Source organism: Pseudomonas sp. NFACC14, from assembly GCF_900106885.1.
GTDB classification, from domain to species: Bacteria; Pseudomonadota; Gammaproteobacteria; order Pseudomonadales; family Pseudomonadaceae; genus Aquipseudomonas; species Aquipseudomonas fluorescens_AA.
Map to the genome: position 1 here is coordinate 538,499 of NZ_FNOA01000001.1, position 115,343 is coordinate 653,841.

Annotated in this window: 100 protein-coding genes, 2 other RNA genes and 1 pseudogene (1 of these 103 cut by a window edge); 40 read left to right on the forward strand and 63 right to left on the reverse strand. The window is 61.0% G+C overall.

The window, feature by feature from the left end; genetic code table 11:
* Positions 1-87: 87 nt before the first annotated feature.
* Positions 88-1,086: a beta-N-acetylhexosaminidase gene (gene nagZ / locus BLU85_RS02605; RefSeq protein ID WP_170847544.1), complete on the reverse strand. Its 999-nt coding sequence runs from the start codon at positions 1,084-1,086 to the stop codon at positions 88-90.
* 183 nt (positions 1,087-1,269) lie between these two features.
* On the reverse strand, positions 1,270-1,977 hold the full coding sequence (locus BLU85_RS02610) for a TetR/AcrR family transcriptional regulator (protein ID WP_092197349.1): 708 nt from the start codon (positions 1,975-1,977) through the stop codon (positions 1,270-1,272).
* A 241-nt stretch (positions 1,978-2,218) separates the two neighbouring features.
* Here BLU85_RS02610 and lexA point away from each other — a divergent pair, with 241 nt between their 5' ends.
* Together lexA and sulA are read left to right on the forward strand one after the other, a co-directional pair.
* Entirely contained in the window at positions 2,219-2,827 is a 609-nt protein-coding gene (gene lexA / locus BLU85_RS02615; RefSeq protein WP_003199651.1) for a transcriptional repressor LexA, read from the forward strand.
* A 10-nt stretch (positions 2,828-2,837) separates the two neighbouring features.
* The gene (sulA, locus tag BLU85_RS02620) at positions 2,838-3,311 is read left to right on the forward strand and encodes an SOS-induced cell division inhibitor SulA (protein WP_060738408.1); all 474 of its coding nucleotides are present in this window, start codon (positions 2,838-2,840) and stop codon (positions 3,309-3,311) included.
* A 71-nt stretch (positions 3,312-3,382) separates the two neighbouring features.
* Here the strand turns inward: sulA and BLU85_RS02625 are convergent, their stop codons facing one another.
* The 7 genes from BLU85_RS02625 to BLU85_RS02655 all read right to left on the reverse strand — a co-directional run bounded on the left by BLU85_RS02625 (position 3,383) and on the right by BLU85_RS02655 (position 11,934).
* A complete protein-coding gene (locus tag BLU85_RS02625; RefSeq protein WP_003183419.1) occupies positions 3,383-3,616 on the reverse strand; it encodes a hypothetical protein in 234 nt (77 codons plus the stop codon).
* 106 nt (positions 3,617-3,722) lie between these two features.
* The gene (locus BLU85_RS02630; protein WP_092197351.1) at positions 3,723-4,247 is read right to left on the reverse strand and encodes a DUF6586 family protein; all 525 of its coding nucleotides are present in this window, start codon (positions 4,245-4,247) and stop codon (positions 3,723-3,725) included.
* 230 nt (positions 4,248-4,477) lie between these two features.
* Positions 4,478-7,090: a type I DNA topoisomerase gene (gene topA, locus BLU85_RS02635; RefSeq protein WP_092197353.1), complete on the reverse strand. Its 2,613-nt coding sequence runs from the start codon at positions 7,088-7,090 to the stop codon at positions 4,478-4,480.
* A 115-nt stretch (positions 7,091-7,205) separates the two neighbouring features.
* Complete coding sequence (locus tag BLU85_RS02640) at positions 7,206-7,442, reverse strand: DUF1653 domain-containing protein (protein WP_025212748.1); 237 nt, start codon at positions 7,440-7,442, stop codon at positions 7,206-7,208.
* Positions 7,443-7,550: 108 nt separating this feature from the next.
* Entirely contained in the window at positions 7,551-8,726 is a 1,176-nt protein-coding gene (fadA, locus tag BLU85_RS02645) for an acetyl-CoA C-acyltransferase FadA (RefSeq protein ID WP_092197355.1), read from the reverse strand.
* Between the two features lie 31 nt (positions 8,727-8,757).
* On the reverse strand, positions 8,758-10,905 hold the full coding sequence (fadB, locus tag BLU85_RS02650) for a fatty acid oxidation complex subunit alpha FadB (protein ID WP_092197357.1): 2,148 nt from the start codon (positions 10,903-10,905) through the stop codon (positions 8,758-8,760).
* A gap of 591 nt (positions 10,906-11,496) precedes the next feature.
* The gene (locus BLU85_RS02655) at positions 11,497-11,934 is read right to left on the reverse strand and encodes a hypothetical protein (RefSeq protein WP_092197359.1); all 438 of its coding nucleotides are present in this window, start codon (positions 11,932-11,934) and stop codon (positions 11,497-11,499) included.
* Positions 11,935-12,035: 101 nt separating this feature from the next.
* Between BLU85_RS02655 and BLU85_RS02660 the strand changes: the two genes are divergently transcribed.
* The gene (locus BLU85_RS02660; RefSeq protein ID WP_060738415.1) at positions 12,036-12,476 is read left to right on the forward strand and encodes a universal stress protein; all 441 of its coding nucleotides are present in this window, start codon (positions 12,036-12,038) and stop codon (positions 12,474-12,476) included.
* A gap of 122 nt (positions 12,477-12,598) precedes the next feature.
* On the opposite strand, the gene BLU85_RS02665 is transcribed toward BLU85_RS02660, so the two are convergent.
* Entirely contained in the window at positions 12,599-14,515 is a 1,917-nt protein-coding gene (locus tag BLU85_RS02665) for an ATP-binding cassette domain-containing protein (RefSeq protein WP_092197785.1), read from the reverse strand.
* A gap of 214 nt (positions 14,516-14,729) precedes the next feature.
* Between BLU85_RS02665 and BLU85_RS02670 the strand changes: the two genes are divergently transcribed.
* A complete protein-coding gene (locus tag BLU85_RS02670) occupies positions 14,730-16,658 on the forward strand; it encodes a transglycosylase SLT domain-containing protein (RefSeq protein ID WP_092197361.1) in 1,929 nt (642 codons plus the stop codon).
* Between the two features lie 155 nt (positions 16,659-16,813).
* On the opposite strand, the gene BLU85_RS02675 is transcribed toward BLU85_RS02670, so the two are convergent.
* On the reverse strand, positions 16,814-18,586 hold the full coding sequence (locus tag BLU85_RS02675; protein WP_092197363.1) for an ABC transporter transmembrane domain-containing protein: 1,773 nt from the start codon (positions 18,584-18,586) through the stop codon (positions 16,814-16,816).
* 258 nt (positions 18,587-18,844) lie between these two features.
* Between BLU85_RS02675 and BLU85_RS02680 the strand changes: the two genes are divergently transcribed.
* On the forward strand, positions 18,845-19,024 hold the full coding sequence (locus BLU85_RS02680; RefSeq protein ID WP_003199629.1) for a PA1571 family protein: 180 nt from the start codon (positions 18,845-18,847) through the stop codon (positions 19,022-19,024).
* A 239-nt stretch (positions 19,025-19,263) separates the two neighbouring features.
* Here BLU85_RS02680 and pdxB read toward each other — a convergent pair whose 3' ends face one another.
* Complete coding sequence (gene pdxB / locus BLU85_RS02685; protein ID WP_092197365.1) at positions 19,264-20,406, reverse strand: 4-phosphoerythronate dehydrogenase PdxB; 1,143 nt, start codon at positions 20,404-20,406, stop codon at positions 19,264-19,266.
* Positions 20,407-20,686: 280 nt separating this feature from the next.
* On the opposite strand from pdxB, the gene BLU85_RS02690 reads away from it, so the two are divergent.
* A complete protein-coding gene (locus tag BLU85_RS02690) occupies positions 20,687-22,090 on the forward strand; it encodes an MATE family efflux transporter (protein ID WP_092197367.1) in 1,404 nt (467 codons plus the stop codon).
* On the opposite strand, the gene tusA is transcribed toward BLU85_RS02690, so the two are convergent.
* Together tusA and rlmM are read right to left on the reverse strand one after the other, a co-directional pair.
* On the reverse strand, positions 22,087-22,338 hold the full coding sequence (tusA, locus tag BLU85_RS02695; RefSeq protein WP_003183455.1) for a sulfurtransferase TusA: 252 nt from the start codon (positions 22,336-22,338) through the stop codon (positions 22,087-22,089). The two genes, BLU85_RS02690 and tusA, sit on opposite strands and share 4 nt — an antisense overlap.
* A 187-nt stretch (positions 22,339-22,525) precedes the next feature.
* A complete protein-coding gene (gene rlmM, locus BLU85_RS02700) occupies positions 22,526-23,599 on the reverse strand; it encodes a 23S rRNA (cytidine(2498)-2'-O)-methyltransferase RlmM (RefSeq protein ID WP_092197369.1) in 1,074 nt (357 codons plus the stop codon).
* A 174-nt stretch (positions 23,600-23,773) separates the two neighbouring features.
* Here rlmM and acnA point away from each other — a divergent pair, with 174 nt between their 5' ends.
* The 3 genes from acnA to BLU85_RS02715 all read left to right on the forward strand — a co-directional run bounded on the left by acnA (position 23,774) and on the right by BLU85_RS02715 (position 29,379).
* Positions 23,774-26,515, forward strand: a complete 2,742-nt coding sequence (acnA, locus tag BLU85_RS02705; RefSeq protein WP_092197371.1) for an aconitate hydratase AcnA — start codon at positions 23,774-23,776, stop codon at positions 26,513-26,515.
* Positions 26,516-26,946: 431 nt separating this feature from the next.
* Positions 26,947-27,735 carry a CPBP family intramembrane glutamic endopeptidase gene (locus BLU85_RS02710; RefSeq protein ID WP_092197373.1) on the forward strand — a complete coding sequence of 263 codons (789 nt, stop codon included), beginning with the start codon at positions 26,947-26,949 and terminating at the stop codon, positions 27,733-27,735.
* A gap of 78 nt (positions 27,736-27,813) precedes the next feature.
* Entirely contained in the window at positions 27,814-29,379 is a 1,566-nt protein-coding gene (locus tag BLU85_RS02715; protein WP_092197375.1) for a methyl-accepting chemotaxis protein, read from the forward strand.
* 153 nt (positions 29,380-29,532) lie between these two features.
* Here BLU85_RS02715 and BLU85_RS02720 read toward each other — a convergent pair whose 3' ends face one another.
* Complete coding sequence (locus tag BLU85_RS02720) at positions 29,533-30,219, reverse strand: alpha/beta family hydrolase (protein ID WP_092197377.1); 687 nt, start codon at positions 30,217-30,219, stop codon at positions 29,533-29,535.
* A 96-nt stretch (positions 30,220-30,315) separates the two neighbouring features.
* Here BLU85_RS02720 and ccoN (BLU85_RS02725) point away from each other — a divergent pair, with 96 nt between their 5' ends.
* The 18 genes from ccoN (BLU85_RS02725) to BLU85_RS02810 all read left to right on the forward strand — a co-directional run bounded on the left by ccoN (BLU85_RS02725) (position 30,316) and on the right by BLU85_RS02810 (position 46,804).
* Complete coding sequence (gene ccoN / locus BLU85_RS02725; RefSeq protein WP_092197379.1) at positions 30,316-31,740, forward strand: cytochrome-c oxidase, cbb3-type subunit I; 1,425 nt, start codon at positions 30,316-30,318, stop codon at positions 31,738-31,740.
* A 10-nt stretch (positions 31,741-31,750) separates the two neighbouring features.
* The gene (ccoO, locus tag BLU85_RS02730; protein ID WP_053120686.1) at positions 31,751-32,359 is read left to right on the forward strand and encodes a cytochrome-c oxidase, cbb3-type subunit II; all 609 of its coding nucleotides are present in this window, start codon (positions 31,751-31,753) and stop codon (positions 32,357-32,359) included.
* A gap of 5 nt (positions 32,360-32,364) precedes the next feature.
* Entirely contained in the window at positions 32,365-32,565 is a 201-nt protein-coding gene (locus BLU85_RS02735; protein ID WP_060743060.1) for a cbb3-type cytochrome oxidase subunit 3, read from the forward strand.
* Complete coding sequence (ccoP, locus tag BLU85_RS02740) at positions 32,562-33,515, forward strand: cytochrome-c oxidase, cbb3-type subunit III (protein ID WP_092197381.1); 954 nt, start codon at positions 32,562-32,564, stop codon at positions 33,513-33,515. The genes BLU85_RS02735 and ccoP (BLU85_RS02740) overlap by 4 nt, the downstream gene beginning before the upstream one ends.
* A 481-nt stretch (positions 33,516-33,996) precedes the next feature.
* Complete coding sequence (gene ccoN / locus BLU85_RS02745; RefSeq protein ID WP_092197383.1) at positions 33,997-35,439, forward strand: cytochrome-c oxidase, cbb3-type subunit I; 1,443 nt, start codon at positions 33,997-33,999, stop codon at positions 35,437-35,439.
* A complete protein-coding gene (gene ccoO / locus BLU85_RS02750) occupies positions 35,439-36,047 on the forward strand; it encodes a cytochrome-c oxidase, cbb3-type subunit II (protein ID WP_092197385.1) in 609 nt (202 codons plus the stop codon). Before ccoN (BLU85_RS02745) ends, ccoO (BLU85_RS02750) begins: the two co-directional genes overlap by 1 nt.
* 5 nt (positions 36,048-36,052) lie before the next feature.
* A complete protein-coding gene (locus tag BLU85_RS02755; RefSeq protein WP_003183474.1) occupies positions 36,053-36,238 on the forward strand; it encodes a CcoQ/FixQ family Cbb3-type cytochrome c oxidase assembly chaperone in 186 nt (61 codons plus the stop codon).
* Positions 36,235-37,218, forward strand: coding sequence for a cytochrome-c oxidase, cbb3-type subunit III (gene ccoP / locus BLU85_RS02760; protein WP_092197387.1), 984 nt, complete (start codon positions 36,235-36,237; stop codon positions 37,216-37,218). The genes BLU85_RS02755 and ccoP (BLU85_RS02760) overlap by 4 nt, the downstream gene beginning before the upstream one ends.
* Before the next feature lie 149 nt (positions 37,219-37,367).
* Complete coding sequence (locus BLU85_RS02765; RefSeq protein ID WP_092197389.1) at positions 37,368-37,622, forward strand: type II toxin-antitoxin system Phd/YefM family antitoxin; 255 nt, start codon at positions 37,368-37,370, stop codon at positions 37,620-37,622.
* Complete coding sequence (locus BLU85_RS02770; protein WP_092197391.1) at positions 37,622-38,044, forward strand: type II toxin-antitoxin system VapC family toxin; 423 nt, start codon at positions 37,622-37,624, stop codon at positions 38,042-38,044. Before BLU85_RS02765 ends, BLU85_RS02770 begins: the two co-directional genes overlap by 1 nt.
* A 205-nt stretch (positions 38,045-38,249) precedes the next feature.
* A complete protein-coding gene (ccoG, locus tag BLU85_RS02775; protein ID WP_092197393.1) occupies positions 38,250-39,665 on the forward strand; it encodes a cytochrome c oxidase accessory protein CcoG in 1,416 nt (471 codons plus the stop codon).
* An 11-nt stretch (positions 39,666-39,676) separates the two neighbouring features.
* Complete coding sequence (locus BLU85_RS02780; protein WP_092197787.1) at positions 39,677-40,216, forward strand: FixH family protein; 540 nt, start codon at positions 39,677-39,679, stop codon at positions 40,214-40,216.
* 161 nt (positions 40,217-40,377) lie between these two features.
* On the forward strand, positions 40,378-42,828 hold the full coding sequence (locus tag BLU85_RS02785; RefSeq protein WP_092197395.1) for a heavy metal translocating P-type ATPase: 2,451 nt from the start codon (positions 40,378-40,380) through the stop codon (positions 42,826-42,828).
* A gap of 24 nt (positions 42,829-42,852) precedes the next feature.
* Entirely contained in the window at positions 42,853-43,071 is a 219-nt protein-coding gene (ccoS, locus tag BLU85_RS02790; protein ID WP_060738434.1) for a cbb3-type cytochrome oxidase assembly protein CcoS, read from the forward strand.
* Positions 43,064-43,747, forward strand: coding sequence for a sulfite exporter TauE/SafE family protein (locus tag BLU85_RS02795; protein ID WP_060738435.1), 684 nt, complete (start codon positions 43,064-43,066; stop codon positions 43,745-43,747). Before ccoS ends, BLU85_RS02795 begins: the two co-directional genes overlap by 8 nt.
* Before the next feature lie 220 nt (positions 43,748-43,967).
* Positions 43,968-45,350 carry an oxygen-independent coproporphyrinogen III oxidase gene (gene hemN, locus BLU85_RS02800; RefSeq protein ID WP_092197397.1) on the forward strand — a complete coding sequence of 461 codons (1,383 nt, stop codon included), beginning with the start codon at positions 43,968-43,970 and terminating at the stop codon, positions 45,348-45,350.
* Between the two features lie 94 nt (positions 45,351-45,444).
* Positions 45,445-46,179, forward strand: coding sequence for a fumarate/nitrate reduction transcriptional regulator Fnr (fnr, locus tag BLU85_RS02805; protein ID WP_092197399.1), 735 nt, complete (start codon positions 45,445-45,447; stop codon positions 46,177-46,179).
* Positions 46,180-46,255: 76 nt separating this feature from the next.
* Positions 46,256-46,804, forward strand: coding sequence for an adenine phosphoribosyltransferase (locus BLU85_RS02810; RefSeq protein WP_092197401.1), 549 nt, complete (start codon positions 46,256-46,258; stop codon positions 46,802-46,804).
* Between the two features lie 126 nt (positions 46,805-46,930).
* Here BLU85_RS02810 and recR read toward each other — a convergent pair whose 3' ends face one another.
* The 4 genes from recR to dnaX form a co-directional block, all read right to left on the reverse strand.
* Positions 46,931-47,533 (reverse strand): recombination mediator RecR, encoded by a 603-nt coding sequence (gene recR, locus BLU85_RS02815; protein WP_060743061.1) that lies wholly within the window; start codon positions 47,531-47,533, stop codon positions 46,931-46,933.
* Positions 47,534-47,599: 66 nt separating this feature from the next.
* Complete coding sequence (locus BLU85_RS02820) at positions 47,600-48,634, reverse strand: NADP-dependent oxidoreductase (protein ID WP_092197403.1); 1,035 nt, start codon at positions 48,632-48,634, stop codon at positions 47,600-47,602.
* A gap of 288 nt (positions 48,635-48,922) precedes the next feature.
* Positions 48,923-49,261 (reverse strand): YbaB/EbfC family nucleoid-associated protein, encoded by a 339-nt coding sequence (locus BLU85_RS02825; RefSeq protein WP_003183512.1) that lies wholly within the window; start codon positions 49,259-49,261, stop codon positions 48,923-48,925.
* A 64-nt stretch (positions 49,262-49,325) separates the two neighbouring features.
* Positions 49,326-51,383, reverse strand: a complete 2,058-nt coding sequence (gene dnaX, locus BLU85_RS02830; RefSeq protein WP_092197405.1) for a DNA polymerase III subunit gamma/tau — start codon at positions 51,381-51,383, stop codon at positions 49,326-49,328.
* A gap of 142 nt (positions 51,384-51,525) precedes the next feature.
* Between dnaX and BLU85_RS02835 the strand changes: the two genes are divergently transcribed.
* Positions 51,526-52,296 (forward strand): substrate-binding periplasmic protein, encoded by a 771-nt coding sequence (locus BLU85_RS02835; RefSeq protein ID WP_092197407.1) that lies wholly within the window; start codon positions 51,526-51,528, stop codon positions 52,294-52,296.
* Here the strand turns inward: BLU85_RS02835 and BLU85_RS02840 are convergent.
* Positions 52,242-53,990, reverse strand: a complete 1,749-nt coding sequence (locus BLU85_RS02840; protein WP_092197409.1) for a putative bifunctional diguanylate cyclase/phosphodiesterase — start codon at positions 53,988-53,990, stop codon at positions 52,242-52,244. The genes BLU85_RS02835 and BLU85_RS02840 overlap by 55 nt on opposite strands.
* A 338-nt stretch (positions 53,991-54,328) precedes the next feature.
* Between BLU85_RS02840 and BLU85_RS02845 the strand changes: the two genes are divergently transcribed.
* Positions 54,329-54,643, forward strand: coding sequence for a helix-turn-helix domain-containing protein (locus BLU85_RS02845; protein ID WP_092197411.1), 315 nt, complete (start codon positions 54,329-54,331; stop codon positions 54,641-54,643).
* A 109-nt stretch (positions 54,644-54,752) separates the two neighbouring features.
* On the opposite strand, the gene BLU85_RS02850 is transcribed toward BLU85_RS02845, so the two are convergent.
* From BLU85_RS02850 to BLU85_RS02860, 3 genes are all read right to left on the reverse strand, one after another.
* Entirely contained in the window at positions 54,753-55,403 is a 651-nt protein-coding gene (locus BLU85_RS02850) for a Pr6Pr family membrane protein (protein WP_092197413.1), read from the reverse strand.
* A gap of 315 nt (positions 55,404-55,718) precedes the next feature.
* An RNA gene (gene ffs, locus BLU85_RS02855) (signal recognition particle sRNA small type) lies at positions 55,719-55,815 on the reverse strand.
* Between the two features lie 269 nt (positions 55,816-56,084).
* Complete coding sequence (locus tag BLU85_RS02860) at positions 56,085-56,732, reverse strand: abortive infection family protein (protein ID WP_256573222.1); 648 nt, start codon at positions 56,730-56,732, stop codon at positions 56,085-56,087.
* 316 nt (positions 56,733-57,048) lie between these two features.
* Here BLU85_RS02860 and BLU85_RS02865 point away from each other — a divergent pair, with 316 nt between their 5' ends.
* Positions 57,049-57,633, forward strand: a complete 585-nt coding sequence (locus BLU85_RS02865) for a recombinase family protein (protein WP_092197789.1) — start codon at positions 57,049-57,051, stop codon at positions 57,631-57,633.
* Between the two features lie 52 nt (positions 57,634-57,685).
* On the opposite strand, the gene BLU85_RS02870 is transcribed toward BLU85_RS02865, so the two are convergent.
* Genes BLU85_RS02870 through BLU85_RS02880 form a run of 3 tightly spaced genes read right to left on the reverse strand, consistent with a single transcriptional unit; the run spans position 57,686 to position 63,738 of the window.
* A complete protein-coding gene (locus BLU85_RS02870) occupies positions 57,686-60,877 on the reverse strand; it encodes a type I restriction endonuclease subunit R (protein WP_092197415.1) in 3,192 nt (1,063 codons plus the stop codon).
* A 15-nt stretch (positions 60,878-60,892) separates the two neighbouring features.
* Positions 60,893-62,164, reverse strand: a complete 1,272-nt coding sequence (locus BLU85_RS02875; RefSeq protein WP_092197417.1) for a restriction endonuclease subunit S — start codon at positions 62,162-62,164, stop codon at positions 60,893-60,895.
* Complete coding sequence (locus BLU85_RS02880) at positions 62,161-63,738, reverse strand: type I restriction-modification system subunit M (protein ID WP_092197791.1); 1,578 nt, start codon at positions 63,736-63,738, stop codon at positions 62,161-62,163. The genes BLU85_RS02875 and BLU85_RS02880 overlap by 4 nt, the downstream gene beginning before the upstream one ends.
* Before the next feature lie 1,047 nt (positions 63,739-64,785).
* Here BLU85_RS02880 and BLU85_RS02885 point away from each other — a divergent pair.
* The gene (locus BLU85_RS02885) at positions 64,786-65,415 is read left to right on the forward strand and encodes a BRO-N domain-containing protein (protein ID WP_092197419.1); all 630 of its coding nucleotides are present in this window, start codon (positions 64,786-64,788) and stop codon (positions 65,413-65,415) included.
* 397 nt (positions 65,416-65,812) lie between these two features.
* Here BLU85_RS02885 and BLU85_RS02895 read toward each other — a convergent pair whose 3' ends face one another.
* Positions 65,813-66,214, reverse strand: a complete 402-nt coding sequence (locus BLU85_RS02895) for a MarR family winged helix-turn-helix transcriptional regulator (protein ID WP_092197423.1) — start codon at positions 66,212-66,214, stop codon at positions 65,813-65,815.
* A 384-nt stretch (positions 66,215-66,598) separates the two neighbouring features.
* Between BLU85_RS02895 and BLU85_RS02900 the strand changes: the two genes are divergently transcribed.
* Positions 66,599-66,799, forward strand: coding sequence for a hypothetical protein (locus BLU85_RS02900; protein ID WP_092197425.1), 201 nt, complete (start codon positions 66,599-66,601; stop codon positions 66,797-66,799).
* A 70-nt stretch (positions 66,800-66,869) separates the two neighbouring features.
* Entirely contained in the window at positions 66,870-67,394 is a 525-nt protein-coding gene (locus tag BLU85_RS02905) for a KilA-N domain-containing protein (RefSeq protein ID WP_092197426.1), read from the forward strand.
* A 25-nt stretch (positions 67,395-67,419) separates the two neighbouring features.
* Here the strand turns inward: BLU85_RS02905 and BLU85_RS02910 are convergent, their stop codons facing one another.
* From BLU85_RS02910 to BLU85_RS02940, 8 genes and pseudogenes are all read right to left on the reverse strand, one after another.
* Positions 67,420-68,535 (reverse strand): tyrosine-type recombinase/integrase, encoded by a 1,116-nt coding sequence (locus BLU85_RS02910; protein ID WP_256572821.1) that lies wholly within the window; start codon positions 68,533-68,535, stop codon positions 67,420-67,422.
* Between the two features lie 207 nt (positions 68,536-68,742).
* Positions 68,743-68,874, reverse strand: a pseudogene (locus tag BLU85_RS31620) (DUF6538 domain-containing protein); the annotation flags it as partial.
* Between the two features lie 79 nt (positions 68,875-68,953).
* An RNA gene (gene ffs, locus BLU85_RS02915) (signal recognition particle sRNA small type) lies at positions 68,954-69,050 on the reverse strand.
* A gap of 248 nt (positions 69,051-69,298) precedes the next feature.
* Complete coding sequence (locus BLU85_RS02920; protein ID WP_092197430.1) at positions 69,299-70,459, reverse strand: zinc-binding metallopeptidase family protein; 1,161 nt, start codon at positions 70,457-70,459, stop codon at positions 69,299-69,301.
* A 125-nt stretch (positions 70,460-70,584) separates the two neighbouring features.
* Complete coding sequence (gene ligA, locus BLU85_RS02925) at positions 70,585-72,948, reverse strand: NAD-dependent DNA ligase LigA (protein WP_092197432.1); 2,364 nt, start codon at positions 72,946-72,948, stop codon at positions 70,585-70,587.
* Positions 72,949-73,134: 186 nt separating this feature from the next.
* A complete protein-coding gene (zipA, locus tag BLU85_RS02930) occupies positions 73,135-73,980 on the reverse strand; it encodes a cell division protein ZipA (RefSeq protein ID WP_092197434.1) in 846 nt (281 codons plus the stop codon).
* A gap of 258 nt (positions 73,981-74,238) precedes the next feature.
* Positions 74,239-77,727 (reverse strand): chromosome segregation protein SMC, encoded by a 3,489-nt coding sequence (smc, locus tag BLU85_RS02935; protein WP_092197436.1) that lies wholly within the window; start codon positions 77,725-77,727, stop codon positions 74,239-74,241.
* 1 nt (position 77,728) lies between these two features.
* Positions 77,729-78,388, reverse strand: a complete 660-nt coding sequence (locus tag BLU85_RS02940; protein WP_092197438.1) for a GntR family transcriptional regulator — start codon at positions 78,386-78,388, stop codon at positions 77,729-77,731.
* A 370-nt stretch (positions 78,389-78,758) separates the two neighbouring features.
* Between BLU85_RS02940 and xdhA the strand changes: the two genes are divergently transcribed.
* The 4 genes from xdhA (at position 78,759) to guaD (ending at position 84,896) form a co-directional block, all read left to right on the forward strand.
* The gene (xdhA, locus tag BLU85_RS02945; RefSeq protein ID WP_092197440.1) at positions 78,759-80,213 is read left to right on the forward strand and encodes a xanthine dehydrogenase small subunit; all 1,455 of its coding nucleotides are present in this window, start codon (positions 78,759-78,761) and stop codon (positions 80,211-80,213) included.
* A complete protein-coding gene (gene xdhB / locus BLU85_RS02950; protein WP_092197442.1) occupies positions 80,206-82,605 on the forward strand; it encodes a xanthine dehydrogenase molybdopterin binding subunit in 2,400 nt (799 codons plus the stop codon). The genes xdhA and xdhB overlap by 8 nt, the downstream gene beginning before the upstream one ends.
* Positions 82,606-82,729: 124 nt before the next feature.
* Positions 82,730-83,572: a xanthine dehydrogenase accessory protein XdhC gene (gene xdhC / locus BLU85_RS02955; RefSeq protein ID WP_092197444.1), complete on the forward strand. Its 843-nt coding sequence runs from the start codon at positions 82,730-82,732 to the stop codon at positions 83,570-83,572.
* 19 nt (positions 83,573-83,591) lie between these two features.
* On the forward strand, positions 83,592-84,896 hold the full coding sequence (guaD, locus tag BLU85_RS02960) for a guanine deaminase (RefSeq protein WP_092197446.1): 1,305 nt from the start codon (positions 83,592-83,594) through the stop codon (positions 84,894-84,896).
* Positions 84,897-85,017: 121 nt separating this feature from the next.
* Here the strand turns inward: guaD and BLU85_RS02965 are convergent, their stop codons facing one another.
* On the reverse strand, positions 85,018-85,782 hold the full coding sequence (locus BLU85_RS02965) for a GntR family transcriptional regulator (RefSeq protein ID WP_003183531.1): 765 nt from the start codon (positions 85,780-85,782) through the stop codon (positions 85,018-85,020).
* Between the two features lie 355 nt (positions 85,783-86,137).
* On the opposite strand from BLU85_RS02965, the gene BLU85_RS02970 reads away from it, so the two are divergent.
* Positions 86,138-87,328, forward strand: coding sequence for a benzoate/H(+) symporter BenE family transporter (locus BLU85_RS02970; protein ID WP_092197448.1), 1,191 nt, complete (start codon positions 86,138-86,140; stop codon positions 87,326-87,328).
* 169 nt (positions 87,329-87,497) lie between these two features.
* Here BLU85_RS02970 and BLU85_RS02975 read toward each other — a convergent pair whose 3' ends face one another.
* Positions 87,498-87,842: a YggL family protein gene (locus tag BLU85_RS02975; protein WP_092197450.1), complete on the reverse strand. Its 345-nt coding sequence runs from the start codon at positions 87,840-87,842 to the stop codon at positions 87,498-87,500.
* Between the two features lie 231 nt (positions 87,843-88,073).
* Here BLU85_RS02975 and dacB point away from each other — a divergent pair, with 231 nt between their 5' ends.
* Positions 88,074-89,540 (forward strand): D-alanyl-D-alanine carboxypeptidase/D-alanyl-D-alanine endopeptidase, encoded by a 1,467-nt coding sequence (gene dacB, locus BLU85_RS02980; protein ID WP_092197452.1) that lies wholly within the window; start codon positions 88,074-88,076, stop codon positions 89,538-89,540.
* 164 nt (positions 89,541-89,704) lie between these two features.
* Here the strand turns inward: dacB and BLU85_RS02985 are convergent, their stop codons facing one another.
* Together BLU85_RS02985 and rlmKL are read right to left on the reverse strand one after the other, a co-directional pair.
* Positions 89,705-92,089, reverse strand: coding sequence for a sensor domain-containing diguanylate cyclase (locus tag BLU85_RS02985; RefSeq protein WP_092197454.1), 2,385 nt, complete (start codon positions 92,087-92,089; stop codon positions 89,705-89,707).
* Between the two features lie 143 nt (positions 92,090-92,232).
* Positions 92,233-94,503, reverse strand: a complete 2,271-nt coding sequence (rlmKL, locus tag BLU85_RS02990; RefSeq protein WP_092197456.1) for a bifunctional 23S rRNA (guanine(2069)-N(7))-methyltransferase RlmK/23S rRNA (guanine(2445)-N(2))-methyltransferase RlmL — start codon at positions 94,501-94,503, stop codon at positions 92,233-92,235.
* A 531-nt stretch (positions 94,504-95,034) separates the two neighbouring features.
* Here rlmKL and rmf point away from each other — a divergent pair.
* Positions 95,035-95,250 (forward strand): ribosome modulation factor, encoded by a 216-nt coding sequence (rmf, locus tag BLU85_RS02995; protein ID WP_003223300.1) that lies wholly within the window; start codon positions 95,035-95,037, stop codon positions 95,248-95,250.
* Between the two features lie 348 nt (positions 95,251-95,598).
* On the opposite strand, the gene BLU85_RS03000 is transcribed toward rmf, so the two are convergent.
* From BLU85_RS03000 to sctN, 24 genes are all read right to left on the reverse strand, one after another.
* Positions 95,599-96,618 carry a quinone-dependent dihydroorotate dehydrogenase gene (locus tag BLU85_RS03000; protein WP_092197458.1) on the reverse strand — a complete coding sequence of 340 codons (1,020 nt, stop codon included), beginning with the start codon at positions 96,616-96,618 and terminating at the stop codon, positions 95,599-95,601.
* Between the two features lie 96 nt (positions 96,619-96,714).
* Entirely contained in the window at positions 96,715-98,085 is a 1,371-nt protein-coding gene (locus BLU85_RS03005; protein WP_092197460.1) for a hypothetical protein, read from the reverse strand.
* A 51-nt stretch (positions 98,086-98,136) separates the two neighbouring features.
* On the reverse strand, positions 98,137-98,574 hold the full coding sequence (locus BLU85_RS03010; RefSeq protein ID WP_092197462.1) for a hypothetical protein: 438 nt from the start codon (positions 98,572-98,574) through the stop codon (positions 98,137-98,139).
* Positions 98,564-99,265, reverse strand: coding sequence for an oxygen-regulated invasion protein OrgB (locus BLU85_RS03015; protein ID WP_092197464.1), 702 nt, complete (start codon positions 99,263-99,265; stop codon positions 98,564-98,566). Before BLU85_RS03015 ends, BLU85_RS03010 begins: the two co-directional genes overlap by 11 nt.
* On the reverse strand, positions 99,237-99,803 hold the full coding sequence (locus BLU85_RS03020) for a secretion system protein (RefSeq protein ID WP_092197466.1): 567 nt from the start codon (positions 99,801-99,803) through the stop codon (positions 99,237-99,239). Before BLU85_RS03020 ends, BLU85_RS03015 begins: the two co-directional genes overlap by 29 nt.
* Positions 99,790-100,512, reverse strand: coding sequence for an EscJ/YscJ/HrcJ family type III secretion inner membrane ring protein (locus BLU85_RS03025; protein WP_092197468.1), 723 nt, complete (start codon positions 100,510-100,512; stop codon positions 99,790-99,792). Before BLU85_RS03025 ends, BLU85_RS03020 begins: the two co-directional genes overlap by 14 nt.
* Positions 100,509-100,814, reverse strand: coding sequence for a type III secretion system inner rod subunit SctI (gene sctI / locus BLU85_RS03030; protein ID WP_092197470.1), 306 nt, complete (start codon positions 100,812-100,814; stop codon positions 100,509-100,511). The genes BLU85_RS03025 and sctI overlap by 4 nt, the downstream gene beginning before the upstream one ends.
* 60 nt (positions 100,815-100,874) lie before the next feature.
* Positions 100,875-101,135, reverse strand: coding sequence for a type III secretion system needle filament subunit SctF (gene sctF / locus BLU85_RS03035; protein ID WP_092197472.1), 261 nt, complete (start codon positions 101,133-101,135; stop codon positions 100,875-100,877).
* Positions 101,136-101,142: 7 nt separating this feature from the next.
* Positions 101,143-102,318, reverse strand: a complete 1,176-nt coding sequence (locus BLU85_RS03040; RefSeq protein ID WP_092197474.1) for a PrgH/EprH family type III secretion apparatus protein — start codon at positions 102,316-102,318, stop codon at positions 101,143-101,145.
* A gap of 249 nt (positions 102,319-102,567) precedes the next feature.
* Positions 102,568-103,062 (reverse strand): transglycosylase SLT domain-containing protein, encoded by a 495-nt coding sequence (locus BLU85_RS03045; protein ID WP_092197476.1) that lies wholly within the window; start codon positions 103,060-103,062, stop codon positions 102,568-102,570.
* Positions 103,059-104,240, reverse strand: coding sequence for a winged helix-turn-helix domain-containing protein (locus BLU85_RS03050; protein ID WP_256572822.1), 1,182 nt, complete (start codon positions 104,238-104,240; stop codon positions 103,059-103,061). The genes BLU85_RS03045 and BLU85_RS03050 overlap by 4 nt, the downstream gene beginning before the upstream one ends.
* Before the next feature lie 339 nt (positions 104,241-104,579).
* Positions 104,580-104,837, reverse strand: a complete 258-nt coding sequence (locus BLU85_RS03055; RefSeq protein WP_092197480.1) for an acyl carrier protein — start codon at positions 104,835-104,837, stop codon at positions 104,580-104,582.
* Between the two features lie 79 nt (positions 104,838-104,916).
* Positions 104,917-106,020, reverse strand: a complete 1,104-nt coding sequence (locus tag BLU85_RS03060) for an IpaD/SipD/SspD family type III secretion system needle tip protein (RefSeq protein ID WP_092197482.1) — start codon at positions 106,018-106,020, stop codon at positions 104,917-104,919.
* A 14-nt stretch (positions 106,021-106,034) separates the two neighbouring features.
* Entirely contained in the window at positions 106,035-107,012 is a 978-nt protein-coding gene (locus BLU85_RS03065) for a cell invasion protein (protein ID WP_371914221.1), read from the reverse strand.
* Between the two features lie 148 nt (positions 107,013-107,160).
* The gene (sctE, locus tag BLU85_RS03070) at positions 107,161-108,930 is read right to left on the reverse strand and encodes a type III secretion system translocon subunit SseC family protein (RefSeq protein WP_092197486.1); all 1,770 of its coding nucleotides are present in this window, start codon (positions 108,928-108,930) and stop codon (positions 107,161-107,163) included.
* A gap of 2 nt (positions 108,931-108,932) precedes the next feature.
* Entirely contained in the window at positions 108,933-109,415 is a 483-nt protein-coding gene (sicA, locus tag BLU85_RS03075; protein WP_092197488.1) for a type III secretion system translocator chaperone SicA, read from the reverse strand.
* Positions 109,416-109,689: 274 nt separating this feature from the next.
* On the reverse strand, positions 109,690-110,724 hold the full coding sequence (locus tag BLU85_RS03080; protein WP_092197490.1) for an EscU/YscU/HrcU family type III secretion system export apparatus switch protein: 1,035 nt from the start codon (positions 110,722-110,724) through the stop codon (positions 109,690-109,692).
* Entirely contained in the window at positions 110,699-111,502 is an 804-nt protein-coding gene (gene sctT, locus BLU85_RS03085) for a type III secretion system export apparatus subunit SctT (RefSeq protein WP_092197492.1), read from the reverse strand. The genes BLU85_RS03080 and sctT overlap by 26 nt, the downstream gene beginning before the upstream one ends.
* A gap of 3 nt (positions 111,503-111,505) precedes the next feature.
* Positions 111,506-111,760 carry an EscS/YscS/HrcS family type III secretion system export apparatus protein gene (locus BLU85_RS03090; RefSeq protein WP_092197494.1) on the reverse strand — a complete coding sequence of 85 codons (255 nt, stop codon included), beginning with the start codon at positions 111,758-111,760 and terminating at the stop codon, positions 111,506-111,508.
* Between the two features lie 8 nt (positions 111,761-111,768).
* Positions 111,769-112,428: an EscR/YscR/HrcR family type III secretion system export apparatus protein gene (locus BLU85_RS03095; protein ID WP_092197496.1), complete on the reverse strand. Its 660-nt coding sequence runs from the start codon at positions 112,426-112,428 to the stop codon at positions 111,769-111,771.
* A complete protein-coding gene (locus BLU85_RS03100; RefSeq protein ID WP_092197498.1) occupies positions 112,421-113,344 on the reverse strand; it encodes a FliM/FliN family flagellar motor switch protein in 924 nt (307 codons plus the stop codon). The genes BLU85_RS03095 and BLU85_RS03100 overlap by 8 nt, the downstream gene beginning before the upstream one ends.
* Positions 113,341-114,210, reverse strand: a complete 870-nt coding sequence (locus tag BLU85_RS03105; RefSeq protein WP_092197500.1) for a SpaN/EivJ family type III secretion system needle length determinant — start codon at positions 114,208-114,210, stop codon at positions 113,341-113,343. The genes BLU85_RS03100 and BLU85_RS03105 overlap by 4 nt, the downstream gene beginning before the upstream one ends.
* Entirely contained in the window at positions 114,207-114,662 is a 456-nt protein-coding gene (locus BLU85_RS03110; protein WP_092197502.1) for a type III secretion protein, read from the reverse strand. The genes BLU85_RS03105 and BLU85_RS03110 overlap by 4 nt, the downstream gene beginning before the upstream one ends.
* Positions 114,646-115,343: the 3' portion of a type III secretion system ATPase SctN gene (gene sctN, locus BLU85_RS03115; RefSeq protein ID WP_092197504.1), read on the reverse strand. It continues 589 nt past the right edge of the window; 698 of the gene's 1,287 nt are visible here — the last part of the coding sequence; the start codon falls outside the window, past its right edge — the gene reads right to left on this strand; it ends in the stop codon at positions 114,646-114,648. Before sctN ends, BLU85_RS03110 begins: the two co-directional genes overlap by 17 nt.

The following is a 115,343-nucleotide window of genomic DNA, read 5'->3' on the forward strand; positions in this document are numbered from 1 at the left end:
TTCCAATGTGGGAGCGAGCTTGCTCGCGATAGCGGTGGTTCAGCGGGCGTAGATGTTGACTGTACTGCCTTCCTACATTGCTCAGCGCTAATCAATCAGCTGGGCAGCCCTCAGCGCGCCGAGCGCCACCAACCAGCGAGGGTCCTGGCGGTAGTCCGTGGAAGCACAGGCCTGGCCGCGCATACGGGCGATCCGCGCCGAAGGCTTGACCTTCAGGCGCTGGGCGGCGCCCAAGGCCAACTCCGCGGCGGCGCGATCATTACACACTAGCCCCATGTCGCAACCCGCCGCCAACGCCGCCTCGATACGACTGGCGGCATCACCGACCACATGCGCACCGGCCATCGACAGGTCATCACTGAAGATCACGCCCTCGAATTGCAACTCGCCGCGCAGGATGTCCTGCAACCAGCGACGGGAAAACCCGGCTGGATTGGCGTCAACCTGCGGATAGATGACATGGGCCGGCATCACGGCGGCCAGTTGCTTGCTCAGCCTGGCAAACGGTACCAGGTCGTTGGCCCGAATCTGTTCGAGGCTGCGTTCATCGGTCGGAATCGCCACATGGGAATCGGCCTCGGCCCAGCCATGCCCCGGGAAGTGCTTGCCGGTGGCTGCCATGCCGGCGGCATTCATGCCACGGATGAAGGCACCGGCCAGCAACGCCGCGCGCTCGGGGTCGCCTTCGAAGGAACGACTGCCGACGACAGCGCTGCGCTGATAGTCGAGATCCAGCACCGGAGCGAAACTCAAGTCGAGACCGACCGCCAGCACTTCGGTGGCCATGATCCAGCCGCACTGCTCGGCCAGGTATTCGGCGTTCGGGTTGTCGGCTATCGCCCGCATCGCCGGCAACCGCACAAAACCCTGGCGCAGCCGCTGAACGCGGCCACCTTCCTGGTCCACCGCCAGTAAAAGGTCGGGACGGATGGCGCGGATCGACGCGCTCAGTTCACGCACTTGCCGCGGATGCTCGATATTGCGGGCAAAAATGATCAAGCCGCCTACCTCTGGCTGGCGCAACAGGTGGCGATCTTCAGCCGTCAGCCAGGTACCAGCGACGTCCACCATCAACGAGCCTTGCAGGCCAGCAGTCATAGCATTTCCTTAATAACGATGAACCCGAGCGACGACACAGGCATGAGCAAACTGCCAGGCCCAGGGCCCGGCAGATCGCGGTCATGCACTAAAGAATGGAACGGGTTCGAAACGAGAGTCGGCATGGGCGGCTAGCTTAGCGGATGTGGGCAGCCGCGCCCACCCGTGTACTCAAGCCTTGGCCAGCGCCGGCGTCGATTTGCTGCGTGGACGCAGTTGCGCGGCCGCCATGGCCTCATCGGTGACGCCACTCTCGGCACGCATGCCGGCGGCGAGGAACGGCACCATCAGGCGCATCACCTGCTCGATCGAGGTGTTCACGCCAAAATCGGTTTCAGCGATGGCCCGCAGCGCCTTGATCCCGGACATGCTGAACGCGGCGGCGCCGAGCATGAAGTGCACCCGCCAGAACAACTCGATGGGCGGAATGCGCGGTGCGGCTTCGTTGACCAACAGCATGTAGCGACGAAACACCTTGCCGTACATGTCTTCCAGATAACGCCGCAGGTGGCCCTGGCTCTGGCTGAAGGCCAGGCCCAGCAGGCGCATGAAAATGGACAGGTCGTTGCCGCTGCGCGGTTGCACGACAAGGGCTTGCTCGACCAGGATTTCCAGCAGCTCTTCCAGGGTAGGCTTGATGTCAGGCTTGGCCTGGCGCCGCTCCAGTTCACGATCGAGGCTGAGGCAGAAAGGCCCGAGGAAGCGCGAGAAGACCGCTTGGATCAAGGCCTTTTTCGAGCCGAAGTGATAGTTCACCGCCGCCAGGTTGACCCCGGCCTTGCTGGTGATCAGACGCAATGAGGTTTCGGCGAAACCTTTTTCCGCGAACAACTGCTCGGCAGCATCGAGAATGCGTTCAACGGTTTCCGACTGGGCCATGGTTACTCCGCCTGACAAACACTTGTTTGAAACATACGTTTCAGCCTAGGGGTTGTCAAGCCTGCCGGGGCGTTTTGCGAACGCCCGGTCACGTATTTAACCACACCTTTTCACAGGCGGTAGCCCCGCCCCATCCAACAACCTGACCGACCGTCCAGCGGCCGGTGGAAAAAGGAGGATTGCCAAGCGGCGTTCACTGTATATAATCCCAGTCACTGTATAAAAAGACAGAGCGATCAATATGCTAAAGCTGACGCCACGCCAAGCAGAGATTCTGGCCTTCATCAAACGCTGCCTCGAAGACAACGGCTACCCGCCGACCCGTGCGGAAATCGCCCAGGAACTGGGTTTCAAGTCGCCCAACGCCGCTGAAGAACACCTCAAGGCGCTGGCGCGCAAGGGCGCAATCGAAATGACCCCGGGCGCATCCCGTGGCATTCGTATCCCCGGCTTCGAAGCCAAGGCCGACGAAACCACCCTGCCGATCATCGGCCGGGTCGCGGCGGGTGCACCGATCCTTGCCCAGCAGCACGTCGAGGAGTCCTGCAACATCAACCCTTCGTTCTTTCATCCCCGGGCCGACTACCTGCTCCGTGTACACGGTATGAGCATGAAGGACATCGGCATCTTCGACGGTGACCTCCTGGCCGTCCACACCACCCGCGAAGCCCGCAATGGCCAGATCGTGGTGGCGCGAATCGGCGACGAGGTGACCGTCAAGCGCTTCAAGCGCGATGGCAGCAAGGTCTGGCTCATTGCCGAGAACCCGGAGTTCGCCCCCATCGAAGTGAACCTGAAAGATCAGGACCTGGTCATCGAAGGCTTGAGTGTCGGCGTCATTCGCCGCTAAAGGAGGCTTTATGCAGTTCCCTCACACACCACAACACACACAACTTCCGCTGTTCGAGGCATTCATGGCCCAACCGCTGGTTCCAGTCCTGAAAGAGGTCATCGAATCGCCCTGGGGCGTCGAACCCGAGGCCTTCAGCGAACTGTCGTTACGTGGTGCGGCCGGAAACTGCCTGAACCTGCTGGCGCCCATCTTGCGAGAACTCAGCCAGGACCAGGATGCTCGCTGGTTGACGCTGATCGCTCCACCGGCCAGCGTTACCCAAGCCTGGCTGCGGGACGCCGGCCTGAACCGTGAGCGCATCCTGTTGCTGCAACCACGTGGCACCCAAAGCGCCCAACAGTTGACTTGCGAGGCCTTGCGCCTGGGCCGTAGTCACACCGTAGTCAGCTGGCTCAACCCATTGACCACGGCCGCACGGCAACAGTTGATCAGCGCCGCCCGCACCGGGGACGCACAAAGCTTGAATATTCGATTGGGCTAAGACAAACGCGGGGCTTCTCCAAAGTAGAGAAGCCGACCAGCCACACTATTCAAAAAAGCCGACAGACGGGATCAGTGAAGAACCCGCGGCCCCTCTTCCTTGTTGAATTCGCCTTCAACCAGGCGACCTGCCATCTGGACGCCCACGCTCAGCATCGCCTTGGCGACTTCGACGTGTTGGCCCTGGAGGAATACCTTGGCATCTTCGGAGAAGTTCAAGGTAACCAGAGAACCCTCGTCCTCGGCCCTGCGCAGCTCGATGCGGCCATCAGGAAGTTCGACAATTTCTAGAAAGGACGTAGGCATAAAAGTCTGTTCTCCACCAAAGGCGAGGATTATATAGTCATCGGCCAGGCTCCGCTCGGGATCTTGACCAAGCGTTATCAACGAACGTAACGGGCCAAGGGGAAACTCAGCACTCGTTCAACCCTTCACGAAAGCGTATCGCCAGGCCCTTGAGGTTCTGGCGCCAGCTCTCCAGTTCCTCCCGGCTCAGCTCCTGCTCCGGGTCTTGCTCATCCAGATTGACCGCCACGATCAACGGTTGGGTCACGTCCCCCTTGGGCTTGCGCGGGGCCCGGGGCGGCTCGAACAGCGCCGCATGGGCCGCCAATAGCTTCGCAAGCCAGGTTTCCGGGTTATGCGCCAGTTCGACCATTTCGGCCAACTCCGGAATCGCGATGGTTTCCAGCACTTCGCGGGTCAACAGCAGCTCGGCTCGCGGGGCATTCGCTTGTGGCAGGCGATAGAAACCAGCGATTTCATGGCACAACCCCAACAACGCACCGTACAGATGAAACAGCGCGGACTCACGTCCTGCCTGGAGCAGCGCCGGGGAATTCATCGTACGCCCGTCCTCGGCCCTGGTGAGTGCTTCGAGCGACAGGCCGGCGAAATAGATTTTCTGATTGGTGCGGGTATAGAGTTCGTGGGCCATGGCGGCATCTCCCCAACGAAATGAAAGCTTCACGCAAGTGCGACAGTGTCGTGGATCAACCGAGGCCACTGCAAGCCAAAAACAAAAAGGCCGCATGAAAACCTATGGGTTGTCATGCGGCCTTTTTGTCAGGTCCATGCGGATTTAGCGATTGTAGAGGGCGGCTGCGCCACCAGCGGGAGCAAGCTCCCTCGCCACAAGAGCCTCACCCCCGCACTCCAGACAACCAATCAGCGCTTGTCTTCAACGGTCCATTTACCGCCATCGTAGTACGCCTTCCAGCCGGTCGGCTTGCCGTCGACTTCGGTCTGCACGTACTGCTCCTTGGTCTTGCGGCTGTAGCGAATGACCGCAGGGCGCCCGTCCGGATCCTTCTGCGGTGCCTCACAGAGGAAATGGTACTTCGGATCGATCTCATCCTTGTGCGGGAGGATTTCCATCACCAACGGTGCACGGGTCTCGCGGTTTTTCGGGAACTGGCTGGCTGCCAGGAACAGGCCGGAAGCGCCGTCACGCAAGATATAGGTGTCGTTGACCTTCTCGCACTTGAGCTCCGGCATTTTCACCGGGTCCATCTTCGGCGGCGCCGCGTCACCGCTCTTGAGCAGTTTGCGCGTGTTTTTGCAGGTCGGGTTGGTGCAGCCGAAGAACTTGCCGAAACGGCCGGTCTTGAGCTGCATCTCGCTGCCACACTTGTCGCACTCCAGGCTCGGGCCTTCGTAACCCTTGATGCGATAAGTGCCCTCCTCAATCTCGTAGCCGGCACAGTCCGGATTGTTACCGCAGATGTGCAGCTTGCGCTTCTCATCCAGCAGGTAGGCATCCATCGCCGTGCTGCAGATCGGGCAGCGATGCTTGCCACGCAGCACCAGGGATTCCGATTCGCCCTCGTCGTCCGCGGCGATTTCGTCGCCCGGCACCAGGTTGACCGTCGCCTTGCAGCGTTCCTTGGGCGGCAGGCTGTAACCCGAGCAGCCGAGGAAGACACCGGTCGAGGCGGTACGGATTTGCATCGGACGTCCGCAGGTCAGGCACGGGATGTCGGTCATGACCGGCTGGTTGGCCCGCATGCCGTTGTCCGGGCTCTCCGCCACTTCAAGTTTTTTCTTGAAGTCGCCGTAGAACTCGTCGAGTACGTTTTTCCAGTCCCGCTCGCCCTGGGCCACATCGTCGAGGTTCTCTTCCATGCCGGCGGTGAAGCCGTAGTCCATCAGGTTCGAGAAGCTCTCGGACAAACGCTCGGTGACGATGTCACCCATCTTTTCCGAATAGAAACGACGGTTGTGCAGCGCCACATAACCGCGGTCCTGGATGGTGGAAATGATGGCGGCGTAGGTCGAAGGACGACCGATGCCGCGCTTTTCCATTTCCTTGACCAGGCTGGCTTCGGAGTAACGGGCCGGCGGCTTGGTGAAGTGCTGGGTCGGATCGAGCTTGATCAGCTTCATCTCGTCGCCCTGGGCCATGTCCGGCAGGACGTCGTCATCCCCAGGCTTGGTGATTTGCGGCATGACGCGGGTGTAGCCGTCGAACTTCAGGATGCGGCCCTTGGCACGCAACTCGAAGTCACCGGCACCGACGCTGACGGTGGTCGACAGGTATTGCGCCGGCAGCATCTGGCAAGCCAGGAACTGGCGCCAGATCAGCTCGTAGAGACGCTCGGCATCGCGCTCCATGCCCGACAGCTTGCTTGGCTCGGTGTTGGCATCGGACGGACGAATCGCTTCGTGAGCCTCCTGCGCGCCTTCCTTGCTGCTGTAGACGTTCGGCGTGTCCGGCAGGTACTTCTTGCCGAACTCGCTTTCTATATAAGTACGCGCCATCGCCACGGCATCGGCCGACAGGTTGGTCGAGTCGGTACGCATATAGGTGATGTAGCCGGCTTCGTACAGACGCTGGGCCATCATCATGGTTTTCTTCACGCCAAAGCCCAGGCGGTTGCTCGCGGCCTGTTGCAGCGTGGAGGTGATGAACGGCGCCGACGGCTTGCTGCTGGTCGGCTTGTCTTCGCGCTTGACGATGCTGTAGCTGGAAGCCTTGAGCTTCTCCAGCGCCGCCATGGCCTGGGCTTCGTTGAGTGGCTTGAAGGCCTCGCCCTTCTCGCGAGCCACGTCGAAGCGCACGGTCGCGCCCTTGGCGGTGCCGAGGTCGGCGTGGACTTCCCAGTACTCTTCAGGGATGAACGCGCGGATCTCGCGCTCGCGCTCCACCACCAGCTTCACGGCGACCGACTGCACTCGCCCGGCCGACAGGCCGCGGGCGATCTTGGCCCACAGCAGCGGCGAGACCATGTAGCCCACCACGCGGTCGAGGAAGCGACGCGCCTGCTGGGCGTTGACCCGATCGATATCCAGCTCGCCCGGTTGGGAGAAGGCTTCCTGGATGGCCTTCTTGGTAATTTCGTTGAACACCACGCGCTTGTAGCGGCTGTCATCCCCACCGATGGCTTCGCGCAGGTGCCAGGCAATGGCTTCCCCTTCGCGGTCCAAGTCCGTCGCGAGATAGATGGTGTCGGCATCCTTGGCGAGCCGGCGCAGCTCTTCGATGACCTTTTCCTTGCCAGGGAGGATCTCGTATTTGGCTTTCCAGCCGTGTTCCGGATCGACCCCCATGCGCGAAACCAGCTGCTTGCGCGCCTTGTCCTTGGGCGACAGCGCCGGCGCTTCACCGGCGGCAGCCTTGCCGCGCTTGGCGGCTGGCTCCTTGCTGGCGCTAGCCGAACCGCTGGTGGGCAGGTCTCGGATATGGCCGATACTCGACTTCACCACGTATTGGTTGCCCAGATACTTGTTGATGGTCTTGGCCTTAGCCGGGGATTCCACAATGACCAGCGATTTGCCCATGGATCAGAAAATTCCTGAATTCTAAAAAGTGAAAGGCGGTTGGCGCCTGACGCGGCACCGCTATATATAGTGGCTGCAAGGTGAGGTCAAGCGCAGGGTTGCCCGCATACCGGCCTCAAGGCTTGGAAAAAATGCTCTCCTCGGCCTGCACCAAAGCAAAGCGTGGCACCTGTTCGCCGTCAACCTCGACGGACTCCTGGAACATGCTCAAGGGACGTACCCAAAAGCCGTAATCGCCATACAGGGCTTGATAGAACACCACTTCTTCTTCGGTCTCGGAATGCCGCGCGATGCTGAATACGCGGTACTGCGGACCTTTGTAATGCTGGTAGAGCCCAGGTTGTATCGGCATGTCTTGGCCCTCACTCAAATCTTTTCAAAATAAAAACAAAATTTTTCTACTAAACCCGGAAAAAACAAAAACCGGGGCACTTGGCCCCGGCTTCCATCGACGCAACGCTTAGACGCGTTCGAAGACAGTGGCGATGCCCTGGCCGAGGCCAATGCACATGGTGGACACACCGAAGGTGCCGCCATTCTGCTTCATGACGTTGAGCAGCGTGCCGGAGATACGCGCACCGGAGCAACCGAACGGGTGACCCAGGGCGATCGCGCCGCCGTGCAGGTTAACCTTCTCGTTCATCTTGTCGAGCACTTTCAAATCTTTCAGCACGGGCAGGGCCTGTGCGGCGAAAGCTTCGTTGAGCTCGAAGAAGTCGATATCGGCAATACCCAGGCCTGCGCGCTTCAAGGCTTTCTGCGTGGCCGGCACTGGACCATAGCCCATGATCGCCGGGTCCACACCCGCCACTGCCATCGAACGAATCACCGCCATCGGCTGGATCCCCAGGTCCTGGGCACGCTGGGCCGACATCACGATCATGCACGAGGCACCGTCGGTGATCTGCGATGAAGTACCGGCTGTCACGGTGCCGCCCTTCGGATTGAAGGCCGGCTTGAGGGTCGCCAGGCTTTCCAGGGTAGTTTCCGGACGAATGGTTTCGTCGTAGTCGAACAGCTTCAGGAAGCCGTTCTCGTCGTAGCCCTGCATCGGGATGATCTCATCCTTGAACTTGCCTTCCACGGTCGCCTTGTGGGCGAGCTGGTGGGAGCGCACGCCGAAGGCGTCCTGCTGTTCGCGGGTGATGCCGTGCATTTTGCCCAGCATTTCCGCAGTCAGGCCCATCATGCCCGAGGCTTTTGCCGCGTACAGCGACATGTGCGGGTTCGGATCGACACCGTGCATCATGCTCACGTGGCCCATGTGCTCGACACCACCGACGACGAACACATCGCCGTTGCCGGTCATGATCGCCTGGGCGGCGGTGTGCAGTGCGCTCATGGACGAACCGCACAGGCGGCTGACAGTCTGGCCCGCCGCGGTGTGAGGAATCTGGGTCATCAGCGAGGCCATGCGGGCGATGTTCCAGCCCTGCTCCAGGGTCTGGTTCACACAGCCCCAGATCACGTCTTCGACTTCGTTGGGGTCGACCTTGACGTTGCGCTCCAGCAGCTTGCTGATCAGGTGCGCCGACATGTCTTCGGCGCGGGTGTTGCGGTGCATGCCGCCCTTGGAGCGGCCCATCGGCGTACGACCGAAGTCGACAATCACGACGTCTCTAGGATTCAAGCTCATAAAATGTTCTCTCGCTCTAGTCGTTGGGCGCTTAACCGAAGAAACGCTGGCCGTTCTTGGCCATCTCACGCAGCTTCGCGGTCGGGTGGTACAGCGCGCCCAGATCAGCGTACTGGTCAGCCAGGGCAACGAACTCGGCCACACCGATCGAATCGATGTAACGCAGCGCACCGCCACGGAATGGAGGGAAACCGATACCGTAGACCAGGCCCATGTCGGCTTCGGCGGCGGTTTCGACAATGCCGTCTTCCAGGCAGCGCACGGTTTCGAGGCACAGCGGGATCATCATCCAGTTGATGATGTCCTCGTCGGTGACTTCGCGCTGCTCGTAGACGATCGGCTTGAGCACTTCCAGCACCGACGAGTCGGCGACTTTCTTCTGCTTGCCGCGCTTGTCGGTCTCGTAGGCGTAGAAGCCCTTGCCGTTCTTCTGGCCCAGGCGCTTGGCTTCGTAGAGCACGTCGACGGCCGAACGACGGTCATCCTTCATGCGGTCCGGGAAGCCTTCAGCCATGACGTCGCGACCGTGGTGGCCGGTGTCGATGCCGACCACGTCCATCAGGTACGCCGGCCCCATCGGCCAGCCGAATTTTTCCATGATCTTGTCGATGCGCACGAAGTCCACACCGGCGCTGACCAGCTTGGCGAAGCCGCCGAAGTACGGAAACAGCACGCGGTTGACCAAAAAGCCCGGGCAGTCGTTGACGACGATCGGGTTCTTGCCCATTTTCTTGGCGTAGGCCACGGTGGTGGCTACGGCCAGTTCGCTGGACTTCTCGCCACGGATCACTTCCACCAGCGGCATCATGTGCACCGGGTTGAAGAAGTGCATGCCGACGAAGTTTTCCGGACGCTTGAGGGCCTTGGCCAGCAGCGAAATGGAGATGGTCGAGGTGTTCGAGGCGAGGATGGTGTCCTCTTTGACTTTGTCTTCGACTTCAGCCAGTACCGCCTGCTTGACCTTCGGGTTCTCGACAACCGCTTCGACCACCAGGTCGACATGGCCGAAATCGCCATAGGACAGGGTCGGACGAATGCCGTTGAGCACTTCGGCCATCTTCGCGGCGGTCATCCGGCCCTTGTCGACGCGGCCGACCAGCAGCTTGGCGGCTTCGGCCAGGCCCTGCTCGATCCCGTGTTCGTTGATGTCCTTCATCAGGATCGGCGTGCCTTTGGACGCCGACTGATAGGCGATGCCGCCGCCCATGATACCGGCGCCGAGCACGGCGGCCTGCTTCACGTCACGGGCGATTTCGTCGTAGGCCTTGGCCTTTTTCTTCAGTTCCTGGTCATTGAGGAACAGACCGATCAGGCTTTGTGCGGCCGAGGTCTTGGCCAGCTTGACGAAGCCGGCGGCCTCGACTTCCAGGGCTTTGTCGCGACCGAAATTCGCGGCTTTCTGGATGGTCTTGATCGCTTCGACCGGCGCCGGGTAATTCGGGCCTGCCTGACCGGCCACGAAACCCTTGGCGGTTTCGAAGGCCATCATTTGTTCGATGGCGTTGAGCTTGAGCTTCTCCAGCTTAGGCTGGCGCTTGGCTTTGTAGTCGAACTCGCCGCTGATGGCACGCTTGATGGTTTCAAGGGCCGCTTCCTGGAGCTTGCCAGGTTCGACCACGGCATCCACGGCACCGACTTTCAGCGCGTCCTCGGCACGGTTTTCCTTGCCGGCGGCAATCCATTCGATAGCGTTGTCGGCGCCGATCAGGCGCGGCAGGCGCACGGTGCCGCCAAAGCCCGGGTAGATGCCCAGCTTGACTTCCGGCAGGCCGATCTTGGCCGTGGTGGCCATGACGCGGTAATCCGCCGCCAGGCACATTTCCAGGCCGCCACCCAAGGCGATACCGTTGATGGCCGCGACGGTCGGTACGTTGAGGTCTTCGAAATCGCTGAAAATACGGTTGGCTTCGAGGTTGCCAGCGATCAGTTCGGCATCGGGCAGCTTGAAGTTGTCGACGAATTCGGTGATGTCGGCACCAACGATGAACACGTCCTTGCCGCTGCTGACGATCACACCCTTGATCGAAGCATCTGCCTTGATAGTGTCTACGGCCTGACGCAATTCATTCAGGGTTAGACGGTTGAACTTGTTGACGGACTCACCCTTGAGGTCGAATTTCAGTTCGACGATGCCACTTTCAAGAGCCTTAACCGTGATGGCTTTACCTTCGTAAATCATCAACTGATCTCCACGATATGGAAGCTGAACAGTACACGTTGGACGCTGACCGCTGGTTCGACACTGACGTTACCGTCGATGCTACGCCAATCCGCCAGGCACACCCGTCAACGCGATAGTCGGGGTCTGTAGGAGCCGTCTGAAAATACAAACGCTCAATTCATACGCCCGTTTGATTTGGGTACGTCACCTTCACGGAATTTCCGACAATTGTCAATCGCCCTAAACATAGGCGTGAACGCGACTTTACGGTCATTTCCGTACCCTACGGATCCACAACACGGCGCCGCATGAGCAGCCATTCATAGAATCAATAATTAGAAAAATCGCCCTAATTCCAGACAAATCGGATCCAGCCGACTACGCTGTCGGGATGCGATTGAATGCTGCGGAAATGAAGGGCGCTGCGAACGCACGCCCTGACACGAGATGGATTACCGGCCTGCCTGGCCAACCCGCCCGATGAAACTGTCGGGCTTTTTTATGTCCGTAGGAGCTGCCGAAGGCTGCGATCTTTTGATCTTTCACTCAAGATTCAATTGAGCCTGGAAAGATCGCAGCCTCGCTGCGCTCGACAGCTCCTACGGCGGATCAGGCCAACGCCTTTAGGACTTCGGCAATATCCTGCAAAACAGTGGCTTCGCCTTTCTCGCCCCAATACAAGGCGATCATTTGCCGGTCGGCTTCAATTTTGTAGACGTTGGCCGGCAATTTTTCGAAATGATTGAGCAGGGACTCATCCAGGCAGACTTCCCGCCACTGATTGGCCCAGACGCCCGGCGCAGTTTGCCAGTAGCTCCAGCAGGCCGGCTGGCTGCCGCGGCGAGGCCGATAGTACTGGGCACAGGGGTTTGGCGGCTGTTGGCCGAGCCAGTGCGGCCACTCCTGTGGCGCCAGTTGCATGGCCAGGCCCAGGCGTCGCGCTTCCATGCGCAGGGCCATGCGACCGTTCTGTAAACGGGACGGACGCAACCATGCCAGCGGACTTAACACCACCAACAGGATTGACAGCACTATCCAGACCGTCATATTCGTACTCCCCGATTCTGATGAGCCCATTGACCCAGGTCGCGTCAATGCGCTTGAAACCAGCCATACTTACCGTATCGCAATTCTCTGGAGTGCCTTCCATGTACTACAACCACGTTCTGGTCGCCGTTGACCTCACTGAAGAATGCGATCCGGTCGTCAAGCGCGCCCTCGCCCTCTGCGAAGGCCGAGACACCCAGCTGTCACTGGTGCATATCGTCGAACCGATGGCCATGGCCTTCGGCGGCGACGTGCCGATGGACCTTTCCCAGTTGCAGCAGCAGCAATTCGACCAGGCCAAGGAACGCCTTGACCGACTGATCGTGAAATACCCGGCCCTGAAGAAGGAATTCAGTCACCTGACCTACGGCCAGCCGCGCCAGGAGATCCATCACCTGGCCAAGGAACAGGGTTGCGACCTGATTGTCGTCGGCAGCCATGGTCGTCACGGCTTGGCGCTGCTGCTGGGCTCGACCGCCAACGATGTGCTACATGGCGCGCCTTGCGATGTGCTGGCGGTGCATCTGGTCAAGCGCACATAAACCTAAACCTGTGGGAGCGAGCTTGCTCGCGATAGCGGTGTGACAGTCAGCATCAATGCTGCCGATCTACCGCTATCGCGAGCAAGCTCGCTCCCACAGGGTGGGATTTCCATCTCAATGGCTCAAGCGTCCAGCTCGGCCCAGCGCTCGACCAATGCATCCAGCTCGGCCTGCAGTTGCTCCAGGTGCGCAATCACCTTGGCGGTTTCGGCAGCAGGACGCTGGTAGAACCCGGCCTCGGCCATTTCAGCTTCTACCGCTGCGATCTGCTGCTCCTTCGCGTCGATATCACCCGGCAAGGCTTCCAGCTCGCGCTGCAGCTTGTAGCTGAGCTTTTTCTTCGCTGGGGCCGGGGCTGCCGCGGCAACCGGCGCAGGCTCGGCCTTGACCACGGCCGAGTTCAGGTCGGCCTTGCCGGACTTGCTCTCGGTGACCCCCAGCAGACGCGGCGAGCCGCCCTGGCGCAGCCAGTCCTGATAGCCACCGACGTATTCGCGAACCAGGCCTTCGCCTTCGAACACCAGGGTACTGGTGACCACGTTATCGAGGAATGCCCGGTCGTGACTGACCATCAGAACGGTGCCGTTGAAGGTCAGCAACACCTCTTCCAGCAATTCCAGGGTTTCCACGTCCAGGTCGTTGGTGGGCTCGTCGAGCACCAGCAGGTTCGCCGGCTTGCTGAACAACTTGGCCAGCAACAGACGGGCACGCTCACCACCCGACAACGCCTTGACCGGCGTACGGGCACGCTGGGGGCTGAACAGGAAATCGCCGAGGTAGCTCAGCACATGGCGGCTCTGGCCATCGATGTCGATGAAATCGCGGCCTTCGGCCACGTTGTCGATCACGGTCTTTTCCAGGTCCAGTTGATGACGTAACTGGTCGAAGTAGGCGACGTCGATCTTCGTGCCCTCTTCCACCTTGCCGCTGGTGGGCACCAGGCCGCCGAGCATCAGCTTGAGCAGGGTGGTCTTGCCAGTGCCGTTGGCGCCCAGCAGGCCGATTCGATCGCCACGCTGCAGCACCATGGAAAAGTCCTTGATCAGGAACGGACCGCCAGGGTGCGCGAAACTCACGTTCTCAAGAACCATCACCTGCTTGCCGGACTTGTCAGCGGTGTCCAACTGAATGTTGGCCTTGCCGGTGCGCTCGCGACGCTCGCTGCGCTCCACGCGCAACGCCTTGAGTGCGCGCACACGGCCTTCGTTGCGGGTGCGACGCGCCTTGATGCCCTGGCGAATCCAGACTTCTTCCTGGGCCAGCTTCTTATCGAACAGCGCGTTAGCGGTTTCTTCCGCTGCCAGCGCCGCTTCCTTGTGCACCAGGAAGCTGGCGTAGTCGCCGTTCCAGTCGATCAGGCCGCCACGGTCCAATTCAAGGATGCGCGTCGCCAGGTTCTGCAGGAAGGAACGGTCGTGGGTGATGAACAGCACCGCCCCCTGGAAGTCTTTCAGGGCTTCTTCAAGCCAGGCGATGGCGCCGATGTCCAAGTGGTTGGTCGGTTCGTCGAGCAGCAGCAGGTCCGGCTCGGAGACCAGGGCCTGGGCCAGCAGGACGCGGCGACGCCAACCGCCGGACAACTCGGCGAGGGTCTTGTCGGCCGGCAATTGCAGGCGGCTCAGGGTGCTGTCGACCAATTGCTGCAACCGCCAGCCATCACGGGCTTCGAGGTCGTGCTGCACGTGCATCAACTTGTCCAGGTCGGCATCGGTGACGATGTTCTGGCTCAGGTGGTGATACTCGGCCAGCAGCGCGCCGACACCGTCCAGGCCTTCGGCGACCACATCGAATACGGTCCGCTCGTCGGCCACCGGCAGTTCCTGGGGCAATTCTCCGATTTTCAGGCCTGGCGCACGCCAGACCGAGCCGTCGTCGGGCTTTTGATCGCCCTTGACCAGCTTCATCATGCTGGACTTGCCAGTGCCGTTTCGGCCGATGATGCACACCCGCTCACCACGGGCGATCTGCCAGGACACCTTGTCCAACAACGGCATAGCGCCGAACGCAAGGGACACATCGCTGAATTTGAGCAGGGTCATGAGCTTCTCCAAAAACCGGGCGCGCATTCTACCTGAGATGAGGCCTCAAGGGTCCGCCAATTTCGCCACTGAAGCACTCTGCATGACAAATGTTGCGAACTTGCACCGACGGCCCCGCAAAGCTTTCGCCGGCTGCTGGCAAAAGGCTAAGCTACAGACAGTTACCCCTGGGTTAACCCTTGGGCTTGTCATGTTTTTTCTGCCCGGACGTCTCATGCGCAGTCGCCTTTTCAGTGTTTTATCGTGTCTTTTTGTATGTGCCACTGCCGTTCAATCCGCTCAGGCGGTGGATATCTCCACTCAGCGCCAATACTACGACGAAGCCAAGCGTGCCTTGGCCAAGGGTGATTCCGGCCCTTACTTTCGCTACAGCCAGGCCCTGCGCGATTACCCGCTGGAGCCGTACCTGGCCTACGACGAATTGACCGCTCGCCTCAAGAGCGCCAGCAACGCCGAAATCGAGAAATTCCTCGCCGAGCACGGTGACCTGCCCCAGGCCAACTGGATGAAGCTGCGCTGGCTGCGTTGGCTGACCGAGCGCGGCGACTGGGAGACCTTCGTCAAGTATTACGACCCCAAGCTCAATTTCACCGAGCTGGATTGCCTCAACGCTCAATACCAACTCAACCATGGCCTGAAGGCCGAGGGCTATGCCAACACCGAAAAGCTGTGGCTCACCGGCAAGTCCCAGCCCCAGGCGTGCGATGCGTTGTTCGGCCTGTGGGCCTCCCAGGGCCAGTTGACCGAGCAGAAGCGCTGGGAGCGCGCCAAGCTGGCCGCCCAGGCGCGCAACTACCCGTTGGCCAACAGCCTGGTCAGCGGCCTGACCACCCTCGCTCCCCGTGGCAGCTTGCTGGTGGACGTGGCGCAAAAGCCAGAGTTGCTCAACCAGCCCTCGCGCTTCGTTCCAGCCGATGAGCCGATGTCCGATATCGTCAGCCTCGGCTTGCGTCGCCTGGCCCGCCAGGACCCGGAAAAAGCCATGGCGCTGCTGGATGGCTACGCCAGCACCATGCATTTTTCCCGGGATGAAAAAGTCGCGATCGCCCGAGAGATCGGCCTGACCCTGGCCAAGCGCTTCGACAGCCGCGCCCTGGACGTGATGACGAAATACGACCCGGAGTTGCGCGACGACACGGTTTCGGAATGGCGCTTGCGCCTGCTGTTGCGCCTCGCTCGCTGGGACGATGCCTATCAGTTGACCCGCCGTCTGCCCGAGTCGCTGGCCAGCACCAACCGCTGGCGGTACTGGCAAGCCCGCACGCTGGAACTGGCGCAGCCGCAGAACCCGGAAGCCCTGACGCTCTACAAGCACCTGGCCCGTGAGCGGGACTTCTATGGCTTCCTGGCCGCCGACCGATCCCAGTCGCCCTATTCGCTCGTCAACAAGCCACTGGTGATGAGCCAGGCGCTGATCAACAAGGTGCGCAATACGCCTGGCGTGCGCCGGGCGCTGGAATTTCATGCCCGTGGGGACATTGTCGACGGACGCCGCGAGTGGTATCACGTCAGCCGTCATTTCAACCGGGACGAAATGGTCGCCCAGGCGAAACTGGCTTACGACCTGAAATGGTATTTCCCGGCCATCCGCACCATCAGCCAGGCCAAGTACTGGGACGACCTGGACATCCGTTTCCCGATGGCCCACCGCGAGACCCTGGTGCGCGAAGCCAAGATCCGCGGCTTGCATCCAAGTTGGGCGTTCGCCATTACCCGCCAGGAAAGTGCGTTCATGGATGATGCCCGCTCCAGCGTCGGCGCCGCCGGCCTGATGCAACTGATGCCTGGCACCGCCAAGGAAACCGCGCGCAAGTTCAGCATTCCCCTGGCCTCGCCACAGCAAGTGCTGAACCCGGACAAGAACATCCAGTTAGGCGCGGCCTACCTGAGCCAGGTCCATAGCCAGTTCAACGGCAACCGCGTCCTGGCCTCGGCGGCCTACAACGCCGGCCCCGGTCGCGTGCGCCAGTGGCTGCGTGGGGCCGATCACTTGAGCTTCGACGTCTGGGTCGAGAGCATCCCGTTCGACGAAACCCGCCAATACGTGCAGAACGTGTTGTCTTATTCGGTGATCTACGGGCAGAAGCTCAACTCGCCGCAACCGCTGGTGGACTGGCATGAGCGGTATTTCGATGATCAGTGATTAACACTCCCACAAAGCCCTCTTCTTGTGGGAGCGAGCTTGCTCGCGATGGCGCCGGCACCTGCAACATGAATGCAAGCTGACTCGCCGCTATCGCGAGCAAGCTCGCTCCCACAGGGCCTGCATCAAACACTACATCCCCTGTGGACGCGATATCAGTCGGTTGCCGCCTCCGCCCCCACATTGAACTGCAACGCCGCCAATCGCGCATACAGCGCATTGCTGGCGACAAGCTCCTGGTGCGTGCCCACGGCAACCACCTTGCCCTGGTCCATCACCGCGATCCGATCGGCGTTTTTCACGGTGGCCAGGCGATGGGCGATCACCAACGTCGTGCGGTTTTTCATCAGGCTGGGCAAGGCTTGCTGGATCAAGTGTTCGCTTTGCGCATCGAGGGCGCTGGTGGCTTCGTCCAGCAGCAGGATCGGGGCATCCACGAGCAACGCTCGGGCGATGGCCAGGCGTTGGCGCTGGCCGCCGGATAACCCGAGGCCGCCATCGCCCAGGTGAGTCTGGTAGCCGTCGGGCATTTTTTCGATGAAGTCGTGGGCGTGGGCGATCTGCGCGGCCTCGCGCACCTGCTCCGACGTCGCCTCCGGGTTGCCATAGCGGATATTCTCTTCAACTGTGCCGAAAAACAGCGCCGGGCTTTGTGAAACCAGGGCGAAATGCCGGCGCAGGTCCAGCGGATCGAGTTGAGTCAACGGCACATCGTCGATCAGGATCTGCCCTTGCACGGGATCATAGAAACGCAGCAGCAAATCGTAGACCGTCGACTTGCCCGCGCCGGAAGGCCCGACCAGGGCCAGGGTCTCACCGGCCTTGATACTCAGGTCGAGGCCGTCGACCGCATAACTGTCCGGCCGGGATGGATAGGAAAAACGCACGCCTTCGAGACGCAAATCGCCGCGAACTCGCGCCGGCAAGGTCACGAGGCCCGAAGCCGGCGGCTGGATGATGTTTTCCGAACGCAGCAGCTCGGCAATGCGCTCTGCCGCACCGGCCGCCCGCTGCAGCTCGCCAATCACTTCGCTCAGGGTCCCGAAGGCACTGCCGACGATCAGGCTGTAGAACACGAACGCCGCCAGCTCGCCACCGGAAATCCGCCCGGCGATCACATCCATGCCACCGACCCAGAGCATCACCCCCACCGCCCCCAGCACCAGCACGATCACCAGGGTGATCAACCAGGCCCGCTGGACAATGCGCTTGCGAGCGGTGTCGAAGGCCTGCTCCACCGTCACGGAAAAACGTTGTTCGTCCTGGACCTGATGGTTGTAGGCCTGCACGGTCTTGATCTGGCCGAGGGTTTCGGAGACATAGCTGCCGACGTCGGCAACGCGGTCCTGGCTCTGGCGCGACAAGCTGCGCACTCGACGCCCGAAGAGCAGGATCGGCACCAAGACCAGCGGCAGGGCAATCACCACGATACTGGTCAGCTTGGGATTGGTGATGAACAGCAGCACGATACCGCCCACCACCATCAAGACATTGCGCAAAAACAACGACAGCGACGAACCGATCACCGATTGCAGCAAGGTCGTATCAGTGGTCAACCGTGACTGGATTTCCGAACTGCGGTTGTTTTCGTAGAAACCCGGGTGCAAGTACACCAGATGGTTGAACACCTGCCGCCGGATATCCGCCACCACCCGCTCACCGATCCAGGACACCAGGTAAAAACGCGAAAACGTACCGATCGCCAACCCCACCACCAACACCATGAACAAGCCGATGGATTGGTTGAGCAGGTGCGGCGAGCGGGTCATGAAGCCCTGGTCCACCAGCAAGCGGATGCCTTGGCCCATGGACAAGGTGATGCCGGCGGTGACAATCAAAGCCAGCAAAGCGCCGACGACCTGTTTGCGATAAGGGGCGATGAAGCCGCTGGCCAGGCGTATGGCACGGCGATGTCGGGAAGAAAGCATCAAAGGCGTCCGATAATGCAGCGGGAAAAAGGCCAGCTCGCGACGCCGAAACGTAGCGGAACCAAGTTGAATCGCAATGAGTCAGGTTAAATATGACCACTACGGCTAGCGGCTAGATGTTATCGGTCTAAAGTCTGGGTGGAAACGCAACTGTGTTTCTGATTGAGTGGAGGCGTCGCCATGAACCTACACGGAGTGTCATGGCTCGGTCACCTGGCGACATTAATATAGGCACACAACCTGATGAGGAGACAGGCCATGTCCTTGCAACACAGCAGCGACGACAAGATTCAAGTAATCCGCACGCAACCGGACCAGTCTCTGGGCTGCTCGTTCATCGATGCCCAAGGGCGCGAAGTACCGATCACCGAAGACATGATCCAGAAAGCCTGCAGCGAGCTGGAAAAACGACTGGTCAAGCCTGCCGAACAAAAGTGATACAGCCCGTCTTCAATTGGACCCGACCTTGATGTCGGGTTTTTTATGCCTGCCAGACGCAAACCTGTGGCGAGGGAGCTTGCTCCCGCTGGGTTGCGCTGTAGGAGCTGTCGAGCGAAGCGAGGCTGCGATCTTTCCCCTGACACTTGAGTCTCAAGCGAAAGATCAAAAGATCGCAGGCTTCGCCAGCTCCTACAGAAGCCGAGCGGGAGCAAGCTCCCTCGCCACAACAGCCGTGGCTAAACCAGCGCGGCACCCAGCGCCGTCACGATCTGTTGCAAAGCCGTCGGCGACCCTTCGATGCGAACCTTCAAGCTGTCGATCTCCCGGCGTGGCGGATAATGCTTGCGCAAGGCATCGAACGCGCGGCGTTGCTCATCGACGGTGCCCACCAGGCTGCGGCGAAAATCCGCGTCGTCGCGACGGGGGTCGTACACACTCCGGCACAGCGCCGCCAAGGCCCAGGCCGGGTCGGTTTCGGCATCCAGGGTGATGCCACCCAGCCAGGGCCGGGGCAACAGGTCGCTGAGGCTGACTTCAACCGGTCGTTCCAGGAACGCGCACAAGGCCTGGTAGATCTGGGCCGTGCCACGCTGGCGACCATCGAGGCTGTAACCGGCAATGTGCGGGGTGGCGATCACGCACAAATCGGCCAGGTCCACATCCACGGTGGGCTCCTGCTCCCAGACATCCAGCACCGCTTGCAGGTCTTCGCGCTCCAGCAACACCTCGCGCAGCGCGGCGTTATCGATCACCGGCCCTCGAGCCGCATTGATCAGCCAGGTCCCGGGCTTGAGTTGGTTCAGACGCGCCTCGTCGAACAGGTGCCAGGTCGGTTGCTCGCCGTCGCGGGTCAACGGGGTGTGCAGGCTGATCACATCGCACTGCTCGATGATCTGCTCCAGGCTCACATAGTCGCCGCCCTCGGCGGCCTGACGCGGTGGATCGCAGACTTTCACGCCCCAGCCCAGCCCCTTGAGCACCTCAATCAACCGCCCGCCCACCTGGCCCGCGCCGACCACGCCGAAGGTCCGCTGTTCCAGCGGCGTACCTTCGATTTCTGCCAGAGTCATCAAGCTGCCCAGCACGTAGTCCACCACGCCACGGGCATTGCAGCCGGGTGCGCTGGCCCAGCGGATCCCCGCCTCGGCAAGATAATCCAGGTCCAGGTGGTCGGTGCCGATGGTGCAAGTGCCGACGAAGCGTACCTTGCTGCCTTCCAGCAGGGCCCGATTGACCTGGCTGACCGAACGCACCAGCAATACATCGGCGTGCTCGACCATCGTCCGGTCGATCCCCCGGCCCGGTACCCGGCGGATTTCGCCGAATCCTTGGAAAAACGCATCGAGCAGGGGGATGTTTTCGTCGGCGACGATCAGCATGGCAGAGCTCCTTTGGCGGGATGGGCAGTGTAGGCGTTCCAGCAGGCCGACGCATTACCAGGAGCGAATGATGTTGTGGCGAGAGGATTTATCCCCGCTCGACTGCAAAGCAGTCGCAATGCGAGGGGTGCTACGCACCCAACGGGGATAAATCCCCTCGCCACAAAAACTCACGCGCTAAGTGCACGCTTACAAATCCACAACACAGGTTTTTTCCTGACCACCGCGTCAAAGCGTAGAATTCGCCGCCTCGCGCTTAACCCTTTCGGACGCTTGCCCTGTGAATCCTGTCATCGACACCCCCGCTCCCCTCTCCCGCCCGGCCCGGGTACGCCTGGAATTCAAGACGTTGCTGGCCCTTGCGCTGCCGATCATGGTGGCGCAACTGGCGACCACCGCCATGGGCTTCGTCGATGCGGTGATGGCCGGTCGGGTCGGTCCACGAGACCTGGCGGCCGTGGCCCTGGGCAACTCGATCTGGGTGCCGGTGTTCCTGTTGATGACTGGCACCCTGCTGGCGACCACCCCGAAAGTGGCCCAGCGCTTCGGTGCCGGCACGTTCGACGAGATCGGGCCGCTGGTACGCCAGGCGCTGTGGCTGGCCCTGGTGGTAGGGTTGATCGCCACGCTGGCGCTGTTCAGCGCCGAGCCGATCCTGCACATCATGAAAGTCGATCCCGAATTGATCGGCCCGTGCATGGAGTACCTGCGGGGCATCGGCACGGGCCTGCCGGCCGTGGCGCTGTATCACGTACTGCGCTGCTTCAGCGACGGCCTGGGACGCACGCGACCGGCGATGGTGCTGGGGCTGTGCGGGCTGGCGCTGAACATTCCGCTCAATTACATCTTCATCTATGGGCACCTGGGCGTGCCCGCCATGGGCGGCGTCGGTTGCGGCTGGGCCACGGCCATCGTGATGTGGGTCATGGCCCTGGGCATGGCCGGTTGGGCACGGTGGGCACCGGCCTATCAGTCGAGCCGGTTGTTCAGCCGTTTCGACTGGCCGCAATGGGCGGTCATCAAGCGCCTGCTGGGCATCGGCTTGCCGATTGGCATCGCGGTGTTCGCCGAGTCGAGTATTTTCGCGGTGATCGCCCTGCTGATCGGCAGCCTCGGCGCCACCGTGGTGGCTGGGCACCAGATCGCACTGAACTTCAGCTCCCTGGTGTTCATGATCCCCTACTCCCTGGGCATGGCCGTCACCGTGCGGGTCGGCCAGGCCCTGGGGCGGCGGCAGCCTCGCGAAGCGCGCTTCGCCGCCGGGGTGGGCATGGGCACGGCCCTGGCCTACGCTTGCCTGTCGGCGAGCCTGATGTTCGCCCTGCGCGGGCCTATCGCGGCGATCTATACCGCCGATCCGGTGGTGATCGAGGTGGCGTCGATGCTGATCGTCTACGCGGCGCTGTTTCAGTTTTCCGATGCGATCCAGGTCACGGCGGCAGGCGCATTGCGCGGCTATCAGGACACCCGGGTGACGATGATCCTGACCCTGTTCGCCTATTGGGGCATCGGCCTACCGGTGGGTTACGCCCTGGGCCTGACCGACTGGCTCGGCGCGGCCAGCGGCCCGAGCGGATTGTGGCAAGGACTGATCGTGGGCTTGAGCTGCGCGGCACTGATGCTGTCGATCCGTCTGGCACGTAGCGCGCGCAAGCAGATTCGCCTCAGCCACTCGACGGGTTAAGCGAGTTTCTTGCGGATCCAGTAGAGGTAGGTACCGGCCTCTTCCTGCTGGGCCACCAGTTCGTGGTCCAGGAACACGCAGAACTTGGGGATGTCGCGGCGGGTCGAGGGGTCGGTGGCGATGACTTTCAGCAGGCCACCGGGGGCCAGGTCGCGAATGTGCTGGTGCAGCATCATCACCGGTTCCGGGCAATTGAGGCCGGTGGCATCCAGCGTGCCATCGACCGGCGTGTCGTTCATTTCACTCATGTTCTACTCCTGAAACTGGCCGGCATTGTCGCGCAATGTCAGCGCTCGGTCACCCCTGGCTTCACACTGCTCCCTGTGGCAGCGAGCTTGCTCGCGATAGCGGTGGGTCAGCTTGCATCCATGTTGAATGTAGCGACGTCATCGCGAGCAAGCTCGCTCCCACAGGGAACTCCATCAATTCCGAGGGCTAGCGGGACTTCGGCTTTTTCGTGTCCAACCGCCGCAGATGACACGTCACTTCCTCACGGTCGTGGTACAGCTGCTTGCAACCGATCTCGACCTTGATGCCCCGGGCCTTGAAACCTTCGGCGATGCGTTCGAGCAGGCGCTTCACCTCGGCATAACGCTGTTTCATCGGCAGCTTGAGGTTGACCACGGCCTCGCGGCAATGGCCCTCGCCAATCCACTCCTCCAGCATCGCCGCGTTGCGCGCGGGCTTTTCGACGATGTCGCAGACCATCCAGTCCACCGGCTGCTTGGGCTTGAACGTGAAACCGTCCGCCATCAGGTGCTGCACCAGGCCGGTGTCCATCAGGCTTTCGGCCATCGGGCCGTTGTCGATGGCCGTCACCAGCATCCCACGGTTGACCAGTTGCCAGGTCCAGCCGCCTGGCGCGGCACCGAGGTCCACGCCGGTCATGTCACTGTGCAGGCGCTCGTCCCATTGGTCCCGAGGGATGAAATGGTGCCAGGCCTCTTCGAGCTTGAGTGTGGAGCGACTCGGCGCTTCCCGGGGGAACTTCAGGCGCGGGATGCCCATGGGCCACATCGCCGAATTATCCGCGTCCGCCAGGCCCAGGAACACTTCGCGACCACTCTTGAACGTCAGCAGCAGGCGCGGCTTGTGCGGGTCGTCCACCAGCTTGCCGGCCCCGCTCAGCGCTTTGCGCAACGGGCCTTCGAATTTCTTGCAGAAGTTCGACAGCTCCTTGCCATCATTAGTGTCGACCACCTCCAGCCACAGGCTGCCGCAGGTCGGGAACGCCGACATGTGGGCCAGGATCACGCTGATACGGTCGGTTTCCGGCAATTCAATGAACGTGCCCCGTGCCCACTGGCGCGGAAAAATCAGCTCGGCAAAACGCTGCCCGCGCATCAGCCGCTCGGCACCGTCCTCTTCGGTACAGACAAATTCGGCACAGGCACTGGCCGGTTTGGCCTTGGCGTAGCCGGCCACGTTGAGCCGGGCCGCGTGTTCGGCGATCTCGGAACAGACCTCGCCTTCGAAGCCTGGCCGGCAGTGCATAAAAAGCGTGTTCATTGAAACTCCGTAGCAAAGCCTGTCACGAAAACCGCCGCATGATAGCGGAGTTCGGAACCGCGAACCTTGCTATAGAGTCCAGTTATTAGTCATACGCTCAAAACAGGGCTAGGTTAAAGGCTCTGTCCGTCCCCCCTCCGTCCGTAGCCGTGCGGACTCAAAGGAGTGATTTCAATGCCGTCCCTCGATAGCCTGAAAACCCTTAAAACACTGCAAGTCGACGCCAGGACCTACCACTACTTCAGCCTGCCGGATGCCGCCCGAAGCCTGGGTGACCTGGACAAGCTGCCCATGTCCTTGAAGGTGCTGCTGGAAAACCTGTTGCGCTGGGAAGATGAAAAAACCGTCACCGGCGCCGACCTCAAGGCCCTGGCCGGGTGGCTCAAGGAGCGCCGCTCCGACCGCGAGATTCAATACCGCCCGGCACGGGTGCTGATGCAGGATTTCACCGGCGTCCCCGCCGTGGTCGATCTGGCCGCCATGCGCGCCGCCGTGGAAAAGGCCGGCGGCGATCCCCAGCGGATCAACCCGTTGTCACCGGTGGACCTGGTGATCGACCACTCGGTGATGGTGGACAAGTTCGCCAGCAGCCAGGCGTTCGAGCAGAACGTCGACATCGAAATGCAGCGCAACGGCGAACGCTACGCCTTCCTGCGCTGGGGCCAGAGCGCCTTCGACAACTTCAGCGTGGTGCCACCGGGCACCGGCATCTGCCACCAGGTCAATCTGGAATACCTGGGCCGCACCGTGTGGACCAAAGAAGAAGACGGCCGCACCTACGCCTTCCCCGATACCCTGGTGGGCACCGACTCCCACACCACCATGATCAACGGCCTCGGCGTACTGGGCTGGGGCGTCGGCGGGATCGAGGCGGAAGCGGCCATGCTCGGCCAACCGGTGTCGATGCTGATTCCCGAGGTCATCGGTTTCAAACTCATCGGCAAGCTGCGCGAAGGCATCACCGCCACCGACCTGGTGCTGACCGTCACGCAGATGCTGCGCAAGAAAGGCGTGGTGGGCAAATTCGTCGAGTTCTATGGCGACGGCCTGGCCGACCTGCCCCTGGCCGACCGCGCCACCATCGCCAACATGGCCCCGGAATACGGCGCCACCTGCGGTTTCTTCCCGGTGGACGAGGTGACCCTGGACTACTTGCGCCTGTCCGGGCGTCCGGCCGAAACCGTGAAACTGGTGGAGGCCTATTGCAAGGCCCAGGGCCTGTGGCGCCTGCCCGGCCAGGAGCCAGTGTTCACCGACACCCTGGAGCTGGACATGGGCAGCGTCGAGGCCAGTCTCGCCGGGCCCAAGCGCCCTCAGGACCGGGTTTCGCTGCCGAATGTCGGCCAGGCTTTCAGCGACTTCCTGGGGTTGCAGGTCAAACCCACCAGCAAAGAAGAAGGCCGCCTGGAAAGTGAAGGCGGCGGTGGCGTCGCGGTGGGCAATGCCGACCAGGTGGGCGAAGCCGAGTACGAATTCGAAGGCCATACCCATCGCCTGAAAAACGGCGCGGTGGTGATCGCCGCCATCACCTCGTGCACCAACACCTCCAACCCCAGCGTCATGATGGCCGCCGGGCTGCTGGCGAAAAAAGCCGTGGAAAAAGGTCTGGTCCGCAAGCCTTGGGTCAAGAGTTCCCTGGCCCCGGGGTCCAAGGTGGTCACCGACTACTACAAGGCCGCCGGCCTGACCGAGTACCTGGATAAACTCGGCTTCGACTTGGTGGGCTATGGTTGCACGACCTGTATCGGCAACTCCGGGCCGTTGCCCGAACCCATCGAAAAAGCCATCCAGAAAGCCGACCTGACCGTGGCCTCGGTGTTGTCGGGCAACCGCAACTTCGAAGGCCGGGTGCATCCACTGGTGAAAACCAACTGGCTGGCCTCGCCGCCGCTGGTGGTCGCCTATGCCCTGGCCGGCACGGTGCGCATCGACATCAGCAGCGAGCCGCTGGGCAACGACCGGGACGGCAAGCCGGTGTACCTGCGGGACATCTGGCCCAGCAGCCAGGAAGTGGCCGCCGCCGTGGCCCAGGTCAACACCAGCATGTTCCACAAGGAATACGCCGCCGTGTTTGCCGGTGACGAGCAATGGCAGGCCATCGAAGTGCCGCAAGCGGCGACTTACGTCTGGCAGGATGACTCGACCTACATCCAGCACCCACCGTTCTTCGACGACATCGGCGGGCCGCCGCCGGCCGTCAGGAACGTCGAGGGCGCCCGGGTCCTGGCCCTGCTGGGAGACTCGGTGACCACCGACCACATATCCCCGGCCGGCAACATCAAGGCCGACAGCCCGGCCGGTCGCTACCTGCGCGAACAGGGCGTGGAGCCACGGGATTTCAACTCCTACGGCTCCCGACGCGGCAACCATCAAGTCATGATGCGCGGCACCTTCGCCAATATCCGCATCCGCAACGAAATGCTCGACGGCGAAGAAGGCGGCAACACGATCTACATCCCCAGTGGCGAACGAATGCCGATCTACGACGCCGCCATGCTCTACCAGGCTACGGGCACGCCCCTGGTGGTGATCGCCGGCCAGGAATATGGCACTGGCTCGAGCCGGGACTGGGCGGCCAAGGGCACCAACCTGCTGGGGGTCAAGGCAGTGATCGCCGAAAGCTTCGAGCGCATCCATCGCTCCAACCTGGTGGGGATGGGCGTGCTGCCGTTGCAGTTCAAGCTCGACCAGAACCGCAAGAGCCTGAACCTCACGGGCAAGGAAACCCTGGACATCCTGGGGCTCAATGACGTCGAACTGACGCCGCGCATGAACCTGCCCCTGGTCATCACCCGGGAGGATGGCAGCCAAGAGCGAATCGAAGTGTTGTGTCGGATCGATACCTTGAATGAAGTGGAGTATTTCAAGGCGGGCGGGATCCTGCACTATGTGTTGCGGCAATTGATTGCAAGTTAAGCACGCCCCCTGTGGGAGCCGAGCTTGCTCGCGATAGCGGTGGGTCAGCCTGCATCTGGGCTGAATGTTCCGCCGTCATCGCGAGCAAGCTCGCTCCTACAGTAGATTCTGTCTGTTCACAGACGCAGCGTTCGACTCCGATCCCCTGTGGGAGCGAGCTTGCTCGCGATAGCGATGGATCAGCCAGCATCAGTGTTGGCTGATCTGCCCCTATCGCGAGCAAGCTCGCTCCCACGGTCACTTAACAGGCGCTGTTTTTGTATGAGCCCGCCTATAATCCCTCCGGCACTCACGCAACCGCGTCAGCCAACTGCTTGTCCCTCCTGCGCATGAATCTGAATGGACGCAAATGTGCTCTTTACGCGACATAGCGGCGTCGTAGACGCGGCGGCTATGTTCGCCCAAAGCTTCACTGCCTAAAAGGATGTTATATGCCCGCTCTGCCCTGGCCTTACCTGGCCCTTCTTTCCATCGGCTATGGCCTGGCCCTGGCTTACGGCCAACTGGCCTGGACGGCCGGTATTTCCGTCGCGCTGCTGCTATTTGCCGGTTACGCGGTGCGCCAGCGGGAAATGCCATTGGGCCGGTTTCTCGGGCACGTCCTGTTCCTGGTGATGGCCTTGGCCCTGGCGATGCACTGGATGCCAGGTTTCTTCAACGGCCGGGCCATCCCGGCGCAGCGCCTCACCGATGATGCGGCACGCTTCGCCATGTACCTGAACCAGGACAAGCCATTGATCGGCTTCTGGCTGTTGCTGGCCTGCCCCTGGATCGTCGGTCGGCGCTCATTGCGCCTGTCGGTCCAGGCCACGGCGCTGGGCCTGGCGCTGAGCGCGGTGCTGGCCCTCGGCGGGGCCATGCTGCTGGGCATGATCCACTGGGCGCCGAAATGGCCGGACCATGCCTGGATGTGGGTACTTAATAATCTTTTATTGGTCACGCTGGTGGAGGAAGCGCTGTTTCGTGGCTACATTCAGGGTGGCTTGAGCCGACGCTTCAAACACCTGCGCCAGGGCGACAACCTGGCGTTGCTCCTGGCTTCGCTGCTGTTCGGCCTTGTGCATGCGGGCGCGGGTTGGCAATGGGTGCTGCTGTCCGGCCTGGCGGGGGTTGGCTACGGTCTCGCTTATCGATTTGGCGGCCTGGGCGCGGCGATTGCCACGCATTTCCTGCTCAACCTGCTTCATTTCGCCCTCTTTACCTACCCGATGCTGGCGTGATAGCGACAGGCAAAAATAACTTCAACTAAAACCTGACGGCGCCGACAACCTTTCAAAGCCTTGCGGATCTACACCACCATGCGTAACAACCAACCCGTCACACAACGCGAAAGGACCTTCCCGGCCCAGCAACGATTGATTTCTACCACCGACGCCAAGGGCGTGATCACCTATTGCAACGACGCGTTCGTTGAAATCAGTGGGTTTTCAAAGGAAGAACTGATTCGTTCGCCGCACAATCTCGTGCGCCATCCCGATGTGCCATCCGCCGTGTTCGCGCACATGTGGGGCACGCTGAAACAAGGCTTGCCATGGATGGGCATCGTCAAGAATCGCTGCAAGAGCGGTGACCATTACTGGGTCAACGCCTATGTCACGCCCGTGTTCGAGGGCAGCCAGGTGGTCGGCTACGAGTCGGTGCGGGTCAAACCCTCCGCCGAGCAGATCGCCCGCGCCGAAGCCCTGTATCAGCGCATCAACCAGGGCAAGTCCGCGATTCCGGCCAGCGACAAATGGTTGCCGATGCTGCAGGACTGGCTGCCGTTTATCCTGGTCAGCCAACTCAGTTTCGTCGTCGGCGCCTTCCTGAATTCCCACTGGGGCTTTGCCCTGGCCGCCCTGCTGTCGGTGCCCTTGGGGCTGATGGGCCTGCAATGGCAACAACGCGGGATCAAGCGCCTGCTGCGCCTGGCCGAGCAAACCACCTCCGACCCGCTGATCGCACGGATGTACACCGACAGCCGCGGCGTACAGGCTCGCCTGGAAATGTCGATCCTCAGCCAGCAAGCGCGCCTGAAAACCTGCCTGACGCGCCTGCAGGACACCGCCGAGCACCTTAACGACCAGGCCCGCCAGTCCAACACGTTGGCCCATGACAGCTCCAGCGGCCTTGAGCGCCAGCGGGTGGAAACCGAACAGGTCGCCACGGCCGTCAACCAGATGGCGGCAACGACCCAGGAAGTCGCCAGTCACGTGCAGCGCACCGCCGATGCCACCCAGGAAGCCAATCGCCTGACCAGCCGCGGCCGCGACATCGCCGGGGAAACCCGCGAAGCCATCGAGCGGCTGTCGGTGGTGGTCGGCGAGACCGGCAACACCGTGACTCAGCTGGCCAAGGACAGCGACGAGATCGGTGGCGTGGTCGACGTGATCAAAGGCATCGCCGACCAGACCAACCTGCTGGCCCTCAACGCCGCCATTGAAGCGGCCCGTGCCGGTGAGATGGGGCGCGGCTTTGCCGTGGTGGCCGACGAAGTACGCCAACTGGCGCAACGCACCAGCGAATCCACCGGGCAGATCCATGCCCTGATCGCCAAGCTCCAGCAAACCGCCAACAATGCCGTGCAAACCATGGAGGCCGGCCACCGCCAGGCCGAAGAAGGCGTGGCGCGGGTGATGGAAGCGGACCAGGCATTGGTGGGCATCAGCGAAGCGGTGGCCAACATCACCGACATGACCACCCAGATCGCCGCCGCCACCGAGGAGCAAAGCTCGGTGGCCGAGGAGATCAGCCGCAACATCAGCAACATCTCGGAACTGGCCGACCAGACCTCCGGCCAGGCCCACAGCTCGGCGCTGCTGAGCGAAGAGCTGACCCGCACGGCGAATTCGCAGTATTCGTTGGTGGAGCGATTTAACCGCTGACTTCCATTGGCAAACTGAAAACCCGGACAGCGAACGCTTCCGGGTTTTTTATTGCCTGAGCAGACGCCATCGCGAGCAAGCTCGCTCCCACAGTGGATTTGTGGCGTTCACAACCCCTTGCTCGCGATGAGGCCCTGACAATCAAAAAAGCGCTCATTGAAGAAACGCAGCCACCTTGCCCGCCGCCGCCTCCAGATGCTGCTCATGACTGAACCCCGACGCCTTCAGCGGCTTGAGGTCATGATCCCCCGCCACCAACCACGACACCTCAATGCTCGGTGACAAGGTATAGCCCCGCACCGCCTCCCGATTGCCTAACGCATCGCGCTCGCCCTGGACGATCAAGGTCCGGGTCTTCAATGTCGCCAAGTGCTCGACCCGCGGCTTCTCCGGCTTGCCTGCTGCGTAGAACGGATACCCCAGGCACACCAGCGCATCCGCGCCCAGTTCATCAGCCAGCAGACTCGCCATCCGCCCACCCATGGATTTACCGCCGATAGCCAGCCGCCCAGCGACATAAGGCCGCACCGTGGCGTACACCTCACGCCAGCATTCCAGCAACCTGGGAGCTGGATTGGGTGGGCGTTTGCCACCGTCCAGGCGCCGTTGCGCCATGTAGGGAAACTCGAAGCGCAACACGTTGACGCCGTGCGCGGCAAGGCGTTCGGCCATTTCCTCCATGAAGCCGCTGTCCATCGGCGCACCCGCACCATGGGCCAGGATCAGGGTGGGCGAGACGACGCCCACGTCCGTTTGCGCGACCGTCCATAGCCAACCGTGTTCGGCCACGCACCGCGCCCATTGATCCCCGTCAATACTGGCCTTGTGCTGTTTGTCCATGCTTGCCTCGCTTTTAGTCTGCCTATAACTCCAGGCGAAGAACGCCGCACTGCCTTGCGCAGGCGCTCACTTCGGCTGAACCGTGGATGGGGAACCATGAACACTTCTATCAGTACCGCCTACAACTACAAGGTGGTCCGCCAATTCGCCATTATGACGGTGGTGTGGGGCATCGTCGGCATGGGGCTCGGGGTTTTTCTCGCCGCCCAATTGGTCTGGCCTCAGCTCAATTTCGACTTGCCCTGGACCAGCTTCGGCCGCCTGCGCCCGCTGCACACCAACGCAGTCATCTTCGCTTTTGGGGGCTGCGCCCTGTTCGCCAGCTCGTTTTATTCGGTGCAACGCACCTGCCAGACCCAGCTGTTCGCGCCAAAAATCGCCGCGTTCTGCTTCTGGGGCTGGCAACTGGTGATTCTTTTGGCGGCCATCAGCCTGCCACTGGGCTACACCAGTTCCAAGGAATACGCCGAACTGGAATGGCCGATCGATATTCTGATCACCATCGTCTGGGTGGCCTACGCCATCGTGTTCTTCGGCACCGTGGCCAAGCGCAACACCAAGCACATCTACGTCGGTAACTGGTTCTTCGGCGCGTTCATCCTCACCGTGGCGATCCTGCACATCGTCAACAACCTGGAACTGCCGGTGAGCTTCACCAAATCCTACTCGGTGTACGCCGGGGCCACGGATGCGATGGTGCAATGGTGGTACGGCCACAACGCCGTGGGCTTTTTCCTCACCGCAGGCTTCCTGGGGATGATGTACTACTTCGTGCCCAAGCAGGCCGAGCGCCCGGTGTACTCCTATCGCTTGTCCATCGTGCACTTCTGGGCGTTGATCACCCTGTACATCTGGGCCGGTCCGCACCACCTGCACTACACCGCGCTGCCGGACTGGGCACAGTCCCTGGGCATGGTGATGTCGCTGATCCTGCTGGCACCCAGCTGGGGCGGCATGATCAACGGCATGATGACCCTCTCGGGTGCCTGGCATAAGTTGCGCAGCGACCCGATCCTGCGCTTCTTGGTGGTATCGCTGGCGTTCTATGGCATGTCGACCTTCGAAGGTCCGATGATGGCGATCAAGACCGTCAACGCCCTCTCCCACTACACCGACTGGACCATCGGCCACGTGCATGCCGGTGCGCTCGGCTGGGTGGCGATGATTTCCATCGGTGCGTTGTACCACATGATCCCGAAAGTCTTCGGCCGGCCACAGATGCACAGCATCGGCCTGATCAACGCGCACTTCTGGCTCGCGACCATCGGCACGGTGCTGTACATCGCCTCGATGTGGGTCAACGGCATCGCCCAGGGCCTGATGTGGCGCGCGGTGAACGAAGACGGCACCCTCACCTACTCCTTCGTCGAAACCCTGGTGGCCAGCCACCCAGGCTTCGTCGTGCGGCTGGCGGGCGGGTCGATCTTCCTTCTCGGCATGCTGCTGATGGCCTACAACACCTGGCGCACCGTGCGGGCCTACCAGCCTGCCGAAGCCGCCGCTGCCGCGCAGATGGCCTGAGGAGTCCACCATGAAACACGAAACAATCGAAAAAAACGTCGGCCTGCTGATGCTGCTGATGGTCCTGGCCGTGAGCATTGGTGGCCTGACCCAGATCGTGCCGCTGTTCTTCCAGGACGTGACCAACAAGCCGGTGGACGGCATGAAGCCCTACACCGCCCTGCAACTGGAAGGCCGCGACATCTACATCCGTGAAGGCTGCGTCGGCTGCCACTCGCAGATGATCCGTCCGTTCCGCGCAGAGACCGAGCGCTACGGCCACTACTCCGTCGCCGGCGAAAGCGTCTGGGACCACCCATTCCTGTGGGGCTCCAAGCGTACCGGGCCGGACCTGGCACGGGTCGGCGCGCGCTACTCCGATGACTGGCACCGCGCCCACTTGTACAACCCCCGCAACGTCGTGCCCGAGTCGAAAATGCCGGCCTACCCATGGCTGGTAGCCCAGGCGGTGGACAGCAGCCACACCGAAGGCAAGCTGCGCGCCATGCGCACCCTCGGCGTGCCGTACACCGACGACGACATCGCCGGCAGCGTGGCCTCGCTCAAGGGCAAGACCGAAATGGACGCGCTGGTGGCCTACCTGCAAGTGCTCGGCACTGCCATCAAGAGCAAGAGGTGAGCCTGATGTTCTTTGAAATGAGCACTGGAATGATCCGTGGCCTGGGCACCGTCGTGGTGTTCATCGCCTTCATCGGCCTGACCCTGTGGGTATTCAGCAGCAAGCGCGGCCCGGAATTCGCCCAGGCGCGCCTGCTGCCGTTCGCCGACGAACCGCCCGCCGACATCACCCCCCAAGACCCTGCGACAAGGAGTACCCGGCCATGACCACCTTCTGGAGTACGTGGATCTGCGTACTGACCATCGGCAGCCTGATCGGCCTGACCTGGCTGCTGATCGGCACCCGCAAGGGCGAGACCAAGGGCAGCGTCGACCAGACCATGGGCCACAGTTTCGACGGCATCGAGGAGTACGACAACCCGCTGCCGCAGTGGTGGTTCCTGTTGTTCGCCGGCACCCTGGTGTTTTCCGTCGGTTACCTGGTCCTGTATCCGGGCCTGGGCAACTGGAAAGGCATCCTGCCCGGCTACGAGAACGGCTGGACCGGCGCCCATGAATGGGAAAAGGAAATGGCCAAGGCCGACGCCAGGTTCGGGCCGATCTTCGCCAAGTTCGCCGCCATGCCCGTGGAAGAAGTCGCCAAGGACCCGCAGGCACTGAAAATGGGCGGTCGCCTGTTCGCCTCCAACTGCTCGGTCTGCCACGGCTCGGACGCCAAGGGTGCCTTCGGCTTCCCGAACCTGACTGACAGCAACTGGCGCTGGGGTGGCGCCGCCGACACCATCAAGGCGACCATCATGGGCGGCCGCATGGCGGCGATGCCGGCCTGGGGCGAAGTGCTGGGGGACGCCGGGGTCAAGAACGTGGCCGCATACGTACGCCACGACCTGGCCGGCCTGCCTTTGCCGGCAGACAGCGGCGCCGATCTGCAAGCCGGCCAGCAAGCCTTCAACACCACCTGCGTCGCCTGCCACGGCGCCAACGGCCAAGGGACCGAAGCCATGGGCGCGCCGAACCTGACGCAACCGGCCGGTTTCATCTACGGCACCAGCCTGGCCCAGTTGCAGCAGACCATTCGCCATGGTCGCCAGGGCCACATGCCGGCGCAGAATGAGTTGCTGGGTAATGACAAGGTGCAACTGCTCGCGGCTTACGTCTACAGCCTGTCCCAAGATGCCCGCGCCGAGCGCCTGCAAGCGGAACACAAAAGCGACTAAATCCTGACCACACGAACAGCCGCATTCGTCTGGATGCGGCTGTTTCGTGCCCCTGCGCGACGCATTGTCGCACCCTCCCATCGTCTTCCTTTCGGTTCCCCGGAATCGGGTCTAAGCTTGCCTCTGCGTGCGCTGGCGGCTGCCGGTTTCAGGTCGACCCGACCCGATGCGTTCGACAATCGTTCGACAAAAAGGCCGCAAAGGCAGGTGAATACCGGCTGTTGCGACAGTTGCCTGGCATCACCCGAACGCCGTGTTCGAACACACCCCGTTACAACCGACCTGACCCCCTCGCCTCTTTCCTTCGTTGCGACATTTTGCCGAGGGCCAATTTTGTCCCTACTCAGCATATGGAAAGGCCGCAGAATCAGCTTTGGAAAGCATTGACCCAGGTCATGGCGCGTTGCAATGACCCCCCGCTTTCTCCATACTTGCGACCGATTTTTATCCTAATAAAACACCCAAACCGTGGAACCTTAGAATGAGCACAGCAATCAGTCCGACTGCTTATAACTATAAGGTAGTCCGCCAGTTCGCCATCATGACGGTGGTCTGGGGGATCCTTGGCATGGGGCTCGGTGTCTTCATCGCCTCGCAACTGGTCTGGCCGGAGTTGAACTTCGATCTGCCATGGACGACATTTGGACGCCTGCGCCCGCTGCACACCAACCTGGTGATCTTCGCCTTCGGTGGTTGTGCGTTGTTTGCCACTTCTTACTACGTCGTGCAGCGAACCTGCCAAACGCGACTGATCTCCGACAGCCTCGCCGCCTTCACCTTCTGGGGCTGGCAAGCGGTCATCGTCGGTGCGATCGTGACCTTGCCGATGGGTTTCACCACCACCAAGGAATACGCGGAGCTGGAATGGCCCCTGGCTATCCTGCTGGCCATCGTCTGGGTAACCTACGGTTTGGTGTTCTTTGGCACCATCGTCAAGCGCAAGACCAAGCACATCTACGTCGGTAACTGGTTCTACGGTGCCTTCATCGTCGTGACCGCCATGCTGCACATCGTCAACCACGCCTCCCTGCCGGTCAGCTTCTTCAAGTCGTACTCGGCCTATTCGGGCGCGACCGACGCGATGATCCAGTGGTGGTACGGCCACAACGCCGTGGGTTTCTTCCTGACCACCGGCTTTCTGGGGATGATGTACTACTTCGTGCCGAAACAGGCCGAGCGTCCGATCTATTCCTATCGCCTGTCCATCGTCCACTTCTGGGCGCTGATCACCCTGTACATCTGGGCCGGTCCGCACCACCTGCACTACACCGCGCTGCCGGACTGGGCACAGTCCCTGGGCATGGCGATGTCGATCATCCTGCTGGCGCCAAGCTGGGGCGGCATGATCAACGGCATGATGACCCTCTCGGGTGCCTGGCATAAGCTGCGCACCGACCCGATCCTGCGCTTTCTGGTGGTGTCGCTGGCGTTCTACGGCATGTCGACCTTCGAAGGCCCGATGATGGCCATCAAGACCGTCAACTCCCTGAGCCACTACACCGACTGGACCATCGGCCACGTACACGCCGGTGCGCTCGGCTGGGTGGCGATGATTTCCATCGGCGCCATCTACCACATGATCCCGAAACTGTTCGGTCGTGCGCAGATGCACAGCACCGGCCTGATCAACGCGCACTTCTGGCTCGCGACCATCGGCACCGTGCTCTACATCGCCTCGATGTGGGTCAACGGCATTACGCAAGGCCTGATGTGGCGTGCGATCAACGACGACGGCACCCTGACCTACTCGTTCGTCGAAGCGCTGCAAGCCAGCCACCCGGGCTATATCGTCCGGGCCCTGGGTGGTGCGTTCTTCGCCAGCGGCATGCTGCTCATGGCCTACAACGTGTACCGCACCGTTCGTGCCTCTGACCCGGCTGAAGCTGAAGCCGCCGCCAAGATCGCCGTAGTTGGAGCTCACTGATGAAGCACGAAGCAGTAGAGAAGAATATCGGCCTGCTGGCCTTCTTCATGGTCATCGCCGTGAGCATCGGCGGCCTGACCCAGATCGTTCCGCTGTTCTTCCAGGACGTGACCAACAAGCCGGTCGAAGGCATGAAGCCGCGTACCGCCCTTGAACTGGAAGGCCGCGACATCTACATCGCCAACGGCTGTGTGGGCTGCCACTCGCAGATGATCCGTCCGTTCCGTGCCGAGACCGAACGCTACGGCCACTACTCGGTCGCCGGTGAAAGCGTCTGGGACCACCCGTTCCTGTGGGGCTCCAAGCGCACCGGTCCGGACCTGGCCCGCGTTGGCGGCCGCTACTCCGACGACTGGCACCGTGCGCACTTGTACAACCCGCGCAACGTTGTGCCTGAGTCGAAGATGCCGGCCTACCCGTTCCTCGTAGAAAACAAGCTCGACGGCAAAGACACCGCCAAGAAAATGGAAGTCCTGCGGGCCTTGGGCGTGCCTTACACCGACGAAGACATCGCCGGTGCCAGGGATGCCGTCAAGGGCAAGACTGAAATGGACGCGCTGGTGGCCTATCTGCAAGGCCTGGGCACCATCATCAAAAGCAAACGGTGATCTGGATGGATATCGGGATGATTCGTGGCCTGGGCACCGTCGTCGTGATGGTGGCCTTTATCGGCCTGGCCTTGTGGGTGTTCAGCCCCAAGCGCAAGTCGGAGTTTGACGACGCGACCTTGCTGCCGTTCGCGGATGATCCCGAGGCCATCAAGCACGTCGAGCAAGCTTCTAGGAGTAACAAAGAATGACTACGTTCTGGAGTCTGTACGTCACAGTCCTCAGTCTGGGTACGATCTTCGCCCTGACCTGGCTGCTGCTGTCGACCCGCAAGGGCCAGCGCAGCGAAGCCACCGAAGAGACGGTTGGCCACTCCTTCGACGGGATCGAGGAGTACGACAACCCGCTGCCGAAATGGTGGTTCATGTTGTTCGTGGGCACCATCGTGTTCGCCCTCGGTTACCTGGCGCTCTACCCTGGCCTGGGCAACTGGAAAGGCCTGCTGCCAGGCTATAACTACCTGGACAACGAAAAGCAGACCGCCTTCGCCAACGGCCAGACCGGCTGGACAGGCGTTCACGAGTGGGAAAAGGAAATGGCTCGCTCGGACGCCAAGTTCGGTCCGATCTTCGCCAAGTTCGCCTCCATGCCGATCGAAGAAGTCGCCAAGGACCCGCAAGCCCTGAAGATGGGTGGCCGCCTGTTCGCCTCCAACTGCTCGGTCTGCCACGGTTCCGATGCCAAGGGTGCCTATGGCTTCCCTAACCTGACCGACGCCGACTGGCGCTGGGGCGGTGAGCCGGAAACCATCAAGACCACCATCATGGGCGGCCGTCACGCCGTGATGCCGGGCTGGGCTGCCGTGGTGGGCGAACAGGGCGTGGCCGACGTGGCTTCCTACCTGGTGACCAGCCTGCACGGTCGCAAGCTGCCGGAAGGCGCCAAGGCCGACCCGGCCAACGGCCAGAAACTGTTCGCGGCCAATTGCGTGGCCTGCCACGGTCCTGCCGGCAAGGGCACGCCCGCCATGGGCGCACCTGACCTGACGCATCCTGGGGCGTTCATCTACGGTTCGAGCTTCGCCCAACTGCAGCAGACCATCCGCTACGGTCGCCAGGGCCAGATGCCTGCCCAGGCCGACCTGCAAGGCAACGACAAGGTCCACCTGCTGGCCGCCTATGTCTACAGCCTGTCTCACGGCGAAAAGGCACCTGCGGCTGACGCCCAGTAAAGCCAACGCCTGATGCACCCAAGGCCCCGTCAACCAACGTTGACGGGGCCTTTTCGTTTGCCGGTGCCACAGGACGAAATTGTTTTATCTTGCCCGCAACCAGCAGTGGTAGTAACGTGCCTACATTCAGTTCTATCGAGGACGCCGCCATGTCCATCACCACTATTTCCAGCCGCGAATTCAACCACGACACAAGTGGTGCCAAAAAAGCCAGCCGCCAGGGGCCGGTCATCATTACCGACCGTGGCAAGCCGGCCCATGTGCTGCTAAGCATTGAGGAGTACCAGAAACTGACCGGCATCGGCACCAGCATTGTCGAGTTGCTGGTCATGCCCGACACGCCGGATATCGCTTTCGATACCGAACGTGCCGTCATCTCTCCTCGACCGGTGGACCTGTCCTGATGTACCTGCTCGACACTAACGTCATCTCGGAACTGCGCAAGCCTCAAGCCGATAAGAACGTACAGGCCTGGGCGCGTGGCGTGCCCGCCCCCAGCCTTTACCTCTCGGCGATTACCGTATTGGAATTGGAAACCGGCGTGTTGCGCTTCGAACGCAAGGACCCGGTGCAAGGCGGCCGCCTGCGCGCATGGCTGGACAACCATGTCATGCCCGCATTCGCTGGAAGAATCCTGGCGGTCGACCGCGCCGTCGCGCTGCGCTGCGCTCGCCTGCACGTTCCGGATCGCAGCAATGAATGCGATGCACTGATTGCCGCCACTGCGTTGGTCCACGGACTGACCATAGTCACCCGCAACGTGAATGATTTCCAGAGCAGCGGCGTGGCGGTGCTCAACCCCTGGTCATCCAGCCCACCCGCTTGAGACGGCAGCTCCTACAATAGTCAATTGATCTGGGTCATGACTTGTTACATCCGCTACACCATTCTGTGCAGACGCCCAACGCGACCAAAGGTCGCACCCTTGAGCCAGAGCGACAGGCGTATCATTGCGCCACTGCAACACCCTTTCTGACCGAGGTCGGCACGCACTGGCCCCGGCACTTTTCCACTGCCGTGGGATGCAATTGATGAGCAACCAGATTCCGGTACATGACGTTACCCCGCCTGCCAAGGACGCGAACAAAAGCGTCGACCTGTATGCCTCTCGGGAAAAAATCTACACCCGCGCCTTCACTGGCCTGTTCCGTAACCTGCGGATGCTTGGCGGAGCGTTCCTGTTCCTGCTGTATTTCGGTACGGTCTGGTCGAACTGGGGCGGCCATCAGGCCGTCTGGTGGAACCTGCCGGAACGCAAGTTCTTCATTTTCGGTGCGACGTTCTGGCCCCAGGATTTCATCCTGCTGTCGGGGATGCTGATCATTGCGGCATTTGGCCTGTTCTTCATCACGGTCTATGCCGGACGGGTGTGGTGCGGCTACACCTGCCCACAAAGCGTGTGGACCTGGATCTTCATGTGGTGCGAAAAAGTCACCGAAGGCGACCGCAACCAGCGCATCAAGCTCGACAAGGCCCCCATGGGCGCCAACAAATTCCTGCGCAAGTTCGCCAAGCACAGCCTGTGGTTGCTGATCGGCTTCGTCACCGGCATGACCTTCGTCGGTTACTTCACGCCGATCCGTGAACTGGTGTTCGAGTTCTTTACCGGCCAGGCCGATGGCTGGTCGTATTTCTGGGTCGGTTTCTTCACCCTGGCCACCTACGGCAATGCCGGCTGGCTGCGTGAGCAGGTGTGCATCTACATGTGCCCCTACGCGCGCTTCCAAAGCGTGATGTTCGACAAGGACACCTTGATCGTGTCCTACGACCCGCGTCGTGGCGAAAGCCGTGGCCCGCGCAAGAAAGGTGTGGACTACAAGGCCCTGGGACTGGGGGACTGCATCGATTGCACCATGTGCGTCCAGGTCTGCCCGACCGGCATCGACATTCGCGACGGCCTGCAGATCGAATGCATCGGCTGCGCAGCCTGCATCGACGCCTGCGACAGCATCATGGACAAAATGGACTACCCGCGCGGCCTGATCAGCTACACCACCGAACACAACCTCTCGGGGCAGAAAACCCATAAACTGCGCCCGCGCCTGATCGGCTATGCCCTGGTGCTGCTGGCCATGATCAGCTTGTTGGTGACGGCGTTCTTCATGCGCTCGCTGGTGGGTTTCGATGTCAGCAAAGACCGCGTGCTGTATCGCGAAAACGCCGAGGGCCGGATCGAGAACGTCTACAGCCTGAAGATCATGAACAAGGACCAGCGCGACCATACGTACGTCCTGGACGCCGCCGGCCTGCCCGACCTCAAGCTGCAAGGCCGTCGGGAAATCAAGGTCGCGGCCGGCGAGATCTACAGCCAGCCGTTCGAACTGTCCAGCGCACCGGAGCAACTGCCATCGAGCACCAACGAGGTGACGTTCATCCTCAAGGACGCCGATGACGAAAGCGTACATGTCGAAGCCAAGAGCCGGTTCATCGGCCCACAAACTCGTTGAGAGAAATGAACATGCCTGCAGCAACCGCCACCAGCCCTTGGTACAAGCACCTCTGGCCGTGGATCATCATCGCGATCCTGAGCTGTTCGGTAACCCTGAGCCTGACAATGGTGACCATTGCGGTGAAAAACCCGGACAACCTGGTCAACGACAACTATTACGAAGCCGGCAAGGGCATCAACCGCTCGCTGGAGCGCGAACTGCTGGCCCAGACCCTGCAACTGCATGCCAACGTGCAACTGGATGAAGTGACCGGCGAAGTGAACCTGCGCCTGAACGGCAACAGCCGCCCCCAGACCCTGGAACTGAGCCTGATCTCGCCGACCCAGCCGGAGAAGGACCGCAAGATCGTCCTGACCCGCAACGACAGCGAACCGGGGCGTTATATCGGCCAGTTGACGGACAAGGTCGAAGGCCGGCGCTTTGTCGAATTGCTGGGGGTGGAGAACGATAAGACCTGGCGCCTGTTCGAAGAAGAACAGATCAACCACGACCAGGCCATCCTGCTCGGTGATGAACCGCTGCAAGGCGCTGAAGACCTGAAAAAATAAGCTGCTCACAGCCCTGTAGGAGCTGCCGAAGGCTGCGATCTTTTGATTTTTGATCTTTCGCTTGAGACTCAAGTGCCAAGGGAAAGATCGCAGCCTTCGGCAGCTCCTACAGTCCGTGTACCTCTTGCAAGCCCATCATGCCAGGCCTTCATGCGACAACCATGACCACTCCCCAGCCCTGCTACCACTGCGCCCTGCCCGTCCCTCCCGGCAGTCGCTTCACCGCCGTTGTCCTCGGTGAAACCCGCGAGCTGTGCTGCCCGGGCTGCCAGGCGGTGGCCGAGGCCATTGTCGCCGGTGGCCTGGAAAGCTATTACCTGCATCGCAGTGAAGCGTCGGCCAATCCCGAGACCCTGCCCGTCCAGTTGATCGATGAACTGGCGCTGTACGATCGCCCTGACGTGCAACAGTCGTTCGTGCGCCATGAGGGCGAATTGGCCGAAACCACCCTGTTGATGGAAGGCATCAGTTGCGCCGCCTGCGGCTGGTTGATCGAAAAACAGCTGCGCAGCCTGCCGGCCGTGGCCGAAGCGCGGTTGAACCTGTCCAATCACCGCCTGCATGTGCGCTGGGCCGACGCCCAGTTGCCGCTGAGCACGCTGCTCGCCGAGTTGCGCCAGATCGGCTACGTCGCCCACCCGTACCAGGCCGACCAGGCGTGCGAGCAACTCGCCGCACAAAACCGCCTGGCCCTGCGCCAGCTGGGCGTGGCTGGCCTGTTGTGGTTCCAGGCGATGATGGCGACGATGGCCACCTGGCCGGAATTCAACATCGACCTGAGCCCCGAGATGCACACCATCCTGCGCTGGGTCGCCTTGTTTCTCACCACGCCCATCGTGTTCTACAGCTGCGCGCCATTCTTCAAAGGCGCCATGCGCGACCTGCGCACCCGCCACCTGACCATGGACGTTTCGGTGTCCCTGGCCATTGGCAGCGCCTACATCGCCGGGATCTGGACGTCGATCACTGGCGTTGGCGAGTTGTACTTCGATGCCGTGGGCATGTTCGCCCTTTTCCTGCTGGCCGGCCGCTACCTGGAGCGCCGGGCCCGGGAGCGCACGGCCGCCGCCACCGCCCAACTGGTCAATCTGTTACCGGCCTCGTGCCTGCGCCTGGCGGATGATGGCCAGAGCGAACGCATCCTGCTCAGCGAATTGCGCACCGGTGACCGGGTGCTGGTGCATCCCGGGGCGGTCCTGCCGGCTGACGGCAGAATCCTCGAGGGGCAGTCCAGCATCGACGAATCCCTGCTGACCGGTGAATACCTGCCCCAACCTCGGCAGGCGGGCGATGCGGTCACCGCAGGCACGCTGAACGTCGAAGGCGCCTTGACCGTCGAGGTGCTGGCCCTCGGGCAAGACACCCGGTTGTCGGCCATCGTTCGCCTGCTGGAGCGGGCCCAGGCCGAGAAGCCGCGATTGGCGGAGATCGCCGATCGCGCGGCCCAGTGGTTCCTGCTGTTCTCCCTGGTCGCGGCGGCGGCCATCGGCCTGTTGTGGTGGCAACTGGATGCGTCGCGGGCCTTCTGGATCGTCCTGGCGATGCTGGTCGCCACTTGCCCCTGCGCATTGTCCCTCGCCACGCCGACCGCCCTCACCGCAGCCACCGGCACCTTGCACAAACTTGGCCTGCTGCTGACGCGCGGCCATGTACTGGAGGGCCTGAACCAGATCGACACGGTCATTTTCGACAAGACCGGCACCCTCACCGAAGGCCGCCTGGCGTTGCGCGCCATTCGACCACTGGCGGCCCTCGACAGCGATCACTGCCTGGGCTTGGCCGCGGCCCTGGAAAACCGCTCGGAACACCCCATCGCCCGTGCTTTTGGCCGCGCACCAATGGCCGCCGAGCAGGTACAAAGCACCCCGGGACTGGGACTGGAAGGCCTCGTGGCCGAACAACGCTTGCGCATCGGCCAGCCCGGTTTTGTCTGCGAACTGAGTGGCGCGGCCCTACCGCAGATGCCGGACGAAGCCGGGCAATGGCTGTTGCTAGGCGATGAGCTCGGGCCGCTGGCCTGGTTCGTCCTCGATGACCGCTTGCGCGCCGACGCCCCGGCCCTGCTGGCAGCCTGCAAGGCGCGGGGCTGGCGTACGCTGCTGCTGTCGGGCGACAGTTCGCCGATGGTTGCCAGCGTCGCCGCCGAACTGGGCATCGACGAGGCCCGGGGCGGCCTGCGCCCGGACGACAAACTGGCGGTGTTGCAGCAATTGCACCAACAGGGCCGCAAGGTGCTGATGCTCGGCGATGGCGTGAACGACGTGCCCGTGCTGGCGGCGGCGGACATCAGTGTCGCCATGGGCTCGGCCACCGACCTGGCCAAGACCAGCGCCGACGCCGTGCTGCTGTCCAACCGCCTCGACGCCCTGATCCACGCCTTCGACCTGGCCCGGCGCACTCGCCGGGTGATCGTCGAGAACCTGGTGTGGGCAGGGCTGTACAATGGCCTCATGTTGCCGTTCGCCGCCCTCGGCTGGATTACACCGGTGTGGGCCGCGGTCGGCATGTCCATCAGTTCGTTGACCGTGGTGTTGAATGCCCTGAGGCTGACGCGTCAGCCCAAGGCGCAGGTTTTCACCGCCACGCCCGATACCCGCCCGCTGCCGGCCTGAGCCGCGCGGGCATGGAGTTCCGACATGCCAGCTCTTTACGTGATGATCCCGGCCGCGCTGCTGATCGTGGCCATCGCCGTGTACATTTTCTTCTGGGCCGTGGACAGCGGACAGTACGACGACCTCGACGGTCCGGCCCATAGCATCCTGTTCGACGATCAGGACCCGAACCACAAGGCGGCGGTGGACGAAGCCAGTGGCGAAGTCCGCAAGGCGGACGACAAGGCCCCACCCCATGCTTGACCTGGCGCCACTGCTGGTTTCGGCCGTTATCCTTGGCCTGCTGGGCGGCGGTCATTGCCTGGGCATGTGCGGCGGCCTGATGGGCGCCCTGACCCTGGCGATTCCCAAGGACCAGCGCAGCCGCCGCTTTCGGTTGCTGCTGGCGTACAACCTGGGGCGAATCCTGAGCTATGCCACCGCCGGGCTGCTGATCGGCCTGGCCGGTTGGGCCGTGTCCAACAGTCCAGCAGCGATGATCATGCGGGTGCTGGCCGGCTTGCTGTTGATTGCCATGGGCCTGTACCTGGCGGGTTGGTGGAGCGGCCTGACCCGCATCGAAAGCGTGGGGCGTGGCTTGTGGCGGCACATCCAACCCGTCGCCAACCGCTTGCTGCCGGTGTCGAGCCTGCCCCGGGCCTTGCTGCTCGGTGCCCTGTGGGGCTGGCTGCCGTGCGGGCTGGTCTACAGCACCCTGCTATGGTCCGCCAGCCAGGGCAATGCCCTGGACAGCGCCCTGCTGATGCTTGCCTTCGGCTTGGGCACCTGGCCGGTGCTGCTCGCCACTGGCCTGGCCGCCGAGCGCATCACCGCCCTGCTGCGCAAACGCAGCGTGCGCATGGCCGGCGGGCTGTTGGTGATTGTTTTCGGGATTTGGACACTGCCGGGGCCGCATCAGCATTGGCTCATGGGCCACTGAATGTGGGAGCCGAGCTTGCTCGCGATGGCGGTGTGTCAGCTGACATCCGCACTGGCTGTGCCGCCGTCATCGCGAGCAAGCTCGGCTCCCACAGGTCATGTATCGTCTTCAAAAGCCTTGCACACCCTTCTGCGCAGCGAGCCTGTTGACGCAAATCAAGACCACCCCGCGCCTACCCCCCTAGACTCGCCCCATGCCAGCCTACCCGGGGAACACCCGCATGCTCGACGCCATCCGTTGGGACTCAGACCTGATCCGCCACTACGACCTGGCGGGACCACGCTACACCTCGTACCCGACTGCGGCGCAGTTCGGCGGCCAGGTGGGCACCTTCGACCTGCTCCATGCCCTGCGTGACAGCCGCAAGGCGCGGCGGCCACTGTCGGTGTATGTGCACGTGCCGTTCTGCGCGAACATCTGCTACTACTGCGCCTGCAACAAGGTCATCACCAAGGACCGTGGCCGCGCCCACGCCTATCTGCAACGCCTGGAACAGGAAATCCAGCTGATCGGCTGCCACCTGGACTCTGCCCAGCCCGTGGAACAGTTGCACTTTGGCGGCGGCACCCCGACATTCCTCAGCCACGACGAACTGCGCCAACTGATGGCCACGCTGCGCAAGCACCTCAACCTGCTGGACGACGACTCCGGCGACTACGGCATCGAGATCGATCCCCGGGAGGCCGACTGGTCGACCATGGGGCTATTACGTGAACTGGGGTTCAATCGGGTCAGCATCGGCCTGCAAGACCTTGACCCGGCGGTGCAGCGTGCCGTCAATCGCCCGCAAAGCCTGGAAGAAACCCGCGCGGTGGTCGAGGCGGCCCGAACCTTGCAATTCCGTTCGATCAACATTGACCTGATCTACGGACTGCCCAAGCAGACTCCAGACAACTTCGCCCGCACCGTCGAGGAGGTCATCCGCCTGCAACCGGACCGGCTCTCGGTGTTCAATTACGCCCACTTGCCGGAACGCTTCATGCCCCAGCGGCGCATCAACAGCCAGGACTTGCCGAACCCGGAGCAGAAACTGGCGATGCTGCAGGGCACCATCGAACAACTGACCGCCGCCGGCTACCGCTACGTCGGCATGGACCACTTCGCCCTGCCCGACGACGAGTTGGCCATCGCCCAGGAAGAGGCCACGTTGCAGCGCAACTTCCAAGGCTACACCACCCATGGCCATTGCGACCTGATCGGCCTTGGCGTATCGGCCATCAGCCAGATCGGCGACCTGTACTGCCAGAACAGCAGCGACCTGAATCATTACCAGAACACCCTCGCCGACGGGCAACTGGCGACCAGTCGCGGCTGGCTATGCAACGCCGACGACCGACTGCGGCGTGCGGTGATCCAGCAATTGATTTGTCATTTCAACCTGGTCTTCGCCGAGATCGAGCAAACCTTCAACATCGATTTTGGCGGATATTTTGCGCCGCTATGGCCGCAGTTGCAGGCCATGGCCAAGGACGGTCTGATCGAACTCGACAACACGCACATCAAAGTCCTGCCCGCCGGGCGCCTGCTGGTGCGATCCGTGTGCATGGTCTTCGATGCCTATCTGGAGCAGCACAACCGGCAGCGCTTCTCTCGGGTTATCTGAGCGCGACAATTTGACGACGAAACCGCACTGGCCGGAGTGCCTACGCTGGGGTACCCTTACGGCCTATGTGTGTTTTCCCACAAGGATTGAAGAAATGTCCGAGCCAGTCAAACTGCGCGCCCACAACCAGGCCCACTGCAAGGATTGCAGCCTGGCTCCCCTGTGCCTGCCACTTTCATTGAATCTGGAGGACATGGAGGCGCTGGACGAAATCGTTAAACGGGGCCGTCCGTTGAAAAAAGGTGAATTCCTGTTCCGCCAGGGTGACACCTTCGATTCCGTCTACGCGGTGCGCTCGGGCGCCTTGAAAACCTTTAACCTGAGCGATGGCGGTGAAGAGCAGCTCACCGGTTTCCACCTGCCCAGCGAACTGGTGGGCCTGTCCGGCATGGACACCGAGAGCCATCCCGTCTCGGCCCAGGCGCTGGAAACCACCTCGGTGTGCGAAATCCCCTTCGACCGCCTGGACGAGCTGGCCATACAGTTGCCGCAACTGCGTCGCCAGTTGATGCGGGTCATGAGCCGGGAAATCCGTGACGATCAGCAGATGATGCTGCTGCTCTCGAAAAAAACCGCCGACGAGCGCATCGCCACGTTCCTGGTCAACCTCTCGGCACGCTTCCGCGCCCGCGGGTTCTCGGCCAACCAGTTCCGCCTGAGCATGTCGCGCAACGAAATCGGCAATTACCTGGGCCTGGCGGTGGAAACCGTGTCCCGGGTGTTCACCCGTTTCCAGCAGAACGAATTGATTGCCGCCGAAGGCAAGGAAATTCACATCCTCGACCCGATCCAGCTCTGCGCCCTGGCCGGCGGCTCGATCGAGGGCTGATGGACGAGTGCGGCTGAGGGATTTGCCCCGCCGCGCTATACTGCCGCGTTTGCAGCCCTGCCAGGACACCTCCACGATGGTCTTTGACTCCTTCGACATCAAATCCCTGATCCGCCCCGTGACCGATTTCCCCAAGCCCGGCGTGATCTTTCGCGACATTACCCCGCTGTTCCAATCCCCGACCGCCCTGCGCCTGGTCATGGACAGTTTCGCCCACCGCTATGTCGAGGCCGAGTTCACGCACATTGGCGCGATGGATGCGCGCGGTTTCCTGATCGGTTCGATCCTGGCCTATCAGTTGAACAAACCGCTGGTCTTGTTCCGCAAGCAAGGCAAGCTGCCGGCCGACGTACTGGCCGAGGGATACCAGACCGAATACGGCGAAGCCTTCCTTGAAGTGCATGCCGACAGCCTGTGCGAGGGGGATTCGGTGGTGATGTTCGATGACCTGATCGCCACCGGTGGCACGCTGATCGCCGCCGCCAACCTGATCCGCCGCATGGGCGCCAAGGTCCACGAGGCCGCAGCGATCATTGACTTGCCGGAACTGCTCGGCTCCCAGCGCCTGGAAGACATGGGGATCCCGACGTTCTGCCTGACGCAGTTCTCCCTCAGCGAAAAATAAAGGGCAGGCAACCATCGAACCTGTGGAAGCGAGCTTGCTCGCGATGGCGGTTTATCAGTCGCATGGATGTTGACTGATCCACCGCTATCGCGAGCAAGCTCGCTCCCACAGGGTATGGGGTAGCGGTTATAACGCGATCGGCTTACGCCCCGCAAACGAATGCGCCAGCGTCCCGCCATCCACCAATTCAAGCTCCCCTCCCAGTGGCACGCCGTGGGCGATGCGGGAGGCGACCAGGCCCTTGTTGTTCAGCAGCTGGGCGATGTAATGGGCAGTGGCTTCGCCTTCGACCGTCGGGTTGGTGGCGAGGATGACTTCCGTGAACGTGCCCGCTTCTTCGATCCGCGCGATCAACTGTGGAATGCCGATGGCTTCAGGCCCCAAGCCGTCGAGCGGGGACAAATGGCCCTTGAGCACGAAATAACGGCCACGAAAACCGGTCTGCTCCACCGCATACACATCCATCGGCCCCTCTACTACGCAGAGCAAGGTGTCGTCCCGACGCGGGTCGGCACATTGCGGGCAGAGGTCATCCTCGGTGAGGGTGCGGCATAAACGGCAATGCCCTACGCCTTCCATGGCCTGGCTCAGGGCCTGGGCCAGGCGTGAACCGCCGCTGCGATCACGCTCGAGCAATTGCAACGCCATGCGCTGGGCAGTTTTCTGACCCACACCCGGCAACGTTCGCAGGGCATCGATCAGTTGGCGAATCAAAGGGCTGAAGCTCATGGAGGAAATGTCCGACATAACAACGAGACGCGGTTTATACCCGCGCCTCCGGTTAGCGTCAAATACTCAATCCTGCGCGACCCGCACCACCAACTTGCCGAAGTTGCGCCCTTCCAACAGGCCGATAAACGCCTGTGGCGCATTTTCCAGGCCATCGACCACGTCCTCACGGAACTTGACCTTGCCATCGCGCACCCAAGGGGCCATGGCACTGATGAACTCCGGCTGGCGGTCACCATAGTCGTCAAACACGATAAACCCCTGGATCCGCACGCGCTTGGTCAGCAAGGTGCGCTGCAGCTGCGGCAGGCGATCCGGGCCGCTCGGTGCTTGATGATCGTTGTAGGAGGCGATCAGGCCACAGAGCGGGATCCTCGCCTTGGCGTTGAGCAACGGCACGACGGCATCGAAGACCTTGCCGCCGACGTTTTCGTAATAGATATCGATACCCTTGTCACAGGCCCGCGCCAGTTCCTCGGCAAAATTCGCGCTCTTGTGATCGACACAGGCATCGAAGCCCAGCTCATCGACCACGTACTTGCATTTCTCGCTGCCGCCAGCGACCCCGACGACACGCAGGCCCTTGATCTTCGCCACCTGGCCGACCACCGAGCCCACGGCACCCGAGGCGGCCGCGACCACCAGGGTTTCCCCGGCCTTGGGCTGGCCAATGTCCACCAGCCCCATGTAAGCGGTCATGCCCGGCATGCCCAGCACCCCCAAGGCCATCGACGGGCTGGGCAGCCCGGAGGGGATGGGCATCACGTTGCGCCCATCGCTGATGCTGTGGCTCTGCCACCCCGTGGCGCCCACCACCAGATCACCCTCCTGGAATTTCGGGTGCATCGAACGCTCCACGCGGCTGACAGCGCCGCCGGTCATCACCTCGTCGATTTCCACCGGCGCGGCGTAGGAAGGTGCATCGCTCATGCGCCCCCGCATGTAGGGGTCCAGGGACAGAAACAGCGTCTTGAGCAGGATCTGCCCTTGTGCCAGGTCCGGCAGGGTCACCTGCTCCAGGCGGAAATTCTCCGGGGTCGGGGCGCCATGAGGGCGAGAGGCCAGGACGATGCGCTGGCTGGTGGTCGATGCTTGTGACATGGAAGCGTCTCCTTGATCGTTGAGTGGCACGTATAGGGAGCAGACCATGGCCATGGGGGTGGCGTTCGATGTTTGTTCGGTTGGACCGCAGGGGTCGCATCGCGAGCAAGCTCGCTCCCACATAGGACCTGCGACGAACCTCACAATTGACGAACACTTCAATCCAGTGTGGGAGCGAGCTTGCTCGCGATAGCGGCCGAACATCCAACGCCGTATCTGGGCCGGAAATAAAAATGCCAGGCGCGATGCCTGGCATTGTGTGTAGCCCATCCCGACCGGGATGGCGAATCAGAACGGCAGTTTCATGCCCGGTGGCAGTTGCATGCCAGCGGTCATGCCGGACATCTTGTCCTGGCTGTTGGCTTCGATCTTGCGCACCGCGTCATTGACGGCGGCGGCAAAGAGGGCTTCGAGCATTTCCTTGTCGTCTTCGCTCAGGCCTTCGACCACGCTTGGGTCGATGCTGACACGCTTGATGTCGTGACGACCGGTCATGACCACGGTCACCATGTCGCCACCGGATTTGCCGGTGACTTCGGCGTTGGCCAGTTCTTCCTGCATCTTGGCCATTTTTTCCTGCATCTGCTGCGCCTGCTTCATCAGGCCGGCCATGCCACCTTTCATCATGGGAATCACCTCGAAAGTACTTGGATAAACAACACGCCCGGCCCGTTCGGCCCGGCGCCTTCAGTTATGAGCCCTGGGTGACCGGGGCCTCGACAGGTTCGATAGTATCGTGACGGACCACGGCGCCGAACTGTTGCATCATCTGCTGGATGAATGGATCACCGTGGATCGACTCCTCGGCTTCGCGCTGACGGTCGGCACGGCGGCGGGACGCGGCCTGGGCCGGGGTCTCCTGCTCGGGCTTGATCAGCTCGATGGTCAGCGTCAGGGTGCGCTCGTGGTACTGGTTCAGTGCATCGTTGAGGCGACGTTGCTGGGTCGCGTTGAACAGTGCGCTGTGTGCCGGGTCCAGGTGCAGCAGCCAGTGGTCGCCTTCCACGGCCATCAGCGTGCAGTTGGCCGCGATGCTGCCGGTCATGCCGCTGATCGGCAGTTTAGGGAACAGTTCCAGCCATTGCAGGGCCAGCCCGGTGGCCGGCATCGCCGCCGGTTCCGGCTCGGGCTCCGGGGCCGGCTCAGCGGCGTGCTCGCTGGCCAGGTCGTCCAGATAGCTGTACGCCGAATCCATGTCCGGCTCGATGTAATCCTCATCCAGCGGCGGCTCGTCGTCCGGGTCGATGCCCGGCGTGGCGATATCGACGTCGGCCACCGTCGGCTCGGGCACGGGCGCGGCGACCCATTCCGGCGCATCGGGCACCACGCTGTCGGGCGTCGGCAGGGGCATCGGCGGCAACTCGGGCTGCTCGGCGACGGTTTCCAAGACGGGCTCGACGACCGGCTGCTGGACCACTTGCGGCTCGACCGGATCGTTCCAAGGCAGGTCGACGACTTCTTCGGCGACGGGCTCGGGCAGCGCCTCGACGACCGGCTCGGGCGTCGCGACAACAGGCGCCGGCACCGGCTGGGCTACAGGTGCCACCGCTGCCGGAGCCACTGCCGGCGCAACGACGGGCGCGGCAGCCACTGGCTTGGCGGAATCAGCTGTGGCCTGGCTGATCCCCACTGGCTTTAGCGTTTGCCTCGGGGCGTCCGCCGTGTCGGCTGGCCGGAACGCCAGCATTCGCAGCAGGACCATTTCGAAGCCGCCTCGCGGATCCGGCGCCAGGGGCAGGTCACGACGGCCGATCAGGCCCATCTGGTAATAGAACTGCACGTCTTCGGCCGGCAGTGCCTGGGCCAGGGCCAGTACGCGATCACGGTCGCCATGGCCGTTGTCGACGCCTTCGGGCAGGGCCTGGGCAATGGCTACACGGTGCAGCACGTTGAGGATTTCCGAAAGTACGCCATTCCAGTCCGGGCCCTGCTCGGCCAGGTGACGCACCGCCTCGAGCAGCGCCTTGGCATCGCCTTCGATCAGCGCATGCAGGACGTCATAGACCTGGCCGTGATCGAGGGTGCCGAGCATGGCTCGGACATCGGCGGCCATGACCTTGCCTTCACCGAAAGCGATGGCCTGGTCGGTCAGGCTCATGGCATCGCGCATCGAACCATCGGCGGCGCGACCCAGCAGCCACAACGCATCGTCTTCGAATGGCACGTTCTCGACGCTCAATACGTGGGTCAGGTGCTCGACCACCCGTTCCGGCGTCATGTTTTTCAGGGAGAACTGCAAGCACCGCGACAGAATCGTTGCAGGAAGTTTCTGCGGGTCGGTGGTCGCCAGGATGAACTTGACGTAGGGCGGCGGTTCTTCGAGGGTCTTGAGCAGCGCATTGAAGGAATGGCTGGAGAGCATGTGCACTTCGTCGATCAGGTAGACCTTGAAGCGCCCACGGCTCGGGGCGTACTGCACGTTATCGAGCAGTTCACGGGTGTCTTCGACCTTGGTGCGGCTGGCGGCGTCGATCTCGATCAGGTCGACGAAGCGGCCCTCGTCGATTTCCCGGCAGACCGAACACTCGCCACAAGGTGTCGAAGTGATACCGGTTTCACAGTTCAGGCACTTGGCAATGATCCGCGCGATGGTGGTCTTGCCCACGCCCCGGGTACCGGTGAACAGGTAGGCGTGGTGCAGCCGCTGGCTGTCCAAGGCATTGATCAGAGCCTTGAGCACATGGGTCTGGCCGACCATTTCGCGGAACGAGCGCGGACGCCATTTACGTGCAAGAACCTGATAACTCATCGAAAACCGTCGCAACGAAGGAACATAAGCGGCTAATGCTAGCGGAGCAGGGGCGAAATTGCATCCGGTGCGCTCGTCTAATGTGACTAAGCTAGGCCAGGGGCTCGTTGTCGACACGGTTTTTACACAGTCAGGAGAGTTTATGCGCTCAGCCATGGGGGCTTTGCTGTTGTTGAGTACCGGTTGTCTTGCCGAGGAAGGCCCCCTGCGTTTCGCCATTACCGACGGCTGGTCGATGCCCATGGTGCAGATCGAACGAGGCCGCCCGACCCAGGGCATCATTCCCGACATCATGACCAGCCTGGCGACCCAGATAGGAAAGCCGGCGCAATTCCACGTCCTCTCCCGCGCCCGGCTCGACGGTGCCATGCTACACGGCGAGATCGACATGCGTTGCTATGTCAGCCCTGGCTGGGTGAAGGACAATAGCGATTACCTGTGGAGCATCCCGTTGTTTTTCCATCGTGACCTGCTCGTCGCCACGGCAAGCGCATCAGCGACGGTAACGCCAACAACGCTGTCGCCCCAACCCATCGGCACAGTGCTCGGCTATAGCTACCCGACCTTGCAACCCTTGTTCGACGCCGGTCAACTGCGTCGCGACGATGCCCGCAGCCAGGAACAAGTGCTGGCGAAACTGCTGGCCGGGCGTTATCGCTACGGGATCAGCAACCAATGGGCGCTGGACTGGTTCAATCAACGTCATATCGCTGATCGCCAACTCCATGAGGTGGCTGTCCTGCAGGAACAACTGTTGAGCTGTTACGTGCGCGACGATCCGAACATTCCCGCACAACGCATTCTGAGGACATTGCTGAACATGAAGATGTCCGGAGAAATCGACGCGATCATCCAACTCTACACCGGCCGCAGTGAAGCATCGCGGGCCGAAAGCGAGGCGCCCTCGCCCTGATCGCCTGGCCGCTGTCGCCATTGCGACGGCGGGACGAACCCCTGCACCCAGCCAGGTATCTGTTCGGGCGGCATGGGCCGGGCGATGAAATAACCTTGTGCCACCTCGCAGCCCAGGCTCAGCAGCAGTTGGCCATGCTCCAGGCTGTCCAGCCCTTCGGCGACCACCTCGCGGCCAAACGCCCGAGCCAGGCCGATCACCGCTTCGGTCAGCGCCAGGTCGTCGCGGTCATCGAGAATGTCGCGCACGAAGGTCTTGTCGATCTTGATGGTTTGCGTGCGCAGGTGCTTGAGGTCGTTGAGCGAGCAGTAGCCGGTACCGAAACCGCCCAGGGAAAAACCCACGCCCAGCGCCTGGCATGCCTGGAGACAGGCGCTGACGTGGGCCAGGTTTTCCACGGCGACGGACTCGACAATCTGCAGATCCAACAGCCGTGGCGGCACCGCCGAATGCCGCTCCAGCACCTGTCGCAGCCGCTCGACAAAATCCGCCCGCTGGAAATGCCGCGCCGAGATATTGATGCTCACCGGCCAGCCCTGCCCCGCTTGCTGCCATTGTTGCAACTGGGTCAAGACCTGTTCCATGACCCATTCGCCGATCTCGACGATCAGGTCAGTCTCCTCCACCAAGGGCAAGAATTCCCGAGGCGGCACCAGACCACGTTGCGGATGCTTCCAGCGCAGCAGCGCCTCCAGGCCGACCACGGTGCCATGACGCATATTGACCTTGGGCTGGAAATGCAGCCGCAGTTCGTTATCGGCCAGTGCCTGGCGGACCCGCTCGACCGTCTGGTAAGTGGCCCGCACCTCCTTGTCCCGGGACACATCGAACAAGTGGAAACGATTGCGACCGCTTTGCTTGACCACGTACATCGCCTGGTCGGCGTGACGCAGCAAGGTCTCGGCGTCTTCGTTGTCCCACGGGAACAACGTGACGCCAATACTGGCGAAAACCTTGATGTCCTTGCCATCAATGGCATACGGCATCGAGACGGCGATCAACACCCGGTTCAACGCCGCATGCAGCTCTTCCATCCCACGTACATGGCGCAACACCAGCACGAACTCGTCCCCGCCCAGCCGCGCCACCACATCCTCGCCACGCACAATGCTGCGCAGGCGCCTGGCGACCTCCACCAACAGTCGATCACCGCTGGCGTGACCATAACCGTCATTGACCGCCTTGAAGCCATCGAGGTCGAGCATGCACACCGCCAGGGGCAGGTTTTCCGCGCGGGAAAACTCCAGGGCCTGGTCCAGCAGATCCGACAGATAAGTACGATTGGGCAGACCGGTCAGCACATCGTGACCGACCCGCCATTGCAACGAATGCAGCAGCCGACGCTTTTCGCTGACGTCGAAGCGAATCGCCAGGTAACGCTCGATCTGGCCAGTCTGGTCGTCGATCACCGGCACCAGGGTGGTGTCGACCCAGTGCAGCGTACCGTCCTTGGCCCGATTGCAGATTTCCCCTTTCCAGACCTGGCCCAGGGCAATGGTGCGCCACATGGCGCTGAAGAACTCGCCAGGGTGCTGGCCGGAATTGAGCAGACGATGATTCGCGCCCAGCAATTCATCGCGCCGGTAACCGAAAAGACTGCAAAATTGATCGTTGACGTAGGTGATGCGCCCGCTCAGATCGGTCTCGGAAAAAATCGCGGCGGCGTCAACGGCCCTGCGGTACTTCTTATCCATCGAAGCAGTCATCCATGAGTCAGGCTCATTTGTCGCGCGCGGTTGCACCGCCTTCAAGACAGGCGAAAATCAACTAGGCTCAAACACTCTGAGAGAAGCTGGAGCGCGGGCCCTGGCGATGCCAAGGGGGAGCTTCAGCCCTTGCCTTGTATCGTGGCAAGAACACAAGGCCCGGCCCCTGCACACACCTCGGCTTCGAAAAGCAGGTCACCAAATACCCGTGCCAAAGGCCGATTCTACGAAACACATCACATTTTGCAAAGCAAGGTGATGGATCACGCGGTTGCCTAATGCGAAAATCTATCGTTAAGTTCTTGATTCTAAATGGGAATTAAGCGATGCGAATTTCAAGTTTGGGTCCGGCCATCAGACGCTACCGCAAAGTAGCGGGGCTTACTCAGGCTGAACTTGGCGAAAAAACCGGTTTTGACCCTAAAACCATCAGCCGCTTCGAAACCGGCGCCTACACCCCCAGTGTCGAAGCCTTGTTCCTGCTTGCCAATGTGCTGGATGTGCAACTGAAGGCCTTTTTTGCCGACATGGCCGATGAGGACGAACAGCGGGCGTACCTGTTCGGTGTCATACACAAAGCCACCCCGAAGGACCTGGGAAAGCTGATCGCAGCGGTCGACCAGGCCTTGTCCAAGCCTTGACGAGCCAGAGGGTGGGTCTGTCTGCTGGTCGGTCGGACCGACCCGTCTTCGACAACCATGCCCACCGCCGAAGATGGCAATCGTCGATGCCGAGCAGCATGACGGACCGTCAGCTCGGTTTTTTTACCCGGTCAACAGCGATCACCAACAGGGAGACCACCACGAACCCCAGCAGTATCATCAACGCGTTGCTAAAGACTTGAACGTAACCCAGCCTGTCCACCTCGATGAAGGGGTAAGGGTACGAACCGACCAGAGGACCGCGCGTCAGGGCATAAATGAAATAGACCAAGGGATAGATCAGCCATCGCCACGCATCGGACCAACGCAATCCCCGGGGCACGCAGAACCACCAGTAAATCAGAAACACGACCGGCATTACGTCATGGAGTAACTCATCGGCTACCCACTGCAAACCCTGCGGGTCCCAAACATCACGTAATAGCAGGTTGTAAGCCAGCCCAACCAGCACGATGGCAGCAGCCACACCGCCCTGTGTGGAGGGGCGAAGGAAAAAACGCCGTATTGCCGAGCTACCGGTTGTCGCTGCGTAGGTCAACACGATCGCTACCAAGATATTGGTCAAGACCGTGAAGTAACTGAAGTAGATATCCACCCCGCCCAGCAGAGTCTTCCCGGCCTGCCAGCGCGAAGCGAGAATCAAATAGAGCTGGAGAAGTAACGCAAACCACCCCAGCGCTGCCGCAACCTTAACCGCAATACCATTTCCGCCTTGCGTTAATGCCATTTCATTGCTCATGACTTGGCTCCTCGGCTACGCGATACCTGCAATTCCCAGGCCCTCGAAACGGTACCCTCTCAAGCAGGTTGCTTGTTGAACTGGAACCTAGAACAGAGCGCTCTGAGACTCTACTGTCAGATCTGACAGTCCCGACCAACGGACCCTCGTCAGGAATCCATGATTTCCCACGCCGAGACGACACGAACCTCAAGGCCATGTCGACTGCAGGAAATTCGGACAGCAGAAGATAACGATCGGTAGCGATCAGCGATCAAAAAGAATCGGGAAGTTTTGGCAAACCTTGCGAACGAAGGCTTGGGCATTATGGAGGCAACCCACCAGCCACACCCCGGCACACAATGTTCCCGCTGTGGCTGCTTCCTTCCGGATCTGACCAGGTTCACGGGTAATCGTTGCGGGGGGCCTGGAACCCTCGCCAATCCTGACTTCTAGCGTTTCTGCTCGTCACACTGTTTTCGAATTTAGTCGTCATTCTATATGGCCAGTGAATGTCCTTGCGAGACCTTTGGATCACCGTTTCGGATCACTTCTGGATCCCTTTTGGATCACCAAGCCACACCCCAAACGGGGCTTTTTTAGCAAAAATGCGAGAGGGTATATACGACGCAGCCCTACGACGGTTCCCCCGGTATCCCCCTGGGGGCTCAGAAAAAAGCACTACCCTCCCCCGGCCAAGCGCTAGGCTTCCTTGCCTTGCCTGAACTCCCAGGTCGCGATCAGGAACGTAGCCATAGCTCCAGCCAAGTTGACCGCTAGCTCAGCATGTCGGGGAGCGGGTTTGATCCAAGTGGCTCCCTTCCCGTGGGAATCACCAAGTCTGTTTCTGAGGCCACCCAACCCCTCGATCACAGACGTGCATCCACCAAGAATGCGCTTGAAGTCCTTATCGGCGTGTTGGCTTGGCGAGAGTTTCAACTGCTCGGAAGCCATACCATAAAGCTTGTTGATATCGGGGGCGTCGCCGTAATTCACCCCTGCCCCATCAAGAATCAGCTTGCACACAGCCTCAAGCAGACTTCTTGCCATAGTGATGGCGCCCTCTGGATCACTATTCCTTCGTTCCAGAGCTTTCTCCCAGGCGGCATGAACGTAGGCCCCATCCAGCTTCCTGACTGAACCACTGATTAGCTCGTCTGCTGGAGAGCGAGAGGCCGATTCAAGATGATCTAGAAGTGGTTGGAACTCTGCATAGAGATAGTCCCTTCGCTCTTGATAGGTGCCGAACTTCTGCTTGATAACTCCCCAGAACTGCCCAAGCGAGCGACATGTCTGCACCGTTCTAGGAACCAAGTCCCCAAGCGCAGCAGCGAGTAGCTGCTTCCGCAACTGGATGTAATCGGCATCCTATCCGGGTGAGCCGGTCGCATGGGCGATCATCAAGTTCAGCAAGGACTCGGCTGACGTCAAAAGCTCTCCACGCATGGCATCCGTGTCCGTATCAGGAATGTCTGTGGACTATAGCGGATGCTGCTGCCAGCGGCCTGGATCAGAAGGTGTACCTTGCGAGCCAACCTGAGCATCTCTGGAGCTAGGTGACGCGCTGCGCCTCCAGCTGGATCAGAATTGTTGATTTTGACTGATCCACCTAATAACATCTTGAGCCAGCTTTATGATCCTCCCTGTACTCAAGGAGCTATCCGCCATGACCGCTACCATCGCCTACGTCCGGGTGAGCACCGACGACCAAACCACCGAAGCCCAGCGCCACTCCATCGGCCAACGCTTCAACGTGAGCGAGTGGTTCTCCGATGAGGCCACAAGCGGGGCCACCAAGGCTATGCAACGTGAGGGCTTCAGGGCACTCCACGCTTACGCCAGGAAGGGAGACACTGTGGTCGTGGCAGCCATCGACCGCCTGGGGCGGGACACCATCGACGTTCTGGAAACTGTTGAATCCCTGAAAGCCAAGGGCGTGACAGTGGTCTCGATGCGAGAAGGTTTCGACCTATCCAGTCCAGTCGGCAAGGCCATGCTCACCATGCTGGCTGCTGTAGCTGAGCTGGAGCGAGCCAACATCAAGGCGCGTCAGATGGCTGGGATCGAACGAGCCAGGGCGCAGGGCAAGAAGCTGGGAGCGCCGAAGATGATTGATGATCAAGCCGTCGTTATCTGGAGGAAGGAGAACGAGGCCAGCATTGCGGATACCGCCAAGCACTGGGGGATATCGACGGCGGCAGTGAAGCGGGCTTGTAGAGGTTTACGAGTGCCAGAAGGGAAAGCTCGATAGACGACGTTCTGTGCTTGGGGGTGCATTATTTTTTTGCTCCCCCAGAACACACCTATCGCATAGCCGAATACACGCTTTCGCCAGCCCCGTAGTAGCTCGTAAAGATGTGATGGAATGCCATGTCGCACTTCTCGTTGTAGATCACTTCGTCATAGCTATCAGGTAACCCCCGGTCAAAGGCGATCTCTAAGGTGCGCCGGACATCACTCCTGGCCCTATCTTTCTTCCGCCAATCGAGCACTAGCTTCTCGGCCTTCAGTGTTTCTAGAAGCTCCCTACAGACCTTCTTGACCTGGGCCTTCTCCTTATCCGCAAGCTGGGGCACAGGCCTCGTCAATATATCGAACAAAGCCAACTCCTCTTCAGAGAGGTTCTCGCGGATGGAACGTTGATCCTCTAGCTGAATATCAGCAGTCATATCCAACAACTCCTTGAAGAACACCTCAATGTTCATGCTTCCAGAGTTGTAGGCATCGATCAGCTTCTGGAACTTCTCCATGAAGTCTTTACGGGTGGGATTTTCCGTCAGCATGGTTTCCAGCTTCATGCTCAGCAAGGCCCGGAGCTTTTCAGCTTCGGTGCGCTTCCGCCCTTGGTTAAACCTCTCCTTGAGTTTCTCGAAGTCGATCTTGCTGAGGTCGTGCAGCGGCTGATCGTCTTCTTCCTTGATGATATAAGGCACTGGAGCGATGGATCGATCCAGCAACTCCTCGACCTGCTGCATGACCTCGGAGATGTCGACTGCCGGAGCCAATGCCTTGATCTTCTGAGCGATCACGGAGACCAGCACGGCATCAGGAGCCAGACCGTTGGCCTCGGGATCAGGCAGAATCGCACGGTAGACCCTAGAGACAAGTCGAGCCTGACCGAGGAAGTTGTTCTTGATTTCCTCACTGGCAATCAGTTGCTCAACTGCATCATCCAGCTTTGCCACTTTCTCGAACCCCTGAGCTTCCTTAATAGCCTGGGCGTTCACCCCATACTCGGAAAGGAATGCGACGCTCCTAGCAAGCAGATGCTTCAGGTACTCGACCAGCTCAGACTTGTTCTTGATCGGCCCTCCTTCCCCGCCTTCCCCATCATCTCCAGCAGAAGCACCACCGTAGATCGCCAGAGCTTCCTGCAGCTTACGGAACACCCCAACATAGTCGACGATCAAACCCGCCTCTTTGCCCGCATACTTCCGATTGGCACGAGCGATGGTCTGCATCAAGGTGTGGTTCTTCATCGGCTTGTCGAGGTAGATGGTCGAGCAAGACGGCACATCAAAGCCAGTGATCCACATGGCACACACGAAGACCAACCGCAGTGGATCCTTGGAGTCCTTGAACTTCTCGCCTAGGTTCTCCTCGTTCATACGCTTGCGGTGAGGGATGATATCCAGCCCTTTGTCGGCTGCCTCCTTCACTTCGTTTTGACCCTGGGAGACAACCACCGCCATATCGGTCGACGCCATCACTTGGATCTTGTGCTGTAACTCATCCTGCTGTTCCTTCGGAGCCTTGGCGAGCTGGCCTTGAAGATCGGCGAGATACTCTTTCCAATAAGCCTGAACCTTGTTGTACATGCGGACAGCGGTCGCCTTGTCGATGCAAACCAACATGGCCTTACCCTGGTAGCCGCGCCCCACAAAGTGGTTCACCAAATCCTTCGCGATGGCTTCCAGGCGATCATCTCGGGTGATCAGGTGATATTCCCGGGCAAAGACCTGTTCGACCTTACGCTCTTGCTCCTCGTCCAATTCAGCGTTTTCGAGAAGCTCCGCCATATCCTCGTTCAAGTTCTCATTGATGAGCTGCATCTCAGGAATTCGGTTCTCGTAGTAGAGCGGAACCGTGGCACCGTCAGCGATGGACTGACTGAAGTCGTAGACCGAGATGTAATCACCGAAGACCTCTTTGGTCTTCTCCTCGCCAGCCATCAACGGTGTACCCGTGAAGCCAAGGAAGGCTGCGTTAGGAAGCGCCGTTCTCATGTTCATTGCCAGTGTGTCGTACTGGGAACGATGGGCTTCGTCGGTGATGATGATGATGTCTTGACGATCCGATAGCGGGGGGTAGACCTCACCTTTCTTGGTGCCGAACTTCTGGATTAGCGTGAAGACATAGCGGTGGTCTTCACTGAGCAATTGCTTGAGGTGAGCGCCACTGGTGGCATGGGCCTCTACCTCACCCACAGCACCTGTAGCAGCGAAGGTCTTATAAATCTGCTCGTCCAACTCGTTGCGATCAGTGACGATCACGAACGTCCAGTTACCGGGGATCTTGCGCAGGATCTTCTGAGCGAAGAAGACCATCGACAGCGACTTACCGGAGCCTTGGGTGTGCCAGAAGACGCCCAGTCGACCTGCCTGATCTTTGGGGCGATCCTTGGTACGCCAGACCTCATCAATAGCCTTATTGACGCCCAGGTACTGGTGGTTCTTGGCGATCTTCTTGATAAGTCCACCAGTCACCTCTTCGAAAACGGTGAAGTTCTCGACAATGTCCAGCAACCGAGAAGGCTCACCTACACCCCTGATCGCCGTCTCAAGGGAGACAACACCTTTCTCACCTTCGTCGTTGATCCGCTTCCACTCGAGCAGGTGCTCCCACGGAGAGAACGTACTACCCACCACAGTCTTAGAACCGTTCGACAGCATCAATAGCCCATTGTGGGTGAAAAGCTGGGGGATGACGGTACGGTAGTCAGTGAGGTTGCCATCAAAGGCTGCCTTGAGCGTCTTGTGGGCCGCCTTCAGCTCGACGAACAACAGCGGAATACCGTTCACAAAACCCAAGAGATCCGTTCGGCGTGTGTGATAGTCACCCTTAACCCAGAACTGAGAGGCGAGGAAGAAGTCGTTCTCCTCAACCTTTCCCCACTCGATGACTTTGGCCACCTTGAGTGTCCTGTGCCCATGCTCATCATTGACCGATACAGGCACCCCGTCCTTCAGCAGACAATAGACGTCCTGGTTCGCGTTGACTTCCAACAGCTTGGATCGATCTCGGGTTAACTCCTCAACCACCTGAACGATGGCCTCCTGCGGTAGCCCAGGGTTGAGCTTGAGAATCGCAGCCCGCAGACGATCCTCCAGCACCACATCATGCTGAGTCTGGCGACCTTCACTGGAGGAACTACCTGTCCATTCACTGTAAAGGTTCCCAGTTTCCCAACCGAGAGACTCGAACAGCGCGATGGCTGGCTGCTCAATCAACGCGTCTTCGGAATAGTCATAAGAATGCGGTGCTGCTGAACTCATACCCCTGAACTCCTTTTAGGTCGGCATGGGGATGTCGGACACATCTATCTCCCCAGAGACTAGCTTGGGAAGCAACAGATCTCGCTGGGCCCGTAGGTTAGTGTTTTTTTTGGTTAAGCCTTCTATCAGATTCAATATGGGACGACAAAGCGCCTCAAACCTACCTGCCATCGCCTCTGATGGGAGTAAGAGAGGAAACTCAGGAAACTTGCTGAGTGGGATTCTGTCTACTGTTGCGCCTGATAGCGTGTTACGGGAAATAACATCTCGCCAATTCTTGCTAAAAAAATGCATGTATAGAAAACAGCGAAAAGAAGAGATTGGCCTAATAAGCGCCAGCCGCCTCCCCAGGCAACCATGGAAACCTCTCGGAATTATCGCATACCTATTCAGCGTTGCCTCATATGAAAAAACTATATCCCCTTCTTGAGGGGTTACCCGCTTAGTCCATTTCGGGAAATCGGCGTCAGAGATGCATTGAACACTGGATAGATCAAGACCACCGTTGGACTTGATATTTTTAATCCCTAGGAAGATGGGACCGATAGTGATTTTTTTCGGCGTGGCATGTGGCCCATCATATAAATCGAGGTATGCTTCTCTAATCTGTGCTACCCGCCAGCCCTCAGGAACCAGCCCGAGTTCACTCTCCGTGAACGTTATTTCCTCATACCCCGGAAAGCGGAACTGAACGAACCACTCCTCATACAACCGCCGCGCCATTTCTTCGAGAATCTCGATACGCTGAGTGTTGTTTTCGATGAGGTCGTCGTAAGCAGAGAGGATGGAGGCGATACGGTGCTGAACAGCGAGTGATGGCAAACGAACCTGAACAGCGTGAATTCTGTCGGGAGCTGTATGTCTGACGGTCGAGCCGGTAGCAGTAGCCTTGATTTGATTCCTTACCAACGACCAATTCAGCAGGTAGTAAAGATACTCTTTCGTCAGCTTTTTTTGGTCTAGTTGTGTGACCAACCCAAGCCTCTGATTGTGCAGATACTTGTTAGAGCGAGGAATTACTGCAGGACTACCAAGAATCCTAGCCTCTTGCGTTAGGTCAGTCATTACAATTAACAAGTCCCCTTCAGAGAGAATGTACTCATCTGGAGGAGTTGCGCAGTAGTATTTCTCTTTTTCCCCTTGCGACTTGAGCCCGCCATCCTCCCTGAAGTTTCCCGGAGTAAGCACTACATAATTACCAGACTTTGCGAAGTACGCCCCTTTGAACGCAAAACCGTGCTTCACTCGAAAACATTCGCCGAGGTTTATCATGGGCATCTGATTCATGCTGATACACCTAGAACTGCCGAAACACTCTGGGCGATATTCGCTTCAAGCTCTGCGGCTTCGGCATTGAGCACCTCCAACTCCTCGGCCAGCTCTTCCAGCCGCACCGTAAAGTCGACATCATCTGCTTCTCTAGCAGCGGCCCCTACATACCGTCCTGGGTTAAGCGACCAACCCTGAGACTTGACCTCTTCTCGAGTGGCAACCTTGCACAGCCCAGGGACGTCCGCATAACCAGCGGCCAGTCCTCTCTCTGCCAACAAATCAGCACTTCCCAGTTCTACCTCAGGAGCTTCCCCTCGATAAAGCCGCACAATATTGGCAATTAACTCGATCTGCTCAGGCATGAAATCACGATGAGCCCTGTCGATTTGCCGGTAGATGTGGCGAGCGTCGATAAACAGAACCTTGTCTGCTCGCTCAACATTAGTCTCTTTAGCCCGGTCGAAGAACCACAGTGTGCAAGGAAGCGTCACGGTATAGAAAAAGTTTGAACCAACCGAAACGATCACATCGACCGCGCCGGTATCGATTAGCTTCTGCCGGATCACCTGCTCGCTACCCCGAGCATCACCGGCTGAGTTCGCCATAACGAAACCAGCACGGCCACTCTCATTTAGGGATGCATAGAAAAGCTGGATCCAAAGATAGTTGGCGTTGTCCGTCTTGGGTGGGCCAAACGGGAATCGCAGATCGCCTTCAAGGCGCTCCTTGTCAACACCCGAGACGTTGAAGGGGGGATTGGCCATAACGAAGTCAAAGCGACCGCTCACTTCATCCGATTTCGGATCTCGGAAGACCGACTCATGCGGGTCTTCGTAGTAGGTATTGGCAATACGCACATCGCCCGAAAGACCATGCACAGCCAGGTTCATCTTGTTGAGATTGACTGTGATCTGCTCTTTCTCGGTGCCAAAGATGGAGATTTCTTCCATCGCGGTCTTGTGGTGGCGTTTCACGAAGTCTGCCGATTGGGCAAACATACCGCCTGACCCACAAGCTGGGTCGAAGATTCGCCCGTGGTAGGGCTCAATGATCTCCACGATCAGCTTCACGATGGACTCAGGGGTATAAAATACACCACCCTTTTGGCCTTCTTTGATGGCGAAGTTGCCTAGAAAATACTCGTACACCTTACCGAACGCATCACCACTCAGATCAACAGGGCCGAGCAGCTTGATCAGCTCCAGCAATACCTTATTACCCAGCGGAATGTAATTGCGAGGCAATGCGCCCCTGAGGTCGACGTTCTCATCTTCCACTGCCTTCATGGCTTCGTTTATAGACAGCCCGATGACATCGCCGTCGGTGAGTGTCTGCAGGTAGGAGAAGCGAGCGTTGTTTGGTAAGAAAATCACGCCCTCGGCCAGATAGTCATTCTTACTCACCTTCCGGCGACCACCGGAGCCAATCGGCCCCAGCTTCTCTTCCGCAGCTGCATACATCTTCTCCGCATACCGCAAGAAGATCAGCCCAAGAACGGGCACTGAAAACTCACCGGGCCTCAACCCCGTATTCGCCCATAGTTGGTCAGCTACAGCCCACAAGCGCTTTTCTACATCCCCAGTGACCAAGTCGAATCTCCACGCAACAACAAAAATGCACGCGAGCATACTACAGGGGCCCACCAATCAGACGATTACTTCACCTAGGACCAACGCGTCTCCGAACTTGCCATTTATAATGCTACCAATCTCTTAGCTTAGCGAGATCGAAGCACGTTCGACGAAGATCGATTACCACACAGTCATGGAGGAAAGAGCGCAAGAACTTGCACACTCGCTCCTCCAATCTGACGATTGATCATCAGGGCTCGGCGCATTAAGGCCTCTTTGATCGAGCCGGGAAAATGTAGTCGCCCACCGAGGTTACTGCCGAGTACCGACTGCTACTTTGAGCTTCAGGCGTACAGCCCCTCTCACTGCCCCGAAAGATCGGCCAGCAGTCACGGGTGATGACGAACCTGACATAGCTGGCTAGGAGGTGATGGCACCTAGTCGAGGCTAGCTACCTGCGATGACTCGCGGGGCGTAGTGGTGGATGGCGAAGCTACTCTATGAGTGTCTTTGAGCTGCCTATGTTCAAGGTCATTACCATCAATTCATCAATGAAGAACGAATCAGTGAAACAACATCAAGTCTGTCTTGCGGAGAGACTGACAGATGCTCTTCAAGCTGCACCGCAAGTTGATCTTGATGCCCCCTAAGTTCCACACAGGATCAATGATCACCGATGACGATGCTGTCAGTGACCATCCCCCGTTAGTAACTGCCAGGAAGCACAAGAACCTCTGTCAGCCCCTCCTGCCCATCTTCATGCGCCCCAAATGACTCCGCCCAGGAGCTTCCTCATTCGCCCCTGTCATCCATCAGTCCTGGCCTCAGCACAGTAGCGACCTAGGCAACCACTGCTGCCCAGGCTTTGGCCCATGGATGGCAGTCCAGGCACCGGGGAACTCCTGGGCGAGTCACCAGCATCAACCCTGCATCCCTTGCAGACATACCTCAAACCCAGCCCGTTTTGTCCAGCCGTCCGAGCCGTCCGTGTTTCCCTTGTAGATGGGAGCTGGTGGCATGGATGGAAGGGACTCTGACGGCTGAACAAAAAGGAACATCTACGCTATGCAAATCGTACCCAAAGGCACCACTCACAACGCGACCAACACCCTGCCAACCGTCGTCTACGCATTTGATGGCAATGAGATCCGCACTGTCTTCTTCAATGATGATCCTTGGTTTATTGCCAAGGATGTCGCCGAAGCATTGGGATACACGGACACTGATCAGGCCATACGCAAACACTACTGTAAAGCCGCTATCACCTCACCCGTTGAATCGACGGGTCAGGTGCGCCACATGAGGATCATCCCCGAGCGAGATGTCTATCGCCTGATCTTCAACTCAAGGCTCCAGTCTGCAGAGAGGTTCGAGGAGTGGGTCGTGGCAGAGGTACTGCCCTCGATCCGCAAACGCGGCATGTTCATCATGGGCCAGCAGAAAATCCGAACCGAGCTTCTGGATGCCTTGGCCGAGAACATTCGTGAGAAAGCACTCCCGGCACTACGAGAGTTCGACCGCCTGACCGAACATGACCACTGGCTGGCATGTAAGAATCCTGAGAAGTACAAGCGCCTCTGCCAGCTCGCAATCGACAGGGTTGCGCTCGACTACGACTTACCTCGGTCAGTAATGGAAGCTATGGCCTTGACGGGACTGAGAGCGATTACCGAGCAGCACTTGGAGGCAGCCTGATGCGCTTCCCTGAGTTGATGTTCCTGGGTGCCGTGCTGCTCTGGCCTTTGGTTCCTCTGTACCTGCTCTGTATCGTCTGGCAGACCGACTTCAAGCTGGTAGCTAGATCCAAGCAGAGACCAACCGAAGGGGCTCGCTCATGAAGAGGATCGCCAACGAAGTCAGGAAGACCAGGAGTCGGAGCACTTCGGGCTTGACTGATACTGCCGAAGGCACCGCCCAACATCCGCTGCTGAGCGAGATCCTGGCCGCAGATAAGCGCAGATGGAAAGCAGCCCAGCAGATGAGCCTTCCGGTGCTCAGGCTGGCACCTACAAGCAGCGACTGACAGAACCTCCATCCCCCTTCGCCCGGACAGCCAGGAGGCCGACCATCGGCTTGGGGCTGGGGGTTATTTTTACCGTACCGCCTTTGAGAACGAAGACAGCCGAACCGGATTCATGATTGCCTCGGTCAGGGAGGCCGCTAGTTGCTCCCCCTTTTCGGTCAAACGCACGATCTTCCTACGGCGCTCCATCGGATCTGGAGTTGCCGCCACCAGCCCGAGCCCTGGCTTTTCGAGACGATGCCACTCAGAAAGAGCCGACACATTCCTTGAGCAAGACGATTGAGTCATCCCGAGATGCTTCTGCAGGTCCGTCATCGTGCAGCCTGGGTAGATCGCCGAGTAAAGGAACAATGCGACGCCTTGTGCCGGTATCTCAGGGTCAACGGCACGGAAATCCTCAATCGCTTTGAAAAGCTGGACAAGTGCATACCGATCATAAGCCAGGGCTTGCTTGCTGAATGTGGTTTCCATGTACGTCACGCTCCATCCTTACCGAAATAGAAACCAGTGCTATTCCAGGCTAACTCAAAGCACTTCGGCACTCGGACGTACACGTCACCGATGAATAAGCAAAAACGTGCTTTACCAATAGAGACGCAGAAGCCAAATTGATTATCGATCATTGGCTGAAACCTCCGGTTGATTTGTCATATTCACTACAAATAGCAAACCGTATCGGGGCGCTTCAACGTTTCCACTCCCGCCTCATTTACAGTGCGGAGTTAAATGCATAACTGAATAATTAGAAGCTCTAGTCTTTATAAGGGCTACAGCGGCAGCGCGACCCAACTGGTCAGTCCAACTAAACGCACACGCATAGTTCTCTCTCAGTCTTGTCTCCCGATAGGAGGCCGCATGATCCACCTCAACAAGATCCTCAAGTCCTTCCAGAAGGTAATCGACCAGCTCGAACAACTGACTGCCTCGAACAACTTGGAGGTGAGCCGCAACACCGAGCAGATCGACCGTCTGCAAGAGAAGAACCTCATGCTGCTCGCTGAATCCCAAGCTGCCAAGGAGACCGCAGAGAAGCTGAGCGCCCTGATCGGCCAGTAAAAACCCTCACTACAAACGAACACCTATAGCCCGCCTCTGAGTGGGCTTCGTCTTTTCTGGAGGACAAAACATGAGCAAGCAACTGACTGTATGCGGCGTGGACGTCAAGCAGGACGCCGAAGGCCGCTACTGCCTGAACGATCTGCACAAGGCTGCCGGTGGCGAGGAGCGCCACAAACCCAAGTTCTTCATCAAGCTGGACAGCACTACCGAGCTGGCGGGCGAGCTGGAAAAGGGAGGAAACCTTCCCTTTGAAATCACCCGTGGCCGCTTTGGTGGCACCTTCGTGGTGAAGGAGCTGGTCTACGCCTACGCCATGTGGATCAGCCCGAAGTTCAACCTGGAAGTCATCCGCTCCTACGACCGGTTGGCCACCGAGGATGTGGCCGTTCATGCGTCCGCCGCTGAGGCAGTGCTCGACGACCCGCTCACCTACATGGAGAAGGTCATCGCCCAGGCCAGGGTACTGAAGGCAGAGCGAGACCGCCTCGCCCTGGAGAACAAGGAGATGGCACCGAAGGCTGTCGTCTTCGACAACTGCGTGGCGCTGCGTCAGGAATCCCTGGCGACCTTCGTGCGTCTCTTCGGGGAATGAGCACCATGGACTCCACCATCACCAGTCACCGCAGCCACTCCATAGCATCAAAGTCCATTGCCTCCACCACCGGAGCCAAAACCTCCGGCCTGAAATCTTTCCCATAACGATTAAAGGTAATCCCCCCGCTCTGGTGACCAAGGATGCCCCCTACCAGCGACTCGACTACCCCCTTCTGCTTCAGATGATCTGCAAGCGTATGGCGGAAGCTATGGAAGTCCTTGCGCTCGCCACCGTCACGGAAGCCCAACTGCTCCCGAACACGAGTGAACCATTTGGAAGGAGCTGCAGCGTAGCCGTGCGCCCTGTGTAAGGTCAGCTCTGCAAAGACACGTTGATGTCCAGCCTCTCGCTGCGCCCGGACAAACTCAAGGAACCCGAGCGCTTTTAGCTTCGAGTGGATCGGAACGAGCCTTTCCGATGTAATGGTTTTAAGCTTCTGATCTGGCCTCGTGGCGCGGATATGAAGGCAGTCGATGCCGTTGATAACGACCACGTCATCCAGGTAAAGCTGACATAGTTCGTTGAGCCTTGCGCCAGTGTAAAGGCCAAGCAGCGGGAGCCAGTACTTGTGCGGCTGAGTTGAGTTGGCTGATGCGTACACCTGCTTTGAGAAAAGACGGCGCAGGTCGTCTTCTGTGAAAACGCTTCGCTCCTCACTGACCTTGCCCCGCTGCCTGACTCGAAGGCCATCGAACGGATTGCGCTCGCAGTATCCCTCGCGAATAGCGTAAGAGAAAAACGTAGTCAGGTTTTTAACGTAGTTGTTGAACGTGGTGAGGCTGATCGTGGTGGACGCGTTCTCGATGATTTGCTCTAACGACTGGCCCTCAGGCAACTGGTAGATGCGAGGCGGCAGCTTAAGTGCTGTCTCTCGATATTTACGGGCGTCCTGTCGAGTGATCAGGTCGACGGGAAGATCACCAACGATACGGATCATCATCTCCGCTACGGATCGTTTATCAGCAATCGTCTTGGCAGCGATCCCTTCCTGCCGTTGATGCTCCAAGCACTCGTGAACCACCTCGGAGAAGCGAGGAGCGTTACTGGGAAGATCCCCCACGAGCCCCTTCTTCAGCGCAGGACTTACTCGTGAAGAAGCTCTGCGGGCCTTCAGCGAGGCCTTGCCGCTGCCTTTCACGGGCACTGGAGACGTAGACGCGGCACTGTCCGCCAAATGGACCAATTGCTGCTGACGGAGCCAAGCCGCCCAACTAGCAACTCGCTTGCCGCCCGCCTCCCAAGCACCACGCAAGGAATCGAGGCTAGGCCTACTCCCCTGGAAAGCTTGGGTATAGAGCTTCTGGACCTGCAAGAGCAACTCACGGCCACGGATCAACGCTTCGCGCTTGCAGCGAGTCTGCAAAGAACGACGTATTTCGCCACAGGGAAATAACGGACGGAGGACTGACGGCACTACGACTCTGAAATAGAAGATTGAGTGTCGGGACAACCAGAGGTAAGAAGGTACGGAAGACACGGTGGATCACCCTTTGGATCACTGGCGTGATCAGAGCGAAAAACCGTTAGAAATCAAGGAGTTGGAACTAAGGTGGTGCCCCCACCAGCCACACCCCGGCACACAATGTTCCCGCTGTGGCTGCTTCCTTCCGGATCTGACCAGGTTCACGGGTAATCGTTGCGGGGGGACCGATGGGGTCACCATAACGACGCCCGCCTGACGGCGAGCCGCGCCATTGTACCTATCTGGCAAGAAGTTACAACCGTTCGCGGCGGATTAAAAAACTGAAGATGTTCAAGCACTTGCTATGGAACAAAGCGTGTCTGCGATGAAGTCGACACATCCGGCATGATTGCAAGCTGACCTGTCGCTATCGCGAGCGAGCTCGCTTCCACAGGGGGGTCTGCGCGTCAACAGGGTTGCAAGCTGCCGCCACAGAAGACTACAACAACACCTCATCCGCCCGACCACCCTCTTCCTGGATCACCAGATGGATGAAATGCAGTTTGGTGATCACCGCCGCCGGCACGACGAACGGGTAGAAATCCGGCTGGCCCATACTGCGGGACAATTCGTTGAGCATGCCGGCCAGTTCGATCCAGGCGTTGACGAACGAGAGGAAAGCCGCGCCGCCAGTGTGTTCGGGGTCGTACAAGGTCTCGGGCGGGAACGGCTGGTAGTCGAAATCCATTTCCCGGGCACTCATGCCGAAGCCCAGGGCGGTGTCTACCGCGTCCATCATGTGCAGGTAATGGGCCCAGGTTTCCGCCCAGTCTTCCCAAGGGTGCATGGTGGCGTAGGCACTGACGTAGCGGGTTTGCCAATCCAGCGGCGCACCTTGCTGGTAGTGGCGCTCCAGGGCTTCGGCATAGCTGGCGCGCTCATCACCGAACAACTCGCGAAACGCCTCGAGCCAGTGGCTGTTGGCAATCAGTCGATCCCAGTAGTAATGCCCCACCTCATGACGAAAATGCCCGAGCAAGGTGCGATACGGCTCGCGCATCTGCTGGCGCACGTACTCACGATGGGCATCGTCCGCCTCTTTGATGTCGAGGGTGATCAACCCGCTGGCATGGCCGGTCATCGGCGATTTGCCGTCGGGGTCGACACCGATGAAGTCGAAAGCCAGGCCGATATTTTCGTCGACGGCTTTCGGGATGACCGGCAAGCCAAAGGTAATCAGTTGCGCGACCAGCCGACGCTTGGCGGTCTCGACCTTGCGCCAGCGCTCAGGGTTTTCCGGAATCGACAGGTCGGGGATGGTGCGGTTCAGGCTGCAGGCAATGCACAGGGTATCGCGCCCGTTGTCCGGCAGTAGCCAATTGCAGGCTGCCGGGGTGTCGAGATTGGCGCAACGGCGGAACAGCCCGGCTTGCGGATCGGCATCCAGCGTCCAGGTGTCGGGCTGCTCACCGGGTTGCAAGGACGACAGGCGACTCTGCTCGGGTTGATACCCCAGGGCCGCCAGGCAGGCCAGGCATTGGCTGTTGCGAAAAAACAGGGACTGGCCGCAACGACACGGCCACACCTTGCTGTTGCGCGACCGGTCGCCCATGAACGGCGCGGCGATGCGTGAACTCAATTGTTCGAAGAAGCGGTACATGGCGATCTCTCCCTGGAGCCTGCAAGACTAGATCATGCTCCGTGTCGGATCGTTCCCCCGCACTGCGTCACAACACCGAATAAACCGTGGCGAGGGAGCAAGCTTCCTCGCCACAGAGGGTGCCTTCACGATTGAACCGTGATGCCATGCTGACTCAAAAAAGCCACGAACGCCGCTTCGTCGAGCACCTTGAGCCCCAGCTCGTTTGCCTTGGTCAATTTCGAACCCGCCCCCGGCCCGGCCACCACGCAATGGGTTTTCGCCGACACGGAACCGGCAACCTTCGCCCCCAGACTCTCCAACTTGTCCTTGGCAACGTCACGACTCATCAACTCCAGCGAACCGGTCAGCACCCAGGTATGCCCGGCCTCGGGCAAGCCTTCGACGACTTTCTTCTCGCTTTGCCAGTGCATACCGAAATCGCGCAACTGCTGTTGCGCCGCTTCTGCCTGCTGACGGTTGGCGGCGATGGCGAAGAACTCCCGTACGGCGTTGGCCTGCTTTTCCGGCAGCGCCTGGCGCATGTCCAGCCAATCGGCATTCATCACGCCTTCGAGCGAGCCGAACTTGTCCGCCAGTTTCTGCGCCCCGCCCGGCCCCACCGAAGGAATGTGCAACTTGTCGAGAAAGCCACCCAGGGTAGTGCTGGCGGAGAACTCGGCGCCCAACTCGCCCTGGTCCTGGATCTCGAGGCCATGGCGCAGCAGGTCCTTGATCACCTGGCGGTTGTGCGGGTCTTCAAAGAAGCTGTGGATCTCATGGGCCACTTCCAGACCGACGTCCGGCAAGTACGTGAGTACCTGGGGCAAGGCCGCCTGCACGCGCTCCAGCGAACCGAGGGAGCGGGCCAGGACCTTGGCGGTCTCCTCGCCCACGTCCGGGATGCCAAGGGCATAGATGAAACGCGCCAGGCTAGGCTTTTTGCTGTCGACGATGGCGGCCAGCAGGTTCTTGCTCGACAGCTCGGCGAAGCCTTCCAGGTCGACCACCTGTTCGAAGGTCAAGGCATACAGATCGGCAGGCGAACCCACCAGTCCCTCATCCACCAGTTGCTCGACGCTCTTCTCGCCCAGGCCCTCGATGTCCATGGCCCGACGCGAGACGAAGTGAATGATCGCCTGCTTGAGTTGGGCGCCACAGGCCAGGCGACCGACACAGCGGTACACCGCGCCTTCACTGACGGTTTCGCGGCCCTTGCTGCGCTTGATCAATTGCGTGCGCTCGACGTGGGAGCCGCAGACGGGACATTGCTGGGGCACCTCCACCGGGCGGGCGTTTTCCGGACGGCGCTCGGTGACGACCTGCACCACCTGCGGGATCACATCCCCGGCACGGCGGATGATCACGGTGTCGCCGATCATCACGCCCAGGCGCGCCACTTCGTCCATGTTGTGCAGGGTGGCGTTGGCCACGGTCACGCCGGCGACTTTCACCGGTTTGAGGCGGGCCACCGGAGTCACCGCGCCCGTGCGGCCGACCTGGAACTCGACGTCCAGCAGTTCGGTGAGTTCTTCAGTGGCGGGAAACTTGTGGGCGATGGCCCAACGCGGTTCCCGGGCGCGGAAACCGAGCTCGCGCTGGGAAGCGATGCTGTTGACCTTGAACACCACACCGTCGATCTCGTAGGGCAACGCGTTGCGCCGCTCGCCGATGTCGCGGTAGTAATCCAGGCATTCATCGATACCGTGGGCCAGCTTCAACTCACGGCTGATGGGCAGACCCCAGGCCTTGAGTTGCTTGAGGTTACCGATGTGGGTGTCGGCAATGTCCGATGTCACCTGGCCGATGCCGTAGCAACAGAACTCCAGGGGCCGGTTGGCCGTGATCCTGGAATCGAGCTGACGCAGGCTGCCGGCCGCCGCGTTGCGCGGGTTGGCAAACGTCTTGCCGCCCGCCTCCAACTGCGTAGCGTTGAGGCGCTCGAAGCCGGCCTTGGACATGTACACCTCGCCGCGCACTTCCAGCAGCGGTGGCCAGCCAGTGCCCTGCAACTTGAGGGGAATGTTGCGCACGGTGCGCACATTGACGCTGATGTCCTCGCCCGTGGCGCCGTCACCGCGTGTGGCGCCGCGCACCAGCATGCCATCCTGATACAACAGGCTGACCGCCAGCCCATCGAGCTTCGGCTCGCAGCTGTACTCCACCGCCGCGCCACCGCCCAGCAAGTCGCCCATGGGCAGGTCGAGACCTTCGGTCACCCGCCGGTCGAATTCACGCATGGTGGTTTCGTCGAAGGCGTTGCCCAGGCTGAGCATCGGGATCTCGTGGCGCACCTGGCTGAACGCCGACAGCGCCACGCTGCCGACCCGTTGGGTCGGGGAGTCGCTGGTGACCAGGTCCGGATGTTGCTCTTCCAGGGCCTTGAGCTCGTGGAACAGGCGGTCGTACTCGGCATCGGGGATGCTCGGCTCATCGAGGACGTGGTAGCGGTAGTTGTGCTGGTCCAACTCTGTGCGCAGCTGTTGGATGCGGGTTTCGACTGCGTTCATGGGTGTTCTCTCATAAAGCAAAAGAGCAGCCTGGGCTGCTCATTCTCAATACTTTGATCGCGTGTAGGAACTGTAGGAGCTGACGAGTGCAACGAGGCTGCGATCTTTCCCCTGACACTTGAATCTCAAGCGAAAGATCAAAAGATCGCAGCCTTCGGCAGCTCCTACAGGCCAGCGATCTTGGCCTCAGCGCTTCTGGGTCAGCGCCCGGCGCTCGAATTCGACGATGCGCTGGCGGTAATGCTCGATGGTCTGGGCGGTCAGCACACTGCGCTGGTCATCCTTGAGCTCGCCATTGAGTTCCTGGGACAGCTTGCGAGCCGCGGCCACCATCACGTCGAAGGCCTGCTTGGGATGACGCGGGCCCGGCAGGCCGAGAAAGAAGCTCACCGCTGGCGTGCTGAAATGATCGATGTCATCGAGGTCGAACACACCGGGCTTGACCGCATTGGCCATGGAGAACAACACCTCGCCATTACCGGCCATGCTTTCGTGGCGGTGGAAAATGTCCATCTCGCCGAAACGCAGGCCGCTTTCGAGGATGTTCTGCAGCAACGCCGGCCCCTTGAAGCCGGCCGGGTCGCGGCAGATCACGCTGATCACCAGCACTTCTTCAGCCTGGGCCTGGTCCTTGTCGACGCTCGGGGTCTTGGTCTCGTCCGGGAAGTCGCCGTCGCGACTGCTGAAGCTCGGCCCACCATCCAGGTCGAGGTTCAGGTTCAAATCCCCCTGGGACGGCTCGCTGTTGCGCTTGCCGCGCTTGGAACCCGACTCCCGTGGCTCGCGGACAGGGGCGCTCATCGACGGCAAGTCGTGCTCGTCCAGTTGCGGCTCCTTGTGGGTGTCCAGCACCCGCGGCGGGCCCAGCAGTTCGGCGCTGTCATCCTCATCGGGCAGGTTCGACAGGCTGCGATCCAGGCGAAACTTCAGTTTCCCCTTGCCGCCGCGCATACGACGCCAGCCGTCGAAAAGAATACCGGCAATGACAATGATGCCGATGACGATCAGCCACTCGCGCAGACCGATTTCCATGTAATCCCGTGCCTCTATAAAAATGCTGAAAAATAAGGGGCTTAGCTATTTGCAAACCGCTTTAAAACGTGGCGCCAACTCTATGTTCTGAATGGCGTTTTGCCCACGCATACGAAAAATTGACATTAAACTAGCACGACCAAAGATAACTTTACACCGTCTGTCGCATAGGCTTGTGCCCAATCTGTGAATTGAACATCAACCCCCCGAGTAAAAAATACCTACAGCGTTCGAAGTAGAAGCCCTACAACCGGTTGTTCAGGCATCCACCATGGCCATGGCCTCCTCCACATCCACTGCCACCAGTCGCGAACAGCCGGGCTCGTGCATGGTCACCCCCATCAACTGATCAGCCATTTCCATGGCGATCTTGTTGTGGGTGATGTAGATGAACTGCACCGTTTCAGACATTTCCTTCACCAGCCGTGCGTAACGGCCTACGTTGGCGTCGTCCAGTGGCGCGTCGACCTCGTCGAGCATGCAGAACGGCGCCGGGTTCAACTTGAAGATGGCAAAGACCAGGGCCAACGCGGTCAGTGCCTTTTCGCCACCGGAGAGCAAATGGATGGTGCTGTTCTTCTTGCCGGGAGGACGCGCCATGATTGTCACCCCTGTATCGAGTAAATCTTCGCCCGTCAGTTCCAAATAGGCGCTGCCGCCACCGAAAACTTTTGGAAAAAGGGCCTGCAAACCACCGTTGATCTGATCAAAGGTATCCTTGAAGCGGTTGCGGGTTTCCTTGTCGATCTTGCGGATGACGTTTTCCAGGGTCTCCAGGGCTTCCACCAGGTCATCGTTCTGGGCGTCCAGGTAGCGCTTGCGCTCGGACTGCTGCTGGTACTCGTCGATGGCCGCCAGGTTGATTGCCCCCAGGCGCTGGATACGCTGGGCAATGCGCTCCAGCTCTTCCTCGGCGTCTTTCTCGTTCGCCCCGGCCACCAGGGTGGCGAGCACGCCGTCGAGGTCGTAGCCGTCTTCCAGCAATTGGTCCTGCAAGGCTTTGCGCCGCACCGTCAGGGCTTGCCATTCCATGCGCTGCTGTTCCATCTGGCCGCGGATCAGTTGGGATTGCTGCTCGGCCTGGCTGCGGCGCTTCTCGGCGTCACGCAGTTCGCGGTCGGCGTCCTCCAGGGCGATCTGTGCCGTCTTGAGCTCTTCGTCGACACTCATGCGCTTGTCGAGCAACTCTTCGAGCTTGAGGCGCAGCTCTTCCAAAGGTGCCTCGCCCTCCTCCAGATTGAGGCTCAACTGCTCGCGTTTCTCGGTCAGGCGTTCGGACTGCATTTCCAGCCGTTCCAAGGCCTGGCGCGTGGAATCGTATTGAGCCTTGAGCGAGCCCAGGCGCACCGCCAACTGATGGGCGTGGTCCTTGTGCTGGCGTGCTTCCTGGCGCACCCGATCCAGGCGCTCACGCAAACTGTCGCGCTGGGCCAGCAGCAGTTCACGCTGCTCGGTGTCCAGTGCCATGGCATCGAGGGCTTCTTGCAGTTGCAAGCGCGCCTCGCCGATCTGTTCGTGCTCCAGCGCCCGCTGCTCGCCCAGTTCGGCGATTTCTTCTTCCAGGCGGGTGCGACGCAGCGCCAGTTGCTCGACCTTGGCCTTGCCGGCCGACAACTGCGCCTTGAGCTCGCCTTGCTGGCGCGCCTCATCCTGCAACAGCCGCCGCAGGTGTTCGCGGCCGTTTTCCTGTTGACGCTGTTGCGCCCGCAGGTTTTGCAATTCGGTTTCCAGGGCTTCGACGCTGGCTTCGCGCTCTTCGCGTTCGGCGCCCAGGCGCTGGATTTCCTGGCCACGGGCGAGCATGCCACTCTCGGCTTCGCTGGCCCGGCGCACTCGCAGGAAATGCCGGCCGACCCAATACCCGTCACGACTGATCAGGCTTTCGCCGGCCACCAATTGCCCGCGCAGGGCCAAGGCCTGCTCAAGGCTGTCCACCGGCTTGACCTGTCCCAGCCAGGGCGACAGGTCCACCTGGGCCTCGACCTTGTCCAGCAAGCTGCCGGGCATTCGCACTCCGTCGCCAGCCGGGCTGAGCAGGCGCAGGTCGCCCTGGGTGAAGCCCGACAGGTCGAAGCCGCCGAAGTCATCCACCAGTACCGCTTGCAGGTCGGCCCCCAGCACGGTTTCCACCGCCAGCTCCCAACCGGCATCGACCTTCAGCCCCTCGGCCAACCGCGGACGCTCGGCCAGGTGCTGGTCGCGCAGCCATTCGGCGGTGCCGGTGCCCGGGTCCAGCGCCGCTTGCTGCAAAGCCTCCAGCGAAGCCAGGCGCCCATTGAGCCGCTGCAACTCACCCTGGCCCTGCTGCTGGTTCTGCAAGGCCAATTGCAAGGCCTGGCGCAGTTGCTCAAGGCGTTCGACCTGGGCGTCTTCGCTGGCCTGCAGGTCTTCGAGGGTGGCTTCGCTGGTCGCCAGTTGTTCGCTCAGTTCCAGGATCGCTGCGTCTTCCGGGTCCGCCGCGAGCAAGGCGCGCTCTTCGGACAGGCGGCGCTGACGTTCGGCCAGGCGCTCCATGCTGGTTTCCAACTGCTGGATGCGCGACTGCTGGACTTCAGCCTGGCGCCGCGGCTCGGCCGAGGCCAGGTTGAAACTGTCCCACTGCTCTTGCCAGCCATGCATGGTCAGTTCGGCTTCTTCCAGGGCCGCGGCGGCCTCTTCGGCGGCGGCACTGGTGATTTCCTGCTCCGGCGTGAGCCTGTCCAGCTCTTCGCCGAGGGTCAGCAGCAAGGTACGGTCGTGGCCCAGGTGCGATTCGGTTTCCAGGCGCGCCCGCTCGGCTTCCTTCAAATCATCCTGCAACTGCCGCAGCCGTTGCTGCCCATGCTGGATGCTCTGCTCGACCCGGGCGATGTCGCCCCCCACGGAATAGAAGCGTCCCTGCACCAGATTGAAGCGCTCGGACAGGTCATGATGGCCATCGCGCAGGCGCTCGATGGCGGCGTCCGCATTACGCTGCTCGGCCACCAGGGCTTCGAAGCTGACTTCCTGGTTGCCGATGATCGCTTCACGCTGGCCGACCTGCTCGTTCAACGCCTGCCAGCGCAGGGCCGAAAGCTGGGCCTTGAGCTGGCGCTCCTCGCCCTTGTATTCCTGGTACTTCTTCGCGGCCTCGGCCTGGCGGTGCAGACGTTCGAGCTGACGTTCGAGCTCTTCGCGCAGGTCGGTCAGGCGCGCCAGGTTTTCGTGGGTGCGGCGAATGCGGTTTTCGGTTTCGCGGCGCCGCTCCTTGTATTTGGAGATTCCCGCAGCCTCTTCGATGAAGTTGCGCAAGTCCTCGGGCTTGGCTTCGATCAGCTTGGAGATCATGCCCTGTTCGATGATTGAGTAGCTGCGCGGGCCCAGGCCGGTACCGAGGAAAATATCGGTGATGTCGCGACGCCGGCACTTGGCGCCGTTGAGGAAATAACTGTTCTGGCTGTCGCGGGTCACTTTGCGACGAATGGAAATCTCCGCATAAGCCGCATACTCGCCGATCAGGGTGCCGTCGGAGTTGTCGAACACCAATTCGATGCTCGCCTGGCTGACCGGTTTGCGACTGGTGGAGCCGTTGAAGATGACGTCGGTCATCGACTCGCCGCGCAGGTTCTTGGCTGAGCTCTCGCCCATCACCCAGCGCACGGCGTCGATGATGTTCGACTTGCCGCAACCGTTGGGGCCGACCACCGCCGCCATGTTACTGGGGAAGTTCACCGTGGTCGGGTCGACGAAGGACTTGAACCCCGCCAACTTGATGCACTTGAGCCGCACGTCAGGCCGCCGTCAGGGCAGAAACCACCAGATCGCAACTGCGCTGGGCGTAGGCCGTGAGCACGATGCGGATCTGCGGCAGATCACGGGCCAGCACGGCGGCGAGCAGGCGCTGGAACAGGTCGAGGAATTCGCTCATTTCCGCCTTGCGCTGCTCCAGGGCCAGGAAATAGGCACGGCTCATGGCCGGTTGCAGGTTCTCGACGGTTTCCTGCAAGTACGGGTTGTTGGCAAAGGGATAGGCCGCGCGCATCACACTGAAGCTTTCATCGACGAAGGTGCGGATGTCCTGGCGCGCGTAGGCGTCCTGGAGGCGCTGCTGGATCGCCACGAACGGCGCCATGTCGGCCTGTTCTTTCCAGCCATGGGCCACGGCGTTGCCCAGCAGGACGTACAACTCGCTCATCAGCGCGCAGAGGCTGCGCACCTTGTGCTCGGTGAGTTCGGTGACGTGGGCGCCGCGGCGCGGCAGGATCGCGATCAAATGGCGTCGTTCCAGGATCAGCAAGGCCTCGCGGACCGAGCCGCGGCTGACATTGAGCGCCAGCGTGACCTTCTGTTCCTGGATGCGCTCTCCCGGCTTCATTTCGCCGCGAATGATGCGTTCGGCGAGATGGTGGGCGATTTGCTCGGCGAGGCTGTCCGGGGCCTTGAACGTCATGGTTGTCCTTCAAACTCTTCGATCTGCACAGGCGGCGCAGTGTAGCGCACTCGATACGTCATGGCGCAGGGCCTGCAGGGGGTTTTTGGCACGATATAAGCAAAAAAGTTTGAGCTTTTCATCCTGAACCAAACCTGTGGGAGCGAGCTTGCTCGCGATGGCGGTGCACCAGCCGATGAACGCATCGACAGACCCGGCGCTATCGCGAGCAAGCTCGCTCCCACAATGGGTCCATACTGACCAAACACGGCAGTTGATCGACCAAACGAATTTTCCTGACCTTTAAGTCAGAAAATCATTGACCGAAAAGTCAGACCTGATAAATTCAGGCCCATGTCGATACAACAATAATGAGTCTGCGAGGCCTTCCGTGATCCAGTTTTTACTCAACCAGGAACTCCGTAGCGAGCACGCCCTGGACCCGAACCTGACCGTGCTCAACTATCTGCGCGAACATGTTGGCAAACCGGGCACCAAAGAAGGCTGCGCCAGCGGCGACTGTGGTGCGTGCACTGTGGTGGTGGGCGAATTGGAAACGGACGCGAATGGCCGCGAACGCATTCGCTACCGCAGCCTCAATTCGTGCCTGACCTTCGTCTCGTCCCTGCACGGCAAGCAGTTGATCAGCGCCGAAGACCTCAAGCACCAGGGCCAGCTGCACAGCGTCCAGCAGGCGATGGTCGATTGCCACGGTTCGCAGTGCGGTTTCTGCACACCGGGCTTCGTCATGTCGCTGTTCGCCCTGCAAAAAAACAGCGAGCAGCCCGACGCCCACAAGGCCCACGAAGCCCTGGCCGGCAACCTCTGCCGTTGCACCGGCTACCGGCCGATCCTGGCCGCCGCCGAGCAAGCCTGTTGCGGCAAGCAACCGGACCAGTTCGACGCCCGCGAGGCCGAGACCATCGCCCGCCTCAAAGCCATCGCACCGACCGAGACCGGCGAGCTCAACAGCGGTGACAAACGCTGCCTGGTGCCGCTGACCGTGGCCGACCTGGCCGATCTCTACGACGCCTATCCCCAGGCGCGCCTGCTGGCCGGCGGCACGGACCTGGCCCTGGAAGTCACACAATTTCACCGCACCCTGCCGGTGATGATCTACGTGGGCAACGTCGCCGAACTCAAGCGCATCGAGCGTTTCGACGATCGCCTGGAGATCGGCGCCGCCACTGCCCTCTCCGATTGCTACGAAGCCCTGAAAGCCGAATACCCGGACTTTGGCGAGCTGCTGCAACGCTTCGCCTCGCTGCAGATCCGCAACCAGGGCACCCTCGGCGGCAACATCGGCAACGCCTCGCCGATTGGCGACTCGCCGCCCCTGCTGATCGCCCTCGGCGCGCAAATCGTGCTGTGCAAGGGCCAGACCCGGCGCACCCTGGCCCTGGAAGACTATTTCATCGACTACCGGGTCACTGCGCGCCAGGAAAGCGAATTCATCGAAAAGATCATCGTGCCCCGGGCCAGTGCCGAACAGGCGTTCCGCGCCTACAAGGTGTCCAAACGCCTGGACGATGATATTTCCGCGGTGTGCGCGGCGTTCAACCTGCGCATCGACAGCGGCGTGGTCCGCGACGCCCGCGTCGCCTTCGGCGGCATGGCCGCCACACCCAAGCGCGCCAAGTATTGTGAAGCGGCATTGATCGGCGCGCCGTGGACCGACAGCACCGTCGAACGCGCCTGCGCGGCCCTGGCCGAGGACTTCACGCCGCTGTCGGACTTCCGCGCCAGCAAGGAATACCGCTTGCTCAGCGCCCGCAACCTGTTGCGCAAATACTTCATCGAACTGCAAACGCCGCACATCGAGACTCGGGTGACCGCTTATGTCTAACCATCACGCCGTAGAAAAGACCCAGGCCGAACTGGCCGAGCTGTTCGCCCGTGACCTGACCACTGGCGTGGGCCGCAGCGTCAAGCATGACAGCGCCGCCAAGCATGTGTCCGGCGAAGCGCAGTACATCGATGACCGCCTGGAATTCCCGAACCAGTTGCACGTGTACGCCCGGCTGTCGGACCGCGCCCACGCCCGGATCATCCGCATCGATACCGCGCCCTGCTACGCCTTCGAAGGCGTGCGCATCGCCATTACCCATGCCGACATTCCGGGGCTGAAGGACATCGGCCCGCTGCTGCCCGGCGACCCGCTGCTGGCCATCGATGACGTGCAGTTCGTCGGCCAACCGGTGCTGGCCGTCGCCGCCAGGGACCTGGAAACCGCCCGCAAGGCGGCGATGGCCGCCATCGTCGAATACGAAGACCTGGAACCGGTCCTGGATGTGGTCGAAGCCCTGCGCAAGCGGCATTTCGTGCTCGACAGCCACACCCACCGACGTGGCGATTCGGCCACGGCACTGGCGAGCGCCGAACATCGCCTCCAGGGCTCGCTGCACATCGGCGGCCAGGAGCATTTTTACCTGGAAACCCAGATCTCCTCGGTGATGCCCACCGAGGACGGCGGCATGATCGTCTACTGCTCGACCCAGAACCCCACCGAAGTGCAGAAACTGGTGGCCGAAGTGCTGGGCGTGTCGATGAATAAGGTCGTGGTGGACATGCGCCGCATGGGCGGCGGCTTTGGCGGCAAGGAAACCCAGGCCGCCAGCCCCGCCTGCCTGTGCGCGGTCATCGCCCACCTCACCGGGCAACCGACCAAGATGCGCCTGCCCCGGGTCGAAGACATGCTGATGACCGGCAAGCGCCACCCCTTCTACATCGAATACGACGTGGGCTTCGACAGCCGCGGGCGCTTGCACGGCATCGCCCTGGAACTGGCCGGCAACTGCGGTTGCTCGCCGGACCTGTCGGCATCGATTGTCGACCGGGCGATGTTCCATGCCGACAACGCCTACTACCTGGGCGATGCCACCATCAACGGCCACCGCTGCAAGACCAATACCGCGTCGAACACCGCCTACCGGGGTTTCGGCGGGCCCCAAGGCATGGTCGCCATCGAAGAGGTGATGGATGCCATCGCCCGGCACCTGGGTCTGGATCCGCTGGCGGTGCGCAAGGCCAACTACTATGGCAAGACCGAACGCAACGTCACCCACTACTACCAGACCGTCGAGCACAACATGCTCGAGGAAATGACCGCCGAGCTTGAAGAAAGCAGCCAGTATGCCGAGCGCCGTGAAGCGATCCGCCGCTACAACGCCAACAGCCCGATCCTGAAAAAAGGCCTGGCGCTGACCCCGGTGAAATTCGGCATTTCGTTCACCGCCAGCTTCCTCAACCAGGCCGGCGCCTTGATCCACGTCTATACCGACGGCAGCATCCACCTCAACCATGGCGGCACCGAAATGGGCCAGGGCCTGAACACCAAGGTCGCCCAGGTGGTGGCCGAGGTGTTCCAGGTGGAAATGGATCGCGTGCAAATCACCGCGACCAACACCGACAAAGTGCCGAACACCTCGCCCACCGCGGCCTCCAGCGGCGCCGACCTGAACGGCAAGGCAGCACAGAATGCCGCCGAAACCATCAAGCGACGCCTGGTGGAGTTCGCCGCGCGGCAGTACAAGGTCAGCGAAGAAGACGTGGCATTCCACAACGGCCATGTTCGGGTGCGCGATCACATCCTGAGCTTCGAGGCACTGGTGCAGCAGGCGTATTTCGCCCAGGTCTCGCTGTCGAGTACCGGCTTCTACAAGACCCCGAAAATCTACTACGACCGCAGCCAGGCCCGTGGCCGCCCCTTCTATTACTACGCCTATGGCGCAGCCTGTGCCGAGGTGATCGTCGACACCCTCACCGGCGAGTACAAGATGCTGCGCACCGACATCCTCCACGACGTCGGCGCCTCGCTGAACCCGGCCATCGACATCGGCCAGGTCGAGGGTGGTTTCATCCAGGGCATGGGCTGGCTGACCATGGAAGAGCTGGTGTGGAACGACAAGGGCAAGCTGATGACCAATGGCCCGGCCAGCTACAAGATCCCCGCCGTGGCCGACATGCCACTGGACCTGCGGGTCAAGCTGGTGGAAAACCGCAAGAACCCTGAAGACACGGTGTTTCACTCCAAGGCCGTGGGCGAACCGCCGTTCATGCTCGGTATCGCCGCGTGGTGCGCCATCAAGGACGCCGTGGCGAGCCTGGGGGATTACCGGCATCAACCGAACATCGACGCCCCGGCCACGCCGGAGCGGGTGTTGTGGGGGTGTGAGCAGATGCGAGGGTTGAAGGCGGTCAAGGCTGAGGAAGCTGAAGTCGAAGTGGCTTCGCTCTAGACCGTGGCGCGGCCGATCGCGAGCAAGCTCGCTCCCACGGGGTATTTGTGAACACCAACCCCATGTGGGAGCGAGCTTGCTCGCGATGAGGCCGGAACAGACAAAACAGATGTCGAGGTGGAATATGTACAACTGGATCAGCGCCCTCGCCGACCTGCAAACCCGCGGCGAACCCTGTGTGCTGGTGACGATCATCGAAGAACTCGGCTCCACCCCGCGCAACGCCGGTTCGAAGATGGTCATCAGCGCCAGCCAGACGTTCGACACCATCGGTGGCGGCCACCTGGAATACAAGGCCATGGAAATCGCCCGGAACATGCTCGCCAGCGGCCAGCGGAATAGCCATCTGGAGCGCTTCAGCCTCGGTGCGAGCCTGGGCCAGTGCTGCGGCGGCGTCACCGTGTTGCTGTTCGAACCCATGGGCCAGGTCCAGGCGCAGATCGCCGTGTTCGGTGCCGGCCATGTCGGCCGCGCCCTGGTGCCACTGCTGGCGAGCCTGCCCTGCAAGGTGCGCTGGATCGATTCGCGGGCAGCGGAATTCCCCGAACACTTGCCCCACGGCGTGCACAAGATCGTCACCGAAGAGCCACTGGATGAAGTCGACGAATTGCCCGCCGGCAGCTACTGCATCGTCATGACCCACAACCATCAGCTCGACCTGGAACTGAGCGCCGCGATCCTCAAGCGCAACGACTTTGCCTACTTCGGCCTGATCGGCTCGAAGACCAAACGGGTCAAGTTCGAACATCGCCTGCGCGATCGTGGTTTCGACAGCGCCACCTTGCAACGCATGCGTTGCCCGATGGGCATCGGCGAAGTCAAAGGCAAGTTGCCTGTGGAAATCGCCATCTCCATCGCTGGCGAAATCATCGCCACCTATAACGCCGATTTCGGCCAGCACACCGTGCGCGCCGAACCGATTGCCAAGCTGCTGCCGGCCTCGCGCCGCAGCCAGGCGAACCGTTGAACACTCGTTGAGAATCCCCATGCCCCTGACACGCAAAGCCTACCGCGCCGCCCTGCTCCACAGCCTCGCCGACCCGGCCGAAGTGGGTATCGAAGCGTCCTACGAATACTTCGAAGACGGTTTGCTGGTGGTGGAGAACGGCCAGATCAGTGCCGTCGGCCACGCCCATGACCTGCTGCCGACCCTGGCGGCGGATATCGAAATCGCCCATTACCCGGACGCGCTGATCACGCCAGGGTTGATCGACACCCACATCCACCTGCCGCAAACCGGCATGGTCGGCGCCTATGGCGAGCAACTGTTGGACTGGCTCAACACCTACACCTTCCCTTGCGAAAGCCAGTTCGCCGACAAGGCCCACGCCGATGCGGTGGCGGACATTTTCGTCAAGGAATTGCTACGCAACGGCACCACCACCGCGCTGGTGTTCGGCAGCGTACATCCGCAGTCGGTGAATGCGTTTTTCGAAGTGGCCCAGAAGCTCGACCTGCGGATGATCGCCGGCAAGGTGATGATGGACCGCAACGCCCCGGACTACCTGACCGACACCGCCGAATCCAGTTACACCCAGAGCAAGGCGCTGATCGAGCGCTGGCACGGCAAGGGCCGGCTGCACTACGCCGTGACCCCACGCTTCGCGCCCACCAGCACCCCGGAACAACTGGCCCTGGCCGGTCAGTTGCTGGGGGAATACCCCGACTTGTACATGCAGACTCACATCAGCGAGAACCTGCAGGAAGTGCAGTGGGTCAAGGAACTGTTCCCGGAGCGCAAGGGTTACCTGGACGTCTACGATCATTACCAATTGCTCGGCGAGCGCTCGGTGTTCGCCCACGGCGTGCACCTGTGCGACGACGAATGCGCGCGCCTGGCCGAGACCGGTTCGGCCATCGCCTTCTGCCCGACCTCGAACTTTTTCCTCGGCAGCGGCCTGTTCAACCTGCCGATGGCCGAGAAGCACAAGGTGAACGTAGGGTTGGGCACGGACGTCGGTGGCGGCACCAGTTTTTCGCTGTTGCACACCCTGAACGAAGCCTACAAGGTGATGCAGTTACAAGGGGCGCGGCTGAGCCCGTTCAAGTCGCTGTACTTGGCCACCCTCGGCGGCGCCCGGGCCCTGCGCCTGGAGGACAAGATCGGCACGTTGCAGCCGGGGACGGACGCGGACTTCCTGGTTTTGGACTACAACGCCACACCGCTGCTGAGCTATCGCCTCAAGCAGGCCAAGGACATTGCCGAGCGGTTGTTCGTGTTGATGACGCTGGGGGATGACCGGACGGTGGCGCAGACGTATGCGGCCGGTAAATTGGTGCATCAGCGCTAAAGTTTCAGCGCCTGTTGGATCGCTATCGCGAGCAAGCTCGCTCCCACAGGGTTATGTGAACGACACAAATCCACTGTGGGAGCGAGCTTGCTCGCGATTGACGGTATGACTGATTCAACCCTCAGAGCTTGGCCGTCGACCGCCCCGGTTTCTTGCTCTGCAACAAATGCGAGAACACCGCGTGCAAGTCATCCGACGCGCTTTCTTCGTCGAGGTTGAGTTTGCTGTCGATGTGGTCCATGTGATGCATCATCAGGTCCACCGCCAACGTCGCATCGCGCGCCTCGATGGCGTCGATCAACTGGGTGTGTTCGTCGTAGGAACAGTGGGAGCGGTTGCCGCTTTCGTACTGGGCGATGATCAGCGACGTCTGGGACACGAGGCTGCGCTGGAAACTGATCAGCGGGGCGTTCTTCGCCGCTTCGGCCAGCTTGAGGTGGAACTCGCCCGACAAACGGATGCCGGCACCGCGGTCGCCACGGGAAAAACTGTCGCGCTCATCGCTGACCATCTGCCGCAGCTCAGCCAGCTGTTCGGCCGTGGCATGCTGCACCGCCAGTTCGGTGATCGCCCGCTCCACCAGGCGCCGCGCCATGAACACCTGGCGGGCCTCCTCGACACTGGGGCTCGCCACTACGGCACCGCGATTGGGCCGCAGCAACACCACGCCTTCGTGGGCCAGGCGTGACAATGCCCGGCGGATGATCGTGCGGCTGACCCCGAAAATTTCCCCCAGCGCCTCTTCGCTCAACTTGGTACCGGGCGCCAGGCGTTGTTCGAGGATGGCCTCGAAGATATGTGCATAGACAATATCGTCCTGGGTTCCGCTGCGGCCGGCTTTACCAGCTCGCGGTTGTTTCTTGAGGGGCTGCAACTGTTCGTTCATGGGCACTCGAGTCGGGAGAACTGCGGCGAATTGACCGTGACTGTAATACGGCACAGCGGGTCGCTGGCAAGTATCGCGTAAAAAACAGCTCGATTGTACACAACCTCTGATGGCAACACGACTGTACGACTGTTTGCGGGCATAGCTGTATTGCAATCGGCAGTTGGGTTGAGTTTAGGCTTAAACCCACCATTCTGTGACACCTGTGGGAGCAAGACTTGTGGGAGCAAGGCTTGCCCGCGATGAACGACAACGCGGTCCTTTGACAGACCAAATCGTCTGCATCGCGAGCAAGCTTTGCTCCCACAGGCCTTGCTCCCACACGCATAATCTATAACAAGGAACATCACCCACCATGACCGAAGTCACGACCACGCCACTTCGCCCACTGGCCGATACCTCGCCTTCGGCCATCGTCGCCGGGTTCATCGCGATGATGACCGGCTACACCAGTTCCCTGGTGCTGATGTTCCAGGCCGGACAGGCGGCCGGGCTGACCAGCGGGCAGATTTCCTCGTGGATCTGGGCGATTTCCATTGGCATGGCCGTGTGCTCCATCGGGTTGTCGCTGCGTTATCGCACGCCGATCACTATCGCCTGGTCGACACCCGGCGCGGCGCTGCTGATCACCAGCCTGGGCGGTGTGAGTTACGGCGAGGCCATCGGCGCCTATATGACCTGCGCGGTCCTGGTGACGATCTGTGGCCTGACCGGCAGTTTCGAGCGCCTGGTCAAGCGCATTCCGGCCTCACTGGCGGCGGCGTTGCTGGCGGGCATCCTGTTCAAGATCGGCAGCGAGATCTTCGTCGCCACCCAGCATCGCACCGGCCTGGTGCTGGGGATGTTTTTCACTTACCTGATCGTCAAGCGCCTGTCCCCTCGCTACGCGGTATTGGCAGCATTGTTGATCGGCACGGCGCTGTCCGGGCTGCTGGGGCTGCTGGACTTCAGCGGCTTCGCCCTGGAAGTCGCGACGCCGGTCTGGACCACGCCGCACTTCTCCCTGGCGGCCACCATCAGCATCGGCATTCCGTTGTTCGTGGTGGCGATGACCTCGCAGAACATGCCCGGCATCGCCGTACTGCGGGCCGACGGCTACAACGTACCGGCCTCGCCACTGATCACCAGCACCGGCATTGCCTCGCTGCTGCTGGCGCCGTTCGGCTCCCATGGCATCAACCTGGCCGCCATCAGCGCAGCCATCTGCACCGGGCCCCAGGCCCATGAAGATCGCAACAAGCGCTACACGGCAGCGATCTGGTGCGGGATTTTCTACGGGATTGCCGGGGTGTTCGGCGCGACGCTGGCCGCGTTGTTCGCGGCACTGCCCAAGGAACTGGTGCTGTCCATCGCGGCCTTGGCACTGTTCGGCTCGATCATCAATGGCTTGAGCATCGCCATGAGCGAAGTGAAGGAACGGGAAGCGGCGCTGATCACCTTCATGGTCACGGCGTCGGGGCTGACGCTGTTCTCCATCGGTTCGGCGTTCTGGGGGATTGTGGCGGGGGTGTTGACCCTGGTGATTCTGAACTGGCGCAGCGCTTGAAAGCATCGCGAGCAAGCTCGCTCCCACAGGGGATTTGGGGCGTTGATGCTCCCCTTGTGGGAGCGAGCCTGCTCGCGAAGGCGGCCTGAAGGTCACTCAATATCCAACTGACAGGCACAAAAAAACCGGCCCCCAGGCGGGCAGCCGGTTTCGGAACATCATCGAACCATCAAGCGACCGGATTGATCGGCTTTTCCGGGTACCAGACGTCCATCAGCGGGCTGACTTCCACGCTGGTCAGCTCAGGACGGGCCTTGAGCCAGGCTTCGACGGCAGCGCGCTGCGCTTCGGTGACCGAGCCACGCTTCTGCAGGCAAACCAGACCGAAGTCGTCGCCGCCGACGTAACCCAGGCCGTTGGCTTCCATGGCTTCTTTCAGGAAAGCGTCGAGGAAAGCGTCAATAGCCTCATCGGCCAGATCTTCTTTGAAATCCAGGTTCAGTTCGAAACCCAGCTCTTGAAATTCATCCACGCACAGTTTTTTGCGCAGACGCTGGGAACGGTTAGTCGCCATTGGAACAATCCTCATAAGTAATAACGGCCGGCACTTTACCAGTTTGATGCGTCGATTGCCCGACTGATCGGGCGTATCGGCCTACCGTCGGTAAAAAATAGCAGCCGAAGGGCTCAGGCACGGCCCAAGCCGTCGCGGCTTGGGGCATAATGCCGACACTTTCATGACCGTTGAGGACGTTCATTTTCATGTCCTCGTTTTTTCCCCCTCGCCCGTAGGGTTCTATTTCAAATGATCAAATCTTTGCGTCCACTGCTTCTGGCCAGCCTTCTTCTTCCCCTGGCCCTCCCTGTCACCGCCCACGCCGCCACGATCAACACTGCCCTGTCGCCCAATGTGCAAAAGGCCCTCAAGGCCAGCAAACTGCAGGATGACGCCCTGTCCCTGGTGATGGTGCCGCTCAATGGCCCCGGCACTCCGACGCTGTACAACGCCGACGTTTCGGTCAACCCCGCGTCCACCATGAAACTGGTGACCACCTACGCGGCCCTGGAAATGCTCGGCCCCAATCACCAGTGGAAAACCGAGTTCTACACCGACGGCACCCTCAGCGGCGGGATTCTCAACGGCAACCTGTACCTCAAGGGCGGCGGCGATCCCAAGCTGAACATGGAAAAACTCTGGCTGCTGATGCGCGACCTGCGGGCCAACGGCGTGCAGCAGATCACTGGCGACCTGGTCCTGGACCGCAGTTTCTTCATCCAGCCGCAACTGCCCGAGTTCAACGACGACGGCAACGACGAAAACAAGCCGTTCCTGGTCAAGCCCGACTCGCTGCTGGTCAACCTCAAAGCCCTGCGCTTCGTCGCCCGCAATGACGGCGGCCGGGTGCTGGTGTCGGTGGAACCGCCGATCGCCAGCATTCGCATCGAAAACCAGGTCAAGGCGGTCAATTCCAAGCAATGCGCCGGCGGCGTGCGCTACAACCCGGTGCCACAGGCGGACGGCAGCGTGACGGTGACCGTCGGGGGCCAGCTCGGTGACGGTTGCAGCTCCCAGACCTACCTGTCGCTGCTGGACCATGCCACCTACACCGCTGGCGCGGTGCGGGCGATCTGGAAGGAACTGGGCGGCAGCATCCAGGGCAAGGACCGCCTGGCCGCGACTCCGGGCAACGCCAAGTTGCTGGCCCGGGCGTTCTCCCCGGACCTGGCGGAGATCATCCGCGACATCAACAAATACAGTAACAACACCATGGCCCAGCAACTGTTCCTGAGCCTCGGCGCGCAGTTCCGTAACGAAGCCGATGGTGATGACGCCAAGGCGGCGCAACGGGTGGTGCGCCAGTGGCTGGCCAAGAAAGGCATCACTGCGCCGCACCTGGTGATGGAGAACGGCTCCGGCCTGTCCCGCGCCGAACGGGTCAGCGCCCGGGAAATGGCGGCGATGCTGCAAGCCGCCTGGCGCAGCCCGTATTCGGCGGAGTTCATCAGCTCGATGCCGATTGCCGGCACCGACGGCACCATGCGCAAACGCCTGAAGACCACTGCCATGGCGGGCGAGGCCCACGTCAAGACCGGCACCCTGAACACCGTCCGCGCCATCGCCGGCTATAGCCGCGACATCAATGGCAACACCTGGGCGGTGGTCGCGATCCTCAACGATCCGAAGCCATGGGGCGCTTCATCGGTGCTGGACCAAGTGCTGCTGGACCTGTACCGCCAGCCGAAACTGCCGCAGACGGCTTCGGTGCTCTGACCCGGCGCAAAACCCAATGTGGGAGCGAGCTTGCTCGCGATTCGGTCGGCCAGATAGGGATGTGACTGGCCTGGCGCTATCGCGAGCAAGCTCGCTCCCACAGGGGATTTGCGTCATACACAAATTCTGCGCCCACTTTGACCCCATGGGCCCAGCCAAAATAGCTAACCCAGCTGCGTCTCGACCCGATCCCGCCCGGCCTGCTTGGCCGCGTACACACCCGAGTCGGCCCTGAGCAGCAACGCATCGGCGCCCTCCCCGGCGCGCCAGGTGGCGATGCCGAAACTGGCGGTGACCAACCCCACCTCCTCGATGGGCGCAGCCCGCAAGCCTTCCCACAGTTCCAGGGCCAGGGAATAGGCGCTGTCGCTGTCAGTGTCCGGGCACAGCACCACGAATTCTTCCCCACCCAACCGGCAGAACACATCGGTGCGGCGCAACCGTTGGGCGATGCGCTGGCAGACCGCCTGCAATACCCGGTCGCCCACCGCATGGCCGTGTTGGTCATTGATGCGCTTGAAATGATCGATGTCGAGCATGATGACCGCCAACCCACCGGAACCGCGCTCGACCCGGGCCATCTCCGAGGTCAGGCGCTCCTGGAAATAGCGGCGATTGCGAATGCCGGTCAGGGCGTCGGTCACGGACAACGCCCGCAGTTCTTCTTCCACGCGCTTGAGGTCGGAAATATCCGAGATATAGCCGTGCCACAACACGCCCCCGCCAGGCAACTCCTCGGGCGTGGCCTCGCCACGCACCCAACGCAGGCCGCGCAAAGGCAATTGCACCCGGTACTCCTCACGCCACGGGCTCAAGGTGTGGGCCGAAGCACCGATCGAAGCGCGGACGCGCGTACTGTCCAAAGGGTGGATACGCGAGAAAATCGCCTCGGCGTTCTGCACCAATACATCGGGTTCCAACTCATAGATGTCGCGGATGCCGTCGCTGGCATAGATCACGCTGAAGCGACCATTGAAGTCCATTTTGAACTGGTAGATCCCCCCGGGCACATGAGCGCTGAGCTTTTTCAACAACAGGTCACGGGCCGCCAGTGCTTCGTGGACGCGCTTGCGTTCGGTGACGTCGATGCAGATTGCCAGGTGCCCGACCCACAGCCCCTGCTCATCGAGCATGGGGGTGGCGAGCATGTTCACGGTCAGGTGGCTGCCATCGCGGCGTACCAGGGTCCATTCCCGCGCCTGCTGCCCACCCTGCTCACCGCCCTCGAGCAGCATCGCATGGCAGGTGGGAATCGGTTTGCCAAAACGTGCGCCGAGCTGGGCGGCCCGGGCCTGGAGTTCTCGCGGCACATGCAGGCTCTCCAGGGTCATGCTTTGCAGCACCTCGCAACTCGGGTAGCCGAGCATCTGTTCGGCGCCGACGTTGAAGGTGGTGATGACTCCGCGCAGGTCAGTGGCGATGATCGCGACCTGGGTCGCGGCATCCAGCACGCCGCGCAATTGGCCATGAGTACCGCGCAGCTCCTGCTCCCGGGCGCGCAGTTCACGGGTACGTTGCTCGACCAGCTTCAAGGCCCGCTGCCGCTGGCTGACCAGCACATAGAGCAAGGCACTGAGCAGCAGGCTGAGCAAGCCGCCGAGTACCACCGTGCCGGTGACCGAAGAACGATTGGTCGACAGGAACACCCGGCTGGGCCGCAACTCCACCCGGTAGTCGCGATCGGCCAGGCGTAACAGGCGGATCGACGACAAACCACCGTCACCCGGCGCGTCGAGGGAATCGAACAGCACATCCCCCGGGTCGTCCGTGGACGGGTCCAGAACACGCATCGAAAGGTTGTCATGACCTGCGGTCGGCAAGCCATCGCCCACCAGCTGGCGCATGTCGATACCCGCCACCACGTAACCGAACGGTTCCTTGGCCGACGCTCGGGTGACCGGCGCCACCAGCAGCACGCCACGGGCGAAGTCCGGTCCGACCCCCATCAGGTCCAACGGCTGCGAGACCACCACGGTGCCAAGCAAACGCGCTCGCTCGAGCGCGGCCCGACGCAATGGATGGGAAAGCAGATCGAACCCCAGGGGGGACATCGAGAGCGGCAGGCTCTGGAGGTACAGCACCGGCACGTACTCGTCCCGCTCGGCGGCACGCCGCAGGCCGCCGCTCTCGTCGGCCTCGCGGATAGCAAAGGTGTCGTCTCCCTGGCCTCGCGTCTCTTGTTCGAAGGATTGTCGCAGGTCCCGAGAGACCCGGGGCGCCCAGGCGAAGGCCAGGGTGCGCCGCAACAGCGGTTCGACGTAGCCGTGAAACTCCGCGTTGGAAACCTCTACCGAATTGGCAAAGAACCGCCGCAAACCATCGAGACGTTGTTCCTCGTCCTGGAAGCGTTCTTCGATGCGGCTGAAGCGCTCCTCGGCTTGCAACTCGAAGCGCTGGCGCAGTTGCTGATTGAACAGGTTCGTCATCGCCCAGCTCAGCAAGCCGGTCAGGAAAATGCCGGCCAGCAGCACCAGCAAAGCCACCAGCCAGGCCGACACATCTTCGCTGATAAAGCCCAGGATCCTGGGGCGCACCTGATGCAATGCCATAAACACAACTCAGAATGGAGCCAGGCATAGGCACAGCCCTGGACACTGCCTAAGTTATAGCTATTAGCCATTACTTTGACCAGCCCCAAAATGCGGCTGGAAGCCTTGAATTACAAGGCTTCATGGATCCAATCAGCCTTCGATCAACGGGCCATGATCTTCCAGGCACGGTGGATCTTGCCGTTGCGGGCAAAATCCGGATCAATGGTCTTGGCGGTGATCTCCTCCACCGCGTAGCGCTCGCCGAGATTGTCCTCGAGCTGGAACTTGCGGAAGTTGTTGGAGAAATACAGCACACCGCCCGGGGCCAGGCGTGCCATGGCCAGGTCCAGCAACTGGACGTGGTCGCGCTGCACATCGAACACGCCTTCCATGCGCTTGGAGTTGGAGAAGGTCGGCGGGTCGATGAAGATCAGGTCGTACTCGTCACGACTGGCTTCCAGCCAGGCCATCACGTCGCCCTGTTCCAGGCGGTTCTTGTCGGAAAAACCATTGAGCGACAGGTTGCGCCGCGCCCAGTCCAGGTAGGTTTTCGACAGGTCGACACTGGTGGTGCTCCGAGCGCCACCCTTGGCAGCGTGGACGCTGGCGGTCGCGGTGTAGCAGAACAGGTTGAGGAAGCGCTTGCCGGCCGCCTCTTTCTGGATCCGCAGGCGCATCGGCCGATGATCCAGAAACAGCCCGGTGTCCAGGTAGTCGGTGAGGTTGACCAGCAGCTTCACGCCGCCTTCGTTGACCTCGGTGAACTTGCCCTGGGCGCTCTGGCGCTCGTACTGCTTGGTGCCGCTCTGACGCTCGCGGCGCTTGATCACCACACGGTTCTTGTCGACGTTCAGTGCCTGGGGAATGGCCGCCAGGGCGTCGAACAAGCGGGCCGAGGCCTTTTCCGGGTCGATGGACTTGGGCGCGACGTACTCCTGGACGTGAACCCAGTCGTGGTACAGGTCGATGGCCATGGAATACTCCGGCATGTCGGCATCGTAGACCCGGTAGCAGTCCACACCTTCACGCTTGGCCCATTTACTCAGCAACTTGAGGTTCTTTTGCAGGCGATTGGCGAACATCTGCCCGCCTTCGCTCAACCGCGCCTGCTCGACCACCGGGGCCGGTGCCGGAGCCGGTTTGATCGGGTTGCCGTTCTTGTTGTACTGGCGCTCTTGCGGTACTTCAGGGGCCTGATCGTAGGCGGCCTGTTCGCGCTCGGCCTGGCGTTGCTCCGGGGTGCGACGCTCGCCGGTGACGAACTGATCCGGCAGGACCTTGATCAACAGCAGCTTGCACGGCAAGGCGCCGTTCCAGAACGAATACTGCTTGTGGCTGCGAATGCCCATGCGCTTGCCCAGGTCTGGCGCGCCGGTGAACACCGCCGCCTCCCAGTTCAGGCAGGCCTGGCGCAGACGCTCGCCGAGGTTCTGGTAGAGGTAAAGCAGGCTGGCTTCGTCGCCCAGACGCTCGCCGTACGGCGGGTTGCAGATCACCAGGCCTTTCTGGTTCTGGTCCGGACGCGGCTCGAAGGTGGCGACTTCGCCCTGGTAGATCTTGATCCACTCGCTCAGGCCCGCACGCTCGACGTTGTTGCGGCCCGGCTGGATCAGCCGTGGGTCGGCTTCGTAGCCGCGAATCCACAGCGGCGGCTTGGCCAGCCCGGCGGCGGCGCGGGCGGTAGCCTCTTCGTGGAGTTTCTTCCACAACGCCGGCACATGGCCCAGCCAGGCGGTGAAGCCCCACTGCTGGCGACGCAGGTTCGGCGCCATGTCGGCGGCGATCATGCCTGCTTCCACCAGGAACGTGCCGACACCGCACATCGGGTCGGCCAGCGCGCCGCCCTCAGCGGCAATGCGCGGCCAGCCGGCGCGGATCAGGATCGCGGCGGCGAGGTTTTCCTTCAGCGGCGCTGCGCCTTGCTGCAGGCGATAACCGCGCTGGTGCAGGCTGTGGCCGGAAAGGTCGAGGGAGAGGATCGCTTCACCGCGGTCCAGGCGCAGGTGGATGCGCAGGTCCGGGTTGAGCTTGTCGATGGACGGCCGCTCGCCCGTCGGGGTGCGCAGCTTGTCGACGATGGCGTCCTTGACCTTCAAGGCGCCGAAGTGAGTGTTGTCGATGCCCGAGCCATGGCCGCTGAACTCCACCGCCAGGGTGCCATCGGCCAGCATATGGTCTTGCCAGTCGACATCCAGCACACCGTGGTACAGGTCTTCGGCGTCCTTCATCGGGAAGCGCTTGAGCACCAGCAGCACGCGGTTGGCCAGGCGCGACCACAGGCACAGGCGATAGGCCGTTTCCATATCGGCCATGCCGCGCACGGCCGAGGTGTGCTCGCGCGCCTCTTCAAGGCCAAGCCCGACGGCTTCCTCGATCAGCAGGCCTTCGAGGCCCTTGGGGCAGGTGAGGAAGAGTTCGAAACGATCGGACATGGGATTCCAGAGCCTTTGGCTAAGTGGGCCGGGCAACGCATTGCCGGGCCGGGTTCAGTCAGGTGCTTTTCTCAAGAGCACCCGCGTGGCACGAATGTGTGCCGTGCCGCCCTCGCCGCTCAGGTTAAAAGAGCTTTGATGCGAAGGCAGGTAAAAAATTCTGTGCAACAAATTGTGAAAACTCGCCCCTTTCGTCGAATAGTACCCGAGTGCAACGGGAGGACATTCTCATTCAAGGGAAACCAGTCCCCTTTGGCGCAGGGCCGATCATACAGGGGTCTTGCTCAAAAGCGGTCAACGAACATGAAGTTACTTATCGCCCTAACATCTTTATTGTTACGTGCTTATGACAAAACGATCATTCCATCCCTGTGACGCTTTGGTTAGAACTCAACACAGGTTGACGTCGCAACGGCGTCAACAACCTCGGCTCGTCACGCCGGCAACGAGCCACCAACGGCAGAATGATTCTGCCCCGGCCTCGATAGAGGTCGACGCTAAGTAACAGTCAACAAGTGAGGGAAACACCCTATGAGAAGACTTAAGCGTGATCCGTTGGAAAGAGCATTTTTACGTGGTTACCAATATGGCGTTGGTGGTAAATCCCGTGAGCTTTGCCCCTTTACTCTACCGTCGGTACGTCAAGCCTGGATCAATGGCTGGCGAGAAGGACGCGGCGACAACTGGGACGGTATGACCGGCACTGCGGGTATCCACAGACTCAACGAACTTCACGCCGTCGGCTGACACAGGGCTTAATACTCAAGAACTCGACAATTTGACACCCATATCGATTTAACCACGCACGTCCCATCCGGACGGCGGGCTACGGCCCAGGGGGCTCCTTCGAGGAGCCCTTTTTAATGCTTGGGGTTTATGTCATTGCCTGAGCTGCGAACACCTTTGTGGCGAGGGAGCTTGCTCCCGCTGGGCTGTGCCCTGTAGGAGCTGACGAGTGCAACGAGGCTGCGATCTTGCTCCAGACAATTGAGTCGAGAGCGAACGATCAAGATCAAAAGATCGCAGGCTGCGCCAGCTCCTACAGAGTCCAACGGGAGCAAGCTCCCTCGCCACAAGGGTCCACCCAGCCTTAAGTCAACCCAACGCCGCAATGGCATCCACCGACTCACGGATCAACGCCGGCCCTTTATAGATGAACCCCGAATAGATCTGCACCAGGCTCGCCCCGGCGGTGATCTTCTCGGCGGCATGCTTGCCTTCGGTAATCCCGCCCGCCGCGATGATCGGCAAGCGCCCCGCCAATTCAGCGGCCAGCACCTTCACGGTATGGGTGCTCTTGTCACGCACTGGCGCGCCAGACAAACCACCCGCCTCGTCACCGTGCTCCAGCCCCTCGACACCTTCGCGCCCCAGGGTCGTGTTGGTGGCGATCACCGCGTCCATGCCGGTCTCGATCAGGGCCTGGGCCACCTGGGTGGTCTCCTCGTCGGTCATGTCCGGGGCGATCTTGATCGCCAGTGGCACATGCCGGCCGTGGGTCAATGCCAGTTCCGCGCGACGCCGGGCCAGGTCGGCCAGCAATTGCTTGAGGGAATCACCGAATTGCAGGCTGCGCAGCCCCGGGGTGTTGGGGGAGCTGACGTTGACGGTCACGTAGCTGGCGTGGGCATAGACCTTGTCCAGGCAGATCAGGTAGTCGTCGACGGCCCGCTCCACTGGCGTGTCGAAGTTCTTGCCGATGTTGATGCCCAGCACGCCTTGGTACTTGGCCGCTGCGACGCGAGCCAGCAGATGGTCGACACCCAGGTTGTTGAACCCCATGCGATTGATGATCGCCTCGGCTTGCGGCAGGCGGAAGATCCGGGGCTTGGGGTTGCCCGGCTGTGGTCGTGGGGTAACGGTGCCGATTTCGACGAAACCGAAACCCAACTGGGCGAAGCCGTCGATGGCCGCGCCATTCTTGTCCAGGCCCGCCGCCAACCCGACCGGGTTGGGAAACGCCAGGCCCATGACCGTCACCGGCAACTTCGCCGGCGCCTTGCACAGCAAACCGTTGAGGCCCAAACGTCCGCCCGCGCCGATCAGGTCCAGGGACAGATCGTGGGAGGTTTCCGGGGAAAGTTTGAACAACAGCTGACGGGCCAGGGTGTACATGGGTGGGTTTGACTCGATCGACGAAATGAGGCGCGGATTATAGCCGGGGTGAAGGGATGGGAGCGAGCAGCCGATGGCGGCTGCTCCCGGGTTGAATCAAGACGTGGTCGTTTCCTGCAGAGTATAGGTATTGCCGGTTTGTTTCAGGTTGGCAAAGATGAGTGGAAAATAAAGAACCGTCATCATTATGGCGAAACAGCCATTGAGCATACGGCCCTGGGTATCGTCTCCGAACTGGGATTCACTCAATATGGCCGCTATCGCACCTAGGAACAGGGTGAGAGTATGCCCAAACGATAGACGTACCCCCGCAACATTCACGAATGCATCGGCCAATTGCGTCCTGGTGGGCCACTGAACACCAGCGCGCACCTCCAAGTCCACTTGTCGTAAAGACTCAGGATCAGAAAAGACCGAATCCAGCCCTCGCTGGGGTGATAGCACATGCCAACTTTTGCAGACAATCAAAGTAGCCACATCGGCTACCATTCCGAGCGCGTTCAGCCCGGCTTGAATAGCGTCCGCCCCGAAATCGTGACCAAGCTCCCCGGCTGCCCTGGCAGGCCCACTCAGTGGCATGACCTTTCCCAGCTCCGCCAAAGCAAATTGACCTGCGCCATAAGCCGCTGCCGTCACCGCAGTTGACGCTGCGTTCGCGGGACCTGCGTTGTCTTTCAAAGGAAAGAAGGATTGAGCCACCGCCCGAGCCATGATGTAGACGACTCCACCGGTCAATGTTGGGAAAAGCTTTGACGCCGCTCCCGTGAGAACGGCCGCGACCGAGCCTCCCAGCGCAGCAGACGCTATGCACAAATTCCCCAACCGAGACTTCCAGGTCGCCTCCCCTGCCATCTCCCTGCGGACAGCCCCCATCAGCGTCAATGCCGGCCCCATCATTGCCAGCGCAACGGTCGCCCATGCCCGCGTGGCCTCAGGTGTATCACCTTCGCGCAGAGCGTGTTCGACGTGATAGCCAACGTACTGCCGCAAACAAGTGGCCAGCGCAATGATCAAGCCCGTGTGCCCAGCGACATTCAGCAGATTGAGCCCTGGCCCCTTGGCGGCTTCGAGCAGTTCCATGCCAGCCTCAAGTACTTCCTTCAAGCGATCTACACGGCTTTCGGCGCCAGTAGTGCCCCCTTCGCCGATTAAATTAAAAATTCCGCTGTTTTCAGGATCAGCGGGCATTTCACCCGATTCAATAAAATGCTCAATTCGTTTTTTCGCATCTACATCCAGCTGTCCCAGATTCTCATTGCACTCCTGAAAGAAAGGCTCCGTTGCGCGACTTAAAAGCTCAAAGGCCGCTTTGACTTGCCTGGGTGATCCCAACTCGCTCGGTTGAAATCCCGTAACGTTCAACATCGCGGGATCAAGCTTCTCTAGAGGCCCTGCTGAGGTATTTGAAACCGAAACAACGTCGTTCCGAGCCGCAGCGGGTATGCCGGCCCCTCCTGTAATTTGCATGGTCAATTTCTCCTTGTAGTTTGATCAACAGCCAAATTTGCCGAGCGTTACTCACCACTCACTCTTCTCCCAAGCCTCATCCCCCATAGGCTGAAACACATCCCGCATAAACCCTTTAACAAACAGGTCCACCGCAAACGCCAGACCATTGGCACCGCTGACCTCCCGGTAAAGCTGCGACTTTTCCAACCCCTGCTCCTTCAACCGAACCAGCACCTGCAGCGTGACCGCCATCAGCGCCTGGGCGGTGGGATAGGCCGCCGTTTCGCCGTCTGCTCCCCGCAGTGCACGGAGGAACTCATGAATGGCCTTCTCACCCTGCCCTTCCATCGCCAGCAGCACCTGATACAGATGCTCGAACTCAGGGTCCGGACGTTTGCCCTGGCTCGTTCCCTGATGGGCGGCCAACAGGCGCGACTCCAGGCTCCGCACCGCAGCATCCGCGCCGCGCTCAAAGGCGATTGGAGCGATCGACGATTCAATCTTCATGGTCGTGCATCGCCTCGGCCGCCTGCCCGGTGAAGCTTGAGCACAACGCTTCAAGCGCCTGGGTCGCCCCTTGGTCCAGGATGCGAACCGTCTCAGGCAACTGCGCAATGCGCGCCATCAAGCGGGGCTCCAGGCGTTGCCGGGTGGCTTCAACGTCGAACTCCAGCAGTTGATCGCCAAGCCGCAGCACGTAGCGGTTGTGCGGGTGGTAGTGCACGAGCAGGTCGCCGGTCCACAACGGGCGCAGGCGTTCGCGCCATTCATCGCCGCGTTCCCGGCAATGCTGCGGCAACAGCAGGTGCAGTACCGCGCCCGTCTCGCCCGGTTGCGCGGTAAGCCAGCGCTGGAGCATTTCATCCAGCCACTGGGGTTGCTCCAGGGCTTGGGCGAGCAGGTCCCGGGCAGCCTGAGCCAGCGCGTTGCGCAATTGCAGGCCCAGCGATTGTCCGTTCCGCAAGCCTTCGGCCAGATGCCCGGTGGCGCGCAGAATGCCTTCGGCATACCCCCTTTGGAATGCCTCGGCATGCAGCGCTTGCGCATCGCGCTGAGCCTGCTCGATGCACTCACGCGCCCGACGCCGGGCTTCGAGTTGCAAGGCATGGCGACGACGGGCGGCGACGATGTCTTCGCGAGCCAGGCGCACGTCTTCGCCCACAGGCAGGTCAGCCAGGGAGCGGATGGAGTCGAGCATGCTGTACCGCCAGAAAGAAAAGGGTTGGGTCGGGTTGCGTGAGCGGCCAGTGCCGCTGCAATTGCACGACAGGCGCGGAGAATTGCAGGGCCAGGCGTTCGAACAACGGCGCGGGGACCTGTTCGTGCCAGCTCCACAGGGCATTGAGGCCGGCCGCTTCGACCTGCTCCAGCGAAACGGCGGGGCACTGGAGTGCGAGGTCGCCTCGAAGGCCCAGGCTGTAACTGGCGAATCGCCGGACCGGCATTGGCAGGCACGCCAACGCCGCGCCCCGAGCCAAACCGTGCCGCAAGCGATAGGCGCCCAGCAGCCAGGCGATGTAGGGCAACTGCCACCAATGACGAACCCATTGTTTCGCCACGCCACTTAACCTAATCGACGGCCACGGCCCTTGCAGTTGCAGACCCTCGAGCACGATCCGGTTGAGCACGCTGCGCGCCTGGGGCCCGTCGAATCCCGCCGGCAGCACCAGGCGCCGAGGGTGCAGATACCCCAGGGGCTCGGCGAGAATCCCTTGCAAGCGGTCAATGTCCGACATCACGCCGCCCTGCCCTGGCCTGTTGATAAGCCCAGGCGCCGCCGCCAACCAACAGCAATCCCCCCGTCGCGGCCAGCAGCCACGGCCAACTCGACGCACCCCGGGAGACGATCGCGGTCGGCGCCACATGCTGGGTCTCGGAGCGCCTGGACAGCACCACCGAAACGTTCTCGTATTCCACGGCGGCAAAGCTGTTCTTGAGGAAGCGCTTGATGTCGGTAATGAGCAACTGCGGTTCGACATCCCGCTCATGCACCACTAGCGCCGCGAGATGAACAGGCGGCGACTTGCGCCCACCCTCGCCTGCATCCAGGTCGTAACTGACATGGACCCGGGCTGAAACCACACCTTCGAGCATCGCCAGCGACTGTTCGATACGCTGCTCCAACGCCGAGTACAACCGGGCTTTTTCCGCACGGGGCGAAGCCACCAAGGCGTCGCTGGGGAACATTTCGGCCACCTGCAGGCGTGGCCGGGAAGGCAGCGAATAGAGATTGAGCAGGTCGACGGCGGCGGAAAAATCCAACGGGTCGATCTTCACCGCGTAGCCGGCTTTGCCGGTGTCGATTTTCACCGCCGTGATGTTGTTGCGTTGCAGGACCGACAGCACTTCATTGGCCTGGTGCTGGTCCAGCCCTTCCAGCAGAGTCGGCTGGCGACAGCCCGACAGCAGCAGGCACGACAACAGCAGCAAGACAACCGGCCTCATGACGCACGCAACAGGGTTTCTGCGGTGCCGACCGCCTTGCGCACCAGCACGTTGAGCAAATTGATATCCACGTTGTATTGCCCTGTCAGCTCCTGCAGTTGGGCCAATACCTCGGGGTTGCCGATGTCCGGACGCTGCAGCAACTGGTTAATGGCCGCGACCTCGCGCCCGCTGTCCACGGCCGAAGCGGCAAACGCCCCGATCAACCGCGCTTCAAGGGAAACGACTGGGCCTTCCTGCGGACCGTCCAGTTCAACGAGGCTCGCACCGTGGACAAGGGCAGGAGAAAAATCGGCAGGCATACAATGCACTCATGAAAAGGGCCATCCCCTCAGGCAATGGCCGGTCGAAAGGAACCCGCGTCAACGAGCCGCCTGGATAATCGCCATGTCGATATCCTTGAAACCCTTGATCGTGTTGGTCTGGGCGTTGCGGAACACCGTGTACGACGAAAACGCCGTCTGATAAGCCGCCAGTAGCCCCGGGTCCGAAGCATCGGTTTTGAGCTTGTCCAGTGCAATGTCCAGGGCCTCCTTGAGCTTCTGCGCGCCGTCTTCAAATGCCTGCGCCTGCTCGCCGAGAAAATCATCGGGAAATGTGATGGGGAGTCCGATACCAGCCATGCGTCACCTACTCTGTCTGATTTAGAAAATGCCAGGACGAGGACCCCGTCTTGACGTAGCCCTGGGGGCCGGTTTGAAACGACTTGCCCTTGAGCGAGTCGTCCTTGAGCGCGACAGTGAAATGCACGTAGCGATCACCCCATTGCCGGTAAAAACTGTCGACATACTGGCGAGCGGCGGCCAGTTCGGAATCCTGCAGGTTGCCCTCGACGGCGAACGTGACGCCGTCCTCGTGCTCGACCCGATTGAAGGCCAGTGCAAGACGCTGCAAACCGGCCTGTGCAAGACCGGCCAGCAGTTGGTCATCCTGTTCTTGCAGCAGGACGTCGCGGGCATAAGGCGCCGCCGCGCGCAACGTATCAATCAGGCTTGCCTGCCGGTCGGGCGTCAGCAGGTTGCGTTGCCCACTGAGTAGCAGGCGCGGCAACGCTGGATCCCTGAGATCGAGGAAATGCCAGGCCAATTGCGGATCGTGGTCGATCAACACCTGCTCCAGTCGGCGGCGCTCCTGGTCCGTCACCAACACCCTGCCGTCCAGGGTGCCGTGGCGCGCCAGCACCTGTCGGCTCCAACCGGCATCACGCTCGGAAGCCACGAATACGTAGACCGAACGATCACGCCCCGGCAGCACCTGGACCTGCGCACTGGCGCCGCCAATCAACGCACGGACATCGGTTTCAGGCGCGGTCCCCGGCATGGTCCAGAAACCGACCACTACGACCGACGCCATCAATGCCAGCCCACAGCCGGCCCAGCGCAGCCAGTGACCACGGCCATCGATGAACGCAGTGGCAGCGGTTGGTGACAAGGGGGATGGGTCGAGACACTCGGCACGCCAAGCTTGATCCTCGGGACGCAAGGCAATGTGCAAGGCACCGATCTGCACCCGGGTCTGAAACCCGCAGTGGCGTACCGCGACTGAATCGCCGAGCAGCCGCACCGGCAAGCCGTCCGCCGTGGCCTGGTCGGCCAGCACCTCGAAATTGCAGCCGCCCGCCTCCAGAGGAACGAAGATGGCTTCCTCGGGAACGCTGGCCCCTGGCGCGCCGTTCCCGAGCCAATCCACAGGCCCGACCACGAACAGGGTCGGGCCTTCGCCAAGCGGGAATTCGCAGCCCTGCAGCGGACCATTGAGTATCCGCAGAACGCAAGGCTGTAGCGTGGTGGCCGTCGGGACTGTCACCGTCCAAGCTCCAGGGCAATGGAATGAGCCGCCATGGTAGGCACCCCGAAAACAGGCTTCCTGATCGAAATCTGCCGGTTGCGCCTTGCAGGGGATCAGATTCCCGTATCGACCTTTTCAGGAAGTATCACGCCCCTGCGGCAGGCTCATTGTGCCGAGGGAGCTTGCTCCCGCTGGGGCGCGAAGCGGCCACAGAACCTGGCGACACAATAGGGCCACCTGTTAAGTGATTTTGGGAAGGCTGTTCGCTCATCCACCTGACACATCGACCAACGATCGCTCTGGCTGGCCTTGAGTCAGCACTCGATAGCGCCGCCAGACCTTGCGCGCATAGCGCAATCGCGCGACCTGGCGATGGGGTGAGTTGCCCGCGTTGTAGGCACCGACCGCCGTCCAGTTATAGCCGTAGCGCGCGATGAACCCGGCCAGTACCTGCGCACCGACTTCCACCGACAGGCAAGGCTCCTGCAACAGACGCTGCTCGGTGATGCCCTGGGCCTTCAATCGAGGCAGGTGGATACTGTTGATCTGCATCAGGCCGATATCGCGGGTGCCATTGCTGTTGTGGTGGACGGCATCCGGCAGCATGTCCGACTCGACTGCGGCAATCGCTTGCAGCAACTCGGGTTCGATGGCATGCAATTGCCCCGCCTCGCTCCAGCACCAGGCCTGCGCCTGGGTCATGCCAAGCCCTAGACCAAGGCACATCGGCAGGCATAGCCATTTGTTCCCGCGCCGCTTCATGCCAGACGCCGCTCGCTGATCCACGTCAGCTGTTCATGAATGCGCACCCGCAGGATCTGCGCCCGGACACAGCCCGGATCATGTTGCAGGCACTGCTCGATCATCCGCGCCGCCTGCTCGTTGCGTTGCCAGAACCAGTGATGCCAGGCCTGAAAATACAGCACGTCAACCTGATCGGCCGACCACAGGCAGCGACGGAACAGCACCTCGGCCGCTTGCTCGCAGCCGCGCAAACTGGTGAGCAATGCCAGGCGCATCAATGCCGGGATGCTGCCCGGATCCAGCGCCAAGGCATTGGAAACCGCCGAGTGAGCCTCTTCGATGACGTGCCCCTGATCCCCTTGGCCCATCAGCAACTGCCCCAACCACACATCCGCCAGGCCGCACCAGGGCGGCGCGTAGCCGGCGTCGAGTTTCAAACACTGCCTGAACAGCACCTGGGCATCGCGCAGGCTTTGCACCGTGTGTTGTTGCACGCTGCATAACCCATTGAGATACGCCACCGCCACCGGATAGGACCCGCAGCGATCACCGACAGGACGCAGCCCCGGTACGCGCTGGGCAACCAGGCATGTCAACGCACCCAGTGCCTCCCCCGGATCCCAGGCATCCAGCGTCTGACCGTGCAGCAAGGCCTGGTCGCGTCCACGAATCAACTCGATCGACCAGTGCTGCAAGCCGCCCGCAGCGATAAAACGACCGTTCAAGCAATAATCCGCCGACAACTGCCCGGCCACCGACCGCACGTCGTCCAAAGCCCCGCAGGCCGCGATCAGCCCCGAGGGAATGACATGCAATGCCTCGCCGAACGCCGTGGTCAGTTGGCGGATCATCAGATCCTGCAGATCCAGCGCCGCGATCTCGTCCAGATTGCGAAACGGCAAAACCGCCAGCGAAGGCGCCACCGCCCTCGCCTCGCCCGGTACGTCGAGCTCGACCACGGAACCGGTGAACCGATAACCCTGGCCGTAAACCGTCGCAATGTAGCCCTTGTTCTCCTTGAACAACTTGCGCAACGCATAGATACAACGGGTCAAAGACTCCTCCGCCGCATCCATCCGGGGCCAGACCCGGTCCAGCAAACAATCCTTGCTGACCACCGTGCCCGCCGACATCAACAACAGGCGCAGCACGTGCAGCTCTTTGGGTGGAACATGAACGCCTTGTCCATCTCGCATCAGCGTTCCATCGCTTTGCAATAGCCAGTGGTCAAAAACGAATGACTTGACCGGCGGTTGATCAGTTGCACTGTCCATACTTTGAAACTTCTCTATAGAAAGTTACTGAAGCGCGATCGAGCCTGTGGGTGTGACAGGCTCGGGATGACGAGCTGCTTGACTATAGGAAGATGCGTAGGAGGATTCCGTAGGCCACTGAACGTTATTAACGTAGGAAACAGCGACGAGAACCGTAGGAGGCACTCAATAAAATCAAGATATAAAACTTAACCACATCGGAAAGGGCGAATAAACACGGCAATGAATAGTCAAAACGCTTTGCCCCCCGTATAGATCCCATCAAGGGCTATTCCCTATATGCCTCTGCACCGAATCGACTACATCCTGCACTGTCCTCCACGCCTCCACCTCATCTTCGGACAGCTCGATACCGAACGCGTTATTCAACTCCAGGACAAGCTCGACCAGGCTCATGGAATCGATAAACAGGTCCTCGACCAACCGCGAGAAACCGCCAATGACCCGATCACCACGGGGAATACCAAGCGCCAATGATTTGATGACGGCCTGAATGCTTTCGCTCAGACTTTCTGACATTTTTCTTTTCTGAAAAAAATCTGGCAGGCGCGGAACAGTACACGCCATACCAGATTGAATATGCAGCCGTTGCTCGATCTTAGAAGTTCAACATCGCCCGCAACATATCCGAATACTGATTCAAATGCGCCGACAAGGTCTTATTGAAATTGTCATGGTAAGCGTTGGCATTCGAATACTTCTGCGTGAAGGACTGCAATCTGTTTTTCAGAAGTTCCTCCTGGGCGTTGAAGCCGGTTTGCCAGGCGTTGAATGCGGCCGTATCGAGCTTTACCTTGTCGCCATAATCCTTCAGCCCGTCGTGCATCACATTCAAAGGCCCGATATCGATGACCACGCACCAGGGACCGTTCGGCTTGGGATTCTGCTGAAGGCAACTGTCAGGCAGGCCCAGCGCCTTGAGCCATTTTTCCGCGTCTTCCTTGCTCGCTCCGGTATCGGGGGGTGCCGGAAAGAGCATGGCAGCCGGGTTGGGCAGGGAATATTTCGCAATCAGTTTTTCCAGTGCCTCGCGCAACGGGCCCGCACTTAACTCGACCTCTTTGCCGTCGTTAACCCCTTCGACCCAATCCTTCATCATCGCGGTGATTTCGGTGTTGAAGTCGGAGAAGAAGTCCGAATAGGCCGAGATGATGTGCTCGTAGCCGGCGAGGTAGCCGTTCTTGATCAGGTCGATCAGTTCCAGGAGCTTTTCGAAGAAGTCATTCGAGGAATTGATCGAGGCATCCAGGGCCTCGGCGATTTCCGGAGGTGCGCTCTGCTCGATGGACTGCTTGAGGCTGCGCAATATTTCGCTTTGTTGGTCATCGAGTTGCTGGCGCTGTGTTTCATTCAGCGGCGCCGTTTCCAGGGTGTGGGCTATCACGGCGCAGCATTGGCGCAATTGCAGGGTCCACATTTCGGCGCGAATACGCTTGGCGTGGGTCTGTTTGACGAAACTCGCCAGGGCGCCTTTCTCCGGCCCCTCGGCTGCCAGGCGCTCGGCGGCCCGGGTGATTTCCTGCGAGCAGATCAGCGCACGCACCAGATGACGATCGAGGGTCTTAAGCGAGCGCCCCAAAGACGCCGCAGGGTTTGCGACGACTGGATTGACAGCCGGCATTTCAGGCGATGTCGGTGAAGGGCTCGCAGTGTCCAGCTCGATGGGCTGCGGGTGGGTGGATGTGGAACCGTGAATGATCATCAGGTCAGGTCCTCTCAAGCCGTCAGGCTACGAATGACGTCGGCACGGGACTGGAACAGCTGCATCACAATCTCCATCAGTTTTTGCAACAACGCCGCTTCGGCTGCGTCCTTCTGGCTGACTTCGTCGCTCAGGGCTTTCTGGCTGTTCTGTGCGCTTTGTTGCAGAACATCCTTCTCACGGGCGGTGTGCTCGCTCAAGCCAACGAGCTTGGACAGCACTTGCCCCAGGTTCATCGACATGGCGCTGAGGGCGCGGCCAATCTCCAGCTTCTTTTCGATGCCTTTGCTGCCCATCTGGCTCAGCCAGTCGGAGGTTTGGGCGACCTTCTGGGCCTTGAGGATTTCAGCGTCGAACCAAGCCTGTTGCTCCGTCGTCAGTGACGAGCCCTTGGGTTGGAAATCGACCGTCTTGAGGCGGCCGAAATCATCGAACGTGTTGATCTTGTACTGGGTTTGCGGATCCCAGTCGTCACGATAGCGATCACGCTTGAGGTCGCGCTCAAGGTTACCGGCCTCCATCGCGTTGCGTTTGTGCAGATTGATATCCGCATGCTTGAGGCTATGACCGTGCAAGGTCTTGACCATGGCGAACCCGGCAACGGCCCCGGAGACGACTGCCCCGGTGATGGCGCTGTACAACGCTGCCTGGCCGGACTCGATAATCGCCGCGCCCTGGGCCTTGGCCGCCTCGGAAGCCATGACGGTGAAATGGCCGCGCAGTTGCGCGTTGGTCACGCGGGCAACGTTCAGCGCAATGATCGCGGCCACCAAAACATTGGCGTGTTTTTCCCAGGCACCTGGGTCGAATATCAGGTCGTTGCGTACTTCATCGTTGAGCAGCGTCAAAGCAACGGCCAGGTCCTCCCAATCCGATTGAGTGGGCTGGTAGGCATCGATTGCATTTTCCAGCTCCAGCGCTGAGGGCGCGATGAAACTCTCGTTGCGCAGGATTTGCTTTTTGGTGATTTGGTCGAGGACCGCCGGGCTCAAATGGGACTTACTTTTAAGCCCCTTGGCAAACTGTTCCTGAGTAATCAGCTCGCTCAGCCCTGCGCCACTGACTGAATCAGATTTAAGCAAAACGCTGGGGGTTGGTGCATGAATAGTGGTCATCGTAGATACCTGTTACCAATGGGTTTCAAATACGCCGAGCCATTTGCAGGCTGGCGGAATGGCTGCGTTGCAGATCGGCGAATACCTGTTCGATCTGGCGGGTTCGTTCCTGCATCGCCTGGCCGTAGTTCTCGACCACCTGAGTGAGGTAGGCGCTGATTTCCTCGCTGATCGCCATGCGCACGCGCACATCCGCCAGGTGCACGGCCGCCTGGGCCTGGTGGTGGCCGCTTTTGATTTGCATTGCGCCTTGCGCGGCGACATGACCGAATTCGGTGAGGGCCTGGGCGACTTCCAGCTTCGCGGCGTAACCCGCCAGCTTGACTGCATCGGCGCCGTTGGTGATGAACCCGCGCAGTTGCGTGAGCATTTGCGTCAGGGTGTTGCCGACCGACGTCGCCACCTGCTTCATGGCTTGCATCGCGGCAGGAGTGGCCTGGGAGGCCACCGAAGCCAGTTTCGAGGCGACGGCGCTGGCCGCCGGCCCGGCCACCTGCGCCCCGGCGACGGCCACCAGGGCGACCGCCGCCAGTGTCGAGACAACGCCCTGGATCATGCCGCCGATGTGCCCGATTTCCTTGGCCTTTTCCTCGTCGACCCCCAGATCTATCAGCAGCTGGGTGTAGATCTCGGAGAACCGCTTGATGGCTTCTTGCATGACGACGGTCAGCGGTTTCATGGCTTCGGCCGTGAACGACTTGCCGGTTTCCTTCTCGACTATCGCATCGGCAGACATGATCGCAATGCCAACCACCCCTGCCACGATCAGCGGCACGCAGCCGGTCAGGACCCCGGCTACGATGGCGACGACGGACAATACCGCGCCGAGGATCTTGCCAATGCAGCCCATGGTTTTCTGTAGGGCCTCGGCCTTGCGGACCTGTTCCAGGTATTTATCCGATTCACGCTGCATGTGCTCCTGAAGTCTGGCCTGCATCTCCTGGAACAGCTCCTGGCTGAGCTCCTCCTTGTTCTGCGCCGCCTCACCGAGCAACTCGATGATCTTCAAGCGGTTGAGCAATGCCAGGGCACTGCTGCTAAGGGCTTTCTCGTCAGTTTCCTTGTTGGCCGGATCACTGACGCTGGAAACCACCACTCTGGCGACGACCCCGCTCAGCGTCCTGGCGAAGGCATTGGCGACCTCGATCAGCTTCAAGTGCGCATCCACGGCCGTGTCGAGAGCCTGGGTGTGGCTCGCCACCTCGCCCTGGAGTCGCTCGCGGCGGGCCAGCTCCTGGACGTACTCAGGCGATTCGGGATCGAGCCGCGCCAGTCGCGCCTCGCTGTCGGCCAGCAGCCCCTGGAAGTGCAGGACGCGTTCGTGCAGCTGGTCGAGCTGTTCCTGACTGTTCCCGACCTGGCCCTCGGCATCGGCCAGCGCCTGGACAGCGGCGGCGTATTCCGCCGAGAGGTTGGCCTGGCCCTGCTGCCTGGCACTGGCCATGCTCTGCAGCATCGCCAGACGGTTTTTCAGTTTGTTGACGTCGACCTCACCGATCAGTTCGCTGATCATCGCCATCAACAGCGTGAACAGGTCACCGTTGGTTTCCTGTTTGTTGCCATCGGCCCGTGGCGGCGGCGCGTGCAACACGGGGCGGCCAGTGCCGGCAGCGAACGGGCCATCGTGCCCCTCGTACTTCACTGACATCAGGTCCGCCAAGGCTTTGCGACCGGCTTCCTGATAATCCGTGGTCCTGGCGGCCTTGCTGGCAGCCGGGCCATATTTTTCAAAGGCTTCGGTGCGGCTCATCCCCCCTGGGAATAGAGCGCTACGGGTGTTTCCAATGTCAGTCATGTTCAGTCCTCCGAACCATGCAGTTCCATGTTGGCCAGGGTGTCGAGATACACCTTGGCCTGCTCGCGCAGATCGTCTTTCGCGGCCTGTTCAAGCACGTACTCGAAACACAACCGGGCCTTGCCGACCTTGCCCAGAGCCAGATGACATTGGCCGCTGTACAGCATCGGCCGGTAGTCGTCGCTGCCTTGGGCAAAGGCGATGGCATACAGGTCGATTGCCTTTTGGTGGTTTTGCTTGAGCTGGTGCACCGCCGCCAGTCCCATCCAGTAATGGCTGTTGTAGAAGTCGTAGATGCACAGGAAGTGAAAGAACTTCTCGGCATCGTCCAGCCGCCCCTGTTCGTAGAACTGGAAGGCGAAGGCATAGAGACTGTCCATGTGCTCGTCACTGAGGCCTTGCACATCTTTCAATGCCGCGCCACCGAGCACCGCGTCGACGACATCCAGGGCCACCTGCTCGTCTTGTTTGTTGTTGCGACTCATCAGCCACACTCCTGAAAAAACGTCAGCGTCGCTGACCGATGCATTGGGCCAAAACACCGACAGGTCACGCTGCCAAATTGCGCTCATCCGCGTGGGTTTCGCCCCTGGACTGGCAAGGCTGTCCTGCGACATGTGGCGAGGGGATTTATCCCCGCTGGGCTGCGAAGCAGCCCCAAAAAAGCGGCGAGCGCTGCGCACTCGAACGGGGGATAAATCCCCTCGCCACAGGTGTACGGCATAGTTGATAGGGAATAGTCTCGAAGAAGCGTCGGCCTCAGGCCTGTTCGACCTGCTCCAGCCAGATCAACAGGCGCAGCACCTCCTCGATCTCCTGAACCTGGAGGAAGCTGTAGCGCTGGTGGGTCTGGAAGATCCGTCGGGCCAGGGCGATGTCGTTGATCACCGGCACACCGACCTCCTTGGCGTACGCCCGGACGGCCAGGGCACGTTGGTTGGTTTCCATCAGGGAAATGAACGGCAACAGCGTGATTTCCGGGCGGAAGTACACGCCGATGGCAATGTGCGTGGGGTTGGCGATGATCATCCGCGAGCTGCGCACATCGGACTTGACCTGCTCCGACAACAGCTCCATGTGCAGGTCGCGGCGGCGCCCCTTGATCTGTGGGTTGCCGTCCTGCTCCTTGTGTTCACGCTTGACCGAATCCTTGTCCATCATCTGGTCTTTCATGAACAGCCAGTACTCGCTGAGGGCATCGAGCACGACGATCAGCAGGACACAGGCGAGAAATGCCAGCACCAACACCAGCAACAAACGCCCCCAGATCGCGAACAGCGCCGGTGCCTGGACGAACAGTTGGGCGAAGATCAATTGCCGCTGGGTGATCCAGACGATCCACAGCGCCATGGCGAAACTGCCCAGGTACAACAGCGCCTTGAACGTGTCCTTGACCGTGCGCAGGCTGAACAGTTTTTTGAAGCCATTGATCGGGTTCAACGCACCCAGGTTTAGCTTCAAGGCTTCGCTGGCCAAGGCAAAACCGCTTTGCAGCAATGCCGGTAACGCACTGGTCAGCACGCAGACCAACAACAACGGCAGCAACGCCTTGAGGCCGACCAACACCAGCATCACCGAGTAGGCTTGCAGGTCGGCGTCAAAATCGCTGGCGATGATGCGCCGGTAGACCTCCATGATCTCGATCAACGAGCTGTTGAACACCATGTAGGTGACGCCACACAGGGTCAGGCAGGTGATGACCAGGTCCTTGGCCTTGAACGTCTGGCCTTTGCGGGCGGCATCGCGCAAGCGCTTGGCGGTGGGTTTTTCAGTCTTCGAGGCGCTGGATGACATCACCCTTCTCCCCGCCGCCCAGCGCCTGCGCCACGCCGTCGGCCATCGTGCCCATGCGCAAGACTTCGTCCGGCAGATGCACGCCGAAGTACAGCATCAGCACCACCAACGCCACCAGGCTCTTGACCGTCAGCGACACGGAGAAGGCATTCATTTGCGGCGCATAGCGCGAGAGCAAGCCCAGCAGCGCCTCGCTGACCAGCAAGGTCGCCACCACCGGCGCACTGATGACCAGCGTCTTGCTCACCAGCGCATCCAGCAACCCCAGCACCGCCGGCACATGGAGCTGGCAACCGCTCGCCGGCGCACACAAGCGATAACTGTGGCCAACGGTTTCGAGCATCAACAGCATCCCGCCACCGGCGAGATACACCGCCGCCGCGAACAACTGGAGAAAATTCGCCAGCTCCGAGGTGTCGACACCGTTGGCCGGATCCATGGTGCTGCTGAGCATGGCCCCGCGCTGGTTGTCGATCAGGTTGCCCATGGCGTGCAACACCCAGAACGGCCAGCCCAACAGCATCCCCAACAGCACGCCGATACTCGCCTCGCGCAGCACCAGGCCGAGGAACGCCAGGCTGTCGAGGGCGGGTGTAGGCACACCGATATAACGCCAGAACCCCAGCGCCACCAGCACAATCACCGCCTGACGCGGGGCACCGGTGAGCACGCCGCTGTTGAGAAACGGCAACATGAAAAAAATCGGTGCCAGGCGCGCCACACCCAGGACCGCTGCGGCGAACCAGGCGTACAGGTCGAAAAACAACGCCACCGACATTGGCTAGCTCAACGCCAGGCGGATGACTTCACGACTGAAATCCAGCAGGGTTTCGCCGTACCAGCCCGACAGCAGGAACAGGCACGCCGCCACCGCCGACAACTTGAAACCGAACGGCAATGTCTGCTCCTGCAACTGGGTCACGGTCTGGATCAACCCGACCACCAGGCCGACCACGGTGGCGACGATGATCGGCCAGGCCACCATCAGCAGGATCAGGTACAGGGTTTTGTTGCCGGCATAGACCAGATCGTTCATCGGTGCACCTAGGCCAGCAAGGTCAGGTATTGCTTGACCAGCCCGGTCGACAGCAGCGCCCAACCGTCCAGCGCGACGAACAGCACCAGTTTGATCGGCACGGAAATGATCACCGGACTCATCATCATCATGCCCAGCGCCAGCAGGATGCTGGAGATCACCAGATCGACGATCACGAAGGGCAAGTACAGGTAGAAGCCAATCTTGAAGGCACTCTTGATTTCACTCAGGGCATAGGCCGGCAGCAGCGCAAACAGCGAGGGCACAAGTTCTTCATCGGCAGCCAGGCCCGTGTCGGTTTCATCCTGGAGCGCCTGGGCCCGCTCGAAAAACTGCGCCAGCTCCGGGTCGGTGTACCTGCGCAGGTAATCCTTGTAACTGCCCAGGCCGTTCTCGGCGAAGTTCACCACCGACTCGATATCGGTAAAGGCCACCGCCTCGCGCTTGTAGTAGTCATGGCCCTGCTTCATGACCGGTGTCATGACGAAAATCGCCAGCATCAGGGCAATCGCATTGAGCGCCATGTTCGACGGCACCTGCTGCAGGCCCAACGCGTTGCGCACGATGATGAACACAATGGAAAACTTGAGATAGCAAGTACCCGCCGCCACCAGAAACGGCAGCAGCGAAGCGAACGCCAGCAGCGCGATCAGCGAGACATCATTCATCGGCGCTGGCCCGATAGACCTGGAGCAATTCGACACCCAACTGACCGTCCAACTGCACCAGCTCCCCGCGGGCCACCGGCTTGCCGTTGGCCCGCACCTCGATGTGCCGCGCCGCGTCCTCGGTCAACGGGATCAGTTGCCCGTCGATGATGCGCGACAAGGTGGCCAGATCGGTTTCATGACTGGGGAGCAGGAACTCCAGGCGCACCGGGAGCGCTCCCAGGTCGATCGTCGCGTCGGTTTCTGGCGGGTTATCCGCATTGGCATCGGTCACGCTCGGTTGCATGTGTAGACCCTCCTGGGTAAAGGTGAAAGTGCCAAGGCAGTAGTCGGCCAGCCAACAGCGCTGAGAACGCTGGACGATGCGCACGACATCGCCCTCTTCCAGGCGCATCCGGCTGGCACGGCTCAGGTGGCTGACGCCAAGCATCAACTCCAGGCGCAACGGCAATTCGTCCAGCCATGAATTGACACCCAAGCCCTCGCTGGCAACGGGCGTCGGCGGCAGTTGCAGCAACCACAGGCGCCCCCGCGGGGTTTCGAGCCAGGGCAGCTCGCAGGTAGGCAATCGCGCCGGGGCGACGCATTCGATGTCGGACAGCGCCCGGTACTGCAGCTCCTCCACCTCCAGCAGCAAGGGACGTGGCAGCGCCCGAAACAACTCGACGATGTTCATCAACGACGTTTCCACCTTCAGTAACGATTGCAACTGTGGAAGCGCGCGATACAGCCAGTCATGGGCCGCGATCAACCCTTGCCAGTGGCCGCCGTCACCCTGGGCGCAAAAACACAGATAGCCGTCATGCCCTGGCACCTGACCCAACCCCGTGTCCCGACCGGCGCGCCGCCAACGTTGAATCGCCTGGGCCTGGGCATGGGCCAACGGCTCGACCCGTCGTAGCGGCAACGCGCTCATGCCGGCCCCCCGGCCTGCTCGTCCTGCTCCTCATCCGGCGCCTGATGCGAGCCTTGGCGTGGCTGCTCCTCGCCACTGTCGGCCAGCCGCCAGGCCGGTTCCCGGGCCAGCTCGAAAGGCCCCTTGAGTTGTTCGAATACCAAGGCATTACTGGGGTTGAGCGTCAGGTTCCGGGGGGATTCTTCGGGCACCCGGGTAATCGTTATCAGTCCACTGGCAGCGCCTTTATTGAACGGTACTTGCAGCACGCCCCGGCCCGTGTCCGGCGGCACCTCGACCATGACCTCAAGCATTGGCGGCGCCAGCGGTAGCGCCGGTAAAGGGAGGGCCGCTGGGGCAACGGCCGGCGTCTGGCGCGGGCCTTGAGCGCTCATCGGCACCTGGGGCAATGGTTGTTCGTCGAGACGGGGTGCCGTGAACGGCTCCACCGCCAGCGGCTCAAGCGATGCCGACACCGCAGTTTTATCGACGCCAGAGGCCACAAGCTCCAGATGTTGCGTCAAACCTGGTTGGATCAACTTGCCGAACGGCGCGCCTGTCGGTGGAAAGGCCAGGTTTTCCCGGGCAACCCATCGTCTGCCAGCGGGCTCGGTCCCCTCCGTATCCCGGACAACCGGCCCGGCTTCATCGCGCTCAACCGCCAGCATCTCCTGTCCCACTTTCATCGCCTGCCCAGCCAGCGTCAGGGCAGCTTCCATCAGGGGGCGCCGAGGCAGGATCAGCGCTGTCATCAGGTCCAGCACACCTTGTGGCAGTTCATCCTCTTGCACCGGGACGAGCTGGTCCAGCAGCTCATCCAGCGGACCTTCGTCGACGGGTTCCAGAGCCTGGACCGGCCCGGTGGGCACTGCAAAGACCTCGTTCATCGCCGCACTCCGATCATCTCTTCCAGCTCCCGTTCTTCACGGCGCACCGCCTCGAGCCGCTGCCCACGCAACAGCTGTTGAATGCTCCGCGCATACTTGTCGTGTCTGCGTTGCAGCCCACGCAGTTGCTCGCGCTGTGCCTGCAACTGTTGCTCGACCTGTCGGTACTGCTGATCCACGCGATCACGCTCGACACGCAGCAGGTCGATGCGTCGCCGGATGACCGCCTGGGTGCGCAACAGCGCCAACAACTGGCCGTGATCCAGCACACAATCATTGGCTTGATGACTGTTCAACAAACGTTGCAGCGCCGCCTCTTGTTCCTCGACAGCGGACTGTTCCTGGCGCAGCGGCAGCAATTGACGCTGGACACGCAACACGGCCTGCTCGCCGCGTTGCCGACGGAACTGACTGAAGGCCAGCAGGCGTCGTTGATCAAGCAATGATTTCATGCAGGCTCCGCAGGGTTTCATCTGGCTCACTGGATTGATCCGTCGGCTGGCGCAACCATTGGCCGAGGGCTTCGCGACGTTGCAGCGCGTGGTCATTGGCCGCGTCCGCGCCCGGGCTGTATTCGCCCATGTCGAGAAACACCTGCAGCTGTTCAAGGCGTGCCAGGGTGTCGCGAGTCGCGGCCGCCAATTGCCGGACCTCTGGCGTGGTGACCTGCGTCGCCACCCGACTGACGCTGCGCAAGACATCGATGGCCGGGTAATGCCCCTTGGCGGCCAAGGCCCGGCTCAGGTAGACGTGACCGTCGAGAATGGAGCGAATCTCCTCGGCGATCGGATCCGGCTCGTCATCGCTTTCCAGCAGCACCGTGTACCAGGCCGTGATGCTGCCCGACGCGGTCACGCCCGGACGTTCCAGCAGGCGCGGCAAGGCATCGAACACCGAGGCCGGATAACCCCGCCGCGCCGGTGCTTCACCGGCGGCCAAGGCCAGGTCGCGGCGCGCACGGGCGTAGCGGGTCAACGAGTCCAGCAACAGCACCACGCGCCGGCCCTGGTCGCGAAAATACTCGGCGATGGTGGTGGCCTGCAGCGCCGAGTTGCAGCGATCCACCGAGGAAAAATCCGACGTGGCGTACACCACCACGCAACGGGAACGCTGGGGCGACTGGCGCAGATGCT

Bases quoted from the DNA above. Each gene is read 5' to 3' on its own strand.
- BLU85_RS02940 (WP_092197438.1), bottom strand. From the start codon at position 78,388: ATGACGTTCAAGGCCCCGGACAGCCTCGCCGAGCAAATCGCCCACCAT.
- sctE (WP_092197486.1), bottom strand. From the start codon at position 108,930: ATGACTGACATTGGAAACACCCGTAGCGCTCTATTCCCAGGGGGGATG.
- fadA (WP_092197355.1), bottom strand. From the start codon at position 8,726: ATGAGCTTGAATCCTAGAGACGTCGTGATTGTCGACTTCGGTCGTACG.
- BLU85_RS03105 (WP_092197500.1), bottom strand. From the start codon at position 114,210: ATGAACGAGGTCTTTGCAGTGCCCACCGGGCCGGTCCAGGCTCTGGAA.
- BLU85_RS02965 (WP_003183531.1), bottom strand. From the start codon at position 85,782: ATGAACGAACAGTTGCAGCCCCTCAAGAAACAACCGCGAGCTGGTAAA.
- BLU85_RS02680 (WP_003199629.1), top strand. From the start codon at position 18,845: ATGTCCTTGCAACACAGCAGCGACGACAAGATTCAAGTAATCCGCACG.
- BLU85_RS02985 (WP_092197454.1), bottom strand. From the start codon at position 92,089: ATGGCATTGCATCAGGTGCGCCCCAGGATCCTGGGCTTTATCAGCGAA.
- pdxB (WP_092197365.1), bottom strand. From the start codon at position 20,406: ATGCTGATCGTCGCCGACGAAAACATCCCCCTGCTCGATGCGTTTTTC.
- guaD (WP_092197446.1), top strand. From the start codon at position 83,592: ATGCCCCTGACACGCAAAGCCTACCGCGCCGCCCTGCTCCACAGCCTC.
- BLU85_RS02885 (WP_092197419.1), top strand. From the start codon at position 64,786: ATGCAAATCGTACCCAAAGGCACCACTCACAACGCGACCAACACCCTG.
- topA (WP_092197353.1), bottom strand. From the start codon at position 7,090: ATGGGCAAATCGCTGGTCATTGTGGAATCCCCGGCTAAGGCCAAGACC.
- rmf (WP_003223300.1), top strand. From the start codon at position 95,035: ATGAGAAGACTTAAGCGTGATCCGTTGGAAAGAGCATTTTTACGTGGT.
- BLU85_RS02755 (WP_003183474.1), top strand. From the start codon at position 36,053: ATGGATATCGGGATGATTCGTGGCCTGGGCACCGTCGTCGTGATGGTG.
- BLU85_RS02970 (WP_092197448.1), top strand. From the start codon at position 86,138: ATGACCGAAGTCACGACCACGCCACTTCGCCCACTGGCCGATACCTCG.
- BLU85_RS02610 (WP_092197349.1), bottom strand. From the start codon at position 1,977: ATGGCCCAGTCGGAAACCGTTGAACGCATTCTCGATGCTGCCGAGCAG.
- BLU85_RS03005 (WP_092197460.1), bottom strand. From the start codon at position 98,085: ATGCAAATTACAGGAGGGGCCGGCATACCCGCTGCGGCTCGGAACGAC.
- BLU85_RS03110 (WP_092197502.1), bottom strand. From the start codon at position 114,662: ATGAAATCATTGCTTGATCAACGACGCCTGCTGGCCTTCAGTCAGTTC.
- BLU85_RS02770 (WP_092197391.1), top strand. From the start codon at position 37,622: ATGTACCTGCTCGACACTAACGTCATCTCGGAACTGCGCAAGCCTCAA.
- BLU85_RS03015 (WP_092197464.1), bottom strand. From the start codon at position 99,265: ATGCTCGACTCCATCCGCTCCCTGGCTGACCTGCCTGTGGGCGAAGAC.
- BLU85_RS02825 (WP_003183512.1), bottom strand. From the start codon at position 49,261: ATGATGAAAGGTGGCATGGCCGGCCTGATGAAGCAGGCGCAGCAGATG.
- hemN (WP_092197397.1), top strand. From the start codon at position 43,968: ATGCTCGACGCCATCCGTTGGGACTCAGACCTGATCCGCCACTACGAC.
- BLU85_RS03095 (WP_092197496.1), bottom strand. From the start codon at position 112,428: ATGAATGATGTCTCGCTGATCGCGCTGCTGGCGTTCGCTTCGCTGCTG.
- xdhB (WP_092197442.1), top strand. From the start codon at position 80,206: ATGTCTAACCATCACGCCGTAGAAAAGACCCAGGCCGAACTGGCCGAG.
- acnA (WP_092197371.1), top strand. From the start codon at position 23,774: ATGCCGTCCCTCGATAGCCTGAAAACCCTTAAAACACTGCAAGTCGAC.
- BLU85_RS02920 (WP_092197430.1), bottom strand. From the start codon at position 70,459: ATGTACCGCTTCTTCGAACAATTGAGTTCACGCATCGCCGCGCCGTTC.
- ligA (WP_092197432.1), bottom strand. From the start codon at position 72,948: ATGAACGCAGTCGAAACCCGCATCCAACAGCTGCGCACAGAGTTGGAC.
- ccoO (WP_092197385.1), top strand. From the start codon at position 35,439: ATGAAGCACGAAGCAGTAGAGAAGAATATCGGCCTGCTGGCCTTCTTC.
- BLU85_RS03025 (WP_092197468.1), bottom strand. From the start codon at position 100,512: ATGAGGCCGGTTGTCTTGCTGCTGTTGTCGTGCCTGCTGCTGTCGGGC.
- ccoP (WP_092197381.1), top strand. From the start codon at position 32,562: ATGACCACCTTCTGGAGTACGTGGATCTGCGTACTGACCATCGGCAGC.
- BLU85_RS02895 (WP_092197423.1), bottom strand. From the start codon at position 66,214: ATGGAAACCACATTCAGCAAGCAAGCCCTGGCTTATGATCGGTATGCA.
- zipA (WP_092197434.1), bottom strand. From the start codon at position 73,980: ATGGAAATCGGTCTGCGCGAGTGGCTGATCGTCATCGGCATCATTGTC.
- dnaX (WP_092197405.1), bottom strand. From the start codon at position 51,383: ATGAGTTATCAGGTTCTTGCACGTAAATGGCGTCCGCGCTCGTTCCGC.
- ccoS (WP_060738434.1), top strand. From the start codon at position 42,853: ATGCCAGCTCTTTACGTGATGATCCCGGCCGCGCTGCTGATCGTGGCC.
- BLU85_RS02840 (WP_092197409.1), bottom strand. From the start codon at position 53,990: ATGGATAAGAAGTACCGCAGGGCCGTTGACGCCGCCGCGATTTTTTCC.
- BLU85_RS02865 (WP_092197789.1), top strand. From the start codon at position 57,049: ATGACCGCTACCATCGCCTACGTCCGGGTGAGCACCGACGACCAAACC.
- ccoN (WP_092197383.1), top strand. From the start codon at position 33,997: ATGAGCACAGCAATCAGTCCGACTGCTTATAACTATAAGGTAGTCCGC.
- BLU85_RS02655 (WP_092197359.1), bottom strand. From the start codon at position 11,934: ATGACGGTCTGGATAGTGCTGTCAATCCTGTTGGTGGTGTTAAGTCCG.
- BLU85_RS02820 (WP_092197403.1), bottom strand. From the start codon at position 48,634: ATGTCACAAGCATCGACCACCAGCCAGCGCATCGTCCTGGCCTCTCGC.
- sulA (WP_060738408.1), top strand. From the start codon at position 2,838: ATGCAGTTCCCTCACACACCACAACACACACAACTTCCGCTGTTCGAG.
- xdhC (WP_092197444.1), top strand. From the start codon at position 82,730: ATGTACAACTGGATCAGCGCCCTCGCCGACCTGCAAACCCGCGGCGAA.
- BLU85_RS02660 (WP_060738415.1), top strand. From the start codon at position 12,036: ATGTACTACAACCACGTTCTGGTCGCCGTTGACCTCACTGAAGAATGC.
- BLU85_RS02735 (WP_060743060.1), top strand. From the start codon at position 32,365: ATGTTCTTTGAAATGAGCACTGGAATGATCCGTGGCCTGGGCACCGTC.
- BLU85_RS03055 (WP_092197480.1), bottom strand. From the start codon at position 104,837: ATGTCAGAAAGTCTGAGCGAAAGCATTCAGGCCGTCATCAAATCATTG.
- BLU85_RS02630 (WP_092197351.1), bottom strand. From the start codon at position 4,247: ATGGCCCACGAACTCTATACCCGCACCAATCAGAAAATCTATTTCGCC.
- BLU85_RS02905 (WP_092197426.1), top strand. From the start codon at position 66,870: ATGAGCAAGCAACTGACTGTATGCGGCGTGGACGTCAAGCAGGACGCC.
- BLU85_RS02625 (WP_003183419.1), bottom strand. From the start codon at position 3,616: ATGCCTACGTCCTTTCTAGAAATTGTCGAACTTCCTGATGGCCGCATC.
- sicA (WP_092197488.1), bottom strand. From the start codon at position 109,415: ATGAGTCGCAACAACAAACAAGACGAGCAGGTGGCCCTGGATGTCGTC.
- BLU85_RS02720 (WP_092197377.1), bottom strand. From the start codon at position 30,219: ATGGACAAACAGCACAAGGCCAGTATTGACGGGGATCAATGGGCGCGG.
- rlmKL (WP_092197456.1), bottom strand. From the start codon at position 94,503: ATGTCCGATCGTTTCGAACTCTTCCTCACCTGCCCCAAGGGCCTCGAA.
- BLU85_RS03100 (WP_092197498.1), bottom strand. From the start codon at position 113,344: ATGAGCGCGTTGCCGCTACGACGGGTCGAGCCGTTGGCCCATGCCCAG.
- BLU85_RS02675 (WP_092197363.1), bottom strand. From the start codon at position 18,586: ATGCTTTCTTCCCGACATCGCCGTGCCATACGCCTGGCCAGCGGCTTC.
- BLU85_RS02850 (WP_092197413.1), bottom strand. From the start codon at position 55,403: ATGAGCAATGAAATGGCATTAACGCAAGGCGGAAATGGTATTGCGGTT.
- ccoP (WP_092197387.1), top strand. From the start codon at position 36,235: ATGACTACGTTCTGGAGTCTGTACGTCACAGTCCTCAGTCTGGGTACG.
- BLU85_RS02810 (WP_092197401.1), top strand. From the start codon at position 46,256: ATGGTCTTTGACTCCTTCGACATCAAATCCCTGATCCGCCCCGTGACC.
- BLU85_RS03010 (WP_092197462.1), bottom strand. From the start codon at position 98,574: ATGAAGATTGAATCGTCGATCGCTCCAATCGCCTTTGAGCGCGGCGCG.
- sctT (WP_092197492.1), bottom strand. From the start codon at position 111,502: ATGTCGGTGGCGTTGTTTTTCGACCTGTACGCCTGGTTCGCCGCAGCG.
- BLU85_RS03060 (WP_092197482.1), bottom strand. From the start codon at position 106,020: ATGATCATTCACGGTTCCACATCCACCCACCCGCAGCCCATCGAGCTG.
- BLU85_RS02875 (WP_092197417.1), bottom strand. From the start codon at position 62,164: ATGAATCAGATGCCCATGATAAACCTCGGCGAATGTTTTCGAGTGAAG.
- BLU85_RS02845 (WP_092197411.1), top strand. From the start codon at position 54,329: ATGCGAATTTCAAGTTTGGGTCCGGCCATCAGACGCTACCGCAAAGTA.
- BLU85_RS02670 (WP_092197361.1), top strand. From the start codon at position 14,730: ATGCGCAGTCGCCTTTTCAGTGTTTTATCGTGTCTTTTTGTATGTGCC.
- BLU85_RS03090 (WP_092197494.1), bottom strand. From the start codon at position 111,760: ATGAACGATCTGGTCTATGCCGGCAACAAAACCCTGTACCTGATCCTG.
- ccoN (WP_092197379.1), top strand. From the start codon at position 30,316: ATGAACACTTCTATCAGTACCGCCTACAACTACAAGGTGGTCCGCCAA.
- BLU85_RS03000 (WP_092197458.1), bottom strand. From the start codon at position 96,618: ATGTACACCCTGGCCCGTCAGCTGTTGTTCAAACTTTCCCCGGAAACC.
- BLU85_RS03080 (WP_092197490.1), bottom strand. From the start codon at position 110,724: ATGTCATCCAGCGCCTCGAAGACTGAAAAACCCACCGCCAAGCGCTTG.
- BLU85_RS02835 (WP_092197407.1), top strand. From the start codon at position 51,526: ATGCGCTCAGCCATGGGGGCTTTGCTGTTGTTGAGTACCGGTTGTCTT.
- fadB (WP_092197357.1), bottom strand. From the start codon at position 10,905: ATGATTTACGAAGGTAAAGCCATCACGGTTAAGGCTCTTGAAAGTGGC.
- sctF (WP_092197472.1), bottom strand. From the start codon at position 101,135: ATGGCTGGTATCGGACTCCCCATCACATTTCCCGATGATTTTCTCGGC.
- BLU85_RS02710 (WP_092197373.1), top strand. From the start codon at position 26,947: ATGCCCGCTCTGCCCTGGCCTTACCTGGCCCTTCTTTCCATCGGCTAT.
- BLU85_RS02785 (WP_092197395.1), top strand. From the start codon at position 40,378: ATGACCACTCCCCAGCCCTGCTACCACTGCGCCCTGCCCGTCCCTCCC.
- BLU85_RS02900 (WP_092197425.1), top strand. From the start codon at position 66,599: ATGATCCACCTCAACAAGATCCTCAAGTCCTTCCAGAAGGTAATCGAC.
- BLU85_RS02975 (WP_092197450.1), bottom strand. From the start codon at position 87,842: ATGGCGACTAACCGTTCCCAGCGTCTGCGCAAAAAACTGTGCGTGGAT.
- BLU85_RS02780 (WP_092197787.1), top strand. From the start codon at position 39,677: ATGCCTGCAGCAACCGCCACCAGCCCTTGGTACAAGCACCTCTGGCCG.
- BLU85_RS03020 (WP_092197466.1), bottom strand. From the start codon at position 99,803: ATGTCGGACATTGACCGCTTGCAAGGGATTCTCGCCGAGCCCCTGGGG.
- BLU85_RS02795 (WP_060738435.1), top strand. From the start codon at position 43,064: ATGCTTGACCTGGCGCCACTGCTGGTTTCGGCCGTTATCCTTGGCCTG.
- tusA (WP_003183455.1), bottom strand. From the start codon at position 22,338: ATGAGTGAAATGAACGACACGCCGGTCGATGGCACGCTGGATGCCACC.
- recR (WP_060743061.1), bottom strand. From the start codon at position 47,533: ATGAGCTTCAGCCCTTTGATTCGCCAACTGATCGATGCCCTGCGAACG.
- rlmM (WP_092197369.1), bottom strand. From the start codon at position 23,599: ATGAACACGCTTTTTATGCACTGCCGGCCAGGCTTCGAAGGCGAGGTC.
- BLU85_RS02665 (WP_092197785.1), bottom strand. From the start codon at position 14,515: ATGACCCTGCTCAAATTCAGCGATGTGTCCCTTGCGTTCGGCGCTATG.
- fnr (WP_092197399.1), top strand. From the start codon at position 45,445: ATGTCCGAGCCAGTCAAACTGCGCGCCCACAACCAGGCCCACTGCAAG.
- BLU85_RS02765 (WP_092197389.1), top strand. From the start codon at position 37,368: ATGTCCATCACCACTATTTCCAGCCGCGAATTCAACCACGACACAAGT.
- ccoG (WP_092197393.1), top strand. From the start codon at position 38,250: ATGAGCAACCAGATTCCGGTACATGACGTTACCCCGCCTGCCAAGGAC.
- BLU85_RS03050 (WP_256572822.1), bottom strand. From the start codon at position 104,240: ATGCGAGATGGACAAGGCGTTCATGTTCCACCCAAAGAGCTGCACGTG.
- lexA (WP_003199651.1), top strand. From the start codon at position 2,219: ATGCTAAAGCTGACGCCACGCCAAGCAGAGATTCTGGCCTTCATCAAA.
- dacB (WP_092197452.1), top strand. From the start codon at position 88,074: ATGATCAAATCTTTGCGTCCACTGCTTCTGGCCAGCCTTCTTCTTCCC.
- BLU85_RS03045 (WP_092197476.1), bottom strand. From the start codon at position 103,062: ATGAAGCGGCGCGGGAACAAATGGCTATGCCTGCCGATGTGCCTTGGT.
- BLU85_RS02715 (WP_092197375.1), top strand. From the start codon at position 27,814: ATGCGTAACAACCAACCCGTCACACAACGCGAAAGGACCTTCCCGGCC.
- sctI (WP_092197470.1), bottom strand. From the start codon at position 100,814: ATGCCTGCCGATTTTTCTCCTGCCCTTGTCCACGGTGCGAGCCTCGTT.
- BLU85_RS02640 (WP_025212748.1), bottom strand. From the start codon at position 7,442: ATGCCGATACAACCTGGGCTCTACCAGCATTACAAAGGTCCGCAGTAC.
- ccoO (WP_053120686.1), top strand. From the start codon at position 31,751: ATGAAACACGAAACAATCGAAAAAAACGTCGGCCTGCTGATGCTGCTG.
- BLU85_RS02870 (WP_092197415.1), bottom strand. From the start codon at position 60,877: ATGAGTTCAGCAGCACCGCATTCTTATGACTATTCCGAAGACGCGTTG.